Below are 115,343 nucleotides of genomic sequence, written 5' to 3'. Positions count from 1 at the left end.
TTTCACCGTCGACGTGCCGCAGCTCTTCTGCGCCAAGTTCACCTATACCGGCGATCTCCTCGAGATCGGCGATGTCCTGAAGACGGATTACGCGCGGTTCCTGAAGATCTCCCGGCAAGAAACGGACGATTCCCATATCGAGCTGATCCAACGCTTCGACGATGTGCATGACCTGGGTTCGAGCTATCATATCTTCGCTCCGATCCAGAAGCTGCCCCTCGATTCCGAAGAGGAATAGCGCTCTTCCCATCGGACCGGGGGCACTCGGACCGGGTACGTTCAAGGTACCATCATCAACGAAGACGCACTTTCCCAATCTTGCTGTAAGGACAAAAAAAGGAAGAAGGGTCCAACCATGCCGATCGAAGCGGGAAGAAACCGAACCGAGGGCCTGCTGCTCCAATTCCAGGTCATCACCGATACGCATGTGAAGGCAGACCCCTTGCATCCGTACAATCGCAATCTGGCAAGGGCGCTCGAGGATATCGCACGGGAGGCGCCGGACAGCGACGGCATCATGCACGCGGGCGATATTACAGACCGAGGCCAGGAAGCGGAATATGCGGAGTTCAACCGGATCTGGCGGGAGCATGGAGCGGGATTGCCGGCCAGCTGCTGGGCTTCGGGCAACCACGATGTCGGCTTGGGCCACTGGCCGTCGCGTCTCGGGGCCTATCTGGACGCCACCGGGATGAGCGGGCCCTATCACGATCACTGGGTGAAAGGGTATCATTTTATCTTCCTCGGCACCGAGCAGGAATTGGAGCTGTTCTCCTTCTTGTCGGAGACGCAGCTGTCCTGGCTCGACGCCAAGCTGTCCGAGGGAGGCGACCCGGCTCGACCCGCCTTCGTTTTTTTGCATCAGCCGCTCAAAGACACCGTCGCCGGATCGTACGAGGCTCAGCGCTGGTACGGCGTCGTCCAGGACGAGGCCCTCAAGGAAGTGCTGTCCAAGCACAGGAATGCCGTTCTGTTCACCGGACACACGCACTGGGAGCTGGAGGCGTCCCATACGCTGTTCGACGCGTCGGACTCGCTGCCCCGCATGCTGAACGCCGCGTCCGTCGCCTACTTATGGACCGATGAAGACGAGCATAAAGACGGAAGCCAGGGACTATATATTGAAGTATATGCGGATCGCGTTGTCGTCCGGGGCCGGGATTTCGCCGCAGGCGAATGGCTGGACAAGGTCCGGTTCGAATGGAGCATTGCGGAGCACTGAAGGGAAGGGCAGCCTGTTCGGCAAGGCATGTCCGATTCTCGACGGCAAGCGGAAGGAGATCCCCGAATGAAAGCGATGGTCTACCGCAGCTACGGGACAACGAATGTCCTGCATCTCGAAGAACGGGACCTGCCTTCTGTAAAAGCAGACGAGGTCCTGGTCCGGATTCAGGCCGTGTCCGTCAATTCATGGGATTGGGATCTTCTTCGCGGCAAGCCCTTCCTGTCCCGTCTTGAAGGTCTATTCAAGCCGAAATACAGCATCCTCGGGGCGGATATAGCCGGAACGGTCGCCGCGGTAGGCAGAGACGTGACCGGGCTCTCGGTCGGGGACGAGGTGTTCGGAGACATCTCCTCGTGCGGATGGGGCGGGTTGGCGGAATATGCGAGCGTTCGAGCCGAGGCGTTGTCGCTGAAGCCTGCCTCCATGTCATTCGAGGAGGCGGCAGCGATCCCCCAAGCGGGCGTGCTCGCTCTGCAGGGGCTTCGCGATCGAGGGCAGATTCAACACGCGAAAACCGTCTTGATCAACGGCGCTGGCGGCGGCGTGGGCACCTTTGCCCTGCAGATGGCGAAATCCTACGGAGCCGAAGTGACCTGCGTGGACAGCACAAAGAAGCTGGAATTCCTTGCATCTCTTGGCGCGGACCATGTGATCGACTACGCGAAGGAAGACTTTACACGAAACGGACAGCGGCATGATCTGATCCTCGACGTGGTCGGGAACCGGTCTGTGTCCGACTACAAGCGTTCGCTGAATCCGAATGGAACTTATGTCATGATCGGCGGATCCATGTCCCTCATCCTGAAGCTCTTGCTGCTGGGACGCAGCATCAAGAAAAAAGAGAACAAGCAGATGACGATCCTTATCCATAAGCCCAATCGAAAGGACCAAGAGGTGCTGAAAGAGCTTTTCCTGGCCGGCAAGCTTGCCCCTGTCATCGACAAGCGGTATCCGCTCAGCCAGGCGGAAGAGGCGATTCGGTATCTGGGCGAGGGACACGCGATGGGGAAAGTGGTGGTTTGTGTCGGGGAGGGCGGGGATTAGAACGATTTCTCTCCTGGTGGGATTTCAATTTTGCCTCATTCAATGCTTGGAGCTGCAGCGGGTCTGGAAGTTGGCCTTGCCCTCCAGAACATCGACTAAAAATGTTTTGGATGCTTCCAATTTGGCCTCCAACTCTTGAATATAACTAATTTTGTCCTTCACCAGTGCTTTCTTTTCTTTCGCGGAACTTTCGTTTATAAGCACCAGTACTTCCTCGATTGTAAACCCTAGCGTGAGAAGCATTTTCACATCCTGCAAATACTCCACCACGTCTTTATCATAAACGCGATAATTATTCTCATCTCTTGCAATAAAAGGCTCTGGAATGAGCTGCTTGCGTTCATAAAAGCGTAGAGTGGATATCGGAAGCCCCGTCAGCTTGGAGACCTCATTTGCTTTCATAACCGATCCCCTTCTGAATTTGCAATGATCTGCATTTGCTATGAACCAAGGTTCATAGTTCATACTTGCACCATGATAACCGGAGACATCCATGCTGTCAAAACAACCGGTGCCATCAGAAGGAGAGATCACATGCTGAGCCATATCCAAAATAACGATTTTGCCGACATTGTTGCTGGCCGGCGTTCCGTAAAGCTTTATGATGAGAACGTCAAAATTTCAAAGGAAGAACTGCAGGCTATCCTACAAGAAGCAAGCTTGGCGCCTTCTTCTGCCAATATGCAGCCATGGCGCGTGATTGTCGTCCATACCCCTGAAGGGAAAAACAAACTTCGGCCTCTTGTTCATTCGAATACAAGGCAAAATGATACGTCTGCGGCAATGCTCATTATTTTGGGCGATACTCATAGCGAGCTATATTTAGAAGAAATTTATGATCAAGCTGTAGAATCAGGAAAAATGCCTAGTGATGTGCGTAATATTCAGGTCGCGCAAATCATGAGCATGTTTCCCCCATTGCCTAGGGAACTAAAAGTGGAGATCGCGAAAGTCGATGCCAGTCTATTTGCCATGCAGCTCATGCTGGTAGCCCGGGCGCACGGCTATGACACCAATCCTATGGGCGGCTTTGAACGTGATCAAGTTGTCCGCTCCTTCGATCTGGACGACGAACGGTACGTCCCCGTCATGATTCTCTCCATCGGGAAGGCCAAAGAAGCGGGCCATGAATCGGTACGCTTGCCTAGCGAGAAAATTACTTTTTGGCGCTAGCTTGCTCTCTTTTCATAAAAAAGAGAAAGTCGGTCCGTAATTCGGACCGACTTTTTTCTCGTATGGTTTTATCTAATCTTCGCTGCATATTTCCTGCCTTTATTATCACGGGCAGCGCCTTTCCCCTAGTCGAATTTTCCACCTCTAGCTAACGGTTTCCATATTGGAAAATTCCTACAACATTCAACGCGAAAATTGTCGAATCTTGCGGACTAATCTCACAAGACGCGGTATAATCCGAGTAGAATCCATTCCTCGGAGGAATCTATGAAAACGCTTCGACTACGTCTCTTCCCAGCCCTGGCCGTCCTCGCCCTGCTGGCGGGATGGTTCAGCGGGCCTTCCCTTATATCGGCCGCCGCTGACGACGCCCCGGCCGCCCGAACGTCCCTCGACCGCTGGCAGGTGCTGCCCATCGCGGCCGACGGCATGCCCGGCACCGCTCCGCCTGCAGACGCCGACTGGCAGGACGCCGAGCTCAGCGAGCCGCGCGTCGAGCTGCCGAAGGGCGCCCAGGGCGTCTGGATCCGCCTCCAGGTGCCTGCGACGGAGCCGTGGCACCGCCCCGGCCTGCTGGCTGGACGGATGTACGGCATGGACGTGCAGGTGTACGAAGGCGGCGAGCTCCTCTTCGAGTCGAACCGCGACTTCGACTTCGACCAGAGCCGCCTGCTCATGCCGCTGGACGCGAAGCCGCAAGAGACGGTGCTCGACGTCCGCATCCTCAATAAGGGCGAGCGGGCCGGCTTCCTGACGCCGCCGCAGCTGGGCGAGTTCGACGAGCTCGACCGCGGCTACATCCGCAAGGAGCTGCCTAGCCTGCTGCTCGGCGTCTCGGTCGTCTTTCTCGCGGCGATCATGTTCATCTGCTCGAGCTTCCTCAGCCGCCGCCAGCGCGGCTTCTGGATCTCGCTCTGCCTGATCGCGCTGTCCGCCGGACTGCTGATCGCCGCCTATTCGCCGCTCCTGTATATCTACTTCCCGGAGGCGGCCCCGGTGTTCCTGGCCTGCTTCGAGCTGTCGCTGTTCACGATGTTCCCCGCGCTCGGCTACTTCGTGAACGAGGCGCTGGAGCGCAAGTCGCCGCGGTTCCAGCGCTTCACGCGCTGGCAGACGTACTACTCGGCGTTCGGCGTGCTCTCCTTCATCGCGTACCGGCTGTCGGACGGCGCGCTGTACGGGTTCTACTCGATCGTCTCGGTCGTGGCGGTCGGCCTGCTCATGCTCGTGCAGATGATCTGGATCTCGGTGCTCGCCATCGCCCATACGCGCCAAGGCGACCGCCAGGCGCGCATCCTGTCGCTCGGGCTGCTGGCCTTCGCCGTGTCCAGCGCCGTCGACCTGATCCTGTATTATGCCAGCGGCAAAAGCTACGTCCTCTTCCTCTGGAAGCTCGGCATCATCGCCCTCATCTTCTCGCTGGTCGTCATCCTCGCGCGGCGCGTCTCGTCCGACTACAAGACGCTGGTGTCCTACTCCAGGCAGCTGGAGCAGTTCAACCTGTCGCTCGAGCGCACGGAGAAGCTCAAGATCATCAGCGACCTCGCCGCATCCGTCGCGCATGAGGTGCGCAACCCGCTGCAGGTGACGCGCGGCTTCCTCCAGCTGCTCTCCAAGAAGGAGGACGCCCAGAGCCAGGACTACATCACGATCGCCGTCAGCGAGCTGGACCGCGCGGCCGAGATCATCACCGACTTCCTCACCTTCGCCAAGCCGGAGCTCGAGGTCGTCTCCCGGCTCGAGCTGTGCGACCTGCTGGATCAGCTGGAGCTCATCATGGGACCGCATGCGTCCATGCACGGAGGCCGGCTGACGATCGTATCCGAGGAAGGCATGGCGATCATGGGCAGCGCGTCCAAGCTCAAGCAGGCGCTGATCAACCTCATCAAGAACAGCGTGGAGGCGTTCGGCGAGGAAGGGTTCGTCGAGCTGACCGCGCGCGCCGAAGGCGGAGAAGCCGTGCTGCGGCTGAAGGACAATGGCGAGGGCATGGACAAGGAGCTGCTGGCCAAGCTCGGCGTGCCTTATTTCTCGACCAAGACCAAGGGCACCGGCCTCGGCACGATGGTGACGATGCGGATCATCGAGGTGATGAACGGCAGCATCGTCTTCCGCAGCGAAAAAGGAAAGGGAACCGAAGTGACGATCCGGTTCCCTCTTGCAGGCGATATCGCGGCGGCCCAGACGGCCGCGGCAGCTCTACCAGACTAGCTCGACGTCGCCGTCTGCGCTCGCCGCATCCTCCGGATTCGGAGGCAGCACCAGGTAGAAGTGCTTGTCTTCCTCGGCCACGGCCGTCAAGTTGATGTCGTCCGGCAGCTCGACGCCGAAGGCGTCCTTGATGGCGGTTTTCGGATCGGCCAGCAGCTGCTGCTTGAAGGCCTCGTCCTGCCAGGCTTTCTGAATGATCTGAACTTTCAACGATTGGGAAGACATGCGATCACGGCCTCTCGGAGGGTATGGGTCATTCTTCCCATAATCTATCACATATTATGAAAATAGTCCCTATAATTCTAGTCGGTTCGACAGAAAATGAGAGAATCCCCCTTCGACGGCCAGCTTGCTGGCCGTTTGGCGCATCTTCCGGGCGTCCGCCTCGACGCCGGCAAGCACCGCCTGGTGGAATCCGGCCAGCCCCGGCGGCGCTTCGAGCCGCTCTTCCAGCTCTTCCCGATGGTCCCGCGCGAGCTTTGCCAGCCGCTCCACCGCCCCGAACTGGTAGGCCGCCCGCCGCACGAGCCGCTCCTCCAGCGGCTGCTCCTCCGGCAGCGCCGGCTCCAGCGCCCTCCTCGCCAGCGTCAGGAAGGCGTTCGACCGCTCCTCGCCCGCGGCCAGATCGTCCCGCCAGTCGGACCAGTCGTCGGCGAGCTGCAGCGACGCGAGCGCCAGCTCCGCCGCCTGCTCCGCGCCGGCGATGCGCTCCGGCCGGCCCGCCGCCAGCCAGACGGCGGCCGCCCCGATCTTCACCGGCGCGGACTTGGCCGCCAGGGCGGCCGCATCCTGGGGCTCGGCCCGGTGCCGCCCTTCCTGCGACACGGCCTGCGCCCATTCGCCCGTATAGGCCCGGTAGCGGCTCCACAGCTCGGCCGTGCCGGGCACGGCGCGCTCGTACCGCTCCAGGAACAAGCTGTGCAGCAGCTGTCCCGCCGCCAGCGCCTCCTTTGGCCCGAGTCCGATCTCGTCCCCGTCCATCACGTCGTCCAGCAGGAAGTAATGCAGCATCATATAGACGCTGCCGACGGCCAGCTCGCGGCTGACGTCAGGGCGCAGGCCCGCCTGCTCTCCCGTCCAGACGGGCAGCAGGTAAGCGATGAAGTTCGCTCCTCCCTCTCGGGCCGACGGGTCCGCCCGGTCGATCAGCTGCCGCAGGATGCCGCACAGCGGCTCCGGACAAGCCGCCGTTCCCTCCCGCGCCTGCGCGAAGACCGCGGCGGATTCCCGCTTGGCGCTTTCCAGGCTCCATTCGATCGACATCGTCCCGACTCCCCTTCTCCTGTCTCGTCGCCAGCCGGCGGACGCGATCCGCCGGCCTTGCTCCCTTGGAGCATCCCACATTTCCTGCGCTTTGGAAAGAGGGCCCGCTCCGCCCGTTCGGCGGACGGATGAAGATCGCCCTTCATATACTGGCAAAAACCAGTGAAGGAGCCTGCTGCCATGCTTCCCGGCGTCTCGATCATCGCCTGCACGAACCGGCCGGAGTTCTTCGCGAACATCCTCGCCAACTACAAGCGCCAGCGCTACGCCCGCAAAGAGCTCATCATCATCGTCAACCTCGACTCGGCCGACATCCGCCGGCTGCGGCGCGAGGCGAGCCGGCTGCCCCATGTCTCGGTGTACCGCGTTCCCGAACGCGTCTCGCTCGGCCAATGCCTGAACTGCGGCATCTCCCGCGCCAAGCATGAGCTGATCGCCAAGCTCGACCACGACGACTACTATTCCCCCGGCTACCTGCGCGAGCAGGTGAAGGAGCTCCGGCGCACCCGCAGCTCCGTCGTCGGCAAGCATTCCTGCCTCGTCTACCTGGAGGCCAGCCGGCAGCTGCTCGTCCGCTCGCCCCGGGAGAGGGACAAGGAAGCCGACTTCGTCCAGGGAGGCACGATCCTGTTCCATCGGCGCGTGCTCAAGGACGTCCGCTTCCCGGACCGCTCCCTCGGCGAGGACGTCCGCTTCCTGCGCAGCTGCAAGAGCAAGGGCCACCGCATCCGCGCCACCTCGCCGTATCGGTACGTCTACATTCGGCGCAAGGACAAGGGAACCCATACGTGGCGGGTCGGCGACCGGTTCTACCGGAAAGGAAGCCGGCTGGTGGCCGTGACCGGCAATTACCGTCCGTACGCCGACCGCGAGGCTTGAAGCAAGCGGATCAGCGCGCCTCGGCCAGCTGGCCTTTCAAGAACGCTCCCGTAAACGAGCCCGGAGCCTCCGCCACCTGCTGCGGCGTGCCCGAAGCGATCAGCCGTCCTCCGGCCGCTCCGCCCTCGGGGCCGATATCGAGCACCCAGTCGGCCTCGCGCACCAGCTCCATGCTGTGCTCGACGACGACGACCGTATGCCCCGCCTCCACCAGCTTGTCCAGCAGGCGGCGCAGGCGCATGATGTCCGTCGGATGGAGGCCGGCGGTAGGCTCGTCGAGCAGATACAGCGCAGGCTTCTTGGCCGGCTTGCTCAGCTCCCGGGCGAGCCGGATGCGCTGTCCTTCGCCGCCGGACAGCGTCTTGACCGACTGGCCCCACTTCAGATACCCCAGTCCCACCTCGCACAGCGTCGCCGCCAGCCCCGCCATCTTGGACTCGCTCTCCAGCACCGGCAGGCTCTCCTCGACCGACAGGTCGAGCAGATCCGAGATCGAGTGCCCCCGGAAGCGCACGCTCAGCACTTCCTGCGCGAACCGCTTGCCCTTGCACGCCGGACAGCGAACCTCGAGGTTCGGCAGGAAGTCCAGCTCGACGGAGAGCGTGCCGAGCCCCTGGCAGCGCTCGCAGCGCCCTCCCGGCGTATTGAAGGAGAAATGCTTCGCCCCGAGTCCGGCCGCCTTCGCCTCCGGCAAGCCGGCGAACAGCTGGCGCAGCGGCGTATACAGGTCGGTGTAGGTCGCGACGCTGGAGCGCTGCATGCGCACGAGCGGCGACTGGTCCATGAGGGCGATGCCGCCGACCTTCTCCAGGCCTTCGATCGCCTCCCAGCCCTTCTCGCCCTCCGGCGCCTCATCGAACGCCCGGTCCAGCACGTCGAACACGAGCGTCGACTTGCCGGAGCCCGATACGCCGGTGACGGCAACGAGGCTGCCGAGCGGGAACGAGGCTTCCGCGATGTCGAGGTTGCGCACGCTCGCTCCCCGGATCGTCACCCGCCCGCGGGAGTCCGAACGCGGCTCGCGCGGGCTGAAGCCCGATCGCTCCGCCCGCAGATAGGCTCCCGTGACCGACGTTCCGCTCGCCATCAGCTCCTCGAGCGTGCCTTGGCCGACGATCTGGCCGCCATGCTGGCCCGCTCCGGGACCGATGTCGATGAGATGGTCGGCCGCCCGCATCATCTCGACGTCATGCTCGATGACGAGCACCGTATTGCCGAGATCGCGCAGCTGCCGCAGCACGCCGATCAGGCCGGCCGTATCGCGCGGATGCAGGCCTGTCGTGGGCTCGTCCAGGATATAGAGCACGCCGGTCAGGCCCGACCCGAGCAGCGTCGCCAGCCGCAGCCGCTGCGCCTCGCCGCCGGACAGCGTGGTCGTCTGGCGATCCAGCGACAGATAGCCGAGCCCGACGTCCACGATGCGCTGCAGCCGCTTCGGCATCTCCGCCAGCACCGGCTCCACATACGGACGAGCCGCATCCGGCAGCTCCCGGAGCCGCAGCTGCGCCCATTCCTGCACCCTTCCGAGCGGCCAGCCGGTCACCTCCGTGATGGAGGCGCCGGCTACCGTCACCCGCCGGACCTCTTCCTTGAGCTTGGCTCCGCCGCAGTCCGGGCAGACGCCCTCGCGGAAGAAGCCGTCCTTGTCGGCATATCCGCCTTCCGCTTCCTTTTCCCGATAGCGCCGCCACAGCCCCGGGATGACGCCCTCGAACTTCGTCCCCTGCGCCGGCTTTACGTTCGGATAATGGCGCTTGAACGCCTCGCTCTCCACCCCGTAGTACAGCAGGTCCCGCTGCGCCTCGCCGTACTCCCCGATCGGTTGGTCCGGGTCGAAGGCGAAGCCGAAGTGCTTGCCCGCGGCCACGAGGATCTTGGTCTGGATGTCGCGATGCACGCCTGTGAGCGAGGCGACGCCGCCCTCCCTCAGGCTGAGCTCCGGCCGGAACACGGCCGCCTCATGGATCGTCGTCACGCGGCCGAGGCCGCCGCAGCAAGCGCAGGCTCCTTCGGGCTTGTTGAACGAGAAATGCGGCATGCCCAGCTTTTCCAGCTCGACGCCGCAATGCGGACAAGCCTCGACCTGCCTGGCGCCCCGCTCCTCCTCCTCGTCCGGAGCGGCCGCCTGCGGCTCGAAGGTCGAATGGATGGCGCCGCCGCAGGAAGGACAGCTCCGCTCGCCGAGCCGCGCGAACAGGAACCGGACATGCGTGTACAGATCCGTCGCCGTGCCGACCGTCGAGCGCGGATTGCGGCCTGCCGAGTGCTGGGCGATGCGGATCGAGGGCGACAAGCCCTCGATCGAGTCCACTTTGGGCTTGCCGACGGAGTCCGACGCCATGCCCATCGACTCCATGTACTGCCGCTGGCATTCCCTTTGCAGCGTATCCATCGCGAGCGTCGACTTGCCCGAGCCCGACGGGCCGGTCAGGACGACCAGCTTGTTCTTGGGGATGTCGAGCGAGAGGTTCTTGAGATTGTTCTCTCGCGCGCCCCGTATCCGTATCGTATCGTTCATTGCCGCACCTCCTGCGTCGATTTTCTCCGTTCCGACGGACGAACGGCACGCTTTCCGCCCTTTGCAACCCGTCCGCCGATCCGGTATGATGAATTTATCTTGTTCAGCTAATATCTTGACTATCGAGATATTCACAGCCTAGAGGGGAGGCAAGCTTTTGTCAAGCGAGCGCAACGATTCCATCATCGATCCGAAGGAGCGGTTCACCCTGCTCATGAGGGGGCTCGGCACGCGCAGCGTCCAGTACCAGCACAACGTCGCCGCGTTTCTGGGCCTCTACAACAACGACTTCATTTCCATCGATATCCTGCGGGAAAAGGGGCCGATCACGGCAGGCGAGCTGTCCAAGCTGACCGGGCTCGCGACCGGCAGCGTCACCGCGCTGATCGACCGGCTCGAAAAGAGCGGGTACGTCCGCCGCGAGCAGGACCCGCGCGATCGGCGGAAGGTCATCATCGTCCCGATCTATGAGGAGCGGGAGGAGGTCGGAATGGCCTATGCGTCGCTCCACCGCGCCATGACGGACCTGGCGGGCTCGTACTCGGAGGAGGAGCTCGCGATGGTCTCGCGCTTTCTCGGGGAGGCGAGCGCCGTCATCGAGGAGCAGATCGAGCGGCTGAGCGAGATGACGCGCTCGCGGCGGGAGTCCTAGAGCCCGGCCGAATCCAAAAAAAGCGGCAGCCCCGATCCGGGCTGCCGTTCGTTCGGGACGGAGCGTTCCCGCTTGGTCCGCTCCCGCTCTGCGCCTCCGGCTTCCCGTGCCGGTTCCCGGAGCCTTGCCGCCGCTCCCCTTGCTCAGCTCTCCGGCTGCGGCGGAGAAGCGACGACCGGCTGCTGGATCGGATCGAGCGCGTCGATCAGCCCGCGGCCGACATGCAGGTTGGACTCGACGAGCGCGGGAGGCGTGAGCGCCAGCCACTGGCTCAGCGATACGTCCGCGAAGCGGTCGCTGCGGAACAGCTCCAGGAACCAGATCGAGTCGGTCCCCGTGTTCTGGATGTAGTGTCCATAGGCCAAAGGCACATACCCGACGTCCCCCGCCCGCACGTTGTACGTCCGCGCCGCCCCGTTGCCGGCGAATGCGGTCATCCGGCCTTGGCCGGACAGGTAGTACTGCCACTCGTCCGCGTTCGGATGCCAGTGCAGCTCCCGCATCGCGCCCGGCTTGATCTCGACGAGCGCGGCCGCGATCTTCCTGGAGATGCGGAAGTTCGACGAATCGGCGATGCGGACGGTGCCGCCGGAGCTGACGAGCGGAGCCTGCGCCAGGAGACGGTGCGAGAAGGGCAGCGGCACGCTCCCGTACGGCGACTGCACGCGCTGCGTCTCGATCGGGCCGGGCACGGGGGCTTCATAGATGTAGACCTGCTCCTTGGGCAGATGGCGGAACGTATCTTGCGGCACGCCGAAGTTGGCGGCCAGCACCTCGCGCGGCGTATGGGCCGCCCAGTCCGAGACGGAGAGCGTGTTCAGGTCGGAGAACTGCCCGTCGTCGAAGACGAGCAGGAACTCCGCTCCGCGCTCCAGTCCCTGGATCGAGTGCGGCAGTCCCGGAGGAAAATACCACAGGTCGCCCTGCCCGATATCGGCGATCGTATTGCGCCCCTGGGCGTCGACCGCCGTGATGCGGGCGCTGCCGCAGATCAGGAACGCCCACTCCGCCTGCTGATGCCAGTGGAGCTCGCGCACGCCTCCCGGCTTCAGATACATGTTGACCCCGGCCAGCTCCGTGGCGGCCGGCAGCTCGCGGGCGGTCACCTCGCGGGACCAGCCCCCGCGGCTGAGCTGCATATGCGCATCCGAGAACGAATACACCAGATTGGGCAGCAGCCCGTTGTCGGTGACCGGGGGCACGAGCTAGTCCGGGTTCTCCAGATCGCGCCAGATGTCGCGCGGACCGGCATCGATGCCTCCCGCGCCGTCGGCCCGGATCGGCTGCGGAACCGGGATCCCTCTTTTCGGCTTTTCGCTCAACTCCACTCCCGCCTTTCCCTTGCCTCCCTTACGATATGCCCGGATGGCTTCCCGCACGACTTCGCCATCAGACGTCAATTCCTAGAAATCGAATAGGATTAATCATTTTGGTATTGACATCGACCTTGCGCTTCGATAGGATGGGGCTTAACCGCACATCGCATTTGAATCGACTGGACAGCCGGAGGTTCGACCCATCGCAGGAGACTGCGCTTGGCGTCGGACTTTTTTTTATGGACCCGTCAAGAGCAAGGGGGATGCCATCGAGGAACAGACAGAAGATATGCCGATCAATTTTCGAATCGACTGGACCGCCAGAGATTCGGCGAAACGCTCCGAGCGTTTTTGCCGAGTCTTCTTTTTTTTGGTTGCCAGACACCCACAGAGAGGATGGTTGATTCACATGAACAAATGGACGATTTCAACGGCGGCGGGGGTTCTTCTCTTCGCCGGCCTGTTTTACGCCGCGGTCGCCTTGGACGACAAAAAGCCCGGCGCCCTGGAGGGCACGGCTGCCGCAGCGACGCCGGCGGCGGGAAGCCAGGACGCCGCAGCCGGCCAAGCGGCAGCCGTGACGGACAGTGCCGCGCAGCAGACGGCTGCCGTGACGGAGGCCGCCGGTACCGCATCCGAGCCGCAAGCCTCGGCAGCGCCGGCAGAAGCGCCAGCCGCAGAGGCGGCGCCAGCGGCGGAAACGGCTGCCGCGCCTGCGGCCGAGCCGTCCGCGGCGCCAGCGGCGGAGCAAGCCGCCGCCAAGCCGGCTGCCGAGACGAAGCAGACGGCACCGGCGGCGACGGCCGCTCCGAACGCGAAGACGGCCGCTGCCGCAGCAAAGGCGCCGGCCGCGGAGCAAGCGGCCGCCGTCAAGGCTGCCGCTCCATCCGCCAAGCCGCAAGCGACCGCCAAGCCGGCTGCCGCCGCTCCGTCCGCGAAGCCGGCCGCCGCTGCCAAACCGGCCGCCGCGTCAGCTCCGTCCGCAGCCCCGGCGCAGCCGCAAGCGGCCGCCGAGCCTGAACCGTCCGCAGCCCCGGCCAAGTCGGTCACGTTCACGACGACCGAAGCGGCCAAGGCCAAGCCGACCGCCGCGCCGGCGGCCGCTCCAAGCGCGCCGGCTTCATCCGAGCCTGCGGCTCCGGCGGCGTCCGAGCCGGCTTCGGCGCTCGGCGGCAGCGAAGAAATCTGCCCGTAACGTTCTCCATCCGACGCCGCGACAGCCGATGACGACGGGCCTGCGGAAGCAGGCCCGCCCTGCTTCGCCCTTTTCCCGCTATCTATCCTTCGACCGAGGTGCATCCCATGACCAGAACCTGGACCTTCCGTTCCTCCCTATCCATCCTGCTCGCGCTCGTGCTGCTGGCCCTGCCGGCCCTGCCGGCCGGGACCGCGTCCGCAGCCGAAGCCGGCGTCTCTGCCGCAAGCGCCGCTCCCGCCTCCTCCGTCGACTCGTTCGATTACTTCAGCCGCGTCTACGGGGAGCTGAACGACCCGAACCACGTCCTCAAGACGGCGACGTATGAGGACATCGCGCATCTGTTCGACAGCGAAGGCCGCTTCGCGGTGCTGTTCGGCGGCTCCTGGAGCGCCGAGACGCAAGGCAGCATCGGCTACATCAACGAGGTGGCCAAGCAGTACGGCGTGAAGACGCTGTACAACTTCGACACGAAGCTCGACGGCGACCGGCTGGACATCGCCGACAGCGCCAGCCCGTATGCGTACAAGTACGTGGATCTCGTGAACAAGTACCTGAAGAACCTCTCCCTGTACGACAAGAACGATCCGAGCCTCAACGTCAGCTACACGAACGGCGCGGGCGAGAAAGTGGCCGCCAACAAGGTCGCGGCTCCTTTCCTGTTCGTCTACGACAAGAGCCATGTGGACGCGCAAGGCAGCCCGGCGCCTATCGTCGCTTTCCTCAACGGAGGCAAGTCCCGCAGCGAGCTCGAGACCGGCGGCACGCTCGATCCTGCCAAGGTCGACGCCTTCAAGAACGAGCTCCGCCACGTATTCTCCGCGGCGGGCAGCTTCAGCGCCTATGACGAGTCGGCCTACATCAAGGACGCCTTCAACCGCAACTACCTCGGCGAGAACCCCGGCAAGCCGGCGATCTTCACGGAAGGCGACGGTCCGCTCGTCTACGAGCATGTGACCTACCACCAGCTGAAGCAGATCCTCGCCAGCGACGGCAACTACGTGTTCCTGTTCGGCGGCTCCTGGTGCCCGAACACGCAGGCGATCATCAAGTATGCCGACGCGTACGCCAAGACGTACGGCGTGGACAAGATCTATTTCTTCGACACCAAGCTCGACGGCGGCCTGATCGTCGGCGACCCGGCCAACAACACCGGCGCCGACGGCAAGGCGACTCCGCCGAACCCGCATTACAACAACGAGCTGCAGATCCGCACGACCAACCATCCGTACGCCAAGCTGTACGTCGACCTGGTCCGCACGTACCTGACCAACATCAAGACGGAGAACAACACCGCCGCCAATCCGTCCGTCATCAGCTACGTGGATGAGAACGGCCAGACGGTCAAGGGCGACCGCCTGCAGGTGCCTTACCTGTTCGCCTACAACAAGAGCAACGTCGACGCGGACGGCAAAGCCGCGCCGATCCTCGGCCACGTCGAGCTGATGTACTCCTGGACCAACATCCAGCCGGACTACGCCAGCAGCGGCTACGCGGTCGGCGCGCGCTACACGAACTCGATCCTCGCGCTCAAGTCGCTGTACTCCCGGCTCCAAAGCGTGCCGCAAGGACTGAGCGCGGCTCCTCCGTCGGCTCCGGGAGCCGCAGACGGGCGCATCGACGGCGCAGCCGGAAAAGCGCTGGAATACAAGGCCGCTGCCGACTCCGACTATCGTCCGGTCGACGGGGACCGCATCTCCGGCCTGGCCCCGGGCGCTTACCAGGTGCGCTATGCGGCCAAGCCGGGCTATCAGGGACCGACGACGCCGGCCGGGGCCAAAGCGATCCCGTACGCGGCCGGACCCTCCATCACCGTCACCGTCCCGGCCTATGGCCAGCAGGCGCCTCCGTCGGGCCTGACCGGCGTCGCGCCGACGACTCCGGACAACAAGGACGGGCGGATTACGGGCACGACGGCCGCCCAGCAGTACAAGCTGTCCACCGTCTCCGACTATGTCTACGCCACGGACCGCGAGACGGCCGGCCTCGCGCCGGGCACCTATCAGGTCCGCTTCGCCGCCAAGGAAGGCTACAAGGCGAGCCCGGCGACCGAGGTCGTCGTGCCGGCCTACGCCGCGCCTTCGACAGGCGGCCCTTCCGGCGGGACGCCTTCCGTGCCGACCGCTCCACCGGCCGAGGAGAAGCCTTCGGTCGAGACAGCGGAATCCGGCAACACCGTGACGGCGACAGCATCCGCCAAGGCAGCGGTCGACGCGTCGGGCAGCGTGACGACGGCGACCATCGACGCCGACGTGCTGGCCGGCCTGAAGGAAGCCGCTCAAAAAGCGGAAGCCGCAGGCAAGCAGGCCGTCATCCGGATCCGGATCGATGCCGCAGCCGGAACGAAGACCGCCCAGCTGACGCTTGACCGGGCTTCGTTCGACGCCATCGCCGCCGCGACGAAAGCCTCGATCCGCATCGAGGCGGCAGGCTTCGCCAGCGTCGCCTTCGACGCGGCTGCCGTCCGCTCCGTCAGCGAGGCGGCGGATCGCGGAGCGATCTCCTTGTCGGTCGCCCGCGTCTCGCTCGGCGAGGAAGGCAAGGCCGTGCTCGGCGACCGGCCGGTCTACGAGCTCTCGATCTCCGCCGGCGCCAGCCCGGTCTCCTCCTTCGGCGGAGGCAAAGCCAAGGTCGTCGTTCCTTACGCCCTGCAAAGCGGAGAAGACCGCAACGCGATCCTCGTCTACGCCATCACGGAAAGCGGCGAGCTGGCCGCGCTGCGCGGCGGCTTCAGCGCCTCCGGCGGCTCCGTGAGCTTCGAGACGGGACATTTCTCGGCGTTCATCGTCGCGCACAACAAGGTCGCGTTCTCCGACGTCGCTTCCTCCTCCTGGTACGGCGACGCGGTCGGCTATCTGGCCGCCCGCGGCATCGCGGCCGGCACCGACAGCAGCCGCTTCAGTCCGGACGCGGCCGTGACCCGAGGCCAGTTCGCCGTGCTGCTGCTCAAGGCGCTCGGCATCGAGCCGGAAGCGGCCGGAGCCGACAACTTCGTGGATGCGGGCTCCGCCTACTACACCGGCTACCTGGCTGCGGCCAAGAAGCTCGGCATCGCGGCCGGCTCCGGCGACAACCGCTTCCTGCCGAATCAGAGCATCACGCGCCAGGAGCTGTTCACGCTGCTGTACCGCTCGCTGGACACGCTGGGCGAGCTTGGCGGGCCGCCGCAGGCCGAAGGCGGATCGGCTCTGTCCGGCTTCGCGGACGCGGGCCAAGTGTCCGTCTACGCGCAGGAAGCGCTGCAGGCGTTGACGCGCAGCGGCCTCGTCCAAGGCAGCGGCGGCAAGCTGGAGCCGAAAGCCCCGACGACGCGCGCCCAGGCGGCGCAGGTGCTGTACAACCTGCTGTCGACCCCGTAGTCCCTTCCCCTCTCCCCCCTCCGAACCGCTTCTTCCGAAGCGGCCCGGAGGGGGGTTCGCGTTTCAACCTTCTGGACCAGGCGTACGGCCAAGCCTACTGGGCCTATGAAGAGCAAGCGCGCAGCGGGCTGGAGCCGGGCGAGTACGCCGCTTACCTCGTCCGCGACCCGGATGTTGACGACAGGCAGGTCCGCTTCGCCTATCAGCCGCTCCCGCAGGGCAGCCTCGACGAGCTTCGGCTCGAAGCCGAGCGGACCGGAGGTCCGGCCTTCTCTCCGCCTCGCGCCTTGCCGGACGGCTACCGCTTCGACTCCGGCTATCTCCTTCCGTCGGCGCCTGCGGATCCGGCCCTGCTCGCCTCGCTTGGCGAGGAGCTGGCCCTTCAGGCCGAGGGAGCTGCTGCGGACGACGAGATCGCGGTGCGGAAGCTGGACCGGCCGGCACCGGATTCCGTCCTGCTCCGCTACACGAACGGCAGCGACGAGCTCCGCCTGATCGTGACGAAGCAGGATCCCGCCCTGACCAAGACGACCGTCATGCAGAACGAGCAGGATGCCGCGGAGAAGCTGACGGTCGGCGGGACGGAGGCGTTCTACATCCGCGCCGGCGAAGGCGAGCGCGCCCTGGATGCGGGACGCAACCGCCTCGGCTGGATCGACGCGGACAAGAACCTGCGGTTCTACCTGTTCGATACGAATGCGAACACGCTGGGCAAGGCCGACTTCGAACGGCTCGCCCAGGACCTGATCGCCCGCAACTGATGCCGTCCCGCCCGCGGACCGCGGCCGCCTACGTCGGCGGCCGCGTCTGCAGCTCGTCCGGACGGAAGCGGATGATCTTGACCAGCTGCTCCTGCATGTAGGCCGGGGAGCGCGCGAAGCCGCTCTCGATCCAGTGGAACAGGATGCCGAGCAGGCCGTGGATGGAATAGTCCGCGAGCAGCTCGGCATCGATGCCGTCCAGCTCCGGCACCAGCTCGCGGGAGGAGATGTCCCTCAGCGCCCGGAACATCTTCTCGCGCAGCGCGGGCATGACCTGGCTGCGGGTCAGGATGCCGTAGGTCGGCGCATGCTCCATGAAGTGGTCGAAGATCTTCACCGAGCCCGGCGGCAGCTGATGCACGCGGAACACCTCCGTCTGCTCGTACGGATAGCGGAACGCCTCCAGCAGCCCCTCGATGAGATCGTTCAGGATGTCCTCGAGCAGCGCTTCCTTGTTGTCGTAATGCTTGTAGAACGTCCCCCGGTTGTACCCGGACGTCTGCACGATCTCCGTGATCGTGACCGACTCGAATTCCTTGCCCTCCAGCAGCCGGAGCAGCGCCTGCTTGAGAGCCGTCTTGCTGCGCGCGACGCGCGGATCCACTTTTCCAGCCATCTCCATCCTCGCTTTCGTCAACAAGCGCTTCCATCTTGTTCATTAGTGGACAAAAGCGCCTGTTTTACGGATATCCAGGTCCCTTCTCCCGTATTATACTGAAGGCGTCACCTGTATGGTTAGTCAACATCTATTCATAAATGCGAAGGAGGACTTCGGAATGAAGCTGAATGGAAAAGTAGCCGTCGTCACGGGAGCCGCATCGGGCATGGGCAAGGCGATCGCCGAGCTGTACGCCGCCGAGGGAGCGAAGGTCGTCGTCAGCGACCTGCGCCTGGAGGCCGCGCAGGCGGTCGTGGCGGAGATCGAGGGCAAAGGCGGACAAGCGCTGGCCGTCGCCGCCAACGTCGCCAAGGAAGAGGACGTGCAGGCGCTGATCGACGCTGCGGTCGAGACATTCGGCACCGTCGACATCCTCGTCAACAACGCCGGCATCATGGACGGCTTCGTGCCGGCCGGCGACCTGACGGACGAGCTGTGGGAGCGCGTCTTCGCGGTCAACGCGACCGGCCCGATGCGCACCGTGCGCAAGGTGCTGCCGATCTTCCTGGAGAAGGAAAGCGGCGTCATCGTCAACATCGCCTCGGCCGGCGGCCTGAACGGCTCGCGCGCAGGCGCGGCGTACACCGCGTCCAAGCATGCCGTCGTCGGCTTCACCAAGAACGTCGGCTTCCAGTACGCGACGAAGGGCATCCGCTGCAACGGCATCGCGCCGGGCGGCGTGCAGACGAACATCAGCGCCACGATGGGCCAGCCGAACGAGTTCGGCATGAGCCGCGCGATGGCCGGCATGGGCATCAACCCGCGCGTCGGCACGGCGGAGGAGATCGCCAAGGTCGCGCTGTTCCTCGGTTCCGACGAGTCCAGCTTCGTCAACGGCACGGTCATCGCGGCCGACGCCGGCTGGACGGCTTACTAAGCCGAGCTAGGGGCGGGCCTGCACCGCATTCCGTGCGAGCCTGCATCCTATTTCAGGCGGGCCTGGTTCGCATTTCGGGCGGGCCTGCATCCTATTTCAGGCGGGCCTGGTTCACATTCCGGGCCTGCACCGCATTCCGCGCACGGCCGCAGCCGAACGCTGCCCCCCTGCTATCCGCCCGCCAAAAAGGGGCTGTTCCGAAAGGTCCATGGAATGGATCTGACGGACAGCCCCTTTTGGGCGCTTTCGCGGCGCGTTCAGGCATGGATCAGCCGGCAAAGCGGTTCCGGCATGTTCCTCGGAGAAGGAACGGCTTCAGCATCAGTCGGAATCCGCGCTCAGGAAGTCCGGGCGAGCGAAGCTCGGGTCCGGGTAGCGGTAGAAGCCTTCTCCAGTCTCCCGGCCGAGCCGGTTCTGGTCGATATAGTCGCGCTTGAGCTTGTCCGCGACGGCCTGGTAGAGCGGGTCGCCGGTCGCCTTCGCCTTGGCGAGGCCGATGTTGTAGGCGGTGTTGATGCCGACGACGTCGAGGATGGCGAACGGGCCGAGCGGCGCTCCGGTCGCCGCCATCCACGTCTTGTCGATCGTCTCGGCGTCGGCGACCTCCTTGACGAGCAGCAGCTGGGCGGCGTCGAGCAGCGGCACGAGCAGCGAGTTGAGGATGTAGCCGGGCTGCTCCTTGCGCAGCGGCAGCGCGATCATGCCGATCTTCTTGGCGAAGCCGACGACCGCCCCGAACACACCCTCGTCCGTGCCGGGATGGCCCATGATCTCGGCGGTGTTGTTTTTCCAGATCTCGTTGGCGAAATGCAGCGCCAGAAACTTCTCCGGCCGCCCTGTCGCTTCGGCGAACTGGCTCGGCAGCAGCGTCGAGGAGTTGGTCGCGAACACGGTGTGCAGCGGCGCGACCGCCCCGAGCCGGCGGTAGAAGTCCGTCTTGATGTCGACGACTTCCGGCACCGCCTCGATGACGAGATCGGCGTGCTCCACCGCCTTGGCCAGGTCGCTCTGGAACGCCATGCGTCCGCAGGCGTCGTCCACCTCCTGCTGCGAAGCGCCAAGATCCGCCATGTAGCGCGGCTTCAGCGCCTCGATGCGCTCCTTCGCCTTGGCCAGCGCCTCGTCGCTGATGTCGTACACGGTCACGTCGAACCGCTTGAACGCGGCCTGGAACGCGATCTGGCTGCCCAGCACGCCGCTGCCCGCGACGGTGATGCGGCTGAAGCTCATCGTTCATCGTCTCCCTTGTCTGGAATATAGGAGTAAGATGGCCGAAAAAAGAGCGGCTCATCCGCCGATGAGCCGCCTGTCCAAGGCACATATGTGCCTTGGTTCTGGCTCACGGACCCGGGGCTGCCCGTCCAAGGCAGATCTGTGCCTTGATTCCTGGCTTTCGGGCCCGGGGCCCCCCTTACGTCCCGCAGAACGTCCGGTAAGGAAGGCCGCCCTCCGGGGCGGGCGCCGCATACTCCTCCTGCTCCGCAGAATAGGCGTATGGATCGGCCAGAGCCGCCAGCAGCCGCTCCATGACGCCGAAATCGCCCGTCTCGGCCGCCGCCAGCGCCTCCTCGACGCGATGGTTGCGCGGGATGACGCTCGGATTGCTGCGCCGCATCAGCGACTCCGATGCGGCGGCTTCGCCATGCCGGGCGCGGCGCCCGCTCCAGCTTCGGAGCCAGTCCTCATACGCCTCGCCGCACAAGCCCGCCTCCGCCGTCTGCCCGAGCGTCAAGGCGCGGAACGCGTTCGTATAGTCCGCGCCCTGCTCCTGCATCAGCCGCAGCAAGCCGGACACGAGCTCCTCGTCGCCCTCTTCCTCGCCGAGCAGGCCGAGCTTGCCTCGCATGCCCTCCAGCCAGCGCCCATGATAAGCGCCTTCGAACGCGGCGAGCGCGCCCTCCGCCAGCTCCAGCGCCTGCTCCTGATCTTCATGCAGCAGCGGCAGCAGCGACTCCGCGAGGCGCGCGAGGTTCCAGGCGGCGATGTACGGCTGGTTGCCGTAGGCATAACGCCCTTGCGAGTCGATCGAGCTGAACACGGTCGCCGGATCGAACCGGTCCAGGAACGCGCAGGGGCCGTAGTCGATCGTCTCGCCGCTGATCGTCATGTTGTCGGTGTTCATGACGCCGTGCACGAAGCCGACGAGCTGCCACGACGCGAGCAGCGACGCCTGGCGGAGGACGGTTCCCTGCAGCAGCCGCAGCGCGCGGCCGGAGCCGTCCGCTCCCGCCGCCTCCGCCTCGCTCCAGCCTTGCGGATCGTGGCGGCGCAGCGCGTAGTCGGCGAGCTGCCGCAGCTCGTCCTCCGAGCCCCACTGGGCGGCGAACTGGAACGTGCCGACGCGCAGATGGCTCGCCGCGACGCGGGTCAGGATCGCGCCGGTCTCCAGCGTCTCGCGCACGATCCGCTCGCCGGTCGTCACGACCGCAAGGCTGCGCGTCGTCGGGATGCCGAGGCCGTGCATCGCCTCGCTGATGATGTATTCGCGCAGCATCGGGCCGAGCGCGGCGCGTCCATCGCCCCCGCGCGAGTACGGCGTGCGGCCGGAGCCCTTGAGCTGGATGTCGCGCAGCTCTCCGGACGGCGTCCGCTGCTCGCCGAGCAGGACCGCGCGTCCGTCGCCGAGCCGGTTGAAATAGCCGAACTGATGCCCCGCGTATGCCTGCGCCAGCGGCTCGGCGCCATCGGGCAGCCGGTTGCCGGCAAACGTCTCCGCTCCGTCCGCGCCTGCCAGCGCTTCCGGGTCCAGCCCCATCTCGGCTGCCAGCGGCCGATTCAGCACGGCCAGCGCAGGCGCGCGGACCGGAATCGGATTCTGGCGGGTGAACAGCGTCTCGGGCAGCCGGGCATAGCTGCTTTCCAGGTTCCAGCCGGACGATGCGGCGCTTGCCTTCTTTTCGCTCATAGGTTCGATGGACCTCCTTGGCCTAGCCAACGTTTTCCTCCAGTATACCCGTTGCCGGACGGCGCAAGCGAATCCGCCTGGCGGCGGGAACTTGTGCCATATGGCGCATAATTGCCCCGCTTTAGCGGAATTTTAAGCCGAATGCCTTCTTTTCGTAACGAAATGCACGCGGATCCTGTCTGAAATTGCAGGTTCAAAGCCCCTTATTTATGTTAAAATAACGGAAGACAAGCACGGGCCGAGGCCCTACTTTGCCATTCTCATGCCCGCATGAGGAGAAACCAGCTGTAGACACCAGACATTTAGGAGGAGTTACAATGGCACTCGTTTCCATGAAGGACATGCTCAACAAAGCGCTCGAGGAGCACTACGCGGTCGGCCAGTTCAACATCAACAACCTGGAGTGGACGCAAGCGATCCTCGCGGCTGCCGAAGAAGAGAAGTCCCCGGTCATCCTGGGCGTCTCCGAAGGCGCTGCCCGCTACATGGGCGGCTTCAAGGTCGTAACGAACATCGTCTCCGCGCTGATCGAAGAGATGAAGATCACCGTACCGGTAGCGATCCACCTCGACCACGGCTCCAGCTTCGAGAAGTGCAAAGCCGCGATCGACGCGGGCTTCACGTCCGTCATGATCGACGCCTCGCACCATCCGTTCGAAGAGAACGTGGCGACGACCAAGCAAGTGGTCGAGTACGCGCATAGCAAAGGCGTGTCCGTCGAAGCCGAGCTCGGCACCGTCGGCGGCCAAGAAGACGACGTCGTAGCGGACGGCGTCATCTACGCCGATCCGAAGGAATGCTTCGAGCTCGTGCAGCGCACCGGCATCGACTGCCTGGCTCCGGCGCTCGGCTCCGTGCACGGCCCGTACAAAGGCGAGCCGAACCTCGGCTTCAAAGAAATGGAAGAGATCTGCCAGACGATCAAGCTGCCGCTCGTCCTGCACGGCGGCACGGGCATCCCGACCGACCACATCAAGCGCTCCATCGGCCTCGGCACGGCGAAGATCAACGTCAACACCGAGAACCAGATCGAGTTCACCAAAAAAGTCCGCGAGATCGTGACGAAGGACCTCGAAGTCTACGATCCGCGCAAATTCCTCGCCCCGGGCCGCGACGCCATCAAGGCGACGGTTCAAGGCAAGATGCGCGAGTTCGGTTCTTCCGGCAAAGCGTAAGCCTTTTTCATCAACCGCAAAGCCCCTGCCCCGTTCATTCGGCGCAGGGGCTTTTTGGCAACACGACCGAACAAAGGAAGGGAACGGCAATGAACAAGACGGAGCGAATGCTGGCCATCGTCATCGAGCTGCAGCGCAAAGGGATCTTGCGGGCCGAGGATCTGGCCGGCCGGTTCGAGACGAGCGTCCGCACGATTTACCGCGACATGCAGGCGCTCAGCGAAATGGGCGTGCCGGTGGCCGGAGCGACAGGTGTCGGCTATTCCCTCATGGAGGGCTATTTCCTCCCCCCGGTCAGCTTCACGCCCGAAGAAGCGATGGCTCTGCTCGTGGGGGCCGATTTTGTCGAGCTGCTGCTGGATTCCGGATACGGCTCCAGCGCCCGCAGCTCGCAGGAGAAGATCGAGGCCATCTTGCCGGAGAGCGTGCGCGGGGAGACGGCCCGGCTGCGGTCCGTGATCCGGCTGATGAACGATCGGACGGCGTGCATGCGCGTGGCGGAGAAAGCCGCGTTCGAGCAGCTGCGCCGGGCCATCCTGCAGAAACGCAAGGTTCGTTTCCGCTACTCCAAAAGCCTGGCCGAGCCGGACGAAACTCGTCACAGCGAGCGCACGGCCGATCCTTACGGGCTCGTTTTTTCGCAGGGGGCCTGGATGCTTGTCGCATTCTGCGGGTTGAGGCGGAACCTGCGCCATTTTCGGCTGTCCCGCATGAAGGAGCTTGACGTGCTGGAACAATCGTATGACGTCCTCCCCGGCTTCGACCTGCGGAATCGACGGCCTGCGGACGACCGGGACCTGATCGTACGGATGCGGGTCGACCCGGCTGTCGCGGATCTCGTGGAGGGATCGGACAACTACTATATGGAATCGTTCGAGCCGATGGAGGAAGGCTGGCTGGCGACGTTCCGCGTCAGGCGGATCGAGGATCTGCTTCCGTGGACGCTCGGCTGGGGGGCCGCGGTGAGCGTGCTGGAACCGGAGTCGCTGCGGGAGCGCATCCGGGCGGAAATCGAAGCGATGCGAAAAAGGTACTGACATCCTTGTGTCAGGAGCCTTGCGTTACGCTGAAGCCATCTCAGGACAAGGAGTGGTTCGGCAATGGATACAAAGGAAACGCTGCGCAGATTCGAAGACACGGTGAACCGGTACAAGCAGGAGCTGGAAGGCCTCAGCTTGGAGCGGCTGCTATGGAAGCCGTCGGCAGACGAGTGGTCGCTCGGCCAGATGTACATGCATCTGATCGGCTCCGCGCAGCAGATGCAGCTGGCGAATGCAGCGCTCTGCCTCGCGCCGGATGGCGATCCGGCAGATTGTCCTGCGGGCAAGACGAAGCAGGGGGAGGCGCTGTTCCAGGAGGGAAGCTTTCCCCCGGACCGAATCCAAGTCCCTCCATCTCCCGCCTACACGCCGCCGCAGCCGGCCGGCAAGGAGCAGCTCCTGGACGGGCTGCGCCAAACGCTCAGCCGGATGGCCGAGATCGAGCCGGCGGTAGCGGCGGCGTTCGATCCGCAAAGGGATGCGGCTTTCCAGCGCGTGCACAAGACGGTCGTTCATCCGCGATTAGGCGGCTTGAATGCGCTGGAATGGTTTCAGCTGATCGAGATGCATTATCGTCACCATCGGCTGCAGAAGCAACGTCTGGATGACGCTTGGACAAAAGCGCATGGGTCATGCGGCGTGCCGGCTGGCCCACGCCGCATCAGCCCTTCCTGGACGGAGCGCCCCGCATGCACGCCGACCCTTTCTTCCCCATTCTCACCCTTCCTCCTTTATTCTCCCTTTTCCTAGGTAACACTTTGAATTACGAAGTAATTCCATGCGATTTTCTCCCGCCTCCAGCAGCTTGGGTCATGATCCGCGCCAAGCGATTGGGACGAGAATCCCAAATTCGGCATCAAGCTTGAGTAGCATGCGGGCGTTGTCGACGCCATAGACTGAACGGATGACTACCTTTTGCAAAGGCAGGTGGCGCCCATGCCCGGACCGGAGTCTACGGTCTTGTTCATCGCCAACTCGCAAGGCAACGACGTGTCGGTCGTCTCGGTGTTCGCCCGAACGGAAATCGCCCGCTTTCCCGTCGGACAGACGCCGCGTTATGTCGCCGCCAGCGAGAATATCCGCCGAGTCTTCGTGACGCTGGAAGGAGAAAACGCGGTCGCCTTCATCGAGGCCGACGGCTTGTTCCCGTTCTACAACGCTCCGGTCGGCACGGCCCCGCTCGGCATCGACATCACGCCGGACAGCCAGCTGCGGCGATCCGGCCGGGGGCAGCGCCGTCGCCGTCGACTTCTCCAGCGGCCGCGTCTACGCGGGCAGCGCCGAGGGCATCCGCGTCATCGACGCGCTGTCCAATACGATCGTCGCCACGATCCCCGTCCCGGAGCCCGTGAACAACCTGGCGACGCAGCCCTACGGCTCGCGGGTGTATGCGACCGGAGCGGAAGGCACGGTGTACGGCATCGATCCCGACTCCGGCACGATCGTCGGATCGGTCTTTTTTGGCGGCGCCTCGGTGCCCCAGGACATCGTCGCCTCGTCCTTCGGCGAGGTGTACGCGACGCTGCAGGGCTTCAACGAAGCGGCGGCGCTGGACAGCAACGCGCAGTTCGAGTTCGGCCGGGTGCCGGTCGGACCCGCTCCGGAGGGCATCGCCATCCTGGAGAACTTCAACGCGACCGGAGCCGTCGAGCTGTTCAAGCGGGACGAATTCGGCAACCCGCTGCAGGGAGCGTTCATCCGGGTGAGGGGACTGAGCGTGCCGTTCGACTTCTCGGGCATCACCGACTTCAACGGCCGCCTCTTCCTCGGCGACCTGCCTCTCGGGGAATACGAGATCGTCGAGATCATCCCGCCTCCCGGCTATGAGCCAGTCTATTATCCGTACCGGTTCGCCATCCTCAAGCCCGGCGAGATCCAGTTCATCGAGATCTTGAACTTCCGCCGCATCGTCGAGTTCTTCCTGCGCAAGCTCGACGCCGAGACGGGAGCTCCCCTCGCCGGAGCCGAGTTCCGCTTCTCCGGACCGGACGTCCTCGACGTCGTCACCGACGCGAACGGCCAGGCGGTCGTCGTCCTGCAGCCGGGAGTCTACTTCGTCGAGGAGACGCGGGCGCCGGAAGGCTACGAGCCGGTCGAGCCGTTCTACATCGACACCAATTATGAAACCTATCGGGAAGTGCTGGACCAGCGGCGGCTCGAGCCGCGCGTCGAGCTCGTCAAGAGCAGCGGCGGCGTGGCTCAAGCCCGTCCCGGCGATCTGATTCCGTACACGATCGAGGTCATCAACACCGGCAACACCGTGCTCCGCAATCTGGTCGTCTCCGACCTGCTGCTCGGCTTCGAGGAGCGCGTCGATCAGCTCAATCCGGGCGAGAGCCTGTTCTTCTCCATTCCCTATGTCGTCCAGGCGGGCACTCCGGCCGGCCCGCTCGACAACGTCGCGACGGCCGTCAGCGAAGAGGCGTCGGCCGAGTCCGAAGCGTCGGTGGAGATCCTGCCCGTGCCCGTGCTGCTTCTCTCCAAGCGCGCCGACCGTCCGTCTGTCGTCGAGGGGAGCGAGGTGATCTACACGATCGAGCTGGCCAATGGCGGCAACGTGCCGCTGACGGACGTGCGCCTCTCCGACTCCCTGCTGCCGGTGCCGGTCGGCCCGTTCTCGCTGGCGATCGGGGAGACGCGGGAGGTGAGCGTGCCGGTCACGGCCGGTCCTCCGTTCATCGTGGACGGCCGCATCACCAACGTCGCGACGGCGACGAGCGGCCAGACGGCGCCCGTGCAGGATACCGCCGTCGTGCTCGTGCTGGCCGGACCGGAGAGCCTCAGGCTCGTCAAAAGCGTCTCGCCGGATGCCGTGCGTCTCGGGGAGACGGCCGTCTTCGAGTTCGAGCTGACCAATACGGGCAGCGTCCGGCTGACGAACGTCACGCTGAACGATCCCGTGCTCGGGCTCGTGCTGACGTTCGACCAGATCCTGCCCGGCGAGTCGGTGCGCTACGAGCAGCCGTATACGCCGGACGTCGTGCCGCCCGGCGGCGTGCTGACCAACCGGGCCGCCGCGGTCTCCTCGGGACCGGAGGGCGAGGTGCGCAGCAACGAGGCGAGCGCGACGCTGAAGGTGATCGCCGTCCCGGCGCTGGCGCTGTCCAAGACCGCCGACCGCGCCGAGGTGATCCAGGGCAATACCGTCACCTACACGATCCGCGTCGTCAACGTCGGCGACGTGCCGCTGACGAACGTGCGCGTCACGGACGTGCAGCTGAGCCTGAACGAGACGATCCTCTCGCTGCCTCCCGGCCAGGAAGCCTCGTTCATCCGGGCCGTGACGGTGCCGCTCGCCGTGCCGCCCGGCACGCTGCTCATCAATACCGTATCCGCCGTGTCCAATCAGACCGGGCTTCAGGAGGATACGGCCGAGGTGCTCGTGCTGCCGTTCTTCCGGCTGGAGCTGGAAAAGCTCGCCGACCGCACCGTCGCGCTGCCCGGCGAAACGATCCAGTACCGCATCGTCGTGACCAACACGGGCGGAGCCGATCTGACCGCCGTCTCCGTCCAGGACGCGCTGCTCTCGATCTCGGAGTCGATCAACCGGCTCGTGCCGGGCGAGCAGGCCGTCTTCGGCGGGGAGCTGACCGTGCCGCCGTTCACGCCGGAGGGCACCGTCATCGCCAACGTGGCGACGGCCATCTCGGACCAGACGCCGCTGCAGAGCGACGATGCCACCGTGACGGTCGGCCCCCTGCCGGCGCTCGCCTTGCAGAAGGCGGCGAGCGTGCCGAGCGCGCTGCCGGGCGACGAGATCCTCTACACGTTCACGCTGCTGAACATCGGCAACGTCCTCCTGACGAACGTGCGCGTCACGGATCCGCTGACCGGGCTCGACAGCATCGTGCCGACGCTTGCCCCGGGCGGCGAGATCAGCCTGACCGCGACGTTCGTCGTGCCGGCCGACGCGCCGCCGCAGACGGTGCTGGTCAACACCGCGGCCGCCGCCTCCGACCAGACCGCCCCGGTCGAGGCTTCGGCGCGGGTCGCCATCGCGCCGGCGTCCGCGCTGACGATCGTCAAGTCGGCCGACCGCACGGAGGCGGCTCCGCTGGAGGCGATCGCCTATACGATCGTCGTGACCAATGCCGGCCCGGTCCGCGTCGGCAACGTGCTTATCGCGGATGAGGAGGCCGGCGTGCAGCTGCGCGTGCCGGCGCTCGAGCCCGGCGAGTCCATCTCCGTGCCGGCGGCGCGCATCGTGCCTCCCGGCACGCCGGCGGCATTCCCCGGGGAGACGGTCGTCTACTCCGCGACCGTGCTCAATACGGGCAACACGACGCTGACGAACGTCGTGCTGACCGACTCGCGCATCGGGCTGGAAGCCCGGCTGGAGGCGCTGGAGCCCGGTGCGGCGGAGTCGTTCCGCCAGCCGTACGCCATTCCGGAGGATGCCGCTGCCGGCTCGGTCATCGACAATACGGCCTCCGCCGCCTCCGACCAGACGGCGCCGGTCTTCTCGAGCGTATCGCTCGCCGTCCGCGCCGGCTTCAGCCTGACGCTCGACAAATCGGTCGCGCCGGCCTCCGCGCTTCCGGGCGAGACGGTCCGCTACTCGATCGTCGTGCGCAACGCCTCCAACGCGCCGGTCACGAACGTCCGGCTCGTCGACCAGATGATCGGCTTCTCCCAGCTCATCACGGAAATTCCGGCCGGCCGCAGCGTCGTGCTGTTCGCCGATTACCGCGTCCCTCGCACCGCGCCGGGCGGCTCCCTCATCGTCAACCGCACGACCGCCATCAGCGACCAGACGTCTCCGATCCAGGACACGGCCACCGTCGCGGTGCGCTCGCTGCCGAGGATGCAGCTCGCCAAGGCCGCCATTCCGGCGCAAGGACGCCCCGGCCAGACGATCGCCTTCCAGATCCGGCTGCGCAACGTCGGCAACGTGCCGCTGAGCCCGCTACGCGTCACGGATCCGCTGCTCGGCATCGATACGATCGTGTCCGTCTTCTCCAGCGGCTCGCCGGCCTCGCTCATCGGCGCCGGCGGCACCGTCTCCGTGCCGTATACGATTCCCGAGACGGCGGCGCCCGGTTCCACGATCGTCAACACGGTGCGCGCGGACTCGCCGCAGACCGATCCGCAGTCGGCCGAAGCGGCGGTGCTCGTGCTGCCGTCGCTGCTGCAGGTGCGCAAGAGCGCCGATCGGCAGACGACCTATCCCGGCGATGTCGTGCGGTTCCGCATCGAGGCGCGCAACGTCAGCGACCGGCCGCTGTCGGGCCTCGCCCTGTTCGACCGGCTGCAGTCCGGCCTCCAGCTCGTGCCGGGCAGCCTCGCCATCGGCGGCGCGACGGCGCCGCGCCAGTCGCTCGAAGGCGCGGCTCTAGGCGACCTCGCTCCCGGAGCGGCCGTGGAGCTGTCGTTCCAGGCGCGCGTCCCCGCCTCCCTGCAGGCGGGCCTCATCGCCAACTTCGCCTCCGTGCGCTATGCCTTCGTCAGCGAGTCGGGCAGCTCCGAGCGGGCATCGGCGCGCTCCAATACGGTGGAGCTCACCGTGACGGAGGAAGAAGAATAAGCATCGGCGCCAAAAAGGCTGCGCCCGGTCCGCATGTGCGGATGTCGGGCGCAGCCTTTTTTTTGCGGGAATAACCGAAGCGCTTCGGTTCGCAGGAAGAACCGCCGCAGGCTCTCCGATCAGGCCAGTCCGGCGCTCGCCTGCGCGAGCAGCGGCGCCAGCAGCTGCGTCTCCACGGCGTCGCCCTTGCGCAGCTTGATCGTCTTGCGCTCCGGCGGCCCTTCGAAGCGCCCTTCGGGCAGCTCGAGGCCGTCCGCATTGAAGATCGTGAAGCTCACGGCGTCCTTCGACGTCGAGATGACGGCCGCATACTTTCCATTCTTCAGGAAATGCGGCTTCTTGTACTGGATGCGCTCCTGCACGCCCGGAATCGCATCGTGCACGAGGCGGCGCAGCTCGGCGGAATGCTCCGCTTGCCAGGGCTCTTTCAACGCTTCAAGAAACTCGGTCACTTCGGGATTCATCGGTTCATCTCTCCTCGGATTCATAGATTAAATTGCCTCGCAGCTCGCCGCCTGCTCCAGCAGCAGGTCGCGCTCGCGGGCGTTGCGGGCGAGCCCGGCCGCGCGCTCGAACTCGGCGCGAGCCTCTGCGGGCCGCCCGAGGCGCTGCAGCAGCTCGCCGCGCACGCTCGGCAGCAGATGATAGCCGGCAAGCTCGCCGCGCCGCTCCAGCTCGTCGGCGATCGCCAGGCCGATCGCCGGCCCGAACGCCATCGCCACGGCGACCGCGCGGTTCAGCTCGACGACCGGAGACGGCTGGCCCTGCATCAGCGCCTCGTACAGCGCCGAAATGCGCACCCAGTCCGTCTCCGCCTCGGACGGAGCCTCGGCATGGCAGGCGGCGATGGCCGCCTGCAGCAGATACGGCCCATAGCGCCGGCCGAGCGAGCGGCCCCGCTCCAGCGCTGCCAGTCCGCGCCGCATATGCAGCCGGTCCCAGCGGGCGCGATTCTGGTCGCGCAGCCGGACGAGCCGTCCGTCCGGCGCGACCCGCTGGCGGAGCCGCGACGACTGGAGCTCGAGCAGAGCGGCGAGTCCGTGGACTTCGGGCTCGCCGGGCATGAGCTCCGCGAGCACGCGGCTCAGCCGCAGCGCCTCCCGGCAAAGCAGCGGCCGCAGCAGGTCGTCGCCGGACGTCGCCGCGTACCCTTCGTTGAACATCAGGTACAGCGCCTCGAGCACGGCGGACAGCCGCTCCTGCAGCTGCCGCCCCTCCGGCAGCTCGAACGCGACCTGCTTCGCCGCCAGCGTGCGCTTGGCGCGCACGATCCGCTGGGCGATCGCGGGCTCGGCGGCGAGGTAGGAGCGGGCGATCTGCTCCGTCGTCAGGCCGCATAGCAGCCGCAGCGTCAGCGCGACGCGGGATTCCTGAGCGAGCACGGGATGGCAGGTCAGGAAGATCAGCCGCAGCAGATCGTCGCCGACGCCCTCGCCGAGATCCGGCTCATCCTCCGCATAGAGCGGCGTATGGCCCGCCAGCTGCTCGTACTTGCGCTCCCGCAGCTGGCTGCGGCGGATGAGGTCGATGCCGCGCCGCCGCGCCGTCGTCATGAGCCATGCGCCCGGGTTGTCCGGAATGCCGGTCTGCGGCCATTTTTCCAGCGCCGCGACGAGCGCGTCCTGCGCCAGATCCTCGGCGATGCCGACATCCCGCGTGAGGCGGGTGAGCACGGCGATCAGCTTGGGCGCCTCCATGCTCCACACCGCCGCGATCGTCTGGCGGACGCCGGCCTCGCTCATCCTCGGCGCTGCGACTCGACTTGCCGCCGCAGCTCGCTTTCCCGCTCCTGCCACTCGGCATCCGGCGTCAGCTCCTCCGGCTCGAACACCTGCCGCAGCTCGATCTGTCCCTGTCCGCCGCCATGCGGATCCGGCATGCGCATCGCCCACTGGATCGCTTCCTCGCGCGACTTGACCTCGATCAGCGTGTAGCCGGCGATGATCTCCTTCGTTTCGGTGAACGGCCCGTCCACGACCTTCGGCTTGCCGCCGGGATTCGGGTAGCTGATGCGGATGCCGTTCGCGCTTGCCTGCAAGCCGTCCGCTGCGAGCAGCACGCCCGCGCGCGCCAGCTCCTCGTTGTAGCGCTGCATCGCTTCGATCAGCTCCGTGGCCGGCAGCACGCCGGCTTCGGAATCGGCCGTTCCTTTGACGATCATCATGAATCTCATCGTTCATCCTCCTTTGAATGGGAGAGCTTCGGCTCTCTCTCTACGACCACGTCGATCACAGCGCGGAGGAATCGACATCGCGTCTTTTCTTTTTTCGAGAATGTCCTTCCCATCCCTTCCGCTTGCCGTGAGTTCCATGCCGTTTCAGCCGAAAAAGGCTTTCAGCTCGGCTGCGATCCGTTCCGGCTGGAGCTTTTTCGTATGGCCGAGCCCTTTGGCGCTGCATAGCGCCGCCGATGGAAGCGCGGCCGCGATCGCTTCCGCTCCCCGTCGAAGGCCGGCCGGGCTTTCCGTGCCGGCGAGCACGAGCGTCTCCGTCTTCACGGCTTCCCAGTCGGCCGCCCGGAGCGGCTTGCCGTCCATATAGCCGGACATGAGCTCCGCGTCGTAGGGCAGCGTATGCGCGACCGCGAGCAGCCTTTTCCATACGCCGGGCATCATCCGCATCATCTTCACGATGAACGCCGGAGCGCCCAGTCCCTCGGTCATGAAGTAACGCACCGACTCGGCCCGATCGCCAGCGGCGGCAATCCTCCGCGTCCGCTCCACGAAGTCCGCCGGCGGCCGCCGGTCCTGCTCCCCGACGACGAAGGGAGGCTCGTGGAGCGCAAGCTTCTCGATGCTCGCCCCGCCTCCGGCCGCCCGCAGGGCGATCATCGCTCCCGAGGACAGCGCCCATACGCGGGCCGGCTCCCCGGCTGCCGCCAGCACGGCCTCCAGATCCTCGACCTCGCGCTGCGGAGCGTAGACGGCCGCATCCCCGCTGTCTCCTCTACCCCGGCGGTCGTAGTAGTAGACGGTGTAGCGGTCGGACAGCAGGCGGGCCAGCTCGACCTGGTCGGGGAAGTTCCGGTAGCTGAACGCTCCCGTGACGAGCACGACAGCCGGGCCTCTTCCTGTTTTTTCATATGCGATGCGGGTTCCGTCCTTCGAGATGGCGATGTTCATGATCATTCTCCTTCATGCGGAATGGTTGCCTCTATCTATATGTCGAACAAGAAGCGGGCCGATCGACAGCCTCGCCGGATTTTTTTCATCCACATGTGGATAAGCTCTCCGCAGCTGCGCGATTCGGCGTATCCACAGCCCTCGGTGGATACGCCGCGAGCTGTCCACAGGCCGGCCTCCGAACGGGGCGCCTGCGGCTGCAAGCGCAAAAAAAGCCTTTCCCCTTCGGGAAAGACTTTTGCGCTCGAAACGTTTGCTGGGCTCATACGATGAGGAATTCCGCCTTCTCCTCGCACAAGTCACATTTTACCGGCGGGTCCCAGTTCGCGAAGTGCGTCTCGTTCAGATTCACCATGTCCGGCGCATCCTCGTACTCATCCACGAACTTGTCCAATGCCAGCTCAATATGTCCCTTGCACACGCAATACATTCGATGACCTACCCCTATTCTGATTCCTGAAATGATGTCGATTACCGCCATTATACCACAAAAGCGGGGCCGGCATGCCGCCGGCGTCCCGCTTCCGCGCCTATTCTTCCTCTTCGCTCTTGTCCTGCAGCTTGAACGTCACCGCATCCGGCTTGCCGTCGCGGTAGAACGTCACCTTGATCTTGTCGCCGATGCGCTTCTTGCCGTACAGGTACTTGCGCAGCTCCATCGTGCTGCCGATCGACTGGTCGTCGAGCTTCGTGATGACGTCGTTGAACTGCAGGCCGGCCTCGCTCGCCGGTCCGACCGCCTCCAGCACGATGACGCCCGCGGTCACCTCGCCCGGCAGCTTCGGCCCGCCGGACGAAGGCGACTCCGCCGCGGCATCGCCGTCCTCCGCGTCCGGCACTCCGCCGCCCAGCCCTTGCTGGGCGTAGTAGGAGGCCAGATCGAGCGTGTACACGCCCAGATAAGGACGAGGCACGGCGCCGGTCTTCATCAGCTGGTCGACGATCGGCATGGCGTTGTTGACCGGAATCGCGAATCCGACGCCTTCGACGCCGATGTCGGAGATCTTCATGCTGTTGATGCCGATGACCCGGCCCTGCATGTCGATCAGCGGCCCGCCGCTGTTGCCCTGGTTGATCGAGGCGTCGGTCTGGATGACCTCCTGCTCCCAGTCGTAGTTGCCGTCCTGGCTGAGCGACACCGGAATGATCTGCTTCGTCTTGCTGACGATGCCCATGGACAGGGAATCGCCGAGGCCGAGCGGATTGCCGATCGCCATGACCATCTCGCCGGACTGCAGCTTGGCGGAGTCGCCCATCTCGGCGATCGTCTCGATGCCCTCGCCGTCGATCTCCAGCACGGCCAGATCGGTGATGTAGTCGCCTCCGACCAGCTTCGCCGGGCGCGTCTCGCCGTCGATCAGGACGACCTTGAGCCCGGCCGCGCCTTCGATGACGTGATTGTTGGTGATCAGGTACGCCTTGCCGTCCTTCTTGGCGAAAATGACGCCGCTGCCGACGCTCGCCGGCTGCAGGTCGGCGGAATCCTGCGGCGCTTCGGCGCCGTCCTCGGCTCCTTCCTGCTCTTGCGGCAGGAAAGCCGCCTGCTCGTTGACGACGCTCACGACCGCCGGCCGCACCTTGGACGAGGCGGCGACGGTCTGCTGGATCGCGTCGCCGGGAGCGACGAGGCCGCTCGCCGCCGGCGTTCCCGCCGTCTCGACCGCGGCCTCCGGGCTGCCGCCGCCCAATGCGAGCGCCAGCACGAGCACGATCGCGGCTCCCGAAGCCCCGGACAGGAGGGCGAGCCTGCCGGCTCCCCAGTCCTTGCGGCTGCGTAGCGGGAAGCCGGACATCTTCTGCTTGCGGCTGGTCTTGCTGGCGCGCCGGGAGATCTTTGTCGAATAGAACTCATCCTCGAACAAACCCATGATACCCGCTCCTCCCGTGGTTTGCGCACGCGTTCGATTGCTCTATTTTCTAAGCATACGTGGCTGCTTCTGGTTCGACTACAGGATGTTTTTTCTCTTCTTGGAATGATTTCGGAAGATGCGTCTAGAATAATAATAGAGCAAGCCTATCCTCCCCTTCTTGACGGGAGAGGGAGCTCAATTGTTGCAGCATGGCGCCGATATATCCTCTATCCAGCGCTCTGTCTGCAGCTCCACCAGCCGATACCGGGAAAGGAAGAAAGCCGATGGATATAAAGCTCATTACCACTCCGGACGCCGCCCCAAGCGCCTGGGACCAGGTCGCGGTCATGGGCAAGCTCGGAGATCTGAGCGATACGCAGTACCGGACGCTGCTGGCGCTCAGCGCCATGCTGGAGCTGCTCGTCGACAAGGGCATCCTCACCCGCGAGGAGCTCGAGCGCAAGTCCGCTCAGCTCGAGGCCGGCGACAGCGAGCCGCTCAGAGCGCTTTCCGCTTTATTCGATCCCATGGAGTAGGCTCGTACGGATGCGTGTCCCGCAGCGGATGCTCGTCCTTGCGGAAGAAATGTCCGCGGTCCTCGAGCACGCCGTTCACCGTCAGCCTCGCCAGATCCATCAGGTTGTGGTTGAGGCTCAGATGGGCGAGATACACCCGCCGCGTGCGGTCGGTCATCAGCTCGCACAGCGCTTCGCCGGCCGCCTCGTTGGACAGATGGCCGATGTCGCTCAGGATGCGGCGCTTGATGTTCCACGGATAGCGGCCCATGCGCAGCATCTCGGGGTCGTGGTTGGACTCCAGCACGAGCACGTCGGAGTCGATGATGCTGCGCCGCACCAGATCGCTGACGTAGCCGAGGTCCGTCGCGAGGCTCAGCTTGTAGTCGTCGTCCGTGAACGTGTAGCCGACCGGCTCCGCCGCGTCATGCGAGATCGGATAGGAGCGCACCGTCATGCTCCCGAACTGCACCTCCTCGCCCGTCCCCATCACGACCCGCCGCTCGGGCGGCACGTGGGAGGCATGGCGCTCGAGAGCGGCCCAAGTCGCCTCGTTGGCGTATACCGGCAGCTCGTATTTGCGAGCGAGGGCGTTAAGGCCCTTGATATGATCGGAATGCTCATGCGTGATGAGCACGGCGTCGATGTCATGGCCGGCGATGCCCTGGCTGCCCATCAGCTCTTCGAGCTTCTTGAGGCTGTGCCCGGCATCGACGAGCACCGTCTTGTCCCCGCTCTGCACGACCGTCGCGTTGCCGGTCGAGCCGCTGGCCAGCACGGTAAATCTGAATTCCATTATCCTTGCCTTCCCTTCCATGGCCTGCAAGGCCAATCCAAGCCCTTAAAGACTCATTGTACCATTGTCCGTCCGGCGTCTCCACAGTCATCTGGAAATTTCGCTAGAAAAAAGGAGCCGTCCCGAGGTCCGTTGCGCGGACCTCGGGACGGCTTCTTTTCATTCCAGGCAGCTGCCGAAACCGCCTTTCGGCACGCCCCGTGACGGTAGTCTGGACCCCTTCATCTCTTGTCCGCCTTCCCGGCATGCTGGTTTCTATCGGGCTCGTCGACCAGTAAACCCTTCGACTCAAACTGCCATCGGAATTGTCTTCGTTCCATCTACGCGCGGTTTTTCCGCGTGTAAGCGGCCTTTTTTCGCCTTTTAAGCCTGCTTCGCACGGAATTCCCACGCGTAAGCGGCTCCTTCCCGAGGCTTGGGGCAGCTACGCACGGATTTTCCGTGCGTAAGCAGTCCGTTGCCGCCGTTCGAGCTGGCTATGCGCGGGTTTTCCGCGCGTAAGCGCCCCCTCTTCGTCAGGCCAGGCGGCAACGGCCGCCCCGATTGCTCAAGATCGCGTAGAATCCGCGATAGTTTCCTGAGCTCGCCTCGGGTGATGCTGGAGCAGGAGCGGAGGGGACGGAAACCTCTTGGAGAAGCGCCAGCGGTTCCCTTGAAGGCCGGATTCCTTCCGTTTCGGAAAAGGAGATCAGGGAATCTGGGCTTCAGCGGAATCGGAAAGAGGTTCCGTCACTGCAGCGGGCCTCGCGCACGCGTCACACGTTCCGTCTCCGCAGCGAGCCTCGCGCATCGCGTCTCAGGTTCCGTCTCCGCAGCGGGCCTCGCCGCATCGCGTCACAAGTTCCGTCTCCGCAGCGAACCTCGCACGCGTCCCAGGTTCCCCTACTCTCCCGCAGGCGAAGGCTCCGGCTTGTCGATCAGCACTTCTCCGCTGGAGGCCTGCAGATAGATCGAGCTGCCGTCCTCCATCAGGATGCGCCAGGACGGCGTCGACACCTGCGTCTCCGAATCGAACCGCTGGCCTTCCTTGTAGCCGAGGCGAATCTCCTTGATCGCGGCACCGTCCGGCATGTACTTCTCGACGACCTCCGACCGGATCGCGCGCGAAGCCGGCAGCACCGGCTGCGGCCGCATGCCCTCGTCGGCCGGCAGCATCTCGATCCGGTCCTGGCGGTAGCCGGTGATGCGCTGGTCGCTGTAGTACAGCTCCAGACGCACGTTGAACATGGGCCGGCCGTCCTCCATCCGGTACAGCACGAACTTGCGGTCGTCGAGCCCCAGCGTGTCCAGCTCGTACCGGTCCAGCTCCGGAATGACGCCGCCCAGCGCCTTGAGCCGCTCCTCCCGCTGGAAGACGACGCGGCTGTCCACCGGCGTCTCCAGCGGCGTGATGCCTTCTCCGGCTCCATCCGGCTCCGCGCCGGCATCTTCCGGCTCGTCCGCATTCCCGCTGTCGTTCCTTCCGGCGCCGCTTGCCGCACCGCCGCCGGCCGCGGCTGACCCTCCGTCCTCCGGATCCGCGTCAGCCGACGGCATTCCTGCCCGTCCGACATAGCGGTACGTCAGGTCATGCAGCTCCGGCGTCTCCTTCGGGATGACGCCCGAGAACGCGACGCGCTTCGCCTTCAGCGCCGCCAGCGTCTCCGGCGACAGCTCGGCCGAGTTGCTGCTCGGCTGCACGCGCTCCCGCACGTCCCCCCACAGCTGGTAGCCGAGCAGCAGGTTGAGGAGCAGGAACGCCAGGATCAATACGCTCTTCGCTCTACCCCAATCCACGGGCCGTTCCTCCTTCCTCTTCGCGCGAAGCTCCGACGCCTTGCGGCGGCGTCGGGGAAGGCGTCGCGCCGGCCTCGCCGCTGTCCGTGCCGAGCGCCGACAGGTTCTCCCGAGGCACGGCAGAGCCGTCGAAGCCCTCCTCGAGCGGCCCCGCCAGCGCTTCCTCCGTGCCGTCCGCAAGGCGCACCGCCCAGACCGGCAGGAAGCGCAGCTGGCCGTCCTCGGCCGGCTCCGCCTTGACCGCCGGGTACAGCGCCTCGATCTCGGAGCGGCGGGAGTATGCCGCGAGCGCCTGGTCGAGGCGCTGCCCGCCCGGCAGCCAGCGCGCCGACTTCTGGGCCGGCGACGGGCCGAGCGTGATGAGCGAGCGCTCGTAGGTCGTGACCGAGCCCTGCTGCACCGTCAGCCGGATGAAGCCGAAGCGGAAGTCCGCCGAAGGGACGACCGGCAGCACGCGATTTTCGCCGAAGCGGAAATATTGCCGGAACAGCAGCGCATGCTGCTCCTCTGCCGCTCCTTGCCCGGACGGGCCCCCCGGCCCGGATGCCGCTCCCGAGGCGGCGTCCGCTCCGCCGAGCGAGACGAGCTGATGAAGGCCGTCCCAGCCGCCATGCTGATTGACGAACTGCATCGCGCTGCTCATGCTGCCGGCCGGATTGCTGCGCGCCTGCCCGCTGCCGTTCAGCGGAGCGGCCGGGTCGGTGTAGCTGATCCACTGGCCGTTCTGCTCGACCTGGAGCGCCCTTTTCCCGTCCGTGTATACCTGGGAGCCGTCCCGGTCCTTGATCATGCGCGTCGTGCCGGGATCGAAGAACAGGTTGCGCTGCAAAAGATCGGCCGAATACGACTGGTAGCCGGTCCGCGCCTGCGCCGCCTCGACCGGCTGCCGGGGCACGTACAGGCCGTAGGCGTCCGGCTCGTACGGCGTCCAGTATTCGCCGAGGCCGACATCGTCCTCGACGTCACGCACGGTCAGGTCGGCCTGGGTCGCCTCGTAGACGACGCCTCCAGCCGCGCTGAAGAAGAAGGTGCGCACCTCCTCGGTGCTGCTGCTGCGGAAGATCCAGATGCGGTCGACCGTGTCGCCGAGGAAGCTTTCGTCGCCGCTGTCGAGCTGCAGCATCCGCGACAGCAGCGTCACCGGCAGGCCGCTGCCGAGCCGCAGCTCGAGGCCGAGGTTGTTGTCGCGGATCTCGCTCCAGCGCACGACCGTATCGGCCATCCGCTGGAAGCCGCGGAACTCCCGCCCCTTGAGCTTGCTCATGATGAGGTTGTAGAACGGCAGGTCGCCGGGATTGAGCACCGTATGGCTGCCGTTGCCGAAATGCAGGATGAGCTGCTCGGGGAACAGCGTCTCCTCGGTCTTGCCCTCCGGCCCCATCTGCTCGGTGCTGACGTAGTTCTGCGCGGTGCGCACGGCCGCGCCCGGCGTGCTGTAGGCGAGCATGTAGCTCTGCACGAGGCTGAGGGCGACGAGGGATGCGAGCGCGATCGTCTTGAGCCGTTCCTTCATGTCGCCTGCTCCCCCTTCTGCTGCGGCTGCGGCAGGATGAACGTCACCGTCGTGCCTACGTCCAGCTCGGATTCCAGCGTGATCGTGCCGCCATGCGCCTTGATCATTTCCCGGGCAATCGAAAGGCCGAGGCCGGTGCCGCCCATCTCGCGCGAGCGGGCCTTGTCCACTCGATAAAAGCGGTCGAAGATGCGGGCGAGGTCGCGCTTCGGAATGCCGATGCCGGAGTCCTTGACGCTGACGGCCAGCGCCCCGCTCTCCTCCAGCCGGGCCGACAGCTCGATGCGGCCGCCCTCGAGCGTGTACTTGATCGCGTTGGACATGAGGTTGTCCAGCACCTGGTCGATCTGGTCGCGGTCGAGCACGGCCTTGCCGACGCGCCGGTCGACCAGGACGATGGCGCGGATGCCTTTCTTGCGCATCTGCACCGAGAACCGGTCCGCCACCTCGTCGAGCATCTCGGCGATGTCGGTGTCGCGGCGGCGCAGCGTCGACTGCTGGGAGTCGAGCCGCGACAGATGCAGCAGGTCGGTGACGAGGCGGATCATCCGCTCCGTCTCGTTGCGGATGACGCCGACGAAGCGCTCTGCCAGCTGGGGCTCCGCGAGCGCCCCGTCGCCGAGCGCCTCCGCGTAGCTGCGGATCGTCGTCAGCGGCGTGCGCAGCTCATGCGAGACGTTGGCGACGAACTCGCGCCGCGACTGGTCGAGCTTCTCCTGCTCGGTAATGTCCTGCAGCAGCGCGATCGTGCCGGTGATGCCCCGGTCGCGGCGGTGGATCGGGCTGAGCGTGACGCGCATCACCCAGCGCTCCTCGCCGTCCGGCGATTCCTTGACGAGCACGGCGGCGAGGCCGCGCGAGGCGCGCAGCGCCTCGAGCCGCTCCTGCGGCAGCTCCAGCACGTCGGTCAGCGGGCTGCCCTCGCATTCGTCGACGCCGAGCAGCTCCAGCGCGCGCCGGTTGGAGACCATCACCGTGCCGCGCTCGTCGGCGGCGATGACGCCGTCGCTCATGTTGGAGAGGACCGACTGCAGCTTCTCGTTCTCCTCCTCGTTGACCGACAGCGCCTCGCGCAGCCGCTGCGTCATCTCGTTGAACGCCTCGCTCAGCCGTCCGATCTCGTCGTCGGCCAGCACCGGCACCTGCTGGTCGAAGCGTCCCTCGGCGACCGCCTCCGCCTGGCGGGTGAGCCCTTTGATCGGGCTCGTGATCGTATGCGCGAGCACGATGCCGAGCACGCCGGTCAGGCCGAGCGCGATCAGCGTGCCGGAGACGAAGATCTGGTTGACCCGGTCGACCGTCGCGTTGACCTCGGTCATGCCGGCGACGATGTAGACGGCTCCGATGACGCGGTTGTCCGGCGATTGGATCGGCTGGGTGATGATCTTCTTGCGCACGTTGTCCTCGTCGAGGATGTCCTGCTCGTTGTCCGGGATGCCCTGCAGCGCCTGGCTGACCATGAGCGACGTGTTCTTCTTGCCGATGTAGGCGCTGTAGGCGTCCGAGGTCGCCAGCACGCGGCCGCTCGCGTCGAGCACCTGGAGCTCCGCGCCGGTGCGGCTGAACAGGCTGTTCACGTAGTCGGACAGCGAGATCGCGCCTTCCTCGGCGTCGCCGCCGGCGAGCGAGCCCTCGGACAGCTTGTCCGCGGCGAGCACCGCGAGCGCGCGCGCCTGGTCGTTGAGGCTGTTCGTGAACGTGTCGGTGAGCGAGCTTTTGACCGTGCTGACGAAATAGACCGCGATCAGCTGGATCGAGATCAGGATGAGGAGCATGTAGATCGCGATCAGCTTGACCTGGATCGTGCTGAACCAGCGCCTGCCCTTCATCCGCCGCCCAGTCCTCCCTGCTTCGGATTGCGCATCAGATAGCCGAGGCCGCGCCGCGTCAGGATGTACTCCGGACGGCTCGGATCATCCTCGATCTTCTCCCGGAGGCGGCGGATCGTCACGTCGACCGTGCGCACGTCGCCGAAGTACTCGAAGCCCCATACCGCCTGCAGCAGATGCTCGCGGGTCATCACCTTGCCGCTGTGGCGGGCCAGGTAGTAGACGAGCTCGTACTCGCGATGCGTCAGGTCGAGCGGCTGCTCGTCCTTGTAGACGACGTACATGTCCGTATCGATGAACAGGTTGAACAGCTTCAGCCCCTGCTTCTCCGGCTCCGCCTCGGCCGCGCCTTGCGCCGCGCCGGCGGCCAGCGCCTCCCGCGTCTTCTGCGTGCGGCGCAGATGCGCCTTCACGCGCGCCAGCAGCTCCCGCGTGCCGAACGGCTTCGTCACGTAGTCGTCCGCGCCGAGCTCCAGGCCGAGCACCTTGTCGATCTCGGTATCCTTGGCCGTCAGCATGATGATCGGCGTCTGCAGCCGGGTCCGCACCTCGCGGCAGACGTCCATGCCGTCCTTGACCGGCAGCATGAGGTCGAGCAGGATCAGATCCGGCTCCTCCTCGAAGGCCGCCCTCACCGCTTCCCCGCCGTCGAAGGCGCAGATGACCTCATAGCCTTCCTTCTCCAGGTTGAACTTCAGTATATCCGCGATCGGCCGCTCGTCGTCGACCACGAGAATCTTGCCCTGCATCCGCGTCCGCTCCCTTCCTCGCTGCAGCCCCTGCTCCCTGCCTGCGGAGCGCCGCTTCTTTCTCCCTAGTTTACCACAGCCGGCAGGCGCGCGAAAAAGCGCGGCCTCGGAAGGCCGCGCTCGCGGATTAGGAAGAGATGATTGCCGATTAGAGGTATTTCAATGGATTCTGCAAAGAGCCGTTCTTGTAGATCTCGAAGTGCAGATGCGTGCCGGTCGAACGTCCCGTATTGCCCATGACGCCGAGCTTCTCGCCCCTCTCGAGCGTGTCGCCGACGCGGACCGAGATGCTGCGGAGATGGCCGTAGAGCGTCTTGTAGCCGTTGCGGTGGTTGACGATGACGACGTTGCCGTAGCCGCTCTTCGTGCCGGCGAATTCCACGACGCCCTCGTCGGCCGCCTTGATCGTGCTCGCGCCGACCAGGTCGATGCCCTTGTGCAGCCGGCCCCAGCGGGTGCCGTACGTGCTGGTGATACGCGCGCCGGATACCGGATAGCTGAACGTGCCGCTGCCTTCGCCGACGACCTTGGTGCCGCGCACGATGATCTTCGGCACCGACTTCGCGATGACGTCGATGCTGACGAGATCCTCGCTCATCTTGTAGCCGTTCTGCTTGACGACGGAGTAGGTGAGCCGCTTGGAGCCCGCCTGGCCTTCCTGGATGACCTTGGACTCGCCTTTTTTCAGCGTCGCCTTGTTCTGGATGATCACCTGCGGCTCGGTCGTGATGACCTCCGACTGGCTCTCCGTCGTCACGACGTTGATGGCCGGCTTCTGCACGGTCAGGTCGAGGACGTCGCCCGCCTTGATGAGGTCGTCCTGGATCGACGGGTTGTTCTTGTAAATGACTTCGGGCGAGATGTCGAACTTGGCCGCGATGCAGCCGACGCAGTCGCCGGCCTGCACGGTGTATTTCGCATCGGTTTCCGTGCCGCCGCTCAGCAGCCGCAGCAGCTGCTCCTGGCCGAGCACCTCGGACGGGTCGATCTCGGCGCTGCCGACCTCGACCTTCTCGGCGAACTTGACGCCGCTGATGCGGTTCACCGGAGCCGCCGGCGCCTTGGCCGCGGTGGACAGCGCCGTCACCTGCGGCTGGGCGCTCTTCATGCGGGACGGCGGAGCGTACTTGTCCTGCAGCTGCTTGAGCACGGCCTGGGCCGTCTCCTCGTTCTTCACGACGCCGATGACCTTGCCGCCGACGACCACCTCCGTGCCGACCGCGGTCGACGTGAAGGAGGAAGCCAGCTTGTCCAGCGCCGCCTGCGTCTCGGGCGCGCCTTTGTACTCCCGGACCTCTTCGTACGAAATGGCGCCGGCATGCAGCTTCATCTCCAGATTCGGGTACGTCTCCTTGAGCTTGGCCGTCTCGCTCCGGAGGAGCTCGTCGACCTGGGCCGGATCTTCGACGGTGCCGACGGCCTGTCCGTCGAGCAGCACCTTATAGTAACTGAACGTATGGGCGTTGATATAGTGCTTCGTTCCGATCGTCGCCGCGACAGCCAACGCTGCGATCGCGACTGCGGCGATCAAGAGGATTCGGATCCAGCGCCGCCGCGAAGGCGGGTTCGGGAAGGATGGATTCGAGGGGTGCTCGTTAGGCTTAAAAGCAATCATCTTCAAGGTATGCTCCTTCTGTCGTATGCTCGCTGCTTCGGCTTCGTTCCCCATGCTTTCGCTTCCGGCAGACGCCGTCGGCAAAAAAACGACGAATCCTCCCCGGAGGAAGAATTCGTTTCTAACTTTACCATAGCCCGTTTTGCCCGTTCAACCGCTTCTCGGCCGGTGCGGATTAAACTTTTATCAGAATTAAACGACAGGATGCGACAAGCGGCCCTGCCGCAACTGGGCACCGAGCCGCTTTCCCGATGCGGAAATGTTTTTCAGGACCTTGGTTCGCCAGAGGCCGGTCTTCGCCCGGAGGCCAAGCAAGCTAAAAACGCCTCCGGAGGGAGGCGTTTCAGGCCATATATGATTCGGTATTGCGAAGCATTACCTGAAGCCTACATGTTTTGCGGCTGCTCTTTCCAGGAAGGACGAGCCTCGGCCTCAGGCAGCTCTCCCGCAGAGGGCGCCGGGCTCGCGCCGGACGCCGAGGGATCGGCGTCTTCGGTCCCGCCTTCGCCCGGGCCGCTCAAGCCGGTCCCTTCCGAAGCGCCGCCGCCTCCGTCAGCCGGATGCGCTCCTTGCTCGTCCTCGCGGCTCTGCCCGTCCGACGATGGCGGCCCGCTTGATTCCGGAGCTCCGGACGCATCCGGACGCCATGCCGGATCCGTCGATTCGGCCTCCGTGGCCGGATCCAGCGGATCCGTCGAATCGCCGCCTGCTGCCGGATTCCAAGCTTCCCCGCCGGCGCTTCCGGGCGCAGGGGATGCCTCGGCGGCCGGCTCTGGCTCGAGCGTCGGCGTCGGTGCCGACGATGGCTGCGGCGAAGGCTCCGAAGCGTCGGTCGGCGCCAGAGCCGGCACGCCCGCCTCTGGCCGTTCCGCTCCCCACAGCGTTCCCCATACTCCGCTCATCGACAGCGGCTGCATCTGCAGCGGTATGTGGAACTGCTTCAGCAGCACCTCCACGTAGCTGGTCACGATATAGCCCGTCGTCCAGATCGACAGCACGCTTACGAGCAGCGCGCCTGCCGCCAGCTTACCGAGCCAGGCGGCCGTCTTCTTCATGTTCATGGGCAGGAGTCCTCCTTCCTTGCCTAGCTGATCTCTCTATCAGTATGGGCAAGGGCGAAGCGCCGCATTCTCTCTCTCTTCCAAAACAAAAGAGCCGCCGCTTCCGGAAGGAAGCAGCGGCTCGGCCGAAGCGGCCTATTCGTAGATCGGACGGACCGGATTCGTCTGCTCGCGGTTGCGGCCGACGGAGAAGATCGCGATCGGGATGCCCGTCAGCTCGGAGACGCGCTCGACGTAGCGGCGCGTATTGGCCGGCAGGTCGTCCAGCGTCTTGGCACCGGAGATATCCTCGCTCCAGCCCGGAAGCTCCTCATAGACGGCCTCGCATTCGGAGAGCAGCTTGAGGCTGGCCGGATAGTGCTCGATGATCTCGCCGCGCAGCTTGTAGCCGGTGCAGATCTTGACCGTCTCGAGGCCGGTCATGACGTCGAGCGAGTTGAGCGACAGTCCGGTGATGCCGCTGACGCGGCGGGCATGGCGGACGACGACCGTGTCGAACCAGCCGACGCGGCGCGGACGCCCCGTCACCGTGCCGTATTCGTGGCCGGTCTCGCGGATCTGGTCGCCGATGGCGTCATGCAGCTCGGTCGGAAACGGACCGTCGCCGACGCGCGTCGTGTAGGCTTTGGCGACGCCGATGACCTGCTGGATCTTGGACGGGCCGACGCCCGAGCCGATGCACACGCCGCCTGCGGTCGGGTTGGACGACGTGACGTACGGATAGGTGCCTTGGTCGATGTCGAGCATGACCCCTTGCGCTCCCTCGAACAGCACCCGCTTGCCGGCGTCGATCGCGTCGTTCAGGACGACCGAGGTGTCCGTCACGTACGGCCGCAAGCGCTCCGCATGCTGGAGGTACTCGGCGAGGATGTCGTCGGCGTTCAGCGTCTCGCCGCTGTATACCTGCTGGATGACATGGTTCTTCTCGGCGACGAGGCGTCGCAGCTTGCCCTCGAACTCCTCGGCGTCCATCAGGTCGGCGATGCGGATGCCGTTGCGCGCGGCCTTGTCCATGTAGCAAGGACCGATGCCCTTGCGCGTCGTGCCGATCTTGTTGTCGCCCTTGCTGTCTTCCTCCAGCCCGTCGAGCACGAGGTGGTAGGGCAGGATGACATGCGCCCGGTCGCTGATTTTCAGGTTTTCCGTCGAGAAGCCGTTCTCGTGGATATAGTCGATTTCGTCGAGCAGGGCAGCCGGATTGATGACCATCCCGTTGCCGATGACGCACGTTTTATTATGATTGAAAATGCCGGATGGAATCATCGTCAGCTTGTATTTCTTGTTGTCGATGAGAATGGTGTGACCGGCGTTGTTACCGCCTTGATAACGGGCGACGACTTCCGCTCCGTCGGCCAGATAGTCGGTAATCTTGCCTTTTCCTTCGTCTCCCCACTGCGTGCCGACAACTACAACCGTAGACATGATCATACCTCCGCTTTGCTTGCTTGGAATTTGCTGCTTTAGCGTTCTCATCCGCCCGGAATGCCATACGGCGCTGTGACACGTTACCAGGCGCAAGTAAGGAGGCAGCCCGAAAGCAGCAAACCCAGTGTATCAGCCCTGCCATGGCATGTCAACTAAAAAAGCGAACAATCCTAATTAGAGGCGACTGATTGTTCGGAAAATAGACGATTGCCGCGCGTCCCGCAACGCCTGCGGCAAGAGAAGCGGAAAAACCGGCCGGGTCCGAAGGACCGGCCGGTCGATGATGCGGGTTCATGAGTTCGGCTGATCGAACTCACGAGCCTATGATGCCGGTTCATGAGTTCGGCTGATCGAACTCACGAGCCTATGATGCGGGTTCATGAGTTCGACTGATCGAACTCCCGAGCCTATGATGCGGGCTCGTGAGTTCGATCCAAGCTGACAAACTTATTGAAATTCTTGAGGAAAGCGAGCTCCACCGTGCCGACAGGACCGTTACGCTGCTTGGCGATGATGATCTCGATGATGTTCTTCTTCTCGGTTTCCTTGTCGTAGTAGTCGTCCCGGTACAGGAACGCGACGATGTCGGCATCCTGCTCGATCGAGCCGGATTCGCGAAGGTCGCTCATCATCGGCCGCTTGTCCTGGCGCTGCTCGACGCCCCGGCTCAGCTGCGACAGCGCGATGACCGGCACCTCGAGCTCGCGCGCGATCTGCTTGAGCGTACGCGAGATTTCGGAAACCTCCTGCTGCCGGTTCTCGCCGGCCTTGCCGCGGCCCTGGATGAGCTGCAGGTAATCGATCAGGATCATGCCGAGGTTGCGTTCCTTCTTGAGCCGCCGGCATTTGGCGCGGATGTCGCTGACCGTGATGCCGGGGGTGTCGTCGATATAGATCTCCGCCTCCGACAGGGCGCCGATCGCCATCGTCAGCTTTTCCCAGTCGTCGCCTTCCAGGAAGCCTGTCCGCATGCGGCCGGCATCGACGTTGGACTCCGCGCACACCATACGCTGCACGAGCTGGGCGGCGCTCATCTCAAGGGAGAAGATCGCGACCGTCTCGCGGGCGCGGACGCCGACGTTCTGGGCGATGTTGAGCGCGAACGCCGTCTTGCCGACGGAAGGCCGCGCGGCCACGATGATGAGGTCGCTGCGCTGGAAGCCGCTCGTCATCTTGTCGAGATCGACGAAGCCCGACGGAATTCCCGTCGATCCGCCTTTGTTCGTATAAAGGAACTCGACGCGCTCGAACACTTCCATCAGCACGTCGCGGATGGAGACGAAGCCGCTGCTGGAGCGCCGGTTGGCGATCTCCATGATGCGCTGCTCCGCCTCGCTGAGCATGAGGCCGATGTCGTCCGCCGCGCCGTAGCCGTCGGAGACGATCGTCGTCGCCGTGCGGATCAGGCGCCGCAGCATCGACTTCTCCTCGACGATCTGGGCGTAGTGCTCCACGTTGGCCGCCGTCGGCACGACGCTCGCCAGCTTGGCCAGGTAGCTGACGCCGCCGACCTCCTCCAGCTGCGAACGGTCGCTCAGATAGGCGGTGAGCGTCACGAGGTCGATCGGCTGATTGTTCTCGCCAAGCTCGATCATCGCCTCGAAGACGAGCTGATGCGAGCTCAGGTAGAAGTCCTCGGGGCGGACTTTTTCCATCGCCGTGATCAGCGCTTCGGCCTGCAGCAGGACGGCGCCCAGCACGGCCTGCTCGGCTTCGAGATTTTGAGGGGGGACCCGGTCGAACATCAAGCCGTCTTGACTCATCCCGCCTGCGCCTCCGTTCTCATTCTTCGGCCGCCTGGACCTTCAGCTTGCCCTTAACCTGCGGGTGCAGCTTGACGTCCAGATTCGTGAAGCCGAGCGAGCGGATCGGCTCCGGCAGCTCGAGCTTGCGCTTGTCGAGCTTGATGCCCTCCTGCTTCTCCAGCGCCTCGGCGATCTGCTTGGTCGTGATCGCGCCGAACAGCCGGCCCCCTTCGCCGGCCTTCGTCCGGACGACGACGGTGACCTGCTCCAGCTTGGCGGCCAGCGCCTCGGCGTCGGCCTTCTCCTGAGCCTTGCGCTTCTCCTCCGACGCCTTCTGCATCTCCAGCGTCTTGATGTTGCCTGCTTCCGCCGGTTTTACGAGGCCTTTCGGCAGCAGGAAGTTGCGGACGTACCCTTCCGATACTTCCTTGACCTCGCCGCGTTTGCCCTGTCCCTTTACATCCTGCAAAAAGATGACCTTCATTCGAACAACCCCTCTTCCTCATGAATTTGCTGCAGCACGCGCTTCAGCTTCTCTTCGACATCCTGGACGCTGCCCTCCTGCTGGCAGGCGGCGTTGGTCAGATGGCCGCCTCCGCCCATGCGCTCCATGACGACCTGCACGTTCATCTGGCCCAGCGAGCGGGCGCTGATGCCGACGAGGCCGTCCTGGCGCTCGCCGATGACGAACGACGCGTAGATGCCCGTCATGTTGAGCAGCGTATCGGCCGACTGCGCGATCAGCAGCTGCGAGTAGCGCTTGCCCGGCTCCGTCACCGCCAGCGCGACATGGCCGTACAGCACTTCGGCATGCTTGATGATGTCGGCTTTCTTGAGATATTCCTCCAGATCCTCCTTGAGCATCCGCTGCACCATCGCGGTGTCCGCTCCGTTGCGCCTCAAGAACGAGGCCGCTTCGAACGTGCGCGCGCCGGTCCGCAGCGCGAAGCTCTTCGTGTCGACGGTGATGCCCGCGAGCAGCACCGTCGCCTCGCGGATGTCGAGCACGAGGCGGTCATGGATATATTGGAGCAGCTCCGTCACGAGCTCGCATGCCGACGAGGCGTACGGCTCCATGTAGACGAGCACCGCGTGGCTGATGAACTCCTCGCCCCGGCGGTGATGGTCGACGACGACGACCCGACCGGTCTGGCTGAGAATCCGGGGCTCCTTGAGCATCGAAGCCTTGTGCGTGTCGACGACGACGACGAGCGTGCGGCCGTCGACGAGCGCGAGGCTCTGCTCCGGCGAGATGAAGCGGCGGTACAGCCGCTCGTCCTCCTTGATCATCTCCATCATCTTCTGGATCGCGGGATTGATTCCCTCGAGCACGATGTACGCTTCCTTGCCGAGATGGGACGCCATCTTGGCCACGCCGACGGCGGCTCCGATCGCATCCATGTCCGGCATCTTGTGCCCGACGATGACGACCTTCTCGCTCTCGCGGATCATGTCCCGCAGCGCATGCGCGACGACGCGCGCCCGCACCCGCGTCCGCTTCTCGACGGCGTTGGACTTGCCGCCGTAGAAGCTGGTCCGCTCGCCGACCTTGACCGCCGCCTGATCGCCGCCGCGGCCAAGCGCCATGTCGAGGCTGACCTGCGCCCACTGGCCGAGCTCCTGGATGCTGGACGCCCCGGCCGCGAAGCCGATGCTCAGCGTCATCGGAATCTTGAGGTCGCCGGTCATCTCCCGCACTTCGTCGAGGATGATGAACTTGGACAGCTCAAGCTGGCGCAGCGCCTGCTGGTCGGTGATGAGCAGGAACCGGTCGGAGTTGAGCCGCTTGAGATACAGGTTCTCGCGCTGCGACCATTCCGTAATCTCGGACGTGACGCGGGAGAGCAGCGTCGTACGCTGCTGATCGTCCATCGACTGGGTCACCTCGTCGAGGTTGTCGATGAAGACGATGCCGAGCGCCGGCTTCTCTTCCTCGTACTGCTTGGAGAGCTGCCACATCTCCGTGATGTCGCGCACGTACAGCAGCTTCTCCGCCGGACGATAGAGCAGCTCGTAGATGTCGGCTCCGATCGCGATCTCCATCTTGCCGGACCGGTCCTTGGCCTGGGCAAGCGTCGGGAACAGCTCCATCAGCGGCACGCCGATGACCGATTCCTGCTCCATCATCTTCGCTACGAACGGATTGTGCCATTCCACGACGCGCTCATCATTGAATAGGATAATGCCCAAAGGCAGCTCGTGGATGACCTCGCTTCCGACTTTCTTGATGCGGTAGGACATCGTCCCGAGGTAGTTCTTGAACTCGCGGCGGAACGCCCTCTCCGCCAGGTAGGTGTAGAAGCCGCATCCGGCCGCCAGCACCATCCCCGCGATGCCCAAAGGCAGGTTGTAGGCCATCAGCGCCGCGGCGATCAGGACGAGGACGGCCGCCCACGCGATCCCGTGCATGCCATGCCAGCGCTTGAGAAGATTCCTAGGCATAATTCACGCCCCTGTTCAAGGTTTCTGGAACGACTTGCGGATCGGAAACGCCGCGTCCAGCACGCCGATCAGGCTGAGGGGCGGGAACAGCAGCACGATGAATCCGATGAAGATCGGCACGCCCTTCGGCCAGCGCTTCTGATGCGCCAGGTAGAAGAAGAAGCCGATCGCCTGGACGGTGAAGACGAACCGCAGCAGCGGAACGAGATTCGCCACCGCCGTCGTCAGAAACGAGCTGTCTCCGGCCGGAAGGAGCAGCTGGAGCAGCAGCACGATGAGGTAGTACGTCACGAGGATGCGCGGCACCCGCCAATCGCGGGCGGGCGGCATGCCTGCCGGCTGCAGGCCGTAGGCCCGCAGCGCGATCCTCGATCCGTACTGGGCGACCGCCGTCAGCAGGAAGGCCGACAGCAGCAGCGCCTGCGGAATGACCTGCACCGTCGACTCGACGAGCTGGTCGACCATGTCGGCCGTCCACAGGTCCTTCATGACGCCTTCGCTGGCGACCCGGTTCGCTGCCGACCGCAGCTGGTCCTGCAGCGCGCCGATGACCGACAGGTCCAGCACGAGATCGAACAGCACCAGCTCGAGCAGCACGATCGCGACCAGGCTGACGAGCACGGCCGTCATCCGAGAGCGGACGGGCTTGCCGGTACGGTAATAATGGCCCATGACGATGGAGGGCACGAGGAAGAACAGGCCGACGATCAGCGGAGCCGGTCCGGCCGCGAGATAGACGATCAGCCACACCGGAATCAAATGGGCGGCGAACATGCGCTTGGAAAGCGTCGTGTAGAGCACGACATATGGAACCATCAGCAAGGCGATGGTCAGAACGTTCAGCAGCGGCACTCCGATCGAAAGCAGCAGCAAGAGAGCGGCGACGCTCCAGAGGATGGATTTCCCATCGGTTTTCAAAAGCCCGTTCACCTCAAATCTGCGATTCCTCTTGGCCCGACCTAGGCATGGCCGGCCAGAAGCTTTACCACCCATTATACCACAAATCCAAGGCCGGCAAGCGAGCGGAAGGCGCCTTGGACGGCGCTGCCGAAACGAAAAAAACCGGTTTTCCGCCGATGCGGAAATCCGGTTCTGCGCTATTCCTTTACGGCGGCCGTCTCTTCCTTGCCCCGGAAAAGGCCCTTGGCGCAATAATCGATGATGTCGCTCCGGCGGACGATGCCGATGAACCGGTTCATGTCGTCCACGACCGGCACGAAGTTCTGCATCTTGGCCAGCGAGATCAGGTCCTCCATGTTGGCGTCGATGCGCACCGGCTTCAGCCGCACGCGCATCGGCACCTCGGAGAGGCTGACGCGATGCGTCTGCTCGAAGCTGAGGTTCTCGTTCTTCATGAACCAGAGCAGATCGCCCTCGGTGACGGTAGCCGCGTAGCCGCCCTTGTCGTCGAGGATCGGCACCGCCGTGTAGCGATGATGCTCCATCTTCTCCAGCGTCTGCCGCAGCGTCGCTTCCTGCGTCAGCGTGATGACTTCCGCTTTGGGAAGAAGGAAAAACGCAATGTTCATCTTGGCCTGCACTCCATTCTCTAGCGGGAAAGCTTACTCGTCCGCGCCGGCCGAGGCCGTGGACACTTCCCGATCTTTGCCGCTGCCCGCGACATCCTGCTTATCCGCAGCCGACGCTCCGGTTCCAGTCAGCTCCGCCAGCGATTTGGCCGGATTCATCCAATCCTCGATGAGCGTCTTGCTCTTGGCGACATCCTCTTCGTCGGCAAAGTAATACCAGGCGCCGTTGCTGGCGAGCTTTCCGCCCTCGCCTTTGAGCGTATGCGTATAGATGGAGCGGTTTTTGCCCTGCATCATCGCCTTGGCCATCTCGATCATCTCGCTCGGAGGAATGTCCGTGGCGAAGTTCTCGCCCATGATGCCGACGTACTCCGGAATTTTGGACCAGGAGGACATGCTCGACGCTTCGTCCATGATCGACTCGACGAACGTCTGCTGGCGCTCCGTGCGGCTGACGTCGCCGCCCGCGTCCTCGCGGTAGCGGACGAAGTTGAGCGCGTCCTGGCCCATGTATTTGTCCTGTCCGGCCTTGATCGTGAACTTCTCATGGCCGGGATCCTTGTTGACGATATCCTCCTCGATCGGCAGGGAGATGCCTCCCATGGCGTCGATCAGGTTCTTGAATCCATTGAAGTTGACGGCCGCATAATAATCGACCTCGCTGCCCAGCAGGTTCTCCACCGTATCGATGGCCATCTTGGCTCCGCCGAAGGCGTAGGCATGGTTGATCTTGTCCTCGCGGTCCCTGCCGACGAGCTCCGCATACGTATCCCGCGGGATCGACACCATGAGGATCGCGCCTTCCTTCGGCCGGATGACGGTGTACATGATCGTGTCCGAACGTCCCTGCTCCGCGTCGCGGGCGTCCACGCCCAGCAGCAGCACCGAGTATGGATCGGCCTGCGTATACTTGATCTGCTCGGCCGCCGGCGGCTTCGGCTTGCTGTCGACGGTCGGCTTGTAGGATTTCTCAAGCTGCTTCTCCACGTCCTTCGCGAGGAAAAGATCAAAGCCCCACAGCGCCAGCGTCGTGCGGTTATAATATCCCGCCGCTCCGAGTACGAGCAGCAGCGCCAGGACGGATGCCGTCCATGTCCATGCCTTCCGGGCGCGCGATTTTTTTGGCTTCATCGGAAAAAGTTCCTTTCTATCGGTCGAATAGATTCATTTAGTTTAGCCTAAGTGTAGACGAGTATCCTTAAAAAATAGTTACAAGAAGATTAATGCAGGAAGAGCGTCGCATTGCAGTACCGCCGGGTGAGCGCATGGAAATACGCGGCCTGCACCGAAAAGACGGCGATCAGCAGCATATTTTCCAGCGTGACGCGCTCCAGCTCGCTCAGCCGCTCGAGGCCGTCGAGATAGGCCTTGGCGGCATCCCGGACCCGAGTCTCCAGCGGAGCCGCCCCGTAGCCGGTCAGAGCGGGCCCGCTGTCGAGGATCTGGTCTCCGTCGGCGTCCATATCCTCAAAAATCGAGGAATAGGCCAGATAGAATTCCAGCGCCCCGAGCAGCGGCCGGCACCGGCCGTCCTCGCCGCAGCCGAAAAGACGTTCGAACAGCTGGCGGATCGACTCGAAATCGAGGCTCGCCTTGAGATCGTCGATGATATAAAGCAGCGCCGCCTGCTCGAGCGAGTATTTTTTTCCGGCCTTGGGCGACTCGAAGAACGGCTTGAAATCCCGCTTCACCCAATTCTGCATGGCCGTGATCGACAAGGACGAATATTCGACCCTTGCGCCGAGCGTCGCCGCCTCCTGCAGCGAGACGCCCTTGATGCCCTGCCCCTTGATCAGCTTCTCCAGCACCGCCGGCCAATCCGTCGAGAGGAAAGCCGGCAGCGCCTTGCCGGAATCCACCTGATCGCGATGCTCCTTGCGCCATGCGTCCTGAACGATCTGGATCGGGCTCTCCGCCCGGCGTCCGCAGAGCGAGAGCAGCAGCTCCGCCATCTGGCGCCGAGTCAGCATAAAGGCTTCCATGCCGTTTTCCTCCTTCCGTTCCAGGGTATCAAGTTCATATGAACCTATCATAAGTCCCCCTCATGCGGCTGTAAAGACTGGCATGAAGGAGAAAAACGCCGATTGAGCCGCTCTCTTCGGCTCCCACAGCCTTATACCGTCAGCCAAAGGCTTTGAAACAGTTGATGGACAGGCGATAGGTTCGTTATACTGGTTCAAAAGAACTCATTTCATAGGTAAAGGATGTCGATGATTTAGAATGGACAGTATAGGCTTGAATTTGGCTTTGGTCGCACTGCTGATTTTTCTGACCGCCTTTTTCGTGGCGACGGAGTTCGCCATCATCCGGATACGGCCGAGCCGCGTGAATCAGCTCGTCGTCGAAGGACGCAAAGGCTCGTTGGCCGTGCAGAAAGTAACGAGCAACCTGGACGGATACCTTTCCGCCTGCCAGCTCGGGATCACCATCACCGCTCTCGGACTCGGCTGGCTCGGCGAGCCGACGATGGAGAAGCTGCTGCATCCCATCTTTCACCAATTCCATCTGAACGACAGCCTGGCCGGACTTCTGTCCTTTCTGATCGCGTTTCTGGTCGTCACGTACTTGCACGTCGTCGTCGGCGAGCTCGCGCCAAAGTCGTGGGCCATCCAGAAAGCCGAATTCATCAGCTTCCTCGTGGCGAAGCCGATCATCTGGTTCCACCGCATCCTTTATCCGTTCATCTGGCTGCTCAACGGCTCCGCCAACGCCCTCATCCGCCTGTTCGGCCTGCGCGCCGTCAGCGAGCATGAGAACGCGCACTCCGAGGAAGAGATCCAGATCATCCTCAGCGAGAGCCTGCAGAGCGGCAAGATCAACAATACCGAGTATGGCTACGTGAGCCGCATCTTCGCCTTCGACGAGATGGTCGCCCGCGAGATCATGGTTCCCCGCACCGACATGGTGTGCCTGTACACGAACCACAGCCGCGAGGAGAACCTGGCGGTCATCCAAAAGGAGCAATATACCCGCTTCCCGGTCGCCACCGAGAGCAAGGACAATATTGTCGGCATGATCAACACGAAGCAGCTCTTCCTGACGTATCAGGAGGACAAGGAGTTCAACTTCAAGGATCTGATCCATCCCGTCGTGTCTGTGCCGGAGAGCATTCCGGTCAAGCAGCTGCTCAAGCGCATGCAGCTCGAGCGCGTCCATATCGCCATTTTGGTGGACGAGTACGGCGGCACGTCCGGCTTGATCACGATCGAGGATATCCTCGAGGAGATCGTCGGCGAGATCCGTGACGAGTTCGACGAGGACGAGCGCCGCGAGATCGAGAAGCTTGAGGAGAACTGCTACCTGCTCGACGGCAAGGTCTCGCTCGACGAGCTGGGCCAGCTGTCGGGACACAACTTCGACAACGAGGATACCGATACCGTCGGCGGCTGGCTGTACACCCGCCTGCAGTCGCCCAAGGTCGGCGTGCAGCATGATTATGAGAACCTCACGTTCATCATCCGCGAGGCGACCAAAAACCGCATCCGCAAGATCGAGCTCATCATCCATACCGAGGACGAGATCTCCTCGGCGGAAGCCCAGGCCGCGCAGGCTCAAGCCGAGCTGAACGGAGAGCCTTCCTCCTCTTGATCCCCTATGCACGATTCTCTCCGCCACCTGCCGCAGGGCAGGTGGTTTTTTGCGCCCTCGTCGTCATGTTCATGCTTCGCCTGCACCCAAACGCAAAAAAGCAGCCCTCCCGGAAGTGGAAGAGCTGCTTGCTCGGAACGAGGCCCGCATCGCCGTCGAGGACGACGGATGCCGGTTCGTCTTGACGGCCTAGTTGTCCGTCGTATATGGCAGCAGGGCTACTTGGCGGGAGCGTTTGATCGCAACCGTCAGAGCACGCTGAAATTTCGCGCTTGTGCCCGTCACACGACGTGGCAGAATTTTGCCGCGCTCGCTGATGAACTTGCGAAGCAGATCCGTGTCCTTGTAATCAATATGCTTGATTTTGTTCACGGTGAAGTAGCAGACTTTACGGCGCTTGTTGCGGCCGCCTTTGCGGAACTTGCGCTCTGGGCGCTCGCCGCCGTCTTCTCTTTGCTTGAATCCCATGGTCTATCCGTCCTTTCCTTTAAAACGGCAATATTGAAGAACGTACACTGTGTAATTCCCCGATACCCCTTGTTCTAATTGAGTTTTTATTGATTACACACACGTCGCTGTGTAAATCGTGAATTCACTTTTCTTAAATTACCACAAATACATCTAAAAATCAAATGTTTAATCGGGCCACGTTCCGCCTCGATAATTGTACGTACTTATACAACCTCCTCGGTGTATATACTAATGGTGGGGTACAGTCCCCTCCTTGCATTTAGAGCAAATAGGCTACCACGATTGTTAGTTATGGTAGTCTATTTGTCTCTCCAGAACTAAACAGGCAGAAATTTAAACGTTCCCAGACGAAAGATGTATATGTAATTTTTGTACTAAGCCCTCGTTGTCCTGTTATTTTTCATACTATACGCTAACTTTCCGTAGACGGTTTCCTGTTTTTCATCCTCTCCTTCAGCGATACTTTAATGCGATAAAAGCTGTCGGCGCCAGCGCCTTGGTAGCCTGTACGAGAAGTGATACAGCGACTCTAATGGTATCCTTCGCATATGCGGGTGGCGGCATCGGTTAGTTCGTCGTCGGTATGAGCGGCCGACAGAGAAAAGTGGACTGCGCGCCGTCCCGGCGGGCAAGCCGGTTATCAATCATACCACGCCCTGGCCAAAGAAGGCTTTGAACACGTCGCAAAAAATACGAATTAGCCGCGAGATGAAGGACGAAGTGTACAATCTGCTTTTTCCTAGCACCAAAATCCCTAATCAGATAGGCGAAAAAAATCCCCCGCCTATGAAGGCAGGATCCTCATTCAATTTACTCTGGACATTTGGAAAAATTCGCTGAACCATATCGCTAAATTCTTCGAAAAATCCGCTAAACGGGTCTTCCTTGCTCAACATCCCTCACGTATCGGTTCACGTGTTCCACAAAATCGGGGTTCGTGGTACATACACATTTTTAATGGTCAGATCCTCGCCTCTTGCTGGGCAATTCGGCATGGTTCAACAATTCAAGTTTCACGGGAGTGAAATTCCTTTTTGCAACCAGAAAAGCGATGGACAAATGTCCGCCGCTAAAAGCTTACCCTGTTTTCTTTGCAAATAGTCGCAAATGCCGCGCAAGAGGCAGCATGCCGAACGTGACTTGCACCTCTGCCTCGCCCAGCGCCTTCAGCATCCCGGGCAAACCAGCGCGCCTTGGCTTGGATGGTTTTGGGGTATACGCATCGTCAAGTGAAAAAACGACCGCCTTCTTTTTAAAGAATACGATCGTTTTCACTTGCTGTTTTATTGATATTGCCGTGGCTGCAAATTCTGATTCTGCCAGCTCTGAGCCGTTGGCCAGCCCGCACTCTGCAAGCCGGGTTGTTGTTGCGCTGTTTGTTGAAGCTGAGAACAAATTTGCATCGCCTGCTGCATCTGCTGTATGGCAGTTTGATGTCCTTGCAGAACAGATTGAATGGTTTGAACCGCTTGACGTTCTTTCTGGGCCAGCTGATCCAGTTGGGCGGCGTTTTGCTGCTCCTGTTGCAACATTTGCTGATACATGTTGCTCGATTGCTGGGTTTGCTGGATCAACTGTTGAATAATTTGCGCGCATTGGCTTGCTTGCTGTGAAAGGTTTTGTTGATACACGATTTTTGACCTCCTTCAATATGGTAGGACTTCATCCCCCAAAGCTTATTATGTGCAAGCGCCCATTTTTCATGTAACGCCTATATTGTGATCTCACAATTCATTTTAATGAAACTGCACATCAATTTGCCGTTGGGTATCGGCTTTTAATTTCGGCATGCGAACTTCAAGGACACCGTTGCGATACGTTGCTGTCGTTCCTTCCGTTTGAACGCGTGATGGCAAAGACACCGACCGTTGGAACCGTCCGACAAACCGTTCTTTGCGATGTATTTGTTCCTGTTTCACTTCATTCGCTTGCTTTATGGTCCCACTAATTGTAAGCATGTTTTCATCCACATCGATATGAAGGTCTTCTTTTTTATCCAAACCAGGGATTTCACAAGAAGCAATCACTTCATGTTCAGTCTCAAATACATCAATACGAGGGGTTGCAAATCCCAGACGCGCGCCGATTTCAGGAAAACCTTCGTTAAAAATTTTTTCCAAATCCCTTCTCCATAGATCGGTATTGCGAAACGAATCCCAAGGAATGAGCGGCATGTAATTTCCTCCATTGTCACATTATCTTTGTTTCAGCTTTGTTTTGTACTCTTCGGAAAATATTATTCTTTGCTACCCTGCATAGTTGATTGGAATATGCCTTTGGTCGGATACTCCCGGCAATAGCCCCCGAAAAGAATTTTTGAGGGTTTGTTGTGTAGCCATTGGCATTTACAGCAATGTTACCGACAATTTTAAGTTGTTCCCGTAAATGTCGGTAATTGAACGATAACATTTGTGCCGGTCTCCGAGCTTTCGAAATTCAAAGAGCCCCCCATTTTTTCGATCATAGCATGACTGAAACTAAGCCCAAATCCGATAGCGTCCGGTTTACTTGTAACAAACGGTAGGATGATTCGGGACTGCAGATCTTTTGGAATTCCTGCTCCTTGATCGCGAACAATGATGTGGATATAATTATCCGTAATGTTTATTCGGAGCGTTAAGACAGAACCTGGGGGACTTGCATCTAATGCGTTGTCAATGATTTCTTGCAGCGCCGCTCGCAGCAGCTTGGGGTCTCCTAACACAAAGCCGTTTCGCTCCGGATATTCCAAAGCGAAACGCACTTTTTTGTCTAGTGCTTGGATTTGTATACCGGGAACCCATTCCTGCATGAACGAAATGACGGAAACAGGAACAAATTTCAATTCGGAAGGCTTTCCAAAGAGCAAAAACCGCTGCAACGCTTTGTCGATCGTCTGAATTTGCTCATCGAGCAGCTTAAAGTATCCGGTCATTTTCTGATGAGGCAGAGATGCCGCAAATTGCAAAACGGAAACATGATCCTTCGAACTTTTTTCCAGAAGTTGAAGCGTCCCTTTGATTACCGCTAAAGGATTTAAAATGATATTGGCTGTGCCCGCCGCCATATGCCCAATCGTTTCCCTTCTTTCTTTCTCGCATTGAATTTGCACGTACTGTTGAAAATCTTGGATATCGGCCATTAGAACAAAACATTCCCCTTTTAACTGAGGGTATACATAGGCGATCATGGATCGCACTTTGCCATCTAACTTCTCTTGTACGAGTACTCCCGGGTAATTCTTTTTATCCTGCAATACTTGCCCCACGATCGCTTGTATTGCCGAGTGTGCAGGGAATTCTTCTTCGGGGGTTACTGAGTACCATGTGTTCATGGTTGTATTTAACCATAAAATTCTGGCTTCTGAATCAACGACAGCCAGTCCAATATCCATTTGATCGGAATTCATAAGGAACTCTACGATTTGCTTCATCTCTATTAACGTCCTCCATTTGCTTCCTCCATTAACTCCCTTCCCGGCCACTTATCATGTGCAAACTGCAGTAAACAAGCGAGCGAATTTCTCGTCACGAAGTGGATGGGTTATGAAGAAAATTAAACCCACTTTCAAAGAAGTTATTAAATTCGCTGTTACAGAGCGACGGGAAACGATACGGTGAAAGTTGTACCTTCACCAACCTCGCTTGCAACCTCAATATTCGCATCGTGATACTCTGCAATCTGATAACAAATGGATAGCCCGAGACCCGTTCCTGTCTCTTTCTGTGTAAAAAAAGGTTGGCCGATCTTTTGCAACAATTCTTGCGGAATTCCAACCCCGTTATCCCTTATGCTTACTTTAACCCATTCATCGCATCGCATTTGTTCGATCCAGACAGTTCCCCCTTCAGGCATCGCTTCAATGGCATTCTTAATCAAATTAATAAATAACTGTTTGATTTTATTTCCATCGCACCGGATCTGCACGGATTCCTTGGTTGGATGAAAGTGAATTTCAACATTATGTAAAGTGGCCTGCGCCTGAAGCAGCACGACGATATCCTGAATCAACTCGGAAAGATCATGCCGCGTCATGTTCATCTCTTGCGGTTTGGCTAAGGCCAGCAGTTCATTTAGAATAAGTTCGATACGAGTTAATTCTTCCTTCATAATATCGTAGTACTTACTTCCATTTTCGTTGCCGGCGCTTAACAATTGCAGAAATCCTTTCAGCGCGGTAAGCGGGTTTCGAATTTCATGCGCAATTCCCGCGGCCATTTGACCCGCTATGGATAATTTGTCTGCCTGATGAGCAGATTGCTTGGCTGCATCAAAATCGGTAATATCGTGCATGACACAAATGCCGCTCACAATTTTATTGTGAACAATGATCGGCTTCCCATGACAGAGAACGAGGCGATGCTCGCCATTCGACTTTTTAACGACCATTTCCAGATCGCGGAAACTTTCGCCCCGATACGCCCGATAAAGCGGGACGCGTTCCTTGCTCAACGGCGTTTTTCCATCCGATTCATACAATCCGTATGTAGAACTCCAGTGTTCGGATGAAAGAGGTATCTGTACAAATTCGTGCAATTGTCTTGCGGCTCTATTCATGCTTGTCAATATCCCATGTTCATCACAAATCACAACGCCGACATCCATCATTTCGACAATACCACTCATGACACGTTCTTGAGTAGCCAGGACGTCTTCCAGTGTCTTTCGGCTCGTGATATCCCGAAAAACCTTTACGATTTCACGAACATTGCCCGAATCGTACCGCAGCGTGTTGCTTACGACCTCCACCCAAACAAAGGAGCCGTCTCTTCGGCGCAATCGCAAAATGTTGACATGACCGTCTTCATTCATCCACTCTTGCGAGTTGTCCAATTTTTCTATATCGGGAGGATAGAACAGTTCCCAGACAGGTCTTCCTATCAATTCTGTTGCATCATAACCCAGAAATGGTTTGCACGCCGGCGATATGTAGTAGATAATGCCATTGATATTCAGTGTAGCGATCATTTCCCCCGTGTGATCCGCTAACAAACGATACTTTTTCTCGCTGTGCTTCAGGGCCTTTTCCATACTGGATTGCAGGGTAATATCCCTTGCGATGCAATGCAGCCCTACGAGTTCATTCTGAATGAAATTCGGAATATGCAATACGCTGAATTTTAATATTTGGCCGTCTTTCGCTTCAATTGAAGTTTCCATCTCAAACGGGGCATTGGTATACGTTTCCGTCACGTGCTCCAGACTTTTCCGAATGATGTCTCCAAGTGTTCTTTCCAATTCGTATAAGTCATAGCCCAATAATTTCGTGCAGGCGCGGTTCACATAGCTGATACTTCCATCCAACATGACGTCGTAAACAAGATCGGAATGATTGTCAGCAAGCATTCTGAATTTATCGGCGTATTCCTCGTTCAATTCAACAAGCTTTTTGCGATACGTAATCTCCTGGATCTGGATCAAGAATACCCTTTCCGGATGTCCCTCAACTTCGATGATCGAAAGGGTTGTCGTTCCCCATTTGTGTCTGCCGTCAAGACAAATATAGCGATTCTCCATTTCGACATAATCGGAATTACCTCCTAACAAGTCATTGATGGATCCGTTGTATAATGGAACGTCTTCCGTATAAATGATGTCATGTATTCTCATTCGCAGCAGTTCTTGTTCTGTATAGCCCAGCATGTTGCATAGCGAGCGATTGACCATTTCCACTTCCCCGCCGAGCCGAACCAAAGCTTTTCCGACAAGTGTATAATGAAATGCGTGGTGGGCGACAGGATGCGAAAGCAAATCTGAAATATCCATTGTGCAAGTAACCTCCGACTGTGCAATAAGCGTATAGGTTTGCATACTTAACGTTCTTCTGCAAAGCACCTACGTATATACACCATTATATAGGCAATTTGTAACAGTTGGAACACATTCCGAGACTAGCTTAACTTGGAATCCCCCGAACGCTAGCCATGGAAACCGACTTGTGATCTACGAAAGAGCCGCTTCACCACGCGCTTCATCATCCGATTCTTACGAAAATCAGAACCACCCGTCAAACGGGTGGTTTGCTCTTGGGGTATAACCCCTTGTTGCCAAACTGCGCCTAAAGACGCTAGCCTGACAATAAAATTGTTCAGGCTCAGTGTAATTTGTCACTTTCACTTACCAGTTAAACTGGTTTACTTCTTCTTGCTACTGTTTTTGCTGAATGGATCTTCATACTCTTTCACACTCAGTTTATCAATTGCTTGGTCGTGTGCTTCTTGCTCACGGATATATTTTGCCACGGTGGCTTCATTCAAGCCCACTGTGCTGACGTAGTATCCCTCTGCCCAAAATTTCCGATTGCCGTATTTATACTTCAAGCTAGCATGCTTCTCGAATATCATGAGTGAACTTTTTCCCTTCAGGTATCCCATAAATGATGATACTGAGATCTTTGGGGGAATTGCTACCAACATATGTACATGATCGGGCATCATGTGGCCTTCGATTATCTCCACTCCCTTGTATTTACATAATCGTTTGAAAATTTCGATTAAGTCTTTCCTCACTTGATTATAAATCTCTTTCCGTCTATACTTCGGGGTGAACACAATGTGGTACTTGCACATCCACTTCGTGTGAGCTAGGCTATAGCTCTTGTTTGCCATCTAAGACCATTCCGTCTTGTTGGTCAAACCCTCGATCCCTCCACCCGCATAGCGGGTGGTTTTTTGTTTCGCACGCTTCGCGAGCTCAACTGACTAAAGTCGCAATAAGACAGAGGCCGGCAAAGTGCCGGCCTCTCAGACTGTCGACAAAGTACCTTTCGACAGTTTCTTTTTAATCAAAAACTTCATCCATTCACCGCGTTAATATGATATAATAGTATTAATCACTGATGAATGGGAGTGCTTGCAATTGCTGCGGAAAACAGGCTATGAAGGACGTACACAAATATCCTTGGTCTCTCTGGAGGAGTTGGTTCCGGGAGAGCATCTTGTTCGTCAAATTGAAAATGCAATTGACTTTAATTTCATTTACGATCTCGTTCGTGACACTTACAGCGAAGATACCGGTCGTCCTAGCATCGATCCTGTCGTTCTCATCAAGATCGCTCTTATTCAGTGTATCTTTGGCATCCGCTCGATCCGTCAGACGATCAAAGAAATCGAAACCAACATTGCTTATCGTTGGTTCCTCGGCTATGACTTTAGCCAGCCCATTCCTCACTTCTCGACGCTGGGTAAAAACTATGTCCGCCGTTTCCGGGATACAGGGCTCTTTGAATCGATCTTCGCCCGGGTTTTAGAAGAAGCCGTGAAGCATGGATTTGTGCACCCTGATGTGCTTTTCATCGATGCCACTCACGTGAAAGCTAATGCGAACAGAAACAAATACGTGAAAGAGCTAGTCCAAGAACAAAGCAAAAAGTTTCAAGATCTGCTGGATGATGAGATTAATCAGGACCGTATTGCGCATGGAAAGAAGCCTCTGGAAAAAAAGTCGGAAGTCTCCATGAAGGAGGTGAAGACCAGCGCCACTGATCCAGAGAGCGGGTTGTTTGTAAAAGGGGAAAAAGAACGGGTATTTGCCTACAGCTTCCATACCGCGTGTGATCGGAGTGGGTTTGTACTGGGCGTCAAGGTAACTCCAGGCAACGTTCACGACAGTCAAATGTTTGAGGATCTACTAGGCGAGGTGGCCCGGAACCTCTCGACTCCAAGGGCGGTTGCCGCGGATGCAGGATACAAGACACCCTACATTTGCAGGACGCTGCTCAAAGAAGGAATTCGCCCGGTTATGCCCTACACCCGGCCCCATACGAAAGATGGCTTTTTCCGAAAGTATGAGTATGTGTATGATGAATATTATGACTGCTACATTTGCCCGGCGAACGCTGTACTGTCTTACGAAACAACCAACCGCGACGGGTATAAAATGTTCGGTCCGATCCGAGCATTTGTCAGAACTGCCCACTTCGAGATCGGTGCACAGAGAGCAAGGATGCTGTAAAGCGGATCAGCCGGCACATCTGGGCTGAATACGTAGAGGAAGCTGAGCACCTCCGACATACGGAAGGAAGCAAACAGCTTTACCAAAAGCGAAAAGAAACAATAGAACGAGTATTTGCGGATTTGAAAGAAAAGCATGGCATGCGTTGGACGACCTTACGAGGACTTAAGAAGGTGACGATGCAGGCGATGCTTGTTTTCACTGCTATGAACCTGAAAAAAATGGCGACCTGGCTTTGGAAGTCAGGTCGCCGGATAAATAGAACGCACGCTCTTTTTCAATATGTGCTTCAAATTCACAAAAACTCCCATTGCTTTTGAATCAGCAAGGGAGTTTGTCTTCACTCTGAGAGGCCGGCAAAGTGCCGGCCTCTCAGATCAAGTATAAACAAGTAATGACGCCTCCAAAGGATTCGTTTTACAGTGTTCGCTATCTCATATCCCGGAAGGACAAGCAAGTATATCCATTTGCTCTCGATTTTGACTCCGTTCGTCCTGGATCAATTGACATAACGTTCTCGCCAATATACGTCCAGCCGTTCTTGGGGCGACCAATCCCGGTAAACTTGGTGCCAACAAGGCCTTGATTCCACGTTTTTCGGCAAAACGAAAATCGGTCCCACCTGGTTTGGAAGCCAAATCAATAATAATAGCGTGATGCGGAATACGGGTCAACACACGAGAAGTAAGGATTTGCTCCGGAACCGTGTTAAAAATAATATCCACATTTACGCCTTCATCGTACAAATCTTTCGTATAAAACGGCTCAATCCCCATCTCCCATGCACGTGCAAACTGCTCCGGTTTCAGAACCCCCGCTTTGACGTGTGCTCCCAGGCGGTGAAGCATGCCGGCTAACGTAAGACCGATTCTCCCCAAACCCAGCACCATACAACGCGAACCATGTATGGTAATGTCCGTATGTTGAATGGCCATCAATAAGGCGCCTTCCGCAGTGGGAATGGAATTGTATATGGCAACATCGTCCCTGCTGAATAATTCAATCAGATCTATTCCTAGTTCTACGCAAAGGTTCCTCAAGTAAGACTTGGCTATGCCAGTACAGACTTTTGCGTGTTTCGGCAAGGAAGACATATATTCCTTGTTCAGCAATAACGTTTCAGATGAAAATGAAGACTCTACTCTGCCATGGTCGTCTGTACCGACAACCGGTAATATCAATACATCAGCATTGCGAAGCACCTCCCTCGTAAGCTTGGAATGCTGAACTTCAAGAAGTTGTTCTTGCAAATCTTCATAACCGATTACCACAACATTTGCATCCAGGTCTGTGAATGACCGAATGATTTCAAGATGTCGGGCATCGCCTCCAAGGAAAACAATATGCAGACCCGTTAACAAAAAATCCCCCTACTTTCCTTAAGTATGGATTTAAAATTAACTAACCTCGTTTACCATCTTTAAAAGCGCATCTGCTCCTTTCATCCCAGGGCAAATTCCGCGTAATTCCGCCTCTGTGGTCACCATATCGAGTGGGGCATCCAGCAATTGCTCTATTGTTCGTACCCCGGTTGCGCGTCCTGCCACAATGCGGCGATCGTTTAATTTCTCATTTAACAAACGAATATCAAGCGCTCCGCACATGATATATCCGTGATCGGTTGTGATGGCCAGAAGTGTTGTTTTGGGCAGGGCGACCTCGATACTTATAACCTGATGACCTTCAACTTCAATCGGTTTCATCATGATCATCTATGATGCAGCTCCTTTTTTTCTACACTATATGCCGGGCGTGATATTTGCACCATAGACTGTTGCCCAAATTCGATATTACTTGTATTCGTTGGAGGCGCCTTCTCCCCTTTCGCCATATACATGTGTAATTGGACTTCGATTCAATTCCATGTAATTTTTGAGATTTATAACAAAGGAGATAACAAACGCGCTGCTTGATCAAGCATGCGCTCGGAAGAGGTACGATGCATATGATCTTCCAAACGATATGGAGTAGCCTCGGTGAGATCCCGTTCGAATTGTTCCGTAAGCACCCGAGCCACATCGGAATTATACAGCACTGCACACACTTCGTAGTTTAAACGGTAACTACGGAGATCGTAGTTGGAAGAACCCACTTCGGCAATCTCGCCATCGATAATCATGACTTTCGCGTGCAGCACCCCTTTGTTGTACTGAAACACATCGATCCCTGCTTCCACGAGTTCGCCATAATACGTACGGCTTGCAGCTCCTGCAACTTTAGGAATCACTTGGCGCGGCACCAGTAATCTCACTCGAACGCCACGCGCCGCGGCTGTTTTGATGGCCATCATGATATCCGCATCGGGTATAAAATAAGGGTTGGTCACGTCGATGGTTCGGGTCGCCTGCGTCAGGCAGATGAAATGCATTTCCCGAATGACCGGGGTAGGCAGCCCGGGATTGCCTTCAAATATCTGTATATAGACGCTATGCGAATCCTCGGATGGGGAAGCTTTTCCAGTTTGGGTGCTCTCCATCGTTCCCAGCTCCGATCCCCATTCCCATCCGTATCCGGATCGTTCCGTTTTGCCGGATGGAAAGGGATGAATGGCTTTATCGTCTGAAAGTTGAGCCAATTCAGGGATAAATTTTGCCTTTCCCGTTGAATGGAGCATGTCCGGTGACGCCATTTTCCAGTGAGCCTCAAAAACGGCTTTCACATCATCCGCTGTTTCGCCGGTTAACCGCATATGAGTGTCGCGCCAAAAACCGACATCCGGCTTCATTCCGGTATACTCGTCCCCAACGTTGATTCCTCCCATGAAAGCTTCCTTTCCGTCGACGATGACGATCTTGCAGTGATCCCGGTATGTCAAGTTGGATAGTACCCAGGGGAATCGCATAGGAAAAATAGTCCTGCATTCAATGCCTGCTTCCATCATCCGGCGAACCGCATGTTTGGGAAACGACCGACTTCCCCAGCCATCCCTTATAAAACGAATTTTCACACCGGATAAAGCCCGGTCAATCAGCACATCTGTGATACGTTTACCGATATGGTCATTCCGGTATATGTAATATTCAAGATCGATTGTCTTTTGTGCGGCCTGAATTGATTGAAGGAGTTTTCCGTAGGTTTCCATCCCGTTCGTGAGGATTTGGACGGAACCGGTTCGAAGGCCACTGACAGACAAAGGTTGCAAAGCCCGGGCGATAACAAAAGCGGAGTGACCGCATGCTGGAGGCAACGCTATCGGGTTATTGTGCGAAGAAACGAGCTTGTCCCGCCGCATTTGCACAGGATTCGTGACGAACAGGTAACAAACGAATCCGATAATCGGTAATAAAAGTCCGACTGATATCCAAGTCAACGCTTTGGCGGGGCGGCGCACCTCCCGAACCGCAATAATGATCAACAGTGCCGTATTTACTAGCCATAATCCTGCTATCCATGCCAAGAAAATCAGCCTCCCAATCAAGTCATCTACGATGGAATAAAGGGGCAGCCATGCCGAGAAGAGATCGGCATGGCCTTTTTTAGAACCCTTTATACTGCGGTTCTTCCTGTTCAATTTGTTGTAACCGTGGAATGACCTGGTCAATGATGTTTTGTGTCTGTTGCGCTGCATTTGTGAACGTGGTTTTGGCCTGCTGGTTTTGTGTATTTAACGCAAATTGTTCAAAACTCGCCTGCGCGCTTTTTAATGAAGCTACAGCTGTTTTCAATTGAGAAGCTACCGTCATGTTGATCACCTCCTGAAATGGCATCCATATGTAATATGTCAACCCGTCAGAAAATTAATGAATGGTAAAATTTGATGATCGGCGATTGTCAGGGGTTAGAGTCTTCCTGAAAAGACTTACCGCAATCTATGCCCTTCTTGGCAATGCTTGAAGCCAGCAGGTACAGCCCAACATAGATAGGAAACGAATATATATGTTTCCAGTGAACGGGGTGGTATAAATCGGCCATTTGTGAGATCGGCTCGGCCACAAAAGCGGAAAATCCCCCAAATAGGAGAGCTTTGAACAACGGATGTATGCCAGACTTATACTGGTGTAAGAACATAACCGTGACGGGAAGAAGTGAAAAATTCCATGGAAAATTGGCCGGCATGAACGGTATGACTTCCCAGTGATAATGCCAGAGTCCAATGGCAATCCCGAGCTGGTCCAGCCACGATGACACGATAATCATCACTGTCCCGTAGCTCTCTTGTCCCGGAATCCGATCCAAAATAGCCAGGGGCATATCGATAAACCTACTCCCAACCACCATTGCCGCGTAAACAGTACGTGAGTGCGCCAAATGTCAGTCATGTTGCGGTGTGCTTCAACAATCAATTGATAGGCTTGTTCGATTGCATGATGAATCTGATTTTCGTCCACCGATGCCACCCCTTTCCGTTATCTGGATACCCATCATTTGCTCTTCTGTTGACAAGACGATGCACCAGCGATTTCATTTCCATACCCTGCACAGAACCCGGCACCGGTCATTTATTATCCGTCAAGGCCATATTTGGGGACAATGACGGATATGTGCCTGCTTTATAACCGCGAGCTTCCATACAGTATATTCGACGTGACAAATACGCCGACCGGCGGCAGCGAAGTGGAAGACGGTTGGGGCGGGACATAGCCGCTATACCCCGGCAAACTTATATCTGTTGTCGCTACCCAGGTTCCATATTCGCCCGCCTGTAACGAAGGGGGGAGCATCTGGAGGCGTCCGGTGAGGACCAGATGCCGAAGTTGAATCTGGACATCGTCATAGATGGATAAGTGGCCGGAGTAGGCGGCGTAGGGGGAATGAAACACGATCTGCTGCGTGCTTTCATTCCAGCTTCCTTCAATCGGAATCGGTGTTCCGCGAAATTGGATGGTGCCTTGAATTCGTTGGTCCGGCAAAACACGCATCACGAGTTTGCCCCACACAACCGGTCTTCCGGCCACCGATGCATGAACTCCCCAAATGGAAAAGGGAGGTACACTCTTTGTACTTGTTTGAACCGCAACGGACATGATTCATCACTCCTCAAAGTTGGATCACGTCATTATATGCGTCCTCGGCAAAAATGCCAGTCACGGGGCATGAATTCTTTACAGATAACCGAACAGGATCAAGTAAAAGAAGATGGACAGTATCGTCATCGGGATTGTTTCAGTCCATCCCAGTTGCCCCAGATGCAATTTTTGCATCGATTCGGTTGTCTTGGGCCGGATATAGTCCGGTTTTCAACGCTTGTACTGAATGTTGGTGACATGCAGGCATCCGCCTTTCCAGATTTATGCAAACAGCATTTAATTTGTCCAGAAACGAATCATCCTATTCCGCCAAGAAGCAATCCGCATCGTGAAAGTTCCGCTTTGATCCCACCTATGCGTGTCCCTACCGGATCAAAACTCAGCTACAGGCTGGTCGCTGCGCATGCGAGATCTACAATCCGCAGGGGACTTGCTGTTTGGGGAATGTGAGCGCTTTTGTACGCGGCTTCAAACGTTCCATGTCATGAAGTCGCGATCATTGGCGAGTGACACAGGGCGCGCGAGCTGCGTCTTCATCGCCGGTCCGCATGCGAATCGAGCATCCCGGTATGCTCCAACTTCAGCGAAGCATGAATCGTTACGTCCATATCCGGCCATCGTTTGTTCCACTGCTCACGGGTGAATGACCGTTCCTTCCATCCTACCGTGTACATGCCCAGCCCGAACGGGTCGACACATAACGACTGCGTTCGATCGATAACTTTCTCCAGCTTCTCCTGGATTCTCCGTTCAAGCGAACGCTCGAACTCCTGCAATTCCCGTGGGCTGTCCGTCTTCTGTCCGGCGGGGACTTCTTCCACTCGTCCTTTAAGCATCACATCAACATAGACTCTCCGGAACGAATCGGTGAAACGAATTTGCCGCTCGGTTTTGATACTGCCGAGCACGACATCCGCCGCTGGCAGCGGCACCGTCTTTTGAACGCCTCTCTTTTCATGCAGCATTTGGAAAAAGACGTCATCGGGCAGCGAAACCGTCCCGACCATCTTATCCCCGCGGAACAGCGCCGTCCCGGAATAACGAAGTTCATTGTTCGCGACGGCGTAATAGGGAAGAACCGGATCGGCATAAGGGTTGTACATCCTGGCCAGGAATTCATGCACGTTGCTTGTCGTCAATTGCCCTTGCTTTTCGTAGTGCGCAAACATTTTGTACAGATACAAGTCGATTTCCTCCTGCCCGCTCTGCAGCTGCCTGTTCAAATATCCGATCATATCGCCACGCACAACAGAGAGAAACACGCGGCTGGAAATTTCGGGATCACGCAGTAACGTATCGAGCAGAGACGTCAGCCCCCGGTTAGCCATGGCTTCGGAGAAAAAAATCATTCGGATCTGCCCCCCTTTCGTTTCCCGGTAATACTTCAAGTTTCGTAAGTATCTTCCTTCGATTAACGTATTGGAGGACGTGGTAATCACGCTCTTTTTCTCTTTCTTCAGCGGGGGAATGATGGTAGACAGCTTTACGGATCCGTCGTTCCCTTCATCCAGATAAAGCAATACAACCGGCGATATTTCCTCAATGGTATTGGTTTTATCGACAAACGAGCAACCGCCGAGAACAAGCAACGACAGTAATAGAAGAAGCGGTTTATGACGAGCCGCCGGCATGTCGATCCCTCCATTTCCTGCGAATCATGATCCATCCCAAGAGGAAGAAGCCAAAAGGCAAAACGGTATAGGTGCTGGCATCCAGCCATGAAAGCCAGGTGATCCACTCCTTGGCTTTCCATTCATCCGGCCATATCCAGCGACCGGCCATCCATGTCAGCAGAAGCATCATCAAAAACGCCAACCAAAACGGCGCTCTTCCTGCTGAAAGACGACTGCGCGCAAGACATTGGATTGCTCCCGCCGCATACAATAGAAGGATGGCGACGACGTAAACGACGGAAATGGCGTAGGCTGGAATCAGAATCATTTCCAGCCGTTCGGCGAAAGGAAGCTGAATATACCGGATCAGATCGACGATCGGCAAGTCTTGCCGCTGCAAATAATCAGATCCGTAAAACGTCAGGCAAATGACAAAAAAGAATATGTATTCGAATGCGGTAAATGCATTGGCGGAAATCAGAGCCGTTTTCAATTTCTTCGCGTCTACCGCCTCTTTCGGCAATGCCAGCATATATTCGGGACCGGAGAACGCCGCCCATATCGTAAGAAAGGTTTGCCAATCTCCCTTGGGCATGTGCTCCGGAAGAAGAGGGAGCAGATGGCGGTATTCGGCAGCCGGCGGAAACGCAAACGGCACGTACAGGAAGGTAACCCATATCGTGCCGACAAACGCAACGATCGCAAAACGAACGGTCTTCTCCATGCCCAATCGAGCCAGGTATACGCAAGCACACAATAGCAGGATGCCAAACAACGTAGCATGTAAGGCGGGAAACAAAATATGGTGCACAATATCGACATAACCCATCATCAGCACGATGCCTTTCATCAAAACAGCGAACAGCCCCGCAAGCAAAAACAGGAAAGACACCGCCGTTCCCAACGTGCGGACGATGCCGAGATAACCGCCGGGCGTTTCTTTCCATGCAAAACAGCGGGCAATCATCAAAATGTTGAGGTGCGAGCATCCCGCCGCCAGCAGGATGAGGCCGATCATAACCGGCTCCGCAAGCACACTGGGCAAATATAAAAGATAATATAACGTTTGCATCCGGTTCGCCCAGAAGGCGAGGGACAAGAAACCGAAGGGCGCTGAAATCGAAAACAAACCGGCCGAACCTACACGAGAAGCCATCACGGTTTCCTCCCGGTAACGCGCATCCGCTGCAGCGGCTTCAAATAAGCCGGCCTTGTGCGCATCCTGGACAGCGGAGCACGAAACACCGTATCTTTCCAGTCGCTTGCAAAAAACGGGCTTAGCGGGGACAAATACGGCTGCCCGAGCGAAGTCAGCCCATGCAGGTGGATGCACAGCCAGAGCAAACCGAACCCGATGCCCCACATGCCAAGCCATGCCGCCAGAACGAGCAGGAAAAATTGGAGCAGTTTGCTCGCGTTCGTCATCAAATAGTTGGGAACGAGAAACGAGGCGATGGCGGAGATGGCGATCACAATGACCATCACATTGTTAGCGATTCCTGCTTCCACGGCCGCTTGACCGATGACAATACCGCCCACGACGCCGAGCGTTTGGCCGGATTTGGTTGGCATGCGCAAACTGGCTTCCTTTAATATCTCCAGCGTCAGCAGCATGAGCAGCGCTTCCCAGAACGGAGGATACGGAATTTCACTGCGGGATTGCATGAGGACAAACAGCATCTCCAGCGGAACCATCTGATAATGGTGAACCGTCACCGCCACGTAAGCCGGGGTCAAAAACAGTGCAGCCACGAACGCGACAAAACGAAGCCCCCGCAGGAAGCTGCCCACCATCCATCGGTGAATATAGTCCTCCGGGGACTGAAACAGATCAAAGAACGTAATGGGCGCTACAAGCGCAAACGGCGTGTTGTCCACCAGCCAGACCACTTTGCCGCTGGCCAGCGCCGCGGCCAGCACATCCGGACGGTCCGTCTGTTGAAATTGCGGAAAAACGCTGTTGACGTGGTCCTCCATCAAAGCGGAGATATGGGAAGAATCGAGAAGCACATCGAAATCAATTTGTTTCGTCTTCATATCTGCGATCCGCACCAGTTCCGGATTGACAATACCTTCCATGTACAGCAGCACAACAGAAGTTTTGCTTAACGATCCGGCGGTCCATTTCTTTGACTTTAGGCTTGCTACGGGCAGCCGGCGACGGATTAAGGTCAAGTTTTTGTCAAGCCGCTCGTTCAGGCTGTCTTTGGGACCGTAAACAATCGATTCCTGCTCGGAAGACTCGATGGCGCGGCCGAGCTGATTCTGCTTTTTGATTGCGCAAACGTTCCCGGTTTCATCAAAAACAAGAATTCCTCCCTGCAGGATGAGCTCTTCGGCTTGCTGCAACGTCGTTACGTCCACCCGATCTTCGGAAATCACCTTTTGTCCTGCTTGTTTGTCCGGGGCGTGCAAAAGGGGAAGCGCGATGTCGCTTTCGACCTGTTTTTGATCCACAAAGGAACGGATGTAAAACAGCTTGACTTTCCGCCCTCCCGCATCCAACTCATGCACCTGTGCATCGTGAATATCGTGAAACAATTGCTGCACGTGCTGCGGAGACAAGTTGCCTGCGGGAGGTTGAGTGTCGGCTTCTTTTGGCGTATCGCTTTTGTCTTGCTTTTTAAACCAGCCGATCCAACGCATCGGCTCCCCCCTTTCGCGTTTAGTCCATATATTATTTTTCCCGATATGACAAAAAACATACCTCGCAGTTCCGGGCTGTTGGCAGTCCTGCGATGATGAGTCGGTTCGTGAAAAAACCACGGGCTTCCTGCGAGGCCACTGAAAAAAGTCCCCTCGCCTTCGTTCTGCGATGCAAAAAGTCCGTTTTTAGCCTGTGAGACGGCTTTAAACGGACTTTTCCTTATTTTTCTGCAACATCAAACTTAAAAATCGATGCATCACAGAAAAACGTGTCTTTTTCAGTGGCCTCCTTCCCACCGGTGGCTTGAATCGTGAACATTTCGCAAACACTGATTCTCCCAGTTGTTGCAGAAGTCCTCATACACTTGCTCGACTCCGCTGTCGGATATCATGTGTCTGGCCAGAAAGTCGTACCAGAACTGATCGAAAGACAAGGGCATCCGGGTTCCATATTGGGAACGAAGGGTTACATAACGGTCCCAGATTTTGATTCGGAATGCTGCCAATTCATCACATCGCTCCATGTCGGTTCGCCTTTAAGCGGCGCTGGTATCGCTGGATATTTCTAACGTTTTCGCTCTTTCTTCGGCCAGCTTTTGAAATTGTTTTGCTCTTTCCAGATGAAAGGCACGCAATTGGTCGTGATATTGAGCCATTTTCATGTGCCAGTCGTACATTTGCCTGACATAAGCGGCGTGGTCATGCGTAAACATGGGCATTGCCTGTTTAGTAAACTGCATTTGAAAACATTCCTCCTTGGGTTAGGTAAAGTTGAACTTACAGCATTATTCTATGGCAGGCGCATAGAATTCCGCCCGGTTTCCGGTCATTTTATCGGGTTGGTTGTCTATATGCAGGCGGAAACACAGCCTTTGGGGGACCTGACTCCTATGATGCATAAAGGATATGAAAATCGGAATAATATCAGTTGCATATTCTGAAAATGGCGAATGAAAAGGAGAAAGTATGGAAAAAAGCGAACTTAAATCACAATTTAAACAGCGAATCAAAACGACAAGTAACAAATCTCCAATAATCTTGGATGGAAAGGCAAGTGAAAATGTTCCAACCGAGCCGAGTTTAATGGAGCGAACCAAAGAAGTGATGGAGAATATAGGAACCGAAATAAATAGCGTCTGACAGTATATGGCTTTTATAGCTTGGTCAACGTAACCTTTGAGATTATCGATGGGGACATTCCGTACAGATTGGAACAAGTAAATGTTTCTCATAATCAAAACCGGCCGGTTAGGGATCGCCCTGACCGACCGTTACAGTGTATTTTAGCCAACGAAATTCGGATTGGGCCCCGTATTATCCTTTGGGTTTTACGAACAATGCAGCGAGAAACGAAAAAATAATCGCTGCGGATATTCCGGCACTGGTCACTTCGAAAATTCCGGTGATGATCCCAATCCAGCCATTGCTCTTTAGTTCTTGAAGCGCACCATGGACAAGCGCGTTACCAAAGCTTGTAATCGGGACCGATGCTCCTGCCCCGGCAAATTCAATCAGCGGATCATACCATCCAATTCCGTCGACAATCGCGCCCAATACAACAAGCAGGGTCATGGTGTGGGCCGGTGTAAGTTTCAAGACATCAAAACAAAATTGTCCGAAAACACAGATTGCACCTCCCACCAAAAAAGCCCAAAGAAAAATCATAATATCTCCCTCCCTGCCTCTATGGATACGGCATGAGCGATACAAGGAATGCTTTCCCCTTGTTGAAATGAAATCGGGGATAGCAGCGCCCCCGTAGCGACAACGAGGATTCGTTTCAGTTCACCTCTTCGCATCCGATTTAGCAAATGTCCATAGGTAACAACTGCCGAACAACCGCAGCCGCTTGCTCCGGCTTGAACCATTTGGGTTTCATAATCGTAAATCATCATCCCGCAATCGGAATATTCGGTTTGTTCGATGGGAAAGTTATGTTTCTTAAACAATTTACAGGCGATTTCATATCCGACTTTCGCAAGATCGCCGGTAACGATCAAATCGTAATAACCCGGTTCAATTCCCAAATCTCGAACATGCGCCTCAATGGTGTCTACCGCTGCAGGAGCCATCGCTGCGCCCATATTAAACGGATCTTTAATGCCCATATCGATAACCCGGCCAATGGTGGCAGATGTAACAACCGGTCCGTCACCTTCCATGGATACGATGGCAGCACCGGCCCCGGTTACCGTATATTGAGCGGTTGGCGGTTTTTGCGAACCGTACTCGGTCGGATATCGGAACTGTTTCTCCGCACTGGAATCATGGCTGCATGTCCCCGCCAACACAAATTTCGCCGAACCGGAATTTACAAGGTTAGCTGCTAATGCCAGACTTTCCATCGAGGTTGAACAAGCGCCAAACACACCGAGGTAAGGGATCGATAATGTTCGCGCGGCAAAACTGCTGCTAATGATTTGATTCATCAAATCCCCGCCTATGTAAAACTGTACTTGTTCCTTTCTCAACCCCGCATTTTCAATAGCCAGTTTTGCTGCTTCTTCAATCAATACCTTTTCTGCTTTCTCCCAGCTCTTTTGTCCTATCATGGATTCTCCATGGACAATGTCAAAATCTTTGGCCAGCGGGCCTCTTCCTTCAAATGGACCCACTACCGTTGCTGTTGATCGGATGAACGGCTTGTTCTCAAATAGCCAACTCTGGTGTCCCTTTAACATATTAAGAGCCTCCCCCGCCTTTGATCAGCAAATGTACAATTCCTACCGCAAAGGCGGCGACTGTACCAAATACAATAACCGGTCCAGCCAGTTTAAACATTTTACCGCCAACACCGAGCACCATACCTTCACTCTGATGTTCAATCGCAGCGGATGCCATCGAATTCGCAAATCCCGTCACAGGCACTGCGGAACCTGCACCAGCCCATTGGGCAAACTTATCGTACACCCCCATGCTGGTCAGAATGACAGAAAGGAGTATCATAACCGCCACGGTAGGGTCTCCAGCTTTTTTCTCATCAAAGCCGCCCCAATGCACAAACATTTCCTGGATGGCTTGTCCAACCAAACAAATGGCCCCGCCAGCTATAAACGCACGAATGAAGTTTTTGAGTATGGGCCTCGGAGGTTCGACGCTTTGCGCCAATTCTTTATATTCCTGTTGTACCCGCGTTAAATTTTTCTTTATATTATTAGCCATGAACATTCTCCTCGTATTTTTTCAGCTGGCGTATAGTTAACGAATCAGCAATGGTTTCACTTCACCAATAATCTCTTCTAACGCTTTTGAACATTGCTCGTACATCTGCTTTGTATTTTGTTCTTTGGTAGATAAGCCAAACATTTCGAGATCCGCTTCACACTTTTTCAATGTTGCAAGCAACGCGGCTTTTTTCTGGGGTTTCGGTACTTTGATCTGATCATCAAATAAATCAACGTATAGCTGGCCATAGGAATCCACCTGTCCAAGAAATACGTTATCAATCGAAACACCTAATTTCTCCAGTTCCGTATCCAGCCATTTCCTGTTTAGACCTATCGTGGCAAGCGGTTCGTCCATTATTTTTCCATCCATAATGACCGATTGAGGTTCTTGTTCTGGCCCGACATTTATTCCCAGGTGTTTAGGCGTTAACGGTTGATTTTCCTTGGTTAAAAGAACGCTAACGTCACCGCTTGACTCCATGATGGCGAATTCAACATCGGCAGCTTTGAACACATTCTTTATTCGAAGCTGTTCCATAAGTTCATCCGTGGTAATCCTTTCTTTTTTTAGGTTATCCTCCATGATCTTGCCGTCCTTAATGAGCACTGTTGCTTTGCCGTCGAATAGGTCTCTTGCCGTTTTGCTTTTCAGCTGTAAAAGTTCAATCCCTAAAGAAACAACGGTCCAAACAGTCATCGAAACCAAGCCCAGATACCAAGTGGACTCCAGATCCAACGAAACGTAAGCTGCAAGGTTGCCGATCGTGATTCCGGTGATATACTCAAACAATGAAAGCTGTGATACCTGTCGTTTACCCAATATCTTCGTTAGGACAAAAAGAACCCCCATAGCCAATAACGTTCGCAAAGCGATTTCTACCCAATCCGGCATAATATCACCATTCCTTTCCAATCACATTAATCGACAAAGGTTAATATGTCCCTATTCCATTATTTTCATGCATTTCCATCTGAAAATTTTTCTAACGTATGCTTTTGTTGCGAGACGGAAATAATAATTTCGGTATTGGGAGAATGCAAGCATCTATTCCTATTACCCGTGAAACATTATCCTATCCTAAGGTAAAGGAGGTGACATTCCGTGACAGTTGCTTCTCAAGTGAAAACGTGCGTAGCATCTTTAAAAAGTGCTCAGGCGAGTCTGGAACAATTTGCTTTGGAAACACAAAATCAAGAAGCAAAATCGCTCTTTACGAATGCGGCCCAACAAACCCAACAAATCGTGCAGCAAGTAGAAAGCCGCGTACAACAGTTGGAAAATGAAGAGCCTCAATATAAGGGGTTTTAAGAAAAACAGACAAACCATGAATATTGAGGACATGGCTTGTCTGTTTTCATCGGTGAACAGATTAGAAAAGAGATCAAACCCTACAAGTTGAGTAGGGTTTGATCTCTTTTCGCCACTATTCTATTGTTTAGACAGCTAACCTTGGATAAACCTAAACACTGCCGCCCCCATCGCCACTGCTAAAGCTGACAGTATCCAAGTTCCCCCTAGGCCCAACGCACGCCCATGGCTACGGCCGCCAAATGATGAAGGTTGGAATTGAATGCCGATCTTTTTTCCCCATTCGCTTCCCTTGGGCGCTGTCCTATTGGAGTTGCCGAAATCATTGTAAGATTGTTGTATTCGATGGTCAGGAAGCTTTTACTGGAGGCATCAATATCGGGGATGAATATACCGGATTAAAGGTTCGAATGTCGCTTTTGGCGCGACACCCATACTGAATAAGTAGGTAAACCTGAAAACGAACTGCAAGCAGTATTCGACGCCCATTTGGAATATTGCGGTGCGGAATCAACAAAGACTGGTAAGAACATTCATACTAAAGATGCACGAACGCTTGTACCAATACGAATTTACATTAGAGGTTGAAATCGGTTCGCAGAGTTGAGTACTGAGTTCATTGCCTTGAATGAAATGAATGCCATTTAGGTACAAGAAGTCTTTGGAATCTTGTGCCTTACTTCCGATAGTAGAAAAATTACCATCTTCTTTATAACGGATGTGACTTTAAAGATCATCGGCAAGTTTCAGGAATTAGATGGCGAGGAATACTCTATATCGGAGTCCGGCATTTGTTGCAGGAACTTTTTAAAATTAGTCATGATAGAAGAGCTAATAGTTAGATTTCGTGCCGAAATCAACTTATAAAAATATGGAGACTTAGTCCCTGGGCATCCGTTGAACTGCTAAAAAAATAAGAAGTATCAAACCCATATACCCAAATAGCGGATAAAGATAAGCAAGTAAGGAGGTGAACCCGGCTTGACTAATCAAAAAACTAGCAAGTAATATGCCAAGAACCAACCAACTTTTAGGAAGATTATAAAGACTTTGGATTTGACGAGAAATTCCGAATACATTGCCTATCAATGTGGTGAATATTTCTCCATAGATTACGAGCAAAAACAATACATGAAAATACCGCCCGAAATCTCGAATAATCTCGGCCATCGGAATATCGTATTGAAGAATCTCGGGCATCTTTGAGCTCATTGCAAAATGGCTGACAAGAAGCATAAAACCAAGACCAATGCCTCCCCAAAACCCTCCCCATTTTAATGCGCTTTCGTCATCCACCTCACTCCCCAGAGGAACCATAACGGCTAGAATAAAAGCAAAATTCAATCCTGCATACACAAACGGACTCACGAACCACTTCAAATTGTACAGTTGTTGGTTCTGCCAACCGACAGTCTCAAAAATATTGTCTACATTGACAACCTTTACGACAAGGAGAAAAGTGAAAAAAAGCATCATGGGAACAACTAACGAGTTTACGAACATAATTCCGCTGATTTCCTTCGTCATCACCAGATAACACAAAACGATGCTGATGATAATACCCAGTTGATAGGGTAGACGGAGTTGTTCTTCGAAAATGGTACCGGTTCCTGAAAGCATCACGGCCGTTACCCCAAATAGAATAATTAAAGTCAAGGCATTTGCGACTTTGCCGAAAATCTTGCCAAACAGATAAACATTAAACTCCTGATATGAAAATGCTTTGATATGGTGAGCTAGAATCATCATTTTAGTGCCGATCCACACAAAAAGAAAGGTGCTGCATAAAATGCCTAATACCCCATAGGCTCCGTATACCGTGAAAAACTGCATAATCGACTGTCCTGAAGCAAATCCGGCTCCCACCACGGTTCCCGAATATGTTGCGGCGATTTGTATTATCATACTTGTATTTTTCTTCATATTTCACCCATGTCCTGGTATAGTATAGAATCATTAAATTCTATGCTTAAAAAAAATGCTTATTCCAAAAGGAACTCGTTGTCAGCCGTTATGACGAGAATCGATAGTGGTCCGGTAGATCATCAATTAACAAACTTGAGTCTTTAACAATGACATGGTAAATATGCAGCTCATGAATCTGGGCATGATTTTTGGAATCGGTAAACTTATGGTTTTGGCCTTTATTTATCTACCGAGGATGAATCTGTGCAATCAACGCCCCGCTTGGCGATGCTCGAAGCCAGCAGATATAGCCCCACATAGATAGGAAACGAATATGTATGTTTCCAGTGAACGGGGTGGTATAAATCGGCCATTTGTGAGACCGGCTCGGCCACAAAAGCGGAAAATCCCCCAAATAGGAGAGCTTTGAACAACGGATGTATGCCAGACTTGTACTGGTGTAAGAACATAACCGTGACGGGAAGAAGTGAAAAATTCCATGGAAAATTAGCGGGCATGAATGGTATGACTTCCCAGTGATAATGCCAAAGTCCCATGGCAATCCCAAGCTGGTCCAGCCACGACGACACGATAATCATCGTAAGCCCGGATAGTAGAAACTGTCCCGTAGCCCTCTTATCCCGAAATCCGATTCAAAATAGCCAGGAGTTCGAATCGATCGAAGAGCTTGCTGAGATGTCTGTCCAACGTCTTGTCGACTTCTTGGTGCAGCACGGCAGGAACCGTTTCGAAAATCCTGAAGCGGTCGCCAAGCCTTGCAGAAAGCCGCTCGCTCTTCGTATCGATTGCCCCAAGCGATGGCGGACTCTTTCAATCTCGCTATGGCTTCGAGTATCCCGTTCCTGCAGGCCAACATAATGAGGACGCATCCTTTTCGATTCCTGTGAATACGGTCATTATATTCAGCAACTTCTGAACAGGCAATCCCGCCAGAAGTTGGACGTTACCTTTCAGCGGAAACACAATACTGTCCACAAAGCAATGGCTAAATGGAAACTCATCCCTCTCCTTGACATTTGTTGGCGTTTTTCAATTATAGCGGTTGATTCTTAATGCAGACAGGTTTTGAACAAAATTGTTTCAGTCCATCCCAGTTGCCCCAGATGCAATTTTTGCATCGATTCGGTTGTCTTGGGGCAGAGGTAGTCCGGTTTTCAACGCTTGTACTGGATGTTGGTGACATGCAGGTATCCACCTTTCCAAATTTATGCAAACAGCATTTAAGTTGTCCAGAAACGAATTATCCTATTCCGCCAAGCAGCAATCCGCATCGTGAAAGTTCCACTTTGATCCAATCTACTCCAGCCCCCGCATACAAATATCAAAGACCGGATCTGTCCATATTGGACAACAGCCGGGCTTTGGTCCTATTTCGCAGGATAAGTTGTCTTCGAAAATTATACTTTGAATTTTCCAACTAACGCGCGAAGCGAGCAAAGCAATCACTTTCTCTCCGGCGACTTGAATTTCAGTTTTTCCTGCTAGTCCGGGTTATCGGCGACAAGTCCGAACAGAGCGTCATAGTACGTCTGCCAGTTTTAATTCCCGTTATTATAAGGATCCAAATATTGCGCTTCTCCGATTATCACAAAACCACGCTGGCCCGTTTCCATATCGACAAGATCTTATTCGATGGATTGAGCCAGGCTGTGTACTTCCATATCATGATTCGTAATAAACTCGGTTTCCTTCTGGAATGCAGCCATCTGCATCCGGTTTGCCCAGAAAGCGAGGGACAAAAATCCGAAAGGCGCTGAAATCGAATACAAACTGACCGGACGCACAGGGGGGGACATCACGGTTTCCTCCCGGTTACGCGCATCGCCGTTGCAACGTCTTCAAATAAGCTGGCCTTGTACGCATTTTGGATAGCGGCAAACGAAGCACTGTATCTTTCCAGTCGCTAGCAAAAAACGGGCTAAGTGGTTGCAAGTACGGCTGCCCGAGCGAAGTCAGTCCATGCAGGTGGATGCAGAACCAGATCAAACCAAGACCGATACCCCACATGCCAAGCCATGCCGCCAGAATCAACAGTGAAAATTGAAGAAGCTTGCTCGCATTTGTCATTAAATAATTGGGAACGAGAAAGGAGGCATGGCGGAAATGGCGATTACAATCACCATCACGTTGCTTGCGATTCCCGCCTCCACGGCTGCTTGACCGATGACAATACCGCCTACGATGCCGAGTGTTTGGCTGGATTTGGTGGGCATGCGCATACTGGCTTCCTTTAATATTTCCAGAGTCAGCAGCATGAGCAGCGCCTCCCAGAACGGTGGATATGGAATTTCACTCCGTGATTACATCAGAAGAAATAGCATCTCCAAAGGAACCACCTGATAATGATGAACCGTCACCGCTACGTAAGCCGGGGTCAAAAACAAAGCAATTACAAACGCGACAAAACGAAGTCCCCGCAGGAAGGTGCTTACCAACCAGCGATGTACATAGTCTTCTGGGGATTGAAACAAATTAAGCTCAAGCTTTTGTCCAACTGCTCGGTTAGGCTGTCTTTAGGGCCGTACACAATCGATTCCTGCTCGGAAGAATCGATGGCGCGGCCCAACTGATTCTGCTTTTTGATTGCACAAACGTTCCCGATTTCATCAAAAACAAGGATTCCTCCTTGCAAGATGAGCTCTTCGGTTTGCTGCAGCGTCGTTACGTCCACCCGATCTTCGGAAATCACCTTTTGTCCTGCTTGTTCGTCCGGGGCGTGCAAAAGGGGAAGCACGATGTCGCTTTCGACCTGATTTTGATCCACAAAGGAACGGATGTAGAACAGCTTGACTTTCCGCCCTCCCGCATCCAACTCATGCACTTGTGCATCGTGAATATCGTGAAACAATTGCTGCACGTGCTGCGGAGACAAGTTACCTGCAGGAGGTTGGGTATCGGCTTCTTTTGGCGTATCGCTTTTGTCTTGCTTTTTAAACCAACCGATCCAACGCATCGTCTCCCTGCCTTTCGCGTTCAGTCCATGTATTATTTTTCCCGATATAACAAAAAACATGCTTCGCAGTTCCGGGTTGTTGGCAGTCTTGAGATTATGAGTCGGTTCGTGAAAAAACCACCGATTTTACTACCGGTGGCTTGAATCGTGAACATTTTGCGAACACTACTTCTCCCAGTTGTTGCAGAAGTCCTCATACACTTTCTCAACCTTGCTGTCGGATATCATGTGCCTGGCCAAAAAGTCGTACCAGAACTGATCGAAAGACAAGGGCATCCGGGTTCCATATTGGGAACGAAGGGTTACATAACGGTCCCAGATTTTGATTCGGAATGCTGCCAACTCATCACATCGCTCCATGTCGGTTCGCCTTTAAGCGGCGCTGGTATCGCTGGATATTTCTGACGTTTTCGCTCTTTCTTCGGCCAGCTTTTGAAATTGTTTCGCTCTTTCCAGATGAAAGGCACGCAATTGGTCGTGATATTGAGCCATTTTCATGTGCCAGTCGTGCATTTGCCTGACATAAACGGCGTGGTCATGCGTAAACATGGGCATTGCCTGTTTAGTAAACTGCATTCGATACCATTCCTCCTTGGGTAGGTGAATTTTGAACTTACAGCATCAGTCTATGGCAGACGTGTAGAAGCGACAACGGCATCCGCCCGGTTTCCGGTCATTTTTATCGGGTTGTTTGTCTATACGCAGGCGGAAACACAACCTTCCTTACTTCGGCATAGGCTAAATGGTAACGAGAATGAGGAGGAGATTTCATCGTGTATGCTTATCCGAATGGAATGTACAGGGAAACGGCAAATCCCGCATTATCCACAGTAACCTTGGTTGACCCGTATTTTTATCACACCTTGCGCTCGCTTCAAGGAAAGCCGGTGGTTATTGAAACGTTTCGGGGCCCTGTTCGGGGTACGATAACCGACGTGAAACCAGATCATGTCCTGCTGCAAACAGACAATTCCTCATTTTTTCTGCGTACGCAGCAAATGATTTGGGTTATGCTCTCTTAGCGCTCCGGCGCGGCATGAGACAAACGTCCCCTGTCATAAAGATAATAAGAACCATCAATTTGGTAAGGGGATGATGTCCGCCATGTTCAAGCGCATCAATCGATTGCCCATTGCATTGCCTGTTCCCAAACATCCGGACGCTAACGCCGCCGCGGCCGTGCAGGAACTATTAGGCGGCCGTTTCGGGGAGATGTCTACGTTGAATAATTATTTGGTCCAATCTTCGAATTTTCGCAGCAAAAAAAAGCTGAAGCCCTTTTATGAACTTGTGGCCAGCATTACGGCGGAGGAGGTTGGCCATGTGGAATTGGTGATGAATTCCATTAATTTATGCCTGTCCGGTTCCACATTTCCGGCAGATCCGGATGAGGCCCCTCTGCGCAACGGGGTTGACAAACGCAATACCTACCATTTTATTGCATCAGCTCAAACCTCGTTGCCCGGCGATTCGATGGGCAAAGCATGGAACGGTGATTATGTCTTTAACAGTGGCAATCTGGTACTTGATCTGCTGCATAACTTTTTTCTCGAATGCGGCGCCCGCACCCATAAGATGCGCGTGTACGAGATGACAGATCATCCTGTCGCCCGCGAAATGACGGGTTACTTGCTGGTCCGCGGGGGAGTTCATGTGCTTGCTTACGCGAAGGCGCTCGAAATCATGACCGGAGTCGACGTAAAAAAAATGCTCCCTATTCCCAATCTTGAGAATCGGGCATTTGATGCGACCCGCAAATACGAAGAACAGGGAATTCATCGAAAGTTATATACGTTTAGCGATTCAGACTATGAAGATATCGCTCAAATCTGGAAAGGATCCCACCCATCCGACGGAGAACGATTGGAAGTCGTCAGAGGAGTTCCCCAAGGAGGGGAAGTGCCCGATCTTGAAGAAGTGCCGGAAGAATTTGCCCCTGGCATCTCGAATGAGGATTTTATGCAGATTGCCCAACGGCTGCAAAAGCTCGCCGGATTGTAAGGTGTTGCGTTCCTATACGGGTAAGGGTTGCTGCTTATATGGCATGTATACGAAACCTTTATTTATTTCTATTAGCCGTGCGCGACTCCCAGCGTGCGGCTCGTCACATGGTGGCGGTCAAGCACAGGCCCTTATTTGAATGGTTTCAATTGCCTATCCCTTAGTTCTTGAATTTTATTTTCTAAATATTCGATACGAGATTTTAGTTGTGCTTTCTCTATGACATGTTTTCTGCATATTTCCAGAAGTTTCTCGTTCTTTTCCTTCTCATTCTGAAGCGCCTGCTTAACTTTTTCATACCGATTCTCAAGCAGTCTTTTGCCGCTTGGTCTGGTTGACGTTTCGGTTACAGTAGCTGCAATTTCTTCCGTCCCTTTTTCAATTTCCATCTGCAACAAAATGGCTTGATCACAGCGTTCCTTAAGATCAGGACGATTATAGATCGTCTTTCGCTCAATGCCAGCTTTCTTCGCAATTGCCGATATGGAGAGCTTTTTCTTCCCTTTTCGAAGATTGGTTATCGCTTGTTCGATACGCTCCAGCGTAACGAGTTTATTTTCTTTAGAAGGGTCACTCATGCCATTCCCTCCCATTCGCTTGGTGTGATATTGTAATCTGAATGATTATCAATTCCGGAATAATTCACCTCGGTTTCCAACTCATCAATAATTCCTACGAGGTATTTTTCAATTGTCTTTAACTTGTTCTCATAAGGACCCCCAGCAGGTGCAGATGCCAATTCGCTACGAATTTTTTTCAACCGGCCTTTATGAACTTCAAGAAAGTCCGGAGTAGTCAAAAAATTGCGGCATCCTAAACATACCCCGTCGCCTTCACAAGGTTCATTTCGCATTGGATGGTGAAGACAAAGTCCATGTGACAAAATTTGAATCTTATGCGCTTTACGCAATTTATCAACTTGTTCGATGGTCTTTCCTTTGAATGGGTTATTTACTTTAAGTTTTTCTTTTATTTGAAGAGCCTGCTTACCAACAAGAACTGCGCCTTCATTGAATACTTTCGCGAACTTGTTCCTTACATCCTCTTGAAGCAGGTGTGTATAGTGCTGTGTACCTCTAATGGACTTGTGATTTAACAATTCCCGTATGGTTTCCAGAGAGGCCCCGCCTTTTAAAGCATACGTAGCGCAAGCGTGGCGGAATGTATGAGATGAAAAATCAGCAATATCTCCATTTTTATATCGGAGATTGTGTTTTTGAAGCCAGGGTCTTAGAAAATTCTTTGACCAATTTGCATGGGAAACTATACCCACGGGATATCCTTTGACATTACGTATTCGATTAAGAAATAAATACGGTAAGCCCGATTCTTTTCTTAACGGATCCGTGTATTTTTCAACTTTCGTAATAGCTTGTACGACAAGGGCATTCGCTGGTTTATACACCCTCGTAGGTTCGGCTTGCAGTTTACCGGTGTTGTATACTAATTTTGTTTCTCCGCCAATTGGCTCAATGGAGGCATTATACATCGTAATGATTTCGCTAATGCGAAGTCCAAGCTGCAATCCAACTACTACGCTAGCTGCAACAAGTATATTTTCGTCCATATCTAAATCACTTACTGCTTTACGCAATATCCGATCGATCAACTGTTCGTCCGATATTTTATCAATGTTTACTTGCTCTGCTTGCTTGGCATCCTTCTTTAACGCTTTGTTATTAATAATGAGCTCATTGTACATGCCCTGAACAAATCGAACATCTTTTGGAACATCCCAGCCTTTAATATTTCCCTTTAATAAGATTTCTTTTAACGCCAATGCACTTTTCTTGATTGAAACAGAGCTTATTAACTGACCACTTGTCTCGCTTTTCGCTTCAGGCAAATACGTAAAATACGTCTCCAATAAACTCTGATCAATTTCTGAAAACGACTCCACTTCCGGCGCATATTCTTTTATAAATTTAGAAAATCGAACAACACCGTCTAAATTTCGTTTGGCAGTTGAAAACTTGCCCGTGGTTAACTCATGATGCATAAACCATTTTATTACTTCTAGCATTTTGGGCTTATCAACAACAAATTCAAAATCAATCATAAGCCTCTTGCCAGACAAATGCTCTACATTAATAAATCCGTTAAAATCCCATACATTGTCTGAGAATTTACTATTACCGCAGCGGAAATCTGATTGGGGGGTTAAGGGATCGTAATCAAATAATTTAAGTTTTATTCTCTCGACCACTCTGCATCGCCTCCAAACGCTCTATAATCGTTTCTAAGGCGTATTCAACAGTCTCAAGATGATTCGTCGTCCCGATATACTCCTGAGCCATATATGCCTCTCTGTTGGCTCTGAGACGATCCAAATGGTCTTTATGAATTGGTAAGTGTTTGGGAGTCGTGATAAACTTAGGACAGATCACGCACATATTAAATTTAGAGCATATTTTGCCCTCATTATTAATCGGCTTCTGACAAGCTCCATCAGGCAATGAAGCAGACAATAGCGTTTCCGTGTCGAGATTCTTTCCTTGACCAAGTTCCTTATCACTGATTTCCTTGACTATCATGCCGATAAATCCAAGCATTTTATATTCGCTTTCAACTTTTGGATTTTTGACTTTTGCATATAAGCTTGTGGAGTGCAATGATTCGTGACCTAAATATTCTTGAATTTCAAACATGCTCATGCCCTTATTTAGCATGTCCGTTCCAAGCGTATGCCTAAATGCGTGAAAGGTTAATGGGTATAATTCGCCATCGTTATCTCTGATATCATGCTTTTTGACAAACCGATAAAGTTTATCTCGAAATATTTTTTGGAGCAGTCTGGCGTACCGTATATTCCGTTTTTGCCAGTAAAGACAAATGTAATTTGTTGCAAGTTCTTTCCTGGCCACTTCTGAGTATTGTTCAAGTAGTTGAACTGCCCGTTTGACTCGATTTGATACGGGGATATATCTGTCAGCCTTATTTTTCGGAGAGAAAACATACAATACGGGTTTTCCTGTAAAATCTTCAGTTATACACCCCTCGGTTAGGTCCAAAACCTCTGAAAGCCTGATTCCCGAATCGATGCCGATCTCCACAATAGACTTCAAGAGGATGTTTTTCTCCTTTTTTAAAGCTATTTCAATCTGTTCCATTACATTATCGGGTATATACCTTGTCCTTAAAACATCATCTTGCTTAAGTGCTTGGTACTCATCTCCATCAAAAACCTGTCCCTCCGGAAAACCATCATACTCAAAAAACTGCCCATGTTCTACTACCCATTTTAGTGCAGATATAGCAACCGATCTTGTAGAGTTTGCTAATTGAATCTGTTGTAAATAATAAATATACATTTGAGTGATTTGGTGCGATAAATCGGCATAATCCATAATTTTCAAATTGTATTCTTTCACGAATTCAAAGAACCGTTTCAATGAATAATTATATCGATACAGTGTTTCAACGCTCGGCTTCCCTAGACTCATGCATTCAATTGTTATTTGCTTATGTATTTTCTTGAACCATTTATTTGGCAAATATGAAAATTCAAAAGATAATTTATCACCATAACTCGATTGATACGGAACCTCCCATCTATCAGTTTTTGTATCAACTGTTGAAATATACGCTCTACTCAATTCAACTCCGCGCTCCTTCTCTGACGCATGAAGCTTTCATATGCCGTTGTTTTCGCTTCAAGCGACAAATGTTGATACTTACTCGTAGACTTAACATCATTATGACCTAACCTATCTTGGACATAACGCATATCAAATCCCGATTCGGTGAGTTCGGTTCCATGGGTGTGCCTAAGCATGTGAGGAGTGCATTTAATACCCACTTGTTCAGATAGCTTATTGAAGAGCTTTGTTATCGTATCGCGGATCATATATTGGCCAGGGCTGGTTTCATGATTCACAAATATCGTAAGATGTTTTCCATCATCAGGGCGATGATACAAGATATAATCCTCTATGGCAAAGACAATATCTCTGCTGACGGGTATTTCCCTTTCTAGTGATTTGATGTTGTGGTCTTTATGGTATAGTGGATCATGCTCTTTTACCTTTATAACCCCAACTTTTGTTTGAATCTCATAATCACCTATACGAAGACCTAGTGCCTCACTAATCCGGCAACCCGTTTCATAAAGAAATCTGAACAATAACCGATTTCGGGCATTCAAGCTCTCATCTGACTGTAACATCTCAAGTCCTTGATAGAGCTTTTCAACCTGTTCCCGAGTCAAACGCTTACCCTTAACTGATTTTTTCTCTTTAACTCGGAAGAAATTAAAACCCATATCTTTACGACTAACTTTCTGAACTAGGAAATGTCTGTTTTTTGAATCATCTTTATAAGTTAATGGGTTCTCCGTCACAAAGCCCCCAATCACTTCATAATATCGATAAAATGAGGCTATTGTTGCCATATACTTATTCTTTGTCTTTGCAGATTTCTCTTTGTCCGTCTTTCCGACTTTCGTTTTCAAATACTCAAGCCAAGAAAACATATCCGCTTTCCTAACCTCGTAAAATTTAAGCCCCACTTCGTTTAACCAAGTGAAATATTCCTTTAAGTCTCTACTATAACCTTCGATTGTGTTCTCAGAGTGCCCCTTCTCTTCTAAATAGTGAAGAAACAATGTTATTTCCTCGACAATGTTGTAGTCCTCATCCACAACTACTACATTTCGTTTTCCGGCCTCATTGAGAGTTTTTTCAATTTTCAGATTGCCCATATTCATCACCACCAAGATCAATACTATATGATGTTCAGCCAATGTTTTCCCACTTTAACCGAACTTGAGTGTATATATCATCCATCATCTATTATTATGGAGCTAATTGTCAATTATCATAGTTGAGTTCCGGACTAAACTCAAGAAACAAAAAGAACGATTCGCACATGCAATGCTCTTCCGCCGCGGGTACAATGAACTCTTTTGTGCTGCCATAGAAAAAGGTGTGTTGCCATAAGGCCAACACACCTTTTTCCTAGATATTATCCGTTGTGTACGGAAGCAACGCTACCGCCCTAGCACGTTTAATTGCAACTGTTAAAGCACGTTGATATTTTGCGCTTGTTCCAGTCACACGGCGAGGAAGAATCTTCCCCCGTTCACTAATGAACTTTTTAAGAACTTCCGTATTTTTGTAATCAATATGAGTAATTTTATTAACTGTAAAGTAGCAAACTTTTCTACGTTTACCTTTGCCACCTCTACGTGGAGCAAACTTTCTTTCGCCACGTTCTTCGTCATTTCTTTGTGCAAATGCCATTGTTATACTCTCGTTCCTTTCATTATGCATATTGGTCAAACGTAATAAGCTTTCTCTGGCTATCCCCTAGTTCAAAGTTGGGTGTGGATAAGTCTTACGACTTACCCACACCCAACTTCTCACTACGGGGCTGCACCCACATCTTGAAATAAGGATGGTCATCATCACTAGACTACATTGACTGTCATAACGTATTACACACTTTACTCAACATCATGCGATCTTAATAAACCGTGGATGCTGGTCGTAAATGAAGATTACCATTACACAGTTAAAATGCTTTAAAACCCCTTGATTTTACTGAGGTCTTAAAGCATTTTCTTGCTCTCAGATGTTACGCTCTCTAAAATGGCAAATCATCTTCGGAGATGTCGATCGGACGTCCGTCATCCGAGAATGGATCCCGGCTGTTCGAAGAACCACCGCCGCCGCGATTGCCCCCGTAGGAACCTCCGCCTTGGCTTCCGCCGCCCGATTGGCCGCCGCCACCGCCATAGCCTCCGTTGCCGCCGCCGTAATTTCCGCCGCCGCTGTTGCCGCTGCTTCCGCCGCCGCTGTAAGAGCCTTCCTCACGCGGAGCGTTTTCACGGTTTCCGGACTCCAGGAACCGAACGTTGTCGGCAATGATTTCCGTCACGTAGACGCGCTTGCCTTCGTTGTTCTCGTAGTTCCGGACTTGCATCCGTCCTTCGACTGCTGCCAGACGACCTTTGCGCAAGTAATTGGCACAGGTTTCGGCGAGCTGCCTCCAGGTGACGATCGGAATGAAATCGGCCTCGCGCTCGCCGGATTGGCTGTTGAAGGGCCGATCCACCGCCAGCGTGAATTGCGTGACCGCAACTCCCGAAGGGGTATAGCGAAGCTCCGGATCTCGGGTGAGCCTGCCGATCAGAATGACACGGTTCAACATCGATACGCACCTCCCAAGTCAGCTGAGTCTTGGCTTACGCTACGTCTTTGACGATCAGGAAACGGATGACGTCATCCGTGATCTTGATGACGCGGTCCAGCTCGTTGACCACTTCGGTCGGACCCGTAAAGTGGACAAGAACATAGATCCCGTCACGGATCTTGTTGATCTCATACGCAAGACGGCGCTTGCCGAGAACGTCGGACTTGGTAACTTCTCCGCCATTCGCGATGATGCCATTGAATTTTTCGACGAGAGCTTGAACTGCTTCTTGCTCCGTCTCCGGACGAATGATGTACATCAATTCGTATTTGCGCACTTTGATTCACCTCCTCTTGGACTAAGCGGCCCTTCTCATCCTTGCGGATGAAAGAGCAAGGAGCGAGGATTAACTCGCATACCAACCTACTATACCAGAACAGCCTGTCTGACGCAAGGCTGACGAAGACTGACGCAAGCCTGACGAGGAATGACGAAGGCTTGACGAAGCCTCGCTGCAGCATGCCGACGATACGGCTGGCGGCATCGGCGGACGCCGCTCGCGTGCTTCCGAGCGCTATGCGTGCGAAAAATTCCCGCTGATGATTCGTTTCCGCGCGGCAGACACTAAGCGTCCGGCCCCGAAGGATGCCAGGCAGGCGCCAGGCCCGTACGCTGAGCCTGCGCCTGCCTGGCGCGTCCGCGGCGGCCGAATTCCTAGCTGAAGGTGGAGAAGCGCGACATGGGCGAGCGGACCAAGTTTGTAGCGGGCTTCAAAGCGCCGAACGACGGCTGGTACATGGAGGCGGGAGAGGATTCCTTCCATATGGGCATCTCCCATCCGAAAAAGATCTCCCTCAAGAAAGGCCAGCATTTCCCGAAAAACTCGAACCACAATCGGGTCTGGGTCAAAATGCCGAAGGACTGAGCTGAAGCCGAATTCGGCATGCGGCGCATAATCCCGCCGGTCCCGGCCATACTATCCTCGACGGCGCGACAAGATGAGGGTGTGGTTCCGTTGGCCGTAACAAGCGCAAGGGCACAGACACAGCCAAGCATTCATGTTCACGAACGCAGAGAAGCGAGGGGTTGCGCCAAAGACGATTGTCTTTAAGGCCTTCGCCGCAGCAGGCTCAAAAGTCTTTCGACAGTTGAAGCCGGGCGGCTTTCCGTACGATTCGATGAGGAGTGCAGCTTGATTGATCTTGCAGCCCATTAAGCGCCGTCAGCAAAAGCCCAGCCATCCCGGCTGGGCTTTTGCTTTTTTGGCCTGCTGGAGCCCTTCCGGATGCAGGCGGCAGGCATGAAAAAAGCGGCTCTCGACAAGAGCCGCTGGCTGTTTGGCTGTGGGTGGCGGAAAGGGTGGGATTCGAACCCACGCACGCCGTGAGACGCCTAGCTGATTTCGAGTCAGCCCCCTTGGGCCACTTGGGTACCTTTCCGCAGCATGATAGATCATATCATGGATCTAGCGATCATGCAAGTCTTTTTCGAGCGGCTAGGAAGAAGCCGTCTCGCCGTCCGCATTTTCCCGCTCCGCCGCCGCCCGAAGCACCTTTTTCAGGTTCTTCTCGAATTTCGCCCGCGGAATCAAGACGCTATGCTTGCAGCCGACGCACTTGATCCGGATATCCATGCCCATGCGGATGACTTCCATCTCGTTCGTCCCGCACGGATGGGGCTTTTTCATCTGGACCACATCGCCCAGCTCGAACTGCTTGCGCTCCATACCCGTCACCTCTTCCTCTGCCCGCCGCGCCGACTCCAGGGGCGGCGGCCGCTCCTATCCATCTTACACTTCCCGCCGCTTCTAGGCCAGCGCTTCTTGCGGTCCTTCTCCGCTGCGCAGCAGCAGCTGCAGCTCGCGGTTGATCTGACGAGATACCGTCGCTTCCGTATTCGGCATGCACTCCGCCACGATGCGAAGCTTGTATTCCGCCGTCGTCATCGAGGTGACGCCGAGCAGATCCGGCACCTTGACGAGATTCGGATTGTCGATCTTCTCCAGCATGTCGCGGATGCGCTCCGCCGCTGTCTCGATCGGCACATCGTTCGGCACGTCGACGTCAACGACGGCAAGCGAATTGTTGAGCGAATAATTCGTCACCTGCGAGATCGTGCCGTTCGGAATGATATGCACTTCCCCCGTCCACGTCTTCAGCCGCGTCGTCCGCAGTCCGATCAGCTCGACCGTGCCTTTGTACGTACCGGTCTGAATGACGTCGCCGACGGCGAACTGATCCTCCAGCACGATGAAGAAGCCGGTGATGACGTCCTTCACGAGGCTCTGCGCGCCGAAGCCGATCGCCAGGCCAAGCACGCCCGCGCCCGCCAGCAGCGGCGCGACATTGACGCTCAGCATCGACAGCACGAGCATGCCCGTGATGAAGTAGACGACATAGTTGGTTACGTTTTTGAGCAGCCTCCCCATCGTCACGACGCGCCGCGTGCGCTGCTGCACCCGCGTCTCCCGCTCCATCACCTTGTCGATTCCCTTGCCGACGACGAAGATGATGAGCTGGCCGACGAGCAGGATGAAGGCGACCTTGATGCAGATGATCGTCGCGTTGATCCAGAACTGGCTGTCGAAGTAGCTCGTCATCGCATCCCAGTACGCGCTCGTTTTATTCGCCACCTCTTCCTTCATCCCCTCCAGGTCCGTTGGAAGCGGAGCGACGGACGGCTCCGGGCTGGCGGACGGCCCGGGGCTGGCGGAAGGCGGCGGCGATGCCGCAGGATTCGCCGCTGCCAGCGGCTGATGCAAGAAATTCATCGGATTCGTTCTCCTCTCCATACAGGGCGAAGCGGCTCTCGTCGTCCTCTGGCGGCGAGGCCAGCCTCGTTCCGAGCAAGATACGATCACGGAAGCGATTCGCTTCTCGTTTCTTATCGTTTAAAAAAGCCTCTCCGCATCGGCTGCGGGAAGGCTCGTCTCATTAGACCTTATAACCGCTTGTCCTTCCTCTCAACCGCCTGCCGCCGCCCGGCACCCGAGCGGCAGGCAGGCTTCCATGACGGCCGAACGGACCGCCTGCGCTACACCGGCTCGTAGCCGGTGCCCGTCTCGCGGAAAATGCCGCGGATGTCGACCGTCTGCTCCTGCAGGATCGTCCGGACGCGCTCCAGCTCTTCATCAGGAAAATCGATCGACAGCGCGCAGCCTGCCGTAATCGTCTTCGGCGTCGGCCGGATGTCGATCTCGATATCGGCGTATTCGAGCAGCATCTCGGTACGCAGCGCCTGCTGCGTCGAATCAAAGGCGATCAGCATCGTCGGGACTCCTTTTCGAAGGGACAGGCAAGTATAAATCCCCCGTCTCTACCATATACTATTAGTAGTTCATTTTAGCGGAGGGGAATCTATGAAACGTCCTGCTGCCATGCATGAAGTCCCGCTCAAGGTGCCGCATACCGACCCCGGCGCCTCCCAGCAGCTGGCCAGCCGGCTGCTGCTGCATCTGCTGAACGTGCCGGCGGATCGCCGGATTGCCGTCGTCTGCATCGGCACCGACCGCTCCACCGGCGACGCGCTTGGACCGATCATCGGCTCCCGCCTGGACAAGCTGCGCAGCTCGCAGTTCGAGCTGTACGGCACGCTGGACGAGCCCGTCCATGCGATGAATCTGGAAAGCACCCTCCAGGACATCCATCGTGCCGACTCCAAGCCGTTCATCATCGGCATCGACGCCTGCCTCGGCCAGCTGAGCAGCGTCGGCAGCATCCAGCTCGGCTCGGGCCCGGTGCGTCCCGGCGCAGGCGTCAACAAGGACCTTCCTCCCGTCGGAGACATCCATATGACCGGCATCGTCAATGTCGGCGGCTTCATGGAATATTTCGTCCTGCAGAACACGAGGCTCAACCTCGTCATGCGCATGGCCGAGCTGATGGCCGACACGCTCGCTCTCGCTATCCGCGACTGTCGGCCTTATCCGATGCATGCGGCGACGCAAGAATAATCGCCTGACGCTCCTCCGGAGTCAGCGGATAGGACGAGCCTCCCTGCGCCAGCGGCTTGGCGTACATATAGGTCTCGTCTCGTCCATGCAGTCCGGTCAGCACGACCCCGGAGCCCGCCTCGTCGATGATCGCGACCGAAAAGCTCATGTCGCTGCCCTGATTCGAGAATGCGTTGTAGCGCACGACGCCGACCTTGCCCTTCGTTTGCCGCAGCAGCTCGCCGAACTCGGCCAATTGACGGTCGAACCGACCCAGCCGCTCCTCTTGCTCGTCGAGAGACAGCCGCAGCCCGACGATGACCTCCTCCAGATTGGTTACGCCCGTCTGCCCCATCACCTGCACGTATTGCTTCCGCAGCTTCTTCAGCCTGCGGCCTAGCGCCGCGATCCAGACGACCAGCAGCAGCAGCGCCAGCGCCAGCAGCCCGATCGCAATGCCGTAAAATGGCTCTTCTGTCCACGACTCGATCCAATCATTCATGATTCCAAGTACGCTCCTCATCTTTCCCTACAGGGGATAATGGATCCGGATCTCGCGCAACGCGCGCACGAGCGCGTCGGCTTCGTCCTCCGTCGTGGAGAAGCCGACGCTCGCCCGGACCGCACCGCTTTCTGCCGTGCCTGCGCTTCGATGAGCAAGCGGGGTGCAGTGATAGCCTGCCCGGACCGCGATGCCGTAATGCTGATCGAGGATGAAGCTCAGCTCCGATGCCTCGACGCCTTCCATCGTGAATGCGCAGATGCCGGTCCGAGGCTGCCCGATGTCCGGCCCGAGCAGCCGGACGCCTGCCACTGCGGACAGCCCGTCCATGATCCGGCCGACGAGCTCCGTCTCGCGAGCGTGTATGGCTCGCGTCGTCCGCTCCAGCACGAGGCGGACGCCTGCAGCCAAGCCGGCGCTTCCGGGGGTGTTGGGCGTCCCCGCCTCGTAGCGGTCCGGCCGCACCGTCGGCTGCTCCGCAGCTTCCGATTGGCTGCCGGTGCCCCCATGAAGCAGCGGCAGCGGATCGAGCCTCGGATGGATATAGAGCCCGCCGGTCCCTTGCGGTCCCAGCAGCGCCTTGTGTCCGGGAAAAGCGAGCAGATCGATGCCCATCGCCTCGACATCCAGCTCAAGCACGCCGGCGGACTGGGCCGCGTCGACCAGAAACGGCACGCCGCTGGCACGGGCAATCTCGCCGATATCGGCTACCGGCAAGATCGACCCGAGCAGGTTGGAGCTGTGCGTGGCCACGATCAGCGCCGTTTCCGGCCGCAGGGCTTCCCGTACTCGAGCCGCATCGAGACTGCCGTCCGCAGCCGTCTCGACATAAGTGACGGAGATGCCGATCGCCGCCTTCAGGAACTCCAGCGGCCTGCGCACCGAGTTATGCTCCACCGCCGTAGCTACGACATGATCCCCAGGCTTCAGCAGCCCTTTGATCGCAAGATTGAGTCCCTGTGTCGTATTCGCCGTCAGGGCGATATCGTTCGGATTCGCGATCCGAAACAGCTTGGCTAGGCTCTTTCTCGCCTCGAACAGCACCCTGCCCGATTGCACCGCCATGCGATGGCTTCCTCGCCCTGGATTGGCGGCGCCTTGGCGCATCGCCTCCAGCACGGCCGCTACGACCTCCTCCGGCTTGGGCCAGGAGGTCGCGGCATGATCCAGATAGATCAAGGGCCGATCTGCCGTCATGGTCGCTCGCATCCTTTCCTCGAAGCAGGCCCTCTGGCATCGGCCGGCTCTCATCTGACTTTCTTCCAAAAACAACAATAGCATACCTAAGTTTAATCTCTCGGAAAGCAGATTACAACCAAGGTATGCTCGTTCGACGACTGAAGCGGCGCTTCGGCTTCGAAGCTGTAGAAGCGGGCCTGACCGCGCTCTACAGCTTCAGCAAATCCAGTATCCGCTCCAGATCTTGCTTGTTGTAATAGGCAAGCTCAATCTTGCCTCGCTCGCGCGAAGCCTTGATCTTGACCGATGTTTGGAACCGCTCCCTCAGGTTTTCCTCCAGCGCCTCCAAATACGGATCGCGCTTGACGGCTTTGGCCTTCGGCGCCGGCTCCGGCTGCTTGCGGTCCAGCTCCTGGATCGCCTGCTCCAGCTCGCGCACGCTCCATTCGCTTTCTATCGCCTGCTTGGAAAGCTCCTTGCGCAGCTTGTCTTCCTTGACGCCGACGAGAGCTCGCGCATGGCCCATCGACAATGTTCCACGTGAAACATTTTCCTTGATTTCCGGAGGAAGGGTGAGCAGCCGCAGGAAGTTAGCGATATGCGAGCGCGACTTGCCCACTTTGAGCGAGAGCTCCTCTTGCGTCAGCTCGAACTTGTCCATAATCGCCTGATAGGCCGCTGCAAGATCGATGGCGTTGAGATCCTCCCGCTGCAGGTTCTCGATCAACGCGATCTCCATCGTCTGCTGGTCGGTGAAGCTGCGGATGACCGCCGGAATCGTCTTGAGCCCGCACAGCTGCGAAGCCCGGAATCGTCGTTCGCCTGCGATGATCTCGTAGCCTTTGAGCACGGAACGGACCAAAATCGGCTGAATGACGCCATGCTGGCGGATCGATTCGGCCAGCTCATGGATCGATTCGTCATGGAACGTCAGTCGAGGCTGATACGGATTCGGCCTTAGCTGCTTGAGCTCGATCTCGACGATTTTGTCGTCCTCTTGGATCGAAAGGGAGGGAATGAGCGCATCCAGTCCTCTACCTAGCCGCTTGCTCATATTGAATCACTTCCTTCGCCAGTTCGAGATAAACTTCGGCGCCTTTGGAGCGGGGATCATAAGTGATGATGGCCTGACCATGGGACGGCGCCTCGCTCAGCCGCACGTTACGCGGAATGATCGTCTGGTACACCTTCTGCTGGAAGTATTTTTTCACTTCCTCGATCACCTGGATGCCCAGGTTCGTGCGCGCATCGAACATCGTGAGCAGCACGCCCTCGATCTGCAGCGACGTATTGAGATGCTTCTGCACGAGCCGCACCGTATTGAGCAGCTGGCTCAGTCCCTCCAGCGCGTAATACTCGCATTGAATCGGGATGATGACCGAGTCGGCGGCCGTCAGCGAGTTGATCGTCAGGATGCCGAGCGACGGCGGGCAATCGATCAGCACGTAGTCGTATTCGTTGCGCAGCTGGGAAAGCGACTTTTTCAGCCGCACTTCCCTCGAAATCGTCGGAACAAGCTCGATTTCGGCTCCAGCCAGCTGGATGGTCGCCGGAATGATGCTCAGATTCGGCACCGCCGTCGGCGCTACCGCCTCATGAGGATCGACTTCGTTGATCAAGACGTCGTAAATGCTGTTTTCCACGTCGGCTTTGCTGATGCCGACACCGCTGGTCGTATTGCCCTGGGGGTCGATGTCGACCAGCAGCACCCGCTTCCCGAGAGAAGCGAGGCAGGCCCCCAGATTGACGGAAGTGGTCGTTTTTCCGACCCCGCCCTTCTGGTTCGTTATGGCGATTATTTTGGACAACCTTGTCACCTCAATATTCCAAATCTTCGGACCTGCATCCCGTCGGAGTCGATCCGGCGGATAGCGCTTGCATAGGAAAAGCAGAGCTTGGATGATAAAAAAAAGCGGCTGCTGCCGCTTTATGCGCTCCCAGGACGTCGGCGGCATCGTTCGGGCATCGGAGAGTCGATCATGGTGTCGGTAGCCGCAGGACGCCGCGCATCCATCGCAGGGATTGAAGCCAGTATAAAGGAATCCGCCGGAATTGGGAACCGCTCCCGGGCGGCGATATCAGCGTTTGGGAATTTGGATGACGATTTCGTAGTGATCTTCGAAGTCCTTTTCGTCGGTCTTGATCTGCAGCCCGGAGCCGGACACCATATCGATCGATTGGCGGATCGTATTCAGAGCGAGGCGGACATCCTTCGTGAAGGAGATGCGCTTCGCTTTTTTGGCCTTGGTCGCTTCTTTGTAAAAGGCGACCCTCGCCTCTGTCTGCTTGACGTTCAACTCCTTGCTGAGTACGTCGTCGAGCACTTTCTGCTGCAGCTCCTCGGAATCGAGAGCGAGCAGCGAGCGGGCGTGCCGCTCCGTAATCTTGCGGTCGGTGAGCGCCGACTTGACCGGATCGCTAAGGCCGAGCAGACGGATTTTGTTGGCGATCGTCGACTGGCTCTTGCCGAGCCGCTGCGCCAGACTTTCCTGCGTCAGGCTGTGCAGGTCGATCAGCTTCTGGTACGCGACCGCTTCCTCGATCGCGCTCAGCCCTTCGCGCTGCAGATTCTCGATCAGCGCGATCGAGGCCGCCTGCGAGTCGTTGAAGTCGCGTACGATCGCCGGAATCGTCTCCAGGCCGAGCTTGCTGACCGCCCGCCAACGCCGCTCTCCAGCGATGATCTCGTAGCGGCCATCCCGAATCCGAACAACGATCGGCTGGATGACGCCATGCGTGCGGATCGTCTGGCTGAGCTCCTCGATCCGGTCGTCGTCAAAAATCGTTCTCGGCTGATAAGGACTCGTATCGATGCTGCCGACGGGAATCTGCTTTACTTCATCTTGAACAGCTTTCGGGTCGGACAGCCCGAACAGCCGGGAAAATTGTTCCTTCATCATTCTACAACCACCCGAATTCAATGTGCCAATGTCCTTGCTGTAGGATCCGTGTGCGTCTGCCCCGACCCGCCGACATTGTGCTTCCGCAGCTTCGCGTCGCGGCGGCGGAGGCGAGCCGGTCGCGGCTCTGGTTCATGCAGCACGGGCAGGTCGGTATGCGGTTCCCGCAATGATCGGCCGAATAAGGTCGCGTCGCGTCGCTTCCGCCGGACGGGCAGCCGCGTCGACGCTCCTGACGGAGGACGACAATCCCTTTCCCTACTTCCAATTCGTTGAAGGCTCGGAAATTTCCTGCTGGATTTCGCGCTTGCACGAAGTTTTCACCGGATGGATACAAAATGTTCCACGTGAAACATCGTCATCCGCGCCGTTTGAGCATCGGCTGCTTCAGCGGAACGCCCGCCTTGCGGGGATACGCTTTTGGCGTGGCATCCGTCTTGGCGATCAGGATGATCGCCCGCTCCGATTGCTCCTCCGGCAGCCGCAGCGTCTCGACGCGATCTACACGGCCGCGAAGCTCGCGGATCGCATGCTTGGCCTCCTCGAGCTCCTCCTGCGGGTCGGCTCCCTTCATCGCCGCGAACAGTCCGCCCTTGCGGGCGAACGGCAAGCACAGCTCGCTAAGCCCGGCCATACGGGCGACAGCGCGCGCCGTCACGATCGCATAGCGGTCGCGATGCTCCGGCAGGCGTCCGATATCCTCGGCTCGGCCGTGGACGCATTGCACGTCCTCCAGTCCGAGCTGCTCGCATACATGCTGGAGGAACGAGATCCGCTTGGCCAGCGAATCGACGATCGTCACCTGCAGCTGCGGGAAGCAGATTTTGAGGGGCAGGCTCGGGAAGCCCGCCCCCGAACCGATATCGGCGAGCCGGTCCGCGGATGACAGGTCGGCATAAAAGGCGAGCGTGACGGAATCGTAGAAATGCTTCTCGAACACCGCCGCGCGCTCCGTGATTCCGGTCAGGTTCATCCTTTCGTTCCAGTCGACGAGCAGCTCGTAGTAGCGCTGGAACTGCTCCAGCTGACGGGGCGCAAGCGGAATTCCCCGCTCCAGCAGCCGGGCGGAGAACGCATCGATCACCTTGTCCATGCGTTATGCCCTCGCCGCGCCGGCGCGGTTGAACTGCTCGAGATGCACGAGCAAGATGGATATGTCGGCCGGCGTCACGCCCGCGATGCGGGAAGCCTGTCCGATATTCAGCGGACGGATGGCGGCGAGCTTCTGCTTCGCTTCCGATGCGAGGCCATGCACGGCGCTGTAGTCGATGCCTTCCGGAAGCTTCTTCTTCTCCATCTTGCCGAGCCGCTCTACCTGAGCGAGCTGCTTCTCGATATAGCCGGCATACTTCACCTGGATCTCGACCTGCTCCTTCATGTCCTCGCTCAGCTCGTACGGCGCGGGAGCGAACGGTTCCAGATGGGCGTAGGAAAGCTCGGGACGGCGCAGCAGCGTAAGCGCGTCGGTCGTGGACTGAAGCGGAGCGGAGCCGGCTGCCTGCAGCATCGCCTCGGCCTCCTCCGGACGGATCTTGATCGTCTTCAGGCGGGCAAGCTCTTCCTCGACGCGGGCTTTCTTCTCCAGAAACTTGGCGTACCGCTCTTCGCTGATCAGGCCGATCTCGCGGCCGATCGGGGTCAGGCGCAGATCCGCGTTGTCATGACGGAGCAGCAGCCGATATTCGGCGCGGGAGGTGAGCAGGCGATACGGCTCGTTCGTGCCCTTGGTCACCAGATCGTCGATGAGCACGCCAATATAGCCTTGCGAGCGCTCGATGATGACCGGCTCCTTGCCTAACGCCTTGCGGGCGGCATTGATGCCGGCGATGACGCCTTGTCCGGCCGCCTCCTCGTAGCCGGACGTGCCGTTGATCTGGCCGGCGGTGAACAAGCCCGGCAGCACCTTCGTCTCCAGCGACGGCCACAGCTGGGTCGGCACGACCGCGTCATACTCGATCGCATAGCCGGTGCGCATCATCTCGACCTTTTCCAGGCCGGGAATCGAGCGCAGGATGCCGAGCTGCACGTCCTCCGGCATGCTCGTGGACAGGCCCTGCACATAATACTCCGACGTATTCATGCCTTCCGGCTCGAGGAAGATCTGATGCTTCGGCTTGTCGGCGAACCGCACGATCTTATCCTCGATCGACGGGCAATAGCGCGGTCCCGTGCCCTCGATGACGCCCGAGAACATCGGCGCGCGATGAAGATTCTCGTTGATGATGCGATGCGTGTCCTCCGACGTGTACGTCAGCCAGCACGGCAGCTGCTCGTTGTCCGCATATTCCGTCTCGAACGAGAAGAACTTCGGCTTCTCGTCGCCCGGCTGGATCTCCATCTTGCCGAAGTCGATGCTGTCCTTATGGACGCGCGGCGGCGTGCCCGTCTTGAAGCGCACCAGCTCGAAGCCGTTCTCCTTGAGCGACTGGGACAGCCGCACAGACGGCTGCTGGTTGTTCGGACCGCTCTCGTAGATCAGCTCGCCCATAATGACCTTGCCCCGCAAATACGTGCCGGTCGTCACGACGACGGTTTTGGCGCGATACACGGCGCCGGTCTTGGTGATGACGCCGACGCAGGCGCCGTCCTCGACGATCAGCTCCTCCGCCATGCCTTGGCGCAGCGTCAGATGCGGCGTCTCCTCGATCGTTTTCTTCATCGTATGCTGATAGAGGAATTTGTCCGCCTGCGCGCGCAGCGCATGCACGGCCGGGCCTTTCCCCGTATTGAGCATCCTCATTTGGATGTACGTCTTGTCGATGTTCCGTCCCATCTCGCCGCCGAGCGCGTCGATCTCGCGGACGACATGACCCTTGGCCGGTCCCCCGATGGACGGGTTGCACGGCATGAACGCCACCATGTCGAGATTGATTGTGAGCAGCAGCGTCTCGCAGCCCATCCGGGCCGCCGCCAGCGCCGCCTCGCAGCCTGCGTGGCCGGCGCCGATGACGAGGACGTCGTACTGTCCTGCCTCGTAATTCATTTTGGATTGCCTCCTGGTCGGAATCGGCCGCTTTTCAGCCCGCCTCTCCCTCTTTTATGAAAATAGGGTTTCAAACCCAGCATCCGACGGCATTCGCTAGCCTGAATTGCCCTCTGCCGTCGCCATGCTGTCCATTGCCGGCGAATCTTCTCGATTGATCCGGCCTTCCTTTATCGTTATTCACATGTGGATAATCTATTTGCCCAAGCAGAATTGCGAAAAGATCTGGTCGATCAGCGAGTCGGCCGCCGTATCTCCGACGATTTCGCCCAGCAGCTCCCACGCCGCCCGTACGTCCAGCTGGACCATGTCGATCGGAATGCCCGCCTCGGTGGCGCTCACCGCATCGCGCAGCGCATCCGTCGCCCGGTGCAGCAGCGAGATATGGCGCGCATTGCTGACGTACGTCAAATCGGCGCTTTCCAGCTGGCCCTCGAAGAAGAGCTCCCGGATCGCCTGCTCCAGATCGTCGAGCCCCTGCTCCTGCAGCACCGACATCGGCACGATCCGGCTGTCCGGCAGCGCCTCGCGGACCTCGGCCAGCTCGAGCCGCTCCGGCAGATCCGTCTTGTTCACGATGACGATCACCTGTCGGCCAGTCAGCTTGCCGAGTAGCTCGCGCTCGTCCTCGTGCAGCGGCTCGTTATGGCTGAGCACGAGCAGCAGCAGCTCCGCCTCCGCGACCGCCGAGCGGGAACGCTCGACGCCGATCCGCTCCACGACGTCCGTCGTCTCCCGGATGCCAGCCGTATCAAGCAGCCGCAGCGGAATGCCCGACAAGGTCACGTATTCCTCGATCACGTCGCGGGTCGTACCCGGTATGTCCGTCACGATCGCCTTGCTTTCCTGCACGAGCGCGTTCAGCAGCGAGGACTTGCCGACGTTCGGACGGCCGACGATCGCCGTCGTGATGCCCTCGCGCAAAATCTTGCCTTCGGCCGCCGTCCGCAGCAGCCGCTCGATCGAATCCAGCGCGGCGCCGCAGCTGTCTCGGATGTACCGGCTCGTCATCTCCTCGACATCATGCTCCGGATAATCGATGTTCACCTCGATATGGGCGAGCAGCTCGATCAGGCTGTGCCGCAGCGCGTGGATCCGCTTGGACAGCGTGCCCTCGGCCTGCTTGAGCGCGACCGTATAGGAGCGGTCCGACTTCGAGCGGATCAGGTCGATGACGGCCTCCGCCTGCGCGAGGTCGATGCGGCCGTTCAGAAACGCCCGCTTCGTGAACTCGCCCGGCTCGGCGACGCGCAGGCCCGGCTGCCGCAGGACGAGCTCAAGCACCTTGCGGACGGCGATGAGGCCGCCATGCGCGCCGATCTCGACGACATCCTCCGCCGTGAAGGAGCGCGGACCTTTCATGACCGTCACGAGCACCTCCTCGATCACCTCGCCGCTGGCGGGATCGACGATATGCCCGTACGTCACCGTATGCGACGGAGCTTCGGCCAGCGGCTGTTTGGACCGCAGCACGCCGCCTACGCTCGCGATCGCCTGCGGACCGCTGACGCGGATGACGGAGATGCCGCCTTCGCCGAGTGCCGTCGCGATGGCCGCGATCGTATCTTGAGTCATCATGATGCTGACATTCACCTCGTTTGATCGGTCCGGCGGAGGCCCGAGGGTCGGAGCTCAGCCGCAGGCCGGATGATGGCAAAAAAGCAATGACTGTAAGAGCCATTGCCGCCAAATCGATTCTTTATGCATGGAGAGCCGGCCGGCCTCTCCTCCTTATTTGTTCTTGGAGGATACGGCAGCCTTGCCCTTGCCTTTGTTTTTCTTTTGGCTGCCCTTGCCCTGGTTCTGGCCGCCGTCTTCTTTCTTCGGCTCCTTCTTGTCCGCGTTGCGGACGTACAGGAAATAGTTCTGCACGATCGTGTAGATGTTCGTGTAGATCCAGTAAAGCGGCAGCGCCGACGGGAAGTTCCAGGCCATGACGAGGATCAGGATCGGGAAGATCATCATGATCGTATTCATCATCTGCATCTGCGGGTTGTCCGGCTGGGACTTCTGCATCATCTTGGTCTGCACGTAAGTCGTGATCGCCGCGATGATCGGCAGGATATGCCAATGGTCCGGCTCGCCGAGCTGCAGCCACAGGAATTCATGCGTCTTGATGTCGCTGTTATAGTAGATGGAATTGTAGAGCGCGATGAAGATCGGCATCTGGATGAGCAGAGGCAGGCAGCCCGCCATCGGGTTGACCTTGTTCTGCTGGAACAGCTTCATCGTCTCTTCCTGCTGCTTTTGCGGGTTGTCCGCGAATTTTTTGCGGATTTCCTGGAGCTCGGGCTGGATCGCCTGCATCGCCTTGGAGCTGCGGTACTGCTTAAGCGTGAGCGGCAGGATCAGCGTGCGGACGATGATGACCATCAGCAGGATCGCGAAGCCGTATTGGCCGCCGAACCAGTCTGCGAACGTATCCAGCGAGTAGGAGAAGTAGTAGACGACGTTGCGTTCCCACCAGTTGCCGTTCGCCTTCAGATCCTCGGTCGTCGTCGCATGATCCGTATTCGGCATGCATCCAGAGAGGAGCGCCACCAACGTAATCAGGGAGACTAGGACGAGCCATTTGCGTTTTGAAGCCAAGCGCGAAAAAAACATGTAAATCTCCTCTCTGACAGCCTGTCGCGATTCAACCTAAACTATACCATACAAAAAGGGGCAAAGAAACAAGCCCGTCCGGCTCTGCGCCTCGGAAAAGAGCTTTCACCGCGGCTTCAGCAATCCCGCTTTGCGAAGGACGTGGAGCACGTTCTTTTCCAATTCCTCGGTCGGCTTGCCGACCGCGCCCGCGCGGACGATCAGGATCATGTCGGTCCGCTCGCAGATCCGGTCGGCATGCTTGCGCACGATTTCCTTCAAGACGCGGCGCATCCGGTTGCGGACGACGGCGTTGCCGATTTTTTTGCTGGCGGAGATGCCGAGCCGGAACGGCTCGGCAATCGGCTGCCGCGACCAGTAGACGACGAACTGGCCGTTGGCGAAGGACTTCCCGCCCCGGTACGTCCGGGCAAAATCCTCGCGCCTTCTGAGGCGCCATTTTCTTTGCATCGTTCACCGACTCCATGAGTTTTCGGCGCCGCTCGGCGCCATATGCGCTGCCTTACGAAAAAAAGACCACGCCAGGTGGTCTTTTTTCCACAAGCCAGAACTATCGTTCATTCTCGCTTTGAAGCGGCTAAGCCGCTTTTATGAAGGAAAAGAGCTTACGCGCTCAGCTTGGCGCGGCCCTTCTGACGGCGTGCAGCCAATACTTTGCGGCCGTTTTTCGAGCTCATCCGCTTACGGAAGCCGTGAACCTTCTTGCGCTTGCTCACGTTCGGTTTGAAAGTCGGTCTCATTACATGCACCTCCCCGCTTTAAAGGTCGTTCGTCCAACTCGGCTGCTCCTCGGCGCGAAGCCGCGGAACGGCTGGACGAGCGATCTGTTCGTCCGTGCCCAAGTAAAAACGCCTTTTTCCATTTAACCATTTCACGCCCGCGAAGTCAACCGGCATCTCGATCGTCCACCACCTCCAGGGCTCCGCTCTTCCCGTCCGCAGCCCGCTCCCTTCATCTAAATGGATGTGGATAACCGAGGAACGGGTCGGGAAGCGTCGCAATTTAGTAACATGTGCATAATAAAAAAGAGATTTGGCGCCTGCTGTCGAACCTGCGCACAAGCTGTTAACAATATCTTGTGCTGTAGATAACTCTTATACACAAGCAGTAGCGATTGTGGATAATATTCCGCCACGCGTTGAAATAGAGCCTTTCTTTTGCTATGATAGATTTGTTTTTGTTGTGGACGGAGAGCAATGACGGCTTGATTTATCAACAGCCTGTGGATAAGAATGTGAACAACATAATCCCCCTCTGTATAACCTTCATCAACAAGTCCCTGCATCTGTGGATGGATGAGCGGCTTACCCCAATAGAATCGACTAGCATAGCGGCATCAGGTTTTGCCATCGTACCAACAGGGATAGGAGTGACCGTCAGTGGACAGCCATACCGTTGATTTGTGGCAGCAAGTGCTGTCAATCATCCAGACCAAATTGAGCAAACCGAGCTTCGACACTTGGTTCAAGGCGACGAAAGCCAATTTCTCGGATGAAGGACAGCTTGTCGTCACGGCGCCGACAACGTTCGCGGTGGAATGGCTGGAGAGCCGCTACACGAAGCTCGTCCGTTCGACGGTGTCCGACTTCGTCGGCAAATCCGTCGATATCCGGTTCGTCATCGAAGAGAACCGGCCGCCCGAGCCCGCGACTCCGGCCCAGCCGCCCGTCAAGCCGGCTCCGGCCGTGCCGGGAGAGACCTTTTCGCATATGCTCAATCCCAAATACACATTCGACACGTTCGTCATCGGGGCGAACAACCGCTTCGCGCACGCCGCATCGCTGGCTGTCGCCGAGGCGCCGGCCAAAGCCTACAATCCGCTGTTCCTCTACGGCGGCGTCGGCCTCGGCAAGACCCACTTGATGCATGCGATCGGCCATTACATCCTGGAGCACAACCCGAGCACGAAAGTGATGTACATCTCCTCGGAGAAGTTCACCAACGAATTCATCAACGCGATCCGCGACAACCGCGGCGAGAGCTTCCGCAACAAGTACCGCAACATCGACGTCCTGCTGATCGACGACATCCAGTTCCTCGCCGGCAAGGACGGCACGCAGGAGGAATTTTTCCACACGTTCAACGCCCTGCACGAGGAGCGCAAGCAGATCGTCATCTCCAGCGACCGCACGCCCAAGGAGATCCCGACGCTCGAGGAGCGGCTGCGCTCCCGCTTCGAATGGGGCCTCATCACCGATATCCAGCCGCCCGATCTGGAGACAAGGATCGCCATCCTCCGCAAAAAGGCGAAGGCGGAAAACCTGGACATCCCGAACGAGGCGATGGTGTACATCGCCAATCAGATCGACACGAACATCCGCGAGCTCGAAGGCGCGCTCATCCGCGTCGTCGCCTACAGCAGCCTCATCAACGAGGACATCAGCTCGCATCTGGCTGCGGAGGCGCTCAAGGACATCATCCCGTCCAGCCGTCCCAAGATGATTACGATCCATGACATCCAGCAGCGCGTCGGCGAGTTCTACGGCCTCAAGCTCGAGGAATTCAAGGCCCGCAAGCGCACCAAAGCGGTCGCCTATCCGCGGCAGATCGCCATGTATCTCTCGCGCGAGCTGACGGACTACTCGCTGCCCAAGATCGGCGAGGCTTTCGGCGGCCGCGACCATACGACCGTCATCCACGCGCACGAGAAGATCTCCAAGCAGCTCAAGCTGGACCAGGAGCTGTTCAAGGTCATTCAGAACCTGACGGAAAAAGTCAAAAATCATATGTAATCTTATCCCCGAAAAAGGGACAAGAACCGACAAGCCTATGCACAAGCTGTACACATGTGGATAGGCTTGTCGCATCCCCCTTTGGCGGGCTTATCCACATATTCACCGCCCCTACGGCTACTACTGCTTTTTTCTTTTAACTAAACATCATCTAAAAAAAGTACGGCTCCGCCGCAGGTTGAACCCCAAGGACGAGTGCCGCCCAAGCCGCTCAAGGAGGAACGCATGAAACTTACCATCTCGAAAAACGAACTCAACGACGCCATCCAGCAAGTCGCCAAGGCCGCCTCGGTCCGCCCCGCCATCCCGATTCTCGGAGGCATCAAGTTCGACGTGACCCATCAGGGAGTCACGCTTACGGCAAGCGACACGGACATCTCCATCCAGAGCTTCATTCCTGCCGAAACGGACGAGACCGTCATCGCCAAGGTCGACAAGCCGGGCAGCGTCGTCATGCCGGCTAAGTTTTTTGTCGAAATCATCCGCAAGCTGCCGGCGGAGGACGTCCAGATCGAGGTCGGCGACAACTATCAGACGATGATCCGCTCCGGCTCGACCGACATCCAGATGGTCGGCCTGGATCCGGAGGAATTCCCCGTGCTTCCGTCCATCGAGGAGAACGAAGTGCTGCAGCTGCCCGGCGACCTGCTCAAGGCGATGGTCCGCCAGACCGTCTTCTGCGCTTCGACGAGCGAGCAGACGCCGGTGCTGACGGGACTGCTCTGGAACCTGATCGAAGGCGAGCTCAAGTTCGTCGCGACGGACCGGCACCGGCTCGCGAGCCGGATTTCCCGCGTCGACACTCCTGACGGCTACCGGCTGAGCAATGTCGTCATCGCCGCCAAGACGATGGTCGAGCTGTCGAAGCTCGTGCCCGATGGAGCCGGCCTCGTCGATATCGTCGTCGCCAGCAACCAGGTGCTGTTCCGCCTCGGCCATACGCTGTTCTACAGCCGCATGCTCGACGGCACTTATCCCGATACCTCCAAGATTATTCCGCAGTCGTTCAAAACAGAACTCGTCCTCGAGACGCGCAAGCTGATCGACGCGATGGAGCGCGCCTACCTGATGTCCCGCGAGGAAAAGACGAACATCGTGCGTATCGTCACCCTCGAGAACGGAACGATCGAGATCTCCTCCAGCTCCTCGGAGCTCGGACGGGTCACGGAGCAGCTCGAGGTGATCCGCCAAAGCGGCGAGCCGCTGCGGATCGCGTTCAACTCCAAATACATGCTCGACACGCTCAAGGTCATCGACAGCGAGCAGCTCGTCATCAGCTTCACCGGCGCGATGAGCCCGATCATCATCCGCCCCGCGGACCACGACAACAGCCAATACATCATCCTGCCTTACCGCACGACCAACTGAATTTTCCGCGGCGGCGGCGGCACACGGCGGGCGACCTTCCGGTCGCCCGCCTTTTCCATGCGCCGCTGCGCTCTCCCTCTTTTCCCATCCCATCACGCAGGAGGCATCCACGATGACCACGATTACGATCAAGACCGACTACATCGCGCTGGGCCAGTTTCTCAAGCTGTCCGACTGCATCGATTCCGGAGGCCAGGCCAAGTTCTTCCTCCAGGAAACGAAGGTCGTCATCAACGGCGAGCCCGACAACCGGCGCGGACGTAAGCTGTACGACGGCGACACCGTAGAGGTGGACGGCTTCGGCAGCTTCAAGGTTCAGAGAACGTGAACCTGTGCCGACGGCGCTGTCCGCCTGGGGCGGACATTTCAAGACAGGGGGCTGAGCGGTGTTCCTGAATGTGATCGCGCTTCGCAACTATCGCAACTACGAGCAGCTGGAGCTCGAGACGGACCGCAAGGTGAATCTGTTCATCGGCCCCAACGCCCAAGGCAAGACGAATTTGCTGGAATCGATCTTCGCGCTTGCGCTGACGAAATCGCATCGCACCGCCAAGGACCGGGAGCTGATCGGCTGGAACGGCAAGGAAGCGTCGGTGCACGGCGAGGTGGACAAGCGCTACGGCCGCGTGACGCTCGATCTCGCCTATTCCGCCCAAGGCAAAAAAGCCCGGGTCAACGGGCTCGAGCAGCGCAAGCTGAGCGGCTTTGTCGGCACGCTCAACGTCGTCATGTTCGCTCCCGAGGATCTCGAGATCGTCAAGGGGACTCCGGGCATCCGCCGGCGCTTCCTGGACATGGAGATCGGCCAGGTGCAGCCGGGCTACCTGCATACGCTGCAGCAGTACGGCAAGGTGCTCGTGCAGCGCAACAATTACCTCAAATCGACGGGACCTTCCGGCGTCAAGCCGGGGCTGCTGGAGGTATGGGACCTGCAGCTTGCGGAGCATGGTGTTAAAATCATGAAAAAGAGGCAACAATTCATAGAAAAGCTGAAGACGTGGGCGGCCGCCATCCATTCCGGCATCACAGCCGGGAGCGAGGAGCTGTCGATCGAGTACCGTCCGTCGTTCGACATCGGCGCGGACGAAGAAGAATCTGTTTTATTCGAGCAATTTATGATAAAGTTAACCCAGGTAAAAGATCAGGAAATCCGCCGCGGCGTTACGCTTGCGGGCCCTCACCGCGACGATCTGGCCTTCTTCATCAACGGCAAGGAGGCGCAGGTATACGGCTCTCAGGGGCAGCAGCGCACGACGGCGCTCTCGCTCAAGCTGGCGGAGCTGGAGCTCATTCGCGAAGAGATCGGCGAATACCCGCTGCTGCTGCTCGACGACGTGCTGTCGGAGCTCGACCAGCACCGTCAGACGCAGCTGATCGAGACGTTCCAGGGCAAGGTCCAGACATTCATAACCGCGACGGGGCTGGAGAGCGTCAATACGAGCCGGCTGTCCGACGCGGGCATCTACCGGGTTGAAGGCGGCAAGGTCACCCAATAGGCCGCCTCAGCCCTTTCTTGGCGATTCTGCCTCCTAGCGGGGCTTTGCATAGAGGAGCGTGAAGGAGATGTACATCCATCTGGGCGGGGAGAAGATCATCCGGGCATCCGAGCTGGTCGCCATCTTCGACATATCCATCGAGCAGTCCTCCAAGCTCTCCAAGCAGTTCGTCGCCGGCGCCAAGAAGCGCAAGGACGTGGAGCTGATCGGCGAGGAGGAGCCGAAGTCGATCGTCGTCACCAAGAGCCGGGTGTATTACTCCCCCATCTCATCATCCACGCTGAAGAAGCGCGGCCACAACTTCGCCGCCAACGGATAAGGCGGCAGGGCATACCCGGAGGCGGCATGCCCGCATCAGTTGCTTAGCGCAGTCGAGAGGAGCAGTGAATCATCGCATGTCTACGAACCAACAGCATACGTACGACGAGAACCAGATCCAGGTGCTCGAGGGCCTGGAGGCGGTCCGCAAGCGGCCGGGCATGTATATCGGCTCGACGAGCGGCAAGGGGCTCCACCATCTGGTATGGGAAGTCGTCGACAACAGCATCGACGAAGCGCTAGCCGGCTACTGCAGCCGGATTACGATAACGATCCACGAGAACGACAGCATCACCGTCACCGACAACGGCCGGGGCATCCCGGTCGGCGAGCATCCCAAAATGAAGCGGCCGACGCTCGAGGTCGTCATGACCGTCCTTCATGCGGGCGGCAAGTTCGGCGGCGAGGGCTACAAAGTGTCGGGCGGCCTGCACGGCGTCGGCATCTCCGTCGTCAACGCCCTGTCCGAGCAGGTCGTCGTCCAGGTCAGCCGGGACGGCAAGATCTATCAGCAGGAGTACCGCCGCGGCGTGCCGCAGTACGACATGAAGATTGTCGGAGAGAGCAGCGAGACGGGCACGCGCACGCTGTTCAAGCCGGATCCCGAGGTGTTCACCGAGACGACGGTCTTCGAGTACGAGACGCTGCAGTCCCGCGTGCGGGAGCTGGCGTTCCTCAACAAGGGCATCGAGCTCGTGCTCGAGGACGAGCGTACCGGCGTCAGCAACACGTTCCGCTACGACGGCGGCATCATCGAGTTCGTCCAGTACCTCAACCGCAACCGCGAGCCGCTGCATGAGCAGCCGATCTACGTGGAGGGCGCCAAGGACGGCATCCAGGTCGAGGTGTCGCTGCAGTACAACGACAGCTACAGCGAGAACATCTACTCGTTCGCCAATAACATCAACACCCATGAGGGCGGCACCCACGAATCCGGCTTCAAGAGCGCGCTCACGCGGATCATCAACGACTACGCCCGCAAGTCCGGCGCGATCAAGGACAGCAACAGCAATCTGTCCGGCGACGACGTGCGCGAGGGCCTGACCGCGATCATCAGCGTCAAGATTCCGGAGCCGCAGTTCGAGGGTCAGACCAAGACCAAGCTCGGCAACAGCGAGGTGCGCGGCATCGTCGAGTCGTTCTTCGCCGAGAAGCTCCAGGAGTTCCTCGAGGAGAACCCGTCCGTGTCCCGCAAAATCGTGGACAAGGGCCTGTCCGCCTCCCGCGCCCGCGAGGCGGCGCGCAAAGCCCGCGAGCTGACTCGCCGCAAGAGCGCGCTCGAGGTGAGCAGCCTGCCCGGCAAGCTGGCCGACTGCTCCTCCAAGGACGCGAGCATTAGCGAGCTGTACATCGTCGAAGGCGACTCCGCCGGCGGCTCGGCCAAGCAGGGCCGCGACCGGCACTTCCAGGCGATCCTTCCGCTGCGCGGCAAGATCCTCAACGTCGAGAAGGCGCGCCTGGACCGCATTCTGTCCAACGCCGAGATCCGCGCGATCATCACCGCGCTCGGCACCGGCATCGGCGACGATTTCGACATCGCCAAGGCCCGCTACCACAAGATCATCATCATGACCGATGCCGATGTCGACGGCGCGCACATCCGCACGCTGCTGCTGACGTTCCTGTACCGCTACATGCGCAAGGTGCTGGAGGCCGGCTTCGTCTACATCGCGCAGCCGCCGCTGTTCAAGATCGAGCGCAACAAGGTCGTCCGCTACGCCCAGTCCGAACGGGAGCGCGACGACATCCTCGCCGAGTTCGGCGAGGGCGCCAAGGTCAACGTGCAGCGCTACAAAGGCCTCGGAGAGATGAACGCCTCCCAGCTGTGGGAGACGACGATGGATCCCGAGAGCCGCACGATGCTGCAGGTGCAGATCGAGGACGCGATCAAGGCCGACGTCATGTTCGACACCCTCATGGGCGACAACGTCGAGCCGCGCCGCGACTTCATCCAGCAGTATGCCAAGTACGTCAAGAACCTCGACATCTAGCGCAAACCGCAAAGCAAAGCCGGCCCGGAGCGATCCCGAGCCGGCTCTCTTTTTTCGGACCTATCGGTCCGGAGCGGCCGTCCGCCCTCAGCGGGCGCTGCGCTTCGGCGCGTAAGCGGCGGCATAGCGCCGCATCCGGCGGAAGATCCCCTTGTCCTGCAGCTTGCGGAAAATATACGGATCCGGCTTCGTGTTCACTTCCAGGATCCACGGCTTCAACGCCGTATCCACGGCGACGTCGAGCCCGATCTCCTTCAGGCGCGGCCAGCGCGTCGCCAGCTGCTCGCCCGTCTGGACGCCGAGCTTCTCGAGGCGGCTGCGGAACTCCTTCTGCGCGGCGGCGTCCATATGGCTGCCCAGAAGCGTCTCGAACGGCGTGATCGTGCCTCCGCTGTGGTAGTTGGTGACAATTTTCGACGGGTGGCTCAGCCTGCCGATGATGCCGGTCGTCTCCCAGGCGCCGGCCGGGTTCCGCTGCACCATGACGCGCAGGTCGAAGCGGCGGTTGCGGTGCCGGAGCAGATGGATTCCCTTCTGCGCCAGATAGCGCTTTTTCGGCCGGATGCGCTCCAGCGACTGGAACATCGCATCGTAGGCGGCATGCGTTTGGACGCGGGTGCCGCTTTGGAACCGGTAGCCGCCTTCTTCGAGCTTCTGCACCTTGATGACGCCGTTGCCGAAGGTGCCGGAATCCGGCTTGATATACAGCATGCCGTATTGGTCAAGCATCGCCTTCAGCGAGTCTTTCGTGTAGACTCTCGTGTCCGGCACATGGAGCGAGAGCTTCTCCGACTGCAGCAGGACCTCCGTCTTTCTCTGCTTGCTCACAACCCGTTGGATAGCCAACCGTTCCTCATCCTTCCTTGTCTCCGAAAAGCGCGCCGTTCCGCCGCTTTCGGCGGTTCGGCTTCCGGATATTAGTGCAAATTCCGATATCGTAAGCGATCAATCAATGCTATAATAGACTGTATTGTCCTATCCGCGATCCATCGTCTTATTTTATGGATTTCGCGAACGGATGGAGCACGGCATCCACCTATTTTTCGACGGTCCCGACGTTTATTTGTCCGCTTTTTGTGCCACACAGATAAGATCGGACAGCGAGCGAGGCGGGCCGCGATCATCAGGCCAGAGCCGCTTGGAGGCCTGACCGCACAGGAGGTAAGTATGGCGGAAGAACAACGTTCCCAAATCAAGGACCGGGATATCGGCACGGAGATGCGCGAATCGTTCATGGATTATGCCATGAGCATCATCGTCAGCCGCGCGCTGCCGGATGTGCGCGACGGGCTCAAGCCCGTGCACCGGCGCATCCTCTTTGCCATGTCGGAGCTCGGCATGGCCCCGGACAAGCCCTATAAAAAATCGGCCCGCATCGTCGGCGAGGTCATCGGCAAGTACCATCCTCACGGCGACAGCGCCGTTTACGAATCGATGGTCCGGATGGCGCAGGACTTCTCCATGCGCTACATGCTCGTCGACGGGCACGGCAACTTCGGCTCCATCGACGGCGACATGGCCGCAGCCATGCGGTATACGGAGGCGCGCCTGTCCAAGATCGCCATGGAGCTGCTGCGCGATCTGGGCAAGGACACGGTCGACTTCGTCTCCAACTATGACGGCGAGGAGCGCGAGCCGTCGGTGCTTCCGGCCCGGTTCCCCAACCTGCTCGTCAACGGCGTGTCCGGCATCGCGGTCGGCATGGCGACCAACATCCCTCCGCATAACCTGCGCGAGATCGTAGACGGCGTCCAGGCGCTCATCCGCAATCCCGACATCACGTCGCTGGAGCTGATGGATTACGTCAAAGGGCCGGACTTCCCGACCGCCGGCTTCGTCATGGGCCACTCGGGCATCCGGCAGGCGTACACGACGGGCCGCGGCTCCGTCACGATGCGCGCCCGCGCCGAGATCGAGGAGAACGGCGGCAAGGCCCGCATCGTCGTGCATGAGCTGCCGTACCAGGTGAACAAGGCCCGTCTCGTCGAGAAGATCGCCGAGCTCGTCCGCGAGAAGAAGATCGAGGGCATCACCGATCTGCGGGACGAGTCCGACCGCAACGGCATGCGGGTCGTCATCGAGCTGCGCCGCGACGTCAATCCGAGCGTGACGCTCAACAACCTGTACAAGCATACGCAGATGCAGTCGACGTTCGGCATCAACATGCTGGCGCTCGTGAACGGCGAGCCTCGCACGCTGACGCTGCGGGACATGCTGTACCACTACCTGCAGCATCAGATCGAGGTCATCCGCCGGCGCACCGAGTTCGATCTCAAAAAAGCCCAGGCTCGCGCGCATATCCTCGAAGGCTTGCGCATTGCTCTGGACCATATCGACGAGATCATCTCGCTCATCCGCTCGTCGCGCACGGCCGACGAGGCTCGCGAGGGGCTGATCAGCCGTTTCGCGCTCAGCATCGAGCAGGCGCAAGCGATTCTCGACATGAGGCTGCAGCGCCTGACGGGCCTGGAGCGCGAAAAGATCGAGTCCGAGTACAACGAGGTGCTGGCCCGCATCGCGGAGTACATGGCGATTCTTGCCGACGAGCAGCTCGTGCTGAATCTGATCAGCGAGGAGCTGGCCGAGATCAGCGAGCGCTTCGGCGACGACCGGCGCACCGAGGTGACGATCGGCGAGGACGAGATCCTCGACGAGGACCTCATTCCGCGCGAGGACGTCATCATTTCCATCACGCACTCCGGCTACGTGAAGCGGCTGCCGGTCACGACCTACCGCAGCCAGCGCCGCGGCGGCAAGGGCGTCATGGGCATGGACACGAAGTCCGACGACTTCGTCGAGCATCTGTTCGTCTCCAACACGCATCACTTCCTGCTGTTCTTTACGAACAAGGGCAAGGTGTACCGGCTGAAGGCGTATGAGATTCCGGATCTGA

At 58.0% G+C, this 115,343-nt stretch carries 105 protein-coding genes, 1 tRNA gene and 3 pseudogenes (2 of these 109 only partly in view); 31 read left to right on the top strand and 78 right to left on the bottom strand.

Annotation, left to right across the window (positions count from 1 at the left end):
- The 3 genes from B8V81_RS00780 to B8V81_RS00770 form a co-directional block, all read left to right on the top strand.
- Nucleotides 1–238, top strand: partial view of a helix-turn-helix transcriptional regulator gene (locus B8V81_RS00780; RefSeq protein ID WP_244912681.1) — the 3' portion only. 602 nt of this gene lie to the left of the window's left edge; only the last 238 of its 840 coding nucleotides appear in the window; its start codon lies off the left edge, out of view; its stop codon occupies nucleotides 236–238.
- A 117-nt stretch (nucleotides 239–355) separates the two neighbouring features.
- Nucleotides 356–1,222: a metallophosphoesterase family protein gene (locus B8V81_RS00775; RefSeq protein WP_101807418.1), complete on the top strand. Its 867-nt coding sequence runs from the start codon at nucleotides 356–358 to the stop codon at nucleotides 1,220–1,222.
- A gap of 66 nt (nucleotides 1,223–1,288) precedes the next feature.
- Nucleotides 1,289–2,269, top strand: coding sequence for an NAD(P)-dependent alcohol dehydrogenase (locus B8V81_RS00770; protein ID WP_101807417.1), 981 nt, complete (start codon nucleotides 1,289–1,291; stop codon nucleotides 2,267–2,269).
- A gap of 39 nt (nucleotides 2,270–2,308) precedes the next feature.
- On the opposite strand, the gene B8V81_RS00765 is transcribed toward B8V81_RS00770, so the two are convergent.
- The gene (locus B8V81_RS00765; RefSeq protein WP_101807416.1) at nucleotides 2,309–2,671 is read right to left on the bottom strand and encodes a helix-turn-helix domain-containing protein; all 363 of its coding nucleotides are present in this window, start codon (nucleotides 2,669–2,671) and stop codon (nucleotides 2,309–2,311) included.
- Between the two features lie 132 nt (nucleotides 2,672–2,803).
- Between B8V81_RS00765 and B8V81_RS00760 the strand changes: the two genes are divergently transcribed.
- Nucleotides 2,804–3,442 (top strand): nitroreductase family protein, encoded by a 639-nt coding sequence (locus tag B8V81_RS00760; RefSeq protein ID WP_101807415.1) that lies wholly within the window; start codon nucleotides 2,804–2,806, stop codon nucleotides 3,440–3,442.
- A gap of 267 nt (nucleotides 3,443–3,709) precedes the next feature.
- Complete coding sequence (locus B8V81_RS00755) at nucleotides 3,710–5,653, top strand: sensor histidine kinase (protein ID WP_101807414.1); 1,944 nt, start codon at nucleotides 3,710–3,712, stop codon at nucleotides 5,651–5,653.
- Here the strand turns inward: B8V81_RS00755 and B8V81_RS00750 are convergent.
- Nucleotides 5,642–5,878 carry an NHLP leader peptide family RiPP precursor gene (locus B8V81_RS00750; protein ID WP_101807413.1) on the bottom strand — a complete coding sequence of 79 codons (237 nt, stop codon included), beginning with the start codon at nucleotides 5,876–5,878 and terminating at the stop codon, nucleotides 5,642–5,644. The genes B8V81_RS00755 and B8V81_RS00750 overlap by 12 nt on opposite strands.
- A 69-nt stretch (nucleotides 5,879–5,947) precedes the next feature.
- The gene (locus B8V81_RS00745) at nucleotides 5,948–6,916 is read right to left on the bottom strand and encodes a hypothetical protein (protein WP_101807412.1); all 969 of its coding nucleotides are present in this window, start codon (nucleotides 6,914–6,916) and stop codon (nucleotides 5,948–5,950) included.
- Between the two features lie 180 nt (nucleotides 6,917–7,096).
- Here B8V81_RS00745 and B8V81_RS00740 point away from each other — a divergent pair, with 180 nt between their 5' ends.
- Nucleotides 7,097–7,795 (top strand): glycosyltransferase family 2 protein, encoded by a 699-nt coding sequence (locus B8V81_RS00740; protein WP_101807411.1) that lies wholly within the window; start codon nucleotides 7,097–7,099, stop codon nucleotides 7,793–7,795.
- A 10-nt stretch (nucleotides 7,796–7,805) separates the two neighbouring features.
- Here B8V81_RS00740 and B8V81_RS00735 read toward each other — a convergent pair whose 3' ends face one another.
- Nucleotides 7,806–10,313: an ATP-binding cassette domain-containing protein gene (locus B8V81_RS00735; protein ID WP_101807410.1), complete on the bottom strand. Its 2,508-nt coding sequence runs from the start codon at nucleotides 10,311–10,313 to the stop codon at nucleotides 7,806–7,808.
- A gap of 214 nt (nucleotides 10,314–10,527) precedes the next feature.
- Between B8V81_RS00735 and B8V81_RS00730 the strand changes: the two genes are divergently transcribed.
- A complete protein-coding gene (locus B8V81_RS00730; RefSeq protein ID WP_180968365.1) occupies nucleotides 10,528–10,965 on the top strand; it encodes a MarR family transcriptional regulator in 438 nt (145 codons plus the stop codon).
- Nucleotides 10,966–11,108: 143 nt separating this feature from the next.
- On the opposite strand, the pseudogene B8V81_RS00725 reads toward B8V81_RS00730, so the two are convergent.
- A pseudogene (locus B8V81_RS00725) lies at nucleotides 11,109–12,287 on the bottom strand (oxalate decarboxylase family bicupin).
- 403 nt (nucleotides 12,288–12,690) lie between these two features.
- Between B8V81_RS00725 and B8V81_RS00720 the strand changes: the two are divergent.
- The 3 genes from B8V81_RS00720 to B8V81_RS00710 all read left to right on the top strand — a co-directional run bounded on the left by B8V81_RS00720 (nucleotide 12,691) and on the right by B8V81_RS00710 (nucleotide 17,596).
- The gene (locus B8V81_RS00720) at nucleotides 12,691–13,476 is read left to right on the top strand and encodes a transcriptional regulator (RefSeq protein ID WP_101807408.1); all 786 of its coding nucleotides are present in this window, start codon (nucleotides 12,691–12,693) and stop codon (nucleotides 13,474–13,476) included.
- 107 nt (nucleotides 13,477–13,583) lie between these two features.
- On the top strand, nucleotides 13,584–16,835 hold the full coding sequence (locus B8V81_RS00715) for an S-layer homology domain-containing protein (protein ID WP_101807407.1): 3,252 nt from the start codon (nucleotides 13,584–13,586) through the stop codon (nucleotides 16,833–16,835).
- A 287-nt stretch (nucleotides 16,836–17,122) separates the two neighbouring features.
- Nucleotides 17,123–17,596: a hypothetical protein gene (locus tag B8V81_RS00710; protein ID WP_101807406.1), complete on the top strand. Its 474-nt coding sequence runs from the start codon at nucleotides 17,123–17,125 to the stop codon at nucleotides 17,594–17,596.
- A 28-nt stretch (nucleotides 17,597–17,624) separates the two neighbouring features.
- Here the strand turns inward: B8V81_RS00710 and B8V81_RS00705 are convergent, their stop codons facing one another.
- A complete protein-coding gene (locus tag B8V81_RS00705; RefSeq protein ID WP_244912679.1) occupies nucleotides 17,625–18,212 on the bottom strand; it encodes a TetR/AcrR family transcriptional regulator in 588 nt (195 codons plus the stop codon).
- Between the two features lie 160 nt (nucleotides 18,213–18,372).
- Between B8V81_RS00705 and B8V81_RS00700 the strand changes: the two genes are divergently transcribed.
- Nucleotides 18,373–19,131, top strand: coding sequence for an SDR family oxidoreductase (locus B8V81_RS00700; RefSeq protein ID WP_101807404.1), 759 nt, complete (start codon nucleotides 18,373–18,375; stop codon nucleotides 19,129–19,131).
- A gap of 321 nt (nucleotides 19,132–19,452) precedes the next feature.
- Here B8V81_RS00700 and B8V81_RS00695 read toward each other — a convergent pair whose 3' ends face one another.
- Entirely contained in the window at nucleotides 19,453–20,361 is a 909-nt protein-coding gene (locus B8V81_RS00695) for a 3-hydroxyacyl-CoA dehydrogenase (RefSeq protein ID WP_101807403.1), read from the bottom strand.
- A 181-nt stretch (nucleotides 20,362–20,542) separates the two neighbouring features.
- A complete protein-coding gene (locus B8V81_RS00690) occupies nucleotides 20,543–22,036 on the bottom strand; it encodes a protein adenylyltransferase SelO (RefSeq protein ID WP_101807402.1) in 1,494 nt (497 codons plus the stop codon).
- Nucleotides 22,037–22,353: 317 nt separating this feature from the next.
- Between B8V81_RS00690 and B8V81_RS00685 the strand changes: the two genes are divergently transcribed.
- The 4 genes from B8V81_RS00685 to B8V81_RS00670 all read left to right on the top strand — a co-directional run bounded on the left by B8V81_RS00685 (nucleotide 22,354) and on the right by B8V81_RS00670 (nucleotide 29,775).
- Nucleotides 22,354–23,211, top strand: coding sequence for a class II fructose-bisphosphate aldolase (locus B8V81_RS00685; RefSeq protein WP_101807401.1), 858 nt, complete (start codon nucleotides 22,354–22,356; stop codon nucleotides 23,209–23,211).
- A gap of 89 nt (nucleotides 23,212–23,300) precedes the next feature.
- Nucleotides 23,301–24,248 carry a helix-turn-helix transcriptional regulator gene (locus B8V81_RS00680; protein WP_101807400.1) on the top strand — a complete coding sequence of 316 codons (948 nt, stop codon included), beginning with the start codon at nucleotides 23,301–23,303 and terminating at the stop codon, nucleotides 24,246–24,248.
- Nucleotides 24,249–24,311: 63 nt separating this feature from the next.
- Nucleotides 24,312–25,001: a DinB family protein gene (locus tag B8V81_RS00675; RefSeq protein WP_101807399.1), complete on the top strand. Its 690-nt coding sequence runs from the start codon at nucleotides 24,312–24,314 to the stop codon at nucleotides 24,999–25,001.
- A gap of 598 nt (nucleotides 25,002–25,599) precedes the next feature.
- Complete coding sequence (locus B8V81_RS00670) at nucleotides 25,600–29,775, top strand: DUF7507 domain-containing protein (protein ID WP_101807398.1); 4,176 nt, start codon at nucleotides 25,600–25,602, stop codon at nucleotides 29,773–29,775.
- A 119-nt stretch (nucleotides 29,776–29,894) separates the two neighbouring features.
- On the opposite strand, the gene B8V81_RS00665 is transcribed toward B8V81_RS00670, so the two are convergent.
- The 6 genes from B8V81_RS00665 to B8V81_RS00640 all read right to left on the bottom strand — a co-directional run bounded on the left by B8V81_RS00665 (nucleotide 29,895) and on the right by B8V81_RS00640 (nucleotide 34,764).
- The gene (locus tag B8V81_RS00665) at nucleotides 29,895–30,239 is read right to left on the bottom strand and encodes a DUF1801 domain-containing protein (protein WP_101807397.1); all 345 of its coding nucleotides are present in this window, start codon (nucleotides 30,237–30,239) and stop codon (nucleotides 29,895–29,897) included.
- A gap of 27 nt (nucleotides 30,240–30,266) precedes the next feature.
- Nucleotides 30,267–31,517 carry an RNA polymerase sigma factor gene (locus tag B8V81_RS00660; protein ID WP_101807396.1) on the bottom strand — a complete coding sequence of 417 codons (1,251 nt, stop codon included), beginning with the start codon at nucleotides 31,515–31,517 and terminating at the stop codon, nucleotides 30,267–30,269.
- A complete protein-coding gene (locus tag B8V81_RS00655; protein WP_101807395.1) occupies nucleotides 31,514–31,948 on the bottom strand; it encodes a YciI family protein in 435 nt (144 codons plus the stop codon). The genes B8V81_RS00660 and B8V81_RS00655 overlap by 4 nt, the downstream gene beginning before the upstream one ends.
- A 144-nt stretch (nucleotides 31,949–32,092) precedes the next feature.
- A complete protein-coding gene (locus B8V81_RS00650; RefSeq protein WP_101807680.1) occupies nucleotides 32,093–32,896 on the bottom strand; it encodes an alpha/beta fold hydrolase in 804 nt (267 codons plus the stop codon).
- Nucleotides 32,897–33,158: 262 nt separating this feature from the next.
- Nucleotides 33,159–33,326, bottom strand: coding sequence for a CxxH/CxxC protein (locus B8V81_RS00645; protein ID WP_101807394.1), 168 nt, complete (start codon nucleotides 33,324–33,326; stop codon nucleotides 33,159–33,161).
- A gap of 100 nt (nucleotides 33,327–33,426) precedes the next feature.
- The gene (locus B8V81_RS00640) at nucleotides 33,427–34,764 is read right to left on the bottom strand and encodes a S1C family serine protease (protein ID WP_101807393.1); all 1,338 of its coding nucleotides are present in this window, start codon (nucleotides 34,762–34,764) and stop codon (nucleotides 33,427–33,429) included.
- Nucleotides 34,765–35,030: 266 nt separating this feature from the next.
- On the opposite strand from B8V81_RS00640, the gene B8V81_RS00635 reads away from it, so the two are divergent.
- Nucleotides 35,031–35,282, top strand: coding sequence for a hypothetical protein (locus B8V81_RS00635; protein ID WP_101807392.1), 252 nt, complete (start codon nucleotides 35,031–35,033; stop codon nucleotides 35,280–35,282).
- Here the strand turns inward: B8V81_RS00635 and B8V81_RS00630 are convergent.
- The 15 genes from B8V81_RS00630 to B8V81_RS00560 all read right to left on the bottom strand — a co-directional run bounded on the left by B8V81_RS00630 (nucleotide 35,245) and on the right by B8V81_RS00560 (nucleotide 53,723).
- The gene (locus B8V81_RS00630) at nucleotides 35,245–36,057 is read right to left on the bottom strand and encodes an MBL fold metallo-hydrolase (RefSeq protein ID WP_101807391.1); all 813 of its coding nucleotides are present in this window, start codon (nucleotides 36,055–36,057) and stop codon (nucleotides 35,245–35,247) included. The genes B8V81_RS00635 and B8V81_RS00630 overlap by 38 nt on opposite strands.
- Nucleotides 36,058–36,939: 882 nt before the next feature.
- Nucleotides 36,940–37,833 carry a two-component system regulatory protein YycI gene (gene yycI / locus B8V81_RS00625; protein ID WP_146000425.1) on the bottom strand — a complete coding sequence of 298 codons (894 nt, stop codon included), beginning with the start codon at nucleotides 37,831–37,833 and terminating at the stop codon, nucleotides 36,940–36,942.
- Entirely contained in the window at nucleotides 37,820–39,346 is a 1,527-nt protein-coding gene (locus tag B8V81_RS00620; protein ID WP_101807389.1) for a YycH family regulatory protein, read from the bottom strand. The genes yycI and B8V81_RS00620 overlap by 14 nt, the downstream gene beginning before the upstream one ends.
- Nucleotides 39,343–41,175: a cell wall metabolism sensor histidine kinase WalK gene (gene walK / locus B8V81_RS00615; protein WP_101807388.1), complete on the bottom strand. Its 1,833-nt coding sequence runs from the start codon at nucleotides 41,173–41,175 to the stop codon at nucleotides 39,343–39,345. The genes B8V81_RS00620 and walK overlap by 4 nt, the downstream gene beginning before the upstream one ends.
- Entirely contained in the window at nucleotides 41,172–41,924 is a 753-nt protein-coding gene (yycF, locus tag B8V81_RS00610) for a response regulator YycF (RefSeq protein WP_101807387.1), read from the bottom strand. Before yycF ends, walK begins: the two co-directional genes overlap by 4 nt.
- 148 nt (nucleotides 41,925–42,072) lie before the next feature.
- Entirely contained in the window at nucleotides 42,073–43,455 is a 1,383-nt protein-coding gene (locus B8V81_RS00605) for a M23 family metallopeptidase (protein WP_180968341.1), read from the bottom strand.
- Between the two features lie 470 nt (nucleotides 43,456–43,925).
- Entirely contained in the window at nucleotides 43,926–44,600 is a 675-nt protein-coding gene (locus B8V81_RS00600; RefSeq protein WP_101807385.1) for a hypothetical protein, read from the bottom strand.
- A 135-nt stretch (nucleotides 44,601–44,735) separates the two neighbouring features.
- Complete coding sequence (locus B8V81_RS00595; RefSeq protein WP_101807679.1) at nucleotides 44,736–46,022, bottom strand: adenylosuccinate synthase; 1,287 nt, start codon at nucleotides 46,020–46,022, stop codon at nucleotides 44,736–44,738.
- A 410-nt stretch (nucleotides 46,023–46,432) separates the two neighbouring features.
- On the bottom strand, nucleotides 46,433–47,788 hold the full coding sequence (gene dnaB / locus B8V81_RS00590; protein ID WP_180968340.1) for a replicative DNA helicase: 1,356 nt from the start codon (nucleotides 47,786–47,788) through the stop codon (nucleotides 46,433–46,435).
- Between the two features lie 19 nt (nucleotides 47,789–47,807).
- Nucleotides 47,808–48,254: a 50S ribosomal protein L9 gene (gene rplI / locus B8V81_RS00585; protein WP_028598026.1), complete on the bottom strand. Its 447-nt coding sequence runs from the start codon at nucleotides 48,252–48,254 to the stop codon at nucleotides 47,808–47,810.
- Nucleotides 48,251–50,212, bottom strand: coding sequence for a DHH family phosphoesterase (locus B8V81_RS00580; RefSeq protein ID WP_101807384.1), 1,962 nt, complete (start codon nucleotides 50,210–50,212; stop codon nucleotides 48,251–48,253). The genes rplI and B8V81_RS00580 overlap by 4 nt, the downstream gene beginning before the upstream one ends.
- Nucleotides 50,213–50,227: 15 nt before the next feature.
- Nucleotides 50,228–51,130 carry a DUF2232 domain-containing protein gene (locus B8V81_RS00575; RefSeq protein ID WP_180968339.1) on the bottom strand — a complete coding sequence of 301 codons (903 nt, stop codon included), beginning with the start codon at nucleotides 51,128–51,130 and terminating at the stop codon, nucleotides 50,228–50,230.
- Between the two features lie 179 nt (nucleotides 51,131–51,309).
- Nucleotides 51,310–51,741: a CBS domain-containing protein gene (locus B8V81_RS00570; protein ID WP_028598023.1), complete on the bottom strand. Its 432-nt coding sequence runs from the start codon at nucleotides 51,739–51,741 to the stop codon at nucleotides 51,310–51,312.
- A 33-nt stretch (nucleotides 51,742–51,774) separates the two neighbouring features.
- Nucleotides 51,775–52,872: an LCP family protein gene (locus B8V81_RS00565; RefSeq protein WP_084136792.1), complete on the bottom strand. Its 1,098-nt coding sequence runs from the start codon at nucleotides 52,870–52,872 to the stop codon at nucleotides 51,775–51,777.
- Nucleotides 52,873–52,961: 89 nt separating this feature from the next.
- Nucleotides 52,962–53,723, bottom strand: coding sequence for a DUF1836 domain-containing protein (locus B8V81_RS00560; protein WP_028598022.1), 762 nt, complete (start codon nucleotides 53,721–53,723; stop codon nucleotides 52,962–52,964).
- 238 nt (nucleotides 53,724–53,961) lie between these two features.
- On the opposite strand from B8V81_RS00560, the gene B8V81_RS00555 reads away from it, so the two are divergent.
- Nucleotides 53,962–55,329, top strand: a complete 1,368-nt coding sequence (locus tag B8V81_RS00555) for a hemolysin family protein (protein WP_052333045.1) — start codon at nucleotides 53,962–53,964, stop codon at nucleotides 55,327–55,329.
- Between the two features lie 189 nt (nucleotides 55,330–55,518).
- Here B8V81_RS00555 and rpsR (B8V81_RS00550) read toward each other — a convergent pair whose 3' ends face one another.
- The 6 genes from rpsR (B8V81_RS00550) to tnpA all read right to left on the bottom strand — a co-directional run bounded on the left by rpsR (B8V81_RS00550) (nucleotide 55,519) and on the right by tnpA (nucleotide 62,387).
- The gene (gene rpsR / locus B8V81_RS00550) at nucleotides 55,519–55,797 is read right to left on the bottom strand and encodes a 30S ribosomal protein S18 (protein ID WP_028598020.1); all 279 of its coding nucleotides are present in this window, start codon (nucleotides 55,795–55,797) and stop codon (nucleotides 55,519–55,521) included.
- 1,286 nt (nucleotides 55,798–57,083) lie between these two features.
- Complete coding sequence (locus tag B8V81_RS00545) at nucleotides 57,084–57,431, bottom strand: hypothetical protein (protein WP_028406244.1); 348 nt, start codon at nucleotides 57,429–57,431, stop codon at nucleotides 57,084–57,086.
- 105 nt (nucleotides 57,432–57,536) lie between these two features.
- The gene (locus B8V81_RS00540; protein ID WP_054943631.1) at nucleotides 57,537–57,974 is read right to left on the bottom strand and encodes an Hsp20/alpha crystallin family protein; all 438 of its coding nucleotides are present in this window, start codon (nucleotides 57,972–57,974) and stop codon (nucleotides 57,537–57,539) included.
- Nucleotides 57,975–58,168: 194 nt separating this feature from the next.
- Nucleotides 58,169–59,212, bottom strand: coding sequence for an ATP-binding protein (locus B8V81_RS00535; RefSeq protein WP_101807382.1), 1,044 nt, complete (start codon nucleotides 59,210–59,212; stop codon nucleotides 58,169–58,171).
- 158 nt (nucleotides 59,213–59,370) lie between these two features.
- Complete coding sequence (locus tag B8V81_RS00530) at nucleotides 59,371–61,545, bottom strand: PAS domain-containing protein (protein WP_101807677.1); 2,175 nt, start codon at nucleotides 61,543–61,545, stop codon at nucleotides 59,371–59,373.
- 368 nt (nucleotides 61,546–61,913) lie between these two features.
- Nucleotides 61,914–62,387, bottom strand: coding sequence for an IS200/IS605 family transposase (gene tnpA, locus B8V81_RS00525; RefSeq protein ID WP_007128375.1), 474 nt, complete (start codon nucleotides 62,385–62,387; stop codon nucleotides 61,914–61,916).
- Between the two features lie 250 nt (nucleotides 62,388–62,637).
- Here tnpA and B8V81_RS00520 point away from each other — a divergent pair.
- Nucleotides 62,638–64,052, top strand: a pseudogene (locus B8V81_RS00520) (IS1182 family transposase).
- A 114-nt stretch (nucleotides 64,053–64,166) separates the two neighbouring features.
- Here the strand turns inward: B8V81_RS00520 and dpsA are convergent.
- The 10 genes from dpsA to B8V81_RS00470 all read right to left on the bottom strand — a co-directional run bounded on the left by dpsA (nucleotide 64,167) and on the right by B8V81_RS00470 (nucleotide 73,698).
- A complete protein-coding gene (gene dpsA, locus B8V81_RS00515) occupies nucleotides 64,167–65,093 on the bottom strand; it encodes a dipicolinate synthase subunit DpsA (protein ID WP_101807381.1) in 927 nt (308 codons plus the stop codon).
- Between the two features lie 36 nt (nucleotides 65,094–65,129).
- Nucleotides 65,130–65,444 (bottom strand): YunC family protein, encoded by a 315-nt coding sequence (locus B8V81_RS00510; protein WP_021624005.1) that lies wholly within the window; start codon nucleotides 65,442–65,444, stop codon nucleotides 65,130–65,132.
- 167 nt (nucleotides 65,445–65,611) lie between these two features.
- Nucleotides 65,612–67,129 (bottom strand): phospholipase D-like domain-containing protein, encoded by a 1,518-nt coding sequence (locus B8V81_RS00505; protein ID WP_101807380.1) that lies wholly within the window; start codon nucleotides 67,127–67,129, stop codon nucleotides 65,612–65,614.
- Between the two features lie 79 nt (nucleotides 67,130–67,208).
- Nucleotides 67,209–67,415, bottom strand: coding sequence for a DUF1657 domain-containing protein (locus tag B8V81_RS00500; RefSeq protein WP_101807379.1), 207 nt, complete (start codon nucleotides 67,413–67,415; stop codon nucleotides 67,209–67,211).
- A gap of 88 nt (nucleotides 67,416–67,503) precedes the next feature.
- The gene (locus B8V81_RS00495) at nucleotides 67,504–67,923 is read right to left on the bottom strand and encodes a CBO0543 family protein (RefSeq protein WP_228551775.1); all 420 of its coding nucleotides are present in this window, start codon (nucleotides 67,921–67,923) and stop codon (nucleotides 67,504–67,506) included.
- 299 nt (nucleotides 67,924–68,222) lie between these two features.
- Nucleotides 68,223–68,696 (bottom strand): hypothetical protein, encoded by a 474-nt coding sequence (locus B8V81_RS00490; RefSeq protein WP_101807378.1) that lies wholly within the window; start codon nucleotides 68,694–68,696, stop codon nucleotides 68,223–68,225.
- Nucleotides 68,697–69,232: 536 nt separating this feature from the next.
- Nucleotides 69,233–70,330 (bottom strand): Ger(x)C family spore germination protein, encoded by a 1,098-nt coding sequence (locus tag B8V81_RS00485; protein ID WP_101807377.1) that lies wholly within the window; start codon nucleotides 70,328–70,330, stop codon nucleotides 69,233–69,235.
- Nucleotides 70,311–71,468 carry a GerAB/ArcD/ProY family transporter gene (locus B8V81_RS00480; RefSeq protein WP_101807376.1) on the bottom strand — a complete coding sequence of 386 codons (1,158 nt, stop codon included), beginning with the start codon at nucleotides 71,466–71,468 and terminating at the stop codon, nucleotides 70,311–70,313. Before B8V81_RS00480 ends, B8V81_RS00485 begins: the two co-directional genes overlap by 20 nt.
- The gene (locus tag B8V81_RS00475) at nucleotides 71,468–72,958 is read right to left on the bottom strand and encodes a spore germination protein (protein ID WP_219623296.1); all 1,491 of its coding nucleotides are present in this window, start codon (nucleotides 72,956–72,958) and stop codon (nucleotides 71,468–71,470) included. Before B8V81_RS00475 ends, B8V81_RS00480 begins: the two co-directional genes overlap by 1 nt.
- A gap of 536 nt (nucleotides 72,959–73,494) precedes the next feature.
- Entirely contained in the window at nucleotides 73,495–73,698 is a 204-nt protein-coding gene (locus tag B8V81_RS00470) for a hypothetical protein (RefSeq protein WP_101807375.1), read from the bottom strand.
- Between the two features lie 226 nt (nucleotides 73,699–73,924).
- Here B8V81_RS00470 and B8V81_RS25060 point away from each other — a divergent pair, with 226 nt between their 5' ends.
- Nucleotides 73,925–74,098 (top strand): hypothetical protein, encoded by a 174-nt coding sequence (locus tag B8V81_RS25060; RefSeq protein WP_153784608.1) that lies wholly within the window; start codon nucleotides 73,925–73,927, stop codon nucleotides 74,096–74,098.
- A gap of 174 nt (nucleotides 74,099–74,272) precedes the next feature.
- Here B8V81_RS25060 and spoVAE read toward each other — a convergent pair whose 3' ends face one another.
- Genes spoVAE through B8V81_RS00450 form a run of 4 tightly spaced genes read right to left on the bottom strand, consistent with a single transcriptional unit; the run spans nucleotide 74,273 to nucleotide 77,017 of the window.
- Nucleotides 74,273–74,623, bottom strand: a complete 351-nt coding sequence (gene spoVAE / locus B8V81_RS00465) for a stage V sporulation protein AE (RefSeq protein WP_005832063.1) — start codon at nucleotides 74,621–74,623, stop codon at nucleotides 74,273–74,275.
- Nucleotides 74,620–75,639 carry a stage V sporulation protein AD gene (gene spoVAD / locus B8V81_RS00460; protein WP_101807374.1) on the bottom strand — a complete coding sequence of 340 codons (1,020 nt, stop codon included), beginning with the start codon at nucleotides 75,637–75,639 and terminating at the stop codon, nucleotides 74,620–74,622. Before spoVAD ends, spoVAE begins: the two co-directional genes overlap by 4 nt.
- A 1-nt stretch (nucleotide 75,640) precedes the next feature.
- Nucleotides 75,641–76,120 carry a stage V sporulation protein AC gene (spoVAC, locus tag B8V81_RS00455; protein WP_005832062.1) on the bottom strand — a complete coding sequence of 160 codons (480 nt, stop codon included), beginning with the start codon at nucleotides 76,118–76,120 and terminating at the stop codon, nucleotides 75,641–75,643.
- Nucleotides 76,121–76,156: 36 nt separating this feature from the next.
- A complete protein-coding gene (locus B8V81_RS00450; RefSeq protein WP_101807373.1) occupies nucleotides 76,157–77,017 on the bottom strand; it encodes a DUF421 domain-containing protein in 861 nt (286 codons plus the stop codon).
- Between the two features lie 210 nt (nucleotides 77,018–77,227).
- Between B8V81_RS00450 and B8V81_RS00445 the strand changes: the two genes are divergently transcribed.
- Nucleotides 77,228–77,434 (top strand): DUF1657 domain-containing protein, encoded by a 207-nt coding sequence (locus B8V81_RS00445; protein ID WP_007781230.1) that lies wholly within the window; start codon nucleotides 77,228–77,230, stop codon nucleotides 77,432–77,434.
- Between the two features lie 879 nt (nucleotides 77,435–78,313).
- Here the strand turns inward: B8V81_RS00445 and B8V81_RS00435 are convergent.
- The 6 genes and pseudogenes from B8V81_RS00435 to B8V81_RS00395 form a co-directional block, all read right to left on the bottom strand.
- A complete protein-coding gene (locus B8V81_RS00435; RefSeq protein WP_101807371.1) occupies nucleotides 78,314–79,357 on the bottom strand; it encodes a YkvI family membrane protein in 1,044 nt (347 codons plus the stop codon).
- A 221-nt stretch (nucleotides 79,358–79,578) separates the two neighbouring features.
- A complete protein-coding gene (locus B8V81_RS25940; protein WP_280522965.1) occupies nucleotides 79,579–79,992 on the bottom strand; it encodes a CBO0543 family protein in 414 nt (137 codons plus the stop codon).
- Nucleotides 79,993–80,898: 906 nt separating this feature from the next.
- Nucleotides 80,899–80,973 (bottom strand): CHASE3 domain-containing protein, encoded by a 75-nt coding sequence (locus B8V81_RS26210; protein WP_081494688.1) that lies wholly within the window; start codon nucleotides 80,971–80,973, stop codon nucleotides 80,899–80,901.
- A 199-nt stretch (nucleotides 80,974–81,172) separates the two neighbouring features.
- Nucleotides 81,173–81,795: pseudogene (locus B8V81_RS26205) on the bottom strand (spore germination protein).
- On the bottom strand, nucleotides 81,789–82,313 hold the full coding sequence (locus B8V81_RS00405; RefSeq protein ID WP_035316911.1) for a spore germination protein: 525 nt from the start codon (nucleotides 82,311–82,313) through the stop codon (nucleotides 81,789–81,791). Before B8V81_RS00405 ends, B8V81_RS26205 begins: the two are co-directional and overlap by 7 nt.
- Nucleotides 82,314–82,685: 372 nt before the next feature.
- Complete coding sequence (locus B8V81_RS00395; protein WP_101807367.1) at nucleotides 82,686–82,889, bottom strand: hypothetical protein; 204 nt, start codon at nucleotides 82,887–82,889, stop codon at nucleotides 82,686–82,688.
- 218 nt (nucleotides 82,890–83,107) lie between these two features.
- On the opposite strand from B8V81_RS00395, the gene B8V81_RS00390 reads away from it, so the two are divergent.
- Together B8V81_RS00390 and B8V81_RS00385 are read left to right on the top strand one after the other, a co-directional pair.
- Entirely contained in the window at nucleotides 83,108–83,335 is a 228-nt protein-coding gene (locus tag B8V81_RS00390) for a YuzF family protein (RefSeq protein WP_244912701.1), read from the top strand.
- An 82-nt stretch (nucleotides 83,336–83,417) separates the two neighbouring features.
- Nucleotides 83,418–84,314, top strand: coding sequence for a manganese catalase family protein (locus B8V81_RS00385; RefSeq protein WP_101807675.1), 897 nt, complete (start codon nucleotides 83,418–83,420; stop codon nucleotides 84,312–84,314).
- 131 nt (nucleotides 84,315–84,445) lie between these two features.
- Here B8V81_RS00385 and B8V81_RS00380 read toward each other — a convergent pair whose 3' ends face one another.
- From B8V81_RS00380 to rpsF, 7 genes are all read right to left on the bottom strand, one after another.
- Nucleotides 84,446–84,892, bottom strand: a complete 447-nt coding sequence (locus B8V81_RS00380; RefSeq protein WP_101807365.1) for a hypothetical protein — start codon at nucleotides 84,890–84,892, stop codon at nucleotides 84,446–84,448.
- Nucleotides 84,889–86,520 carry a tyrosine-type recombinase/integrase gene (locus B8V81_RS00375; protein ID WP_101807364.1) on the bottom strand — a complete coding sequence of 544 codons (1,632 nt, stop codon included), beginning with the start codon at nucleotides 86,518–86,520 and terminating at the stop codon, nucleotides 84,889–84,891. Before B8V81_RS00375 ends, B8V81_RS00380 begins: the two co-directional genes overlap by 4 nt.
- Nucleotides 86,498–87,910 (bottom strand): tyrosine-type recombinase/integrase, encoded by a 1,413-nt coding sequence (locus B8V81_RS00370; RefSeq protein ID WP_101807363.1) that lies wholly within the window; start codon nucleotides 87,908–87,910, stop codon nucleotides 86,498–86,500. The genes B8V81_RS00375 and B8V81_RS00370 overlap by 23 nt, the downstream gene beginning before the upstream one ends.
- A complete protein-coding gene (locus tag B8V81_RS00365) occupies nucleotides 87,907–89,055 on the bottom strand; it encodes a tyrosine-type recombinase/integrase (protein WP_244912677.1) in 1,149 nt (382 codons plus the stop codon). Before B8V81_RS00365 ends, B8V81_RS00370 begins: the two co-directional genes overlap by 4 nt.
- A gap of 214 nt (nucleotides 89,056–89,269) precedes the next feature.
- Nucleotides 89,270–89,554, bottom strand: a complete 285-nt coding sequence (gene rpsR, locus B8V81_RS00360) for a 30S ribosomal protein S18 (protein ID WP_023559051.1) — start codon at nucleotides 89,552–89,554, stop codon at nucleotides 89,270–89,272.
- A 343-nt stretch (nucleotides 89,555–89,897) separates the two neighbouring features.
- Nucleotides 89,898–90,464 (bottom strand): single-stranded DNA-binding protein, encoded by a 567-nt coding sequence (locus B8V81_RS00355; RefSeq protein ID WP_028598019.1) that lies wholly within the window; start codon nucleotides 90,462–90,464, stop codon nucleotides 89,898–89,900.
- Nucleotides 90,465–90,498: 34 nt separating this feature from the next.
- Entirely contained in the window at nucleotides 90,499–90,783 is a 285-nt protein-coding gene (rpsF, locus tag B8V81_RS00350) for a 30S ribosomal protein S6 (protein ID WP_101807362.1), read from the bottom strand.
- Nucleotides 90,784–91,185: 402 nt separating this feature from the next.
- Here rpsF and B8V81_RS00345 point away from each other — a divergent pair, with 402 nt between their 5' ends.
- Nucleotides 91,186–91,371: a YjzC family protein gene (locus B8V81_RS00345; RefSeq protein WP_028598017.1), complete on the top strand. Its 186-nt coding sequence runs from the start codon at nucleotides 91,186–91,188 to the stop codon at nucleotides 91,369–91,371.
- Between the two features lie 423 nt (nucleotides 91,372–91,794).
- Here the strand turns inward: B8V81_RS00345 and B8V81_RS00340 are convergent.
- From B8V81_RS00340 to B8V81_RS00325, 4 genes are all read right to left on the bottom strand, one after another.
- Nucleotides 91,795–91,885: transfer RNA gene (locus tag B8V81_RS00340), tRNA-Ser, on the bottom strand.
- A 56-nt stretch (nucleotides 91,886–91,941) separates the two neighbouring features.
- Entirely contained in the window at nucleotides 91,942–92,172 is a 231-nt protein-coding gene (locus B8V81_RS00335) for a DUF951 domain-containing protein (protein WP_028598016.1), read from the bottom strand.
- A gap of 81 nt (nucleotides 92,173–92,253) precedes the next feature.
- The gene (locus tag B8V81_RS00330; RefSeq protein WP_244912676.1) at nucleotides 92,254–93,216 is read right to left on the bottom strand and encodes a mechanosensitive ion channel family protein; all 963 of its coding nucleotides are present in this window, start codon (nucleotides 93,214–93,216) and stop codon (nucleotides 92,254–92,256) included.
- Nucleotides 93,217–93,479: 263 nt separating this feature from the next.
- Nucleotides 93,480–93,713 (bottom strand): putative Se/S carrier protein, encoded by a 234-nt coding sequence (locus tag B8V81_RS00325; protein WP_028598015.1) that lies wholly within the window; start codon nucleotides 93,711–93,713, stop codon nucleotides 93,480–93,482.
- A gap of 91 nt (nucleotides 93,714–93,804) precedes the next feature.
- Between B8V81_RS00325 and yyaC the strand changes: the two genes are divergently transcribed.
- Nucleotides 93,805–94,398 (top strand): spore protease YyaC, encoded by a 594-nt coding sequence (gene yyaC, locus B8V81_RS00320; RefSeq protein WP_028598014.1) that lies wholly within the window; start codon nucleotides 93,805–93,807, stop codon nucleotides 94,396–94,398.
- On the opposite strand, the gene B8V81_RS00315 is transcribed toward yyaC, so the two are convergent.
- From B8V81_RS00315 to rpmH, 11 genes are all read right to left on the bottom strand, one after another.
- Nucleotides 94,349–94,879: a DUF4446 family protein gene (locus B8V81_RS00315; RefSeq protein WP_240478965.1), complete on the bottom strand. Its 531-nt coding sequence runs from the start codon at nucleotides 94,877–94,879 to the stop codon at nucleotides 94,349–94,351. The two genes, yyaC and B8V81_RS00315, sit on opposite strands and share 50 nt — an antisense overlap.
- Before the next feature lie 27 nt (nucleotides 94,880–94,906).
- Complete coding sequence (locus B8V81_RS00310) at nucleotides 94,907–96,076, bottom strand: aminotransferase class V-fold PLP-dependent enzyme (protein ID WP_028598012.1); 1,170 nt, start codon at nucleotides 96,074–96,076, stop codon at nucleotides 94,907–94,909.
- A 190-nt stretch (nucleotides 96,077–96,266) separates the two neighbouring features.
- Nucleotides 96,267–97,112 carry a ParB/RepB/Spo0J family partition protein gene (locus B8V81_RS00305; protein ID WP_028598011.1) on the bottom strand — a complete coding sequence of 282 codons (846 nt, stop codon included), beginning with the start codon at nucleotides 97,110–97,112 and terminating at the stop codon, nucleotides 96,267–96,269.
- A complete protein-coding gene (locus B8V81_RS00300; protein ID WP_028598010.1) occupies nucleotides 97,093–97,866 on the bottom strand; it encodes a ParA family protein in 774 nt (257 codons plus the stop codon). The genes B8V81_RS00305 and B8V81_RS00300 overlap by 20 nt, the downstream gene beginning before the upstream one ends.
- Before the next feature lie 270 nt (nucleotides 97,867–98,136).
- Nucleotides 98,137–98,955, bottom strand: a complete 819-nt coding sequence (gene noc, locus B8V81_RS00295) for a nucleoid occlusion protein (protein WP_028598009.1) — start codon at nucleotides 98,953–98,955, stop codon at nucleotides 98,137–98,139.
- A gap of 361 nt (nucleotides 98,956–99,316) precedes the next feature.
- Nucleotides 99,317–100,051, bottom strand: coding sequence for a 16S rRNA (guanine(527)-N(7))-methyltransferase RsmG (gene rsmG / locus B8V81_RS00290; RefSeq protein ID WP_101807361.1), 735 nt, complete (start codon nucleotides 100,049–100,051; stop codon nucleotides 99,317–99,319).
- A 3-nt stretch (nucleotides 100,052–100,054) separates the two neighbouring features.
- A complete protein-coding gene (mnmG, locus tag B8V81_RS00285; protein ID WP_028598007.1) occupies nucleotides 100,055–101,941 on the bottom strand; it encodes a tRNA uridine-5-carboxymethylaminomethyl(34) synthesis enzyme MnmG in 1,887 nt (628 codons plus the stop codon).
- Between the two features lie 195 nt (nucleotides 101,942–102,136).
- Nucleotides 102,137–103,516, bottom strand: coding sequence for a tRNA uridine-5-carboxymethylaminomethyl(34) synthesis GTPase MnmE (gene mnmE / locus B8V81_RS00280; RefSeq protein ID WP_028598006.1), 1,380 nt, complete (start codon nucleotides 103,514–103,516; stop codon nucleotides 102,137–102,139).
- Nucleotides 103,517–103,672: 156 nt separating this feature from the next.
- Complete coding sequence (locus tag B8V81_RS00275) at nucleotides 103,673–104,545, bottom strand: YidC/Oxa1 family membrane protein insertase (protein ID WP_043111057.1); 873 nt, start codon at nucleotides 104,543–104,545, stop codon at nucleotides 103,673–103,675.
- A 105-nt stretch (nucleotides 104,546–104,650) separates the two neighbouring features.
- Nucleotides 104,651–104,995, bottom strand: coding sequence for a ribonuclease P protein component (rnpA, locus tag B8V81_RS00270; RefSeq protein WP_028598004.1), 345 nt, complete (start codon nucleotides 104,993–104,995; stop codon nucleotides 104,651–104,653).
- A gap of 155 nt (nucleotides 104,996–105,150) precedes the next feature.
- On the bottom strand, nucleotides 105,151–105,285 hold the full coding sequence (gene rpmH, locus B8V81_RS00265; protein ID WP_084136787.1) for a 50S ribosomal protein L34: 135 nt from the start codon (nucleotides 105,283–105,285) through the stop codon (nucleotides 105,151–105,153).
- A gap of 639 nt (nucleotides 105,286–105,924) precedes the next feature.
- Here rpmH and dnaA point away from each other — a divergent pair.
- The 6 genes from dnaA to gyrB all read left to right on the top strand — a co-directional run bounded on the left by dnaA (nucleotide 105,925) and on the right by gyrB (nucleotide 112,450).
- A complete protein-coding gene (gene dnaA / locus B8V81_RS00260; protein WP_028598003.1) occupies nucleotides 105,925–107,277 on the top strand; it encodes a chromosomal replication initiator protein DnaA in 1,353 nt (450 codons plus the stop codon).
- Between the two features lie 225 nt (nucleotides 107,278–107,502).
- Nucleotides 107,503–108,645, top strand: coding sequence for a DNA polymerase III subunit beta (gene dnaN / locus B8V81_RS00255; RefSeq protein ID WP_028598002.1), 1,143 nt, complete (start codon nucleotides 107,503–107,505; stop codon nucleotides 108,643–108,645).
- Between the two features lie 112 nt (nucleotides 108,646–108,757).
- Nucleotides 108,758–108,973, top strand: coding sequence for a S4 domain-containing protein YaaA (yaaA, locus tag B8V81_RS00250; RefSeq protein ID WP_028598001.1), 216 nt, complete (start codon nucleotides 108,758–108,760; stop codon nucleotides 108,971–108,973).
- Nucleotides 108,974–109,031: 58 nt separating this feature from the next.
- The gene (gene recF, locus B8V81_RS00245; RefSeq protein ID WP_028598000.1) at nucleotides 109,032–110,141 is read left to right on the top strand and encodes a DNA replication/repair protein RecF; all 1,110 of its coding nucleotides are present in this window, start codon (nucleotides 109,032–109,034) and stop codon (nucleotides 110,139–110,141) included.
- Nucleotides 110,142–110,208: 67 nt separating this feature from the next.
- Nucleotides 110,209–110,460 (top strand): extracellular matrix regulator RemB, encoded by a 252-nt coding sequence (gene remB / locus B8V81_RS00240; protein ID WP_028597999.1) that lies wholly within the window; start codon nucleotides 110,209–110,211, stop codon nucleotides 110,458–110,460.
- A 76-nt stretch (nucleotides 110,461–110,536) separates the two neighbouring features.
- Nucleotides 110,537–112,450 carry a DNA topoisomerase (ATP-hydrolyzing) subunit B gene (gyrB, locus tag B8V81_RS00235; protein WP_028597998.1) on the top strand — a complete coding sequence of 638 codons (1,914 nt, stop codon included), beginning with the start codon at nucleotides 110,537–110,539 and terminating at the stop codon, nucleotides 112,448–112,450.
- 87 nt (nucleotides 112,451–112,537) lie between these two features.
- Here the strand turns inward: gyrB and B8V81_RS00230 are convergent, their stop codons facing one another.
- A complete protein-coding gene (locus B8V81_RS00230) occupies nucleotides 112,538–113,296 on the bottom strand; it encodes a YheC/YheD family protein (RefSeq protein WP_028597997.1) in 759 nt (252 codons plus the stop codon).
- A gap of 321 nt (nucleotides 113,297–113,617) precedes the next feature.
- On the opposite strand from B8V81_RS00230, the gene gyrA reads away from it, so the two are divergent.
- Nucleotides 113,618–115,343, top strand: the 5' portion of a protein-coding gene (gene gyrA, locus B8V81_RS00225; RefSeq protein WP_028597996.1) for a DNA gyrase subunit A. 773 nt of this gene lie beyond the right edge of the window; the window shows 1,726 of its 2,499 coding nt (coding positions 1–1,726); the start codon lies at nucleotides 113,618–113,620; its stop codon lies off the right edge, out of view.

Source organism: Paenibacillus pasadenensis, assembly GCF_002864175.1.
GTDB classification, from domain to species: domain Bacteria; phylum Bacillota; class Bacilli; order Paenibacillales; family Paenibacillaceae; genus Paenibacillus_O; species Paenibacillus_O pasadenensis.
The sequence above is the reverse complement of the archived record's forward strand: the minus strand, read 5'-3'. Positions and strand labels throughout refer to the sequence as shown.

Coding starts and splice junctions, on each gene's coding strand:
- B8V81_RS00665 (WP_101807397.1), bottom strand. CDS start 30,239: ATGAATCCCGAAGTGACCGAGTTTCTTGAAGCGTTGAAAGAGCCCTGG.
- B8V81_RS00380 (WP_101807365.1), bottom strand. CDS start 84,892: ATGAGTGACCCTTCTAAAGAAAATAAACTCGTTACGCTGGAGCGTATC.
- B8V81_RS00720 (WP_101807408.1), top strand. CDS start 12,691: ATGAACAAATGGACGATTTCAACGGCGGCGGGGGTTCTTCTCTTCGCC.
- B8V81_RS00755 (WP_101807414.1), top strand. CDS start 3,710: ATGAAAACGCTTCGACTACGTCTCTTCCCAGCCCTGGCCGTCCTCGCC.
- B8V81_RS00570 (WP_028598023.1), bottom strand. CDS start 51,741: ATGAACATTGCGTTTTTCCTTCTTCCCAAAGCGGAAGTCATCACGCTG.
- rpmH (WP_084136787.1), bottom strand. CDS start 105,285: ATGAGACCGACTTTCAAACCGAACGTGAGCAAGCGCAAGAAGGTTCAC.
- B8V81_RS00705 (WP_244912679.1), bottom strand. CDS start 18,212: ATGGCTGGAAAAGTGGATCCGCGCGTCGCGCGCAGCAAGACGGCTCTC.
- spoVAE (WP_005832063.1), bottom strand. CDS start 74,623: ATGATTTTTCTTTGGGCTTTTTTGGTGGGAGGTGCAATCTGTGTTTTC.
- yaaA (WP_028598001.1), top strand. CDS start 108,758: ATGACCACGATTACGATCAAGACCGACTACATCGCGCTGGGCCAGTTT.
- B8V81_RS00770 (WP_101807417.1), top strand. CDS start 1,289: ATGAAAGCGATGGTCTACCGCAGCTACGGGACAACGAATGTCCTGCAT.
- B8V81_RS00660 (WP_101807396.1), bottom strand. CDS start 31,517: ATGAGCGAGGCCGGCGTCCGCCAGACGATCGCGGCGGTGTGGAGCATG.
- B8V81_RS00750 (WP_101807413.1), bottom strand. CDS start 5,878: ATGTCTTCCCAATCGTTGAAAGTTCAGATCATTCAGAAAGCCTGGCAG.
- gyrB (WP_028597998.1), top strand. CDS start 110,537: ATGTCTACGAACCAACAGCATACGTACGACGAGAACCAGATCCAGGTG.
- B8V81_RS00475 (WP_219623296.1), bottom strand. CDS start 72,958: ATGCGTTGGATCGGCTGGTTTAAAAAGCAAGACAAAAGCGATACGCCA.
- B8V81_RS00655 (WP_101807395.1), bottom strand. CDS start 31,948: ATGAGATTCATGATGATCGTCAAAGGAACGGCCGATTCCGAAGCCGGC.
- walK (WP_101807388.1), bottom strand. CDS start 41,175: ATGAAGGGCAGGCGCTGGTTCAGCACGATCCAGGTCAAGCTGATCGCG.
- rplI (WP_028598026.1), bottom strand. CDS start 48,254: ATGAAGGTCATCTTTTTGCAGGATGTAAAGGGACAGGGCAAACGCGGC.
- B8V81_RS00335 (WP_028598016.1), bottom strand. CDS start 92,172: ATGGAGCGCAAGCAGTTCGAGCTGGGCGATGTGGTCCAGATGAAAAAG.
- B8V81_RS00385 (WP_101807675.1), top strand. CDS start 83,418: ATGTTCAAGCGCATCAATCGATTGCCCATTGCATTGCCTGTTCCCAAA.
- B8V81_RS00485 (WP_101807377.1), bottom strand. CDS start 70,330: ATGCCGGCGGCTCGTCATAAACCGCTTCTTCTATTACTGTCGTTGCTT.
- B8V81_RS00530 (WP_101807677.1), bottom strand. CDS start 61,545: ATGGATATTTCAGATTTGCTTTCGCATCCTGTCGCCCACCACGCATTT.
- yycF (WP_101807387.1), bottom strand. CDS start 41,924: ATGCAGGGCAAGATTCTCGTGGTCGACGACGAGCGGCCGATCGCGGAT.
- rsmG (WP_101807361.1), bottom strand. CDS start 100,051: ATGGACAAGGTGATCGATGCGTTCTCCGCCCGGCTGCTGGAGCGGGGA.
- B8V81_RS00685 (WP_101807401.1), top strand. CDS start 22,354: ATGGCACTCGTTTCCATGAAGGACATGCTCAACAAAGCGCTCGAGGAG.
- dnaB (WP_180968340.1), bottom strand. CDS start 47,788: ATGAGTCAAGACGGCTTGATGTTCGACCGGGTCCCCCCTCAAAATCTC.
- B8V81_RS25060 (WP_153784608.1), top strand. CDS start 73,925: ATGGAAAAAAGCGAACTTAAATCACAATTTAAACAGCGAATCAAAACG.
- B8V81_RS00640 (WP_101807393.1), bottom strand. CDS start 34,764: ATGGGTTTGTTCGAGGATGAGTTCTATTCGACAAAGATCTCCCGGCGC.
- rpsR (WP_028598020.1), bottom strand. CDS start 55,797: ATGGGATTCAAGCAAAGAGAAGACGGCGGCGAGCGCCCAGAGCGCAAG.
- B8V81_RS00680 (WP_101807400.1), top strand. CDS start 23,301: ATGAACAAGACGGAGCGAATGCTGGCCATCGTCATCGAGCTGCAGCGC.
- B8V81_RS00395 (WP_101807367.1), bottom strand. CDS start 82,889: ATGCAGTTTACTAAACAGGCAATGCCCATGTTTACGCATGACCACGCC.
- rpsR (WP_023559051.1), bottom strand. CDS start 89,554: ATGGCATTTGCACAAAGAAATGACGAAGAACGTGGCGAAAGAAAGTTT.
- B8V81_RS00700 (WP_101807404.1), top strand. CDS start 18,373: ATGAAGCTGAATGGAAAAGTAGCCGTCGTCACGGGAGCCGCATCGGGC.
- remB (WP_028597999.1), top strand. CDS start 110,209: ATGTACATCCATCTGGGCGGGGAGAAGATCATCCGGGCATCCGAGCTG.
- mnmE (WP_028598006.1), bottom strand. CDS start 103,516: ATGACTCAAGATACGATCGCGGCCATCGCGACGGCACTCGGCGAAGGC.
- B8V81_RS00315 (WP_240478965.1), bottom strand. CDS start 94,879: ATGAATGATTGGATCGAGTCGTGGACAGAAGAGCCATTTTACGGCATT.
- B8V81_RS00305 (WP_028598011.1), bottom strand. CDS start 97,112: ATGAGCAAGCGGCTAGGTAGAGGACTGGATGCGCTCATTCCCTCCCTT.
- B8V81_RS00600 (WP_101807385.1), bottom strand. CDS start 44,600: ATGAACATGAAGAAGACGGCCGCCTGGCTCGGTAAGCTGGCGGCAGGC.
- B8V81_RS00480 (WP_101807376.1), bottom strand. CDS start 71,468: ATGGCTTCTCGTGTAGGTTCGGCCGGTTTGTTTTCGATTTCAGCGCCC.
- B8V81_RS00565 (WP_084136792.1), bottom strand. CDS start 52,872: ATGAAGCCAAAAAAATCGCGCGCCCGGAAGGCATGGACATGGACGGCA.
- B8V81_RS00330 (WP_244912676.1), bottom strand. CDS start 93,216: ATGAATTTCTTGCATCAGCCGCTGGCAGCGGCGAATCCTGCGGCATCG.
- B8V81_RS00635 (WP_101807392.1), top strand. CDS start 35,031: ATGGATATAAAGCTCATTACCACTCCGGACGCCGCCCCAAGCGCCTGG.
- B8V81_RS00535 (WP_101807382.1), bottom strand. CDS start 59,212: ATGAAGCAAATCGTAGAGTTCCTTATGAATTCCGATCAAATGGATATT.
- B8V81_RS00345 (WP_028598017.1), top strand. CDS start 91,186: ATGGGCGAGCGGACCAAGTTTGTAGCGGGCTTCAAAGCGCCGAACGAC.
- B8V81_RS00695 (WP_101807403.1), bottom strand. CDS start 20,361: ATGAGCTTCAGCCGCATCACCGTCGCGGGCAGCGGCGTGCTGGGCAGC.
- B8V81_RS00275 (WP_043111057.1), bottom strand. CDS start 104,545: ATGTTTTTTTCGCGCTTGGCTTCAAAACGCAAATGGCTCGTCCTAGTC.
- B8V81_RS00760 (WP_101807415.1), top strand. CDS start 2,804: ATGCTGAGCCATATCCAAAATAACGATTTTGCCGACATTGTTGCTGGC.
- B8V81_RS00390 (WP_244912701.1), top strand. CDS start 83,108: ATGTACAGGGAAACGGCAAATCCCGCATTATCCACAGTAACCTTGGTT.
- dnaN (WP_028598002.1), top strand. CDS start 107,503: ATGAAACTTACCATCTCGAAAAACGAACTCAACGACGCCATCCAGCAA.
- B8V81_RS00620 (WP_101807389.1), bottom strand. CDS start 39,346: ATGAAGGAACGGCTCAAGACGATCGCGCTCGCATCCCTCGTCGCCCTC.
- B8V81_RS00435 (WP_101807371.1), bottom strand. CDS start 79,357: ATGAAGAAAAATACAAGTATGATAATACAAATCGCCGCAACATATTCG.
- B8V81_RS00740 (WP_101807411.1), top strand. CDS start 7,097: ATGCTTCCCGGCGTCTCGATCATCGCCTGCACGAACCGGCCGGAGTTC.
- B8V81_RS00630 (WP_101807391.1), bottom strand. CDS start 36,057: ATGGAATTCAGATTTACCGTGCTGGCCAGCGGCTCGACCGGCAACGCG.
- B8V81_RS00555 (WP_052333045.1), top strand. CDS start 53,962: ATGGACAGTATAGGCTTGAATTTGGCTTTGGTCGCACTGCTGATTTTT.
- rnpA (WP_028598004.1), bottom strand. CDS start 104,995: ATGCAAAGAAAATGGCGCCTCAGAAGGCGCGAGGATTTTGCCCGGACG.
- B8V81_RS00775 (WP_101807418.1), top strand. CDS start 356: ATGCCGATCGAAGCGGGAAGAAACCGAACCGAGGGCCTGCTGCTCCAA.
- yyaC (WP_028598014.1), top strand. CDS start 93,805: ATGAAACGTCCTGCTGCCATGCATGAAGTCCCGCTCAAGGTGCCGCAT.
- tnpA (WP_007128375.1), bottom strand. CDS start 62,387: ATGGCAAACAAGAGCTATAGCCTAGCTCACACGAAGTGGATGTGCAAG.
- B8V81_RS00580 (WP_101807384.1), bottom strand. CDS start 50,212: ATGCCTAGGAATCTTCTCAAGCGCTGGCATGGCATGCACGGGATCGCG.
- B8V81_RS00730 (WP_180968365.1), top strand. CDS start 10,528: ATGAGGGGGCTCGGCACGCGCAGCGTCCAGTACCAGCACAACGTCGCC.
- B8V81_RS00675 (WP_101807399.1), top strand. CDS start 24,312: ATGGATACAAAGGAAACGCTGCGCAGATTCGAAGACACGGTGAACCGG.
- B8V81_RS00510 (WP_021624005.1), bottom strand. CDS start 65,444: ATGATCATGATGAAACCGATTGAAGTTGAAGGTCATCAGGTTATAAGT.
- noc (WP_028598009.1), bottom strand. CDS start 98,955: ATGAAGGAACAATTTTCCCGGCTGTTCGGGCTGTCCGACCCGAAAGCT.
- B8V81_RS00735 (WP_101807410.1), bottom strand. CDS start 10,313: ATGAACGATACGATACGGATACGGGGCGCGCGAGAGAACAATCTCAAG.
- B8V81_RS00500 (WP_101807379.1), bottom strand. CDS start 67,415: ATGACGGTAGCTTCTCAATTGAAAACAGCTGTAGCTTCATTAAAAAGC.
- B8V81_RS00745 (WP_101807412.1), bottom strand. CDS start 6,916: ATGTCGATCGAATGGAGCCTGGAAAGCGCCAAGCGGGAATCCGCCGCG.
- B8V81_RS00560 (WP_028598022.1), bottom strand. CDS start 53,723: ATGGAAGCCTTTATGCTGACTCGGCGCCAGATGGCGGAGCTGCTGCTC.
- B8V81_RS00405 (WP_035316911.1), bottom strand. CDS start 82,313: ATGCGTTGGATCGGTTGGTTTAAAAAGCAAGACAAAAGCGATACGCCA.
- B8V81_RS00490 (WP_101807378.1), bottom strand. CDS start 68,696: ATGTCCGTTGCGGTTCAAACAAGTACAAAGAGTGTACCTCCCTTTTCC.
- B8V81_RS00450 (WP_101807373.1), bottom strand. CDS start 77,017: ATGCCGGATTGGGTAGAAATCGCTTTGCGAACGTTATTGGCTATGGGG.
- B8V81_RS00310 (WP_028598012.1), bottom strand. CDS start 96,076: ATGACGGCAGATCGGCCCTTGATCTATCTGGATCATGCCGCGACCTCC.
- B8V81_RS00470 (WP_101807375.1), bottom strand. CDS start 73,698: ATGCAGTTTACTAAACAGGCAATGCCCATGTTTACGCATGACCACGCC.
- B8V81_RS00645 (WP_101807394.1), bottom strand. CDS start 33,326: ATGTATTGCGTGTGCAAGGGACATATTGAGCTGGCATTGGACAAGTTC.
- B8V81_RS00715 (WP_101807407.1), top strand. CDS start 13,584: ATGACCAGAACCTGGACCTTCCGTTCCTCCCTATCCATCCTGCTCGCG.
- B8V81_RS00495 (WP_228551775.1), bottom strand. CDS start 67,923: ATGCCCCTGGCTATTTTGGATCGGATTCCGGGACAAGAGAGCTACGGG.
- B8V81_RS00690 (WP_101807402.1), bottom strand. CDS start 22,036: ATGAGCGAAAAGAAGGCAAGCGCCGCATCGTCCGGCTGGAACCTGGAA.
- B8V81_RS00765 (WP_101807416.1), bottom strand. CDS start 2,671: ATGAAAGCAAATGAGGTCTCCAAGCTGACGGGGCTTCCGATATCCACT.
- B8V81_RS00325 (WP_028598015.1), bottom strand. CDS start 93,713: ATGCTGATCGCCTTTGATTCGACGCAGCAGGCGCTGCGTACCGAGATG.
- B8V81_RS00355 (WP_028598019.1), bottom strand. CDS start 90,464: ATGTTGAACCGTGTCATTCTGATCGGCAGGCTCACCCGAGATCCGGAG.
- B8V81_RS00540 (WP_054943631.1), bottom strand. CDS start 57,974: ATGCCGCTCATTCCTTGGGATTCGTTTCGCAATACCGATCTATGGAGA.
- spoVAD (WP_101807374.1), bottom strand. CDS start 75,639: ATGTTAAAGGGACACCAGAGTTGGCTATTTGAGAACAAGCCGTTCATC.
- B8V81_RS00595 (WP_101807679.1), bottom strand. CDS start 46,022: ATGTCTACGGTTGTAGTTGTCGGCACGCAGTGGGGAGACGAAGGAAAA.
- B8V81_RS00650 (WP_101807680.1), bottom strand. CDS start 32,896: ATGAACATCGCCATCTCGAAGGACGGAACCCGCATCGCATATGAAAAA.
- mnmG (WP_028598007.1), bottom strand. CDS start 101,941: ATGAATTACGAGGCAGGACAGTACGACGTCCTCGTCATCGGCGCCGGC.
- spoVAC (WP_005832062.1), bottom strand. CDS start 76,120: ATGGCTAATAATATAAAGAAAAATTTAACGCGGGTACAACAGGAATAT.